This window comes from Oceanobacter mangrovi, from assembly GCF_019740315.1.
Taxonomy (GTDB): Bacteria; Pseudomonadota; Gammaproteobacteria; order Pseudomonadales; family Oceanobacteraceae; genus Oceanobacter; species Oceanobacter mangrovi.
Map to the genome: position 1 here is coordinate 1 of NZ_JAHXZR010000012.1, position 115,343 is coordinate 115,343.

95 protein-coding genes (1 of these 95 running past the window's edge) are annotated in these 115,343 nt (G+C 54.0%); 55 read left to right on the plus strand and 40 right to left on the minus strand.

Going from position 1 to position 115,343, the window contains the following annotated elements; genetic code table 11:
* Positions 1 to 355 precede the first annotated feature (355 nt).
* Positions 356 to 478, minus strand: coding sequence for a hypothetical protein (locus tag K6123_RS23430; RefSeq protein ID WP_281423968.1), 123 nt, complete (start codon positions 476 to 478; stop codon positions 356 to 358).
* Positions 479 to 713: 235 nt separating this feature from the next.
* On the minus strand, positions 714 to 1,514 hold the full coding sequence (locus K6123_RS19935; protein ID WP_221800989.1) for a ComF family protein: 801 nt from the start codon (positions 1,512 to 1,514) through the stop codon (positions 714 to 716).
* A 140-nt stretch (positions 1,515 to 1,654) separates the two neighbouring features.
* Between K6123_RS19935 and K6123_RS19940 the strand changes: the two genes are divergently transcribed.
* The 3 genes from K6123_RS19940 to K6123_RS19950 all read left to right on the plus strand — a co-directional run bounded on the left by K6123_RS19940 (position 1,655) and on the right by K6123_RS19950 (position 4,701).
* Entirely contained in the window at positions 1,655 to 1,918 is a 264-nt protein-coding gene (locus K6123_RS19940) for a hypothetical protein (protein WP_221800991.1), read from the plus strand.
* 182 nt (positions 1,919 to 2,100) lie between these two features.
* Entirely contained in the window at positions 2,101 to 2,568 is a 468-nt protein-coding gene (locus tag K6123_RS19945) for a hypothetical protein (RefSeq protein ID WP_221800993.1), read from the plus strand.
* A 324-nt stretch (positions 2,569 to 2,892) separates the two neighbouring features.
* Complete coding sequence (locus K6123_RS19950; RefSeq protein ID WP_221800995.1) at positions 2,893 to 4,701, plus strand: acyl-CoA dehydrogenase C-terminal domain-containing protein; 1,809 nt, start codon at positions 2,893 to 2,895, stop codon at positions 4,699 to 4,701.
* A gap of 118 nt (positions 4,702 to 4,819) precedes the next feature.
* Here K6123_RS19950 and K6123_RS19955 read toward each other — a convergent pair whose 3' ends face one another.
* Positions 4,820 to 5,203 (minus strand): HPF/RaiA family ribosome-associated protein, encoded by a 384-nt coding sequence (locus tag K6123_RS19955; protein WP_221800997.1) that lies wholly within the window; start codon positions 5,201 to 5,203, stop codon positions 4,820 to 4,822.
* Positions 5,204 to 5,750: 547 nt separating this feature from the next.
* Here K6123_RS19955 and K6123_RS19960 point away from each other — a divergent pair.
* From K6123_RS19960 to trpC, 5 genes are all read left to right on the plus strand, one after another.
* Positions 5,751 to 6,419: an HAD family hydrolase gene (locus K6123_RS19960; RefSeq protein ID WP_221800999.1), complete on the plus strand. Its 669-nt coding sequence runs from the start codon at positions 5,751 to 5,753 to the stop codon at positions 6,417 to 6,419.
* 205 nt (positions 6,420 to 6,624) lie between these two features.
* Complete coding sequence (gene trpE / locus K6123_RS19965) at positions 6,625 to 8,109, plus strand: anthranilate synthase component I (protein ID WP_221801001.1); 1,485 nt, start codon at positions 6,625 to 6,627, stop codon at positions 8,107 to 8,109.
* Positions 8,110 to 8,174: 65 nt separating this feature from the next.
* A complete protein-coding gene (locus K6123_RS19970; RefSeq protein WP_221801190.1) occupies positions 8,175 to 8,762 on the plus strand; it encodes an anthranilate synthase component II in 588 nt (195 codons plus the stop codon).
* 14 nt (positions 8,763 to 8,776) lie between these two features.
* Entirely contained in the window at positions 8,777 to 9,823 is a 1,047-nt protein-coding gene (gene trpD, locus K6123_RS19975) for an anthranilate phosphoribosyltransferase (protein WP_221801191.1), read from the plus strand.
* A gap of 20 nt (positions 9,824 to 9,843) precedes the next feature.
* Positions 9,844 to 10,650, plus strand: coding sequence for an indole-3-glycerol phosphate synthase TrpC (gene trpC / locus K6123_RS19980; RefSeq protein WP_221801003.1), 807 nt, complete (start codon positions 9,844 to 9,846; stop codon positions 10,648 to 10,650).
* 82 nt (positions 10,651 to 10,732) lie between these two features.
* Here trpC and crp read toward each other — a convergent pair whose 3' ends face one another.
* Positions 10,733 to 11,371: a cAMP-activated global transcriptional regulator CRP gene (crp, locus tag K6123_RS19985; RefSeq protein ID WP_221801006.1), complete on the minus strand. Its 639-nt coding sequence runs from the start codon at positions 11,369 to 11,371 to the stop codon at positions 10,733 to 10,735.
* A 279-nt stretch (positions 11,372 to 11,650) separates the two neighbouring features.
* Here crp and K6123_RS19990 point away from each other — a divergent pair, with 279 nt between their 5' ends.
* Complete coding sequence (locus K6123_RS19990; protein ID WP_221801008.1) at positions 11,651 to 12,070, plus strand: OsmC family protein; 420 nt, start codon at positions 11,651 to 11,653, stop codon at positions 12,068 to 12,070.
* Positions 12,071 to 12,129: 59 nt separating this feature from the next.
* A complete protein-coding gene (gene speD, locus K6123_RS19995; protein ID WP_221801010.1) occupies positions 12,130 to 12,924 on the plus strand; it encodes an adenosylmethionine decarboxylase in 795 nt (264 codons plus the stop codon).
* A 38-nt stretch (positions 12,925 to 12,962) separates the two neighbouring features.
* On the opposite strand, the gene K6123_RS20000 is transcribed toward speD, so the two are convergent.
* From K6123_RS20000 to K6123_RS20010, 3 genes are read right to left on the minus strand one after another with little or no spacing between them, the layout of a single operon-like run.
* Positions 12,963 to 14,951, minus strand: a complete 1,989-nt coding sequence (locus K6123_RS20000; RefSeq protein ID WP_221801011.1) for a TonB-dependent receptor plug domain-containing protein — start codon at positions 14,949 to 14,951, stop codon at positions 12,963 to 12,965.
* Positions 14,952 to 14,969: 18 nt separating this feature from the next.
* Positions 14,970 to 15,980, minus strand: coding sequence for a class I SAM-dependent methyltransferase (locus K6123_RS20005; RefSeq protein ID WP_221801012.1), 1,011 nt, complete (start codon positions 15,978 to 15,980; stop codon positions 14,970 to 14,972).
* The gene (locus K6123_RS20010) at positions 15,977 to 16,894 is read right to left on the minus strand and encodes a MerR family transcriptional regulator (protein ID WP_221801013.1); all 918 of its coding nucleotides are present in this window, start codon (positions 16,892 to 16,894) and stop codon (positions 15,977 to 15,979) included. The genes K6123_RS20005 and K6123_RS20010 overlap by 4 nt, the downstream gene beginning before the upstream one ends.
* Before the next feature lie 199 nt (positions 16,895 to 17,093).
* Between K6123_RS20010 and K6123_RS20015 the strand changes: the two genes are divergently transcribed.
* Positions 17,094 to 17,564 carry a PAS domain-containing protein gene (locus tag K6123_RS20015; protein WP_221801014.1) on the plus strand — a complete coding sequence of 157 codons (471 nt, stop codon included), beginning with the start codon at positions 17,094 to 17,096 and terminating at the stop codon, positions 17,562 to 17,564.
* A gap of 93 nt (positions 17,565 to 17,657) precedes the next feature.
* Here the strand turns inward: K6123_RS20015 and ppa are convergent, their stop codons facing one another.
* Entirely contained in the window at positions 17,658 to 18,185 is a 528-nt protein-coding gene (gene ppa, locus K6123_RS20020; protein WP_221801015.1) for an inorganic diphosphatase, read from the minus strand.
* A gap of 155 nt (positions 18,186 to 18,340) precedes the next feature.
* On the opposite strand from ppa, the gene K6123_RS20025 reads away from it, so the two are divergent.
* The 3 genes from K6123_RS20025 to K6123_RS20035 are packed head-to-tail and all read left to right on the plus strand — an operon-like array spanning position 18,341 to position 23,322.
* Positions 18,341 to 20,536, plus strand: coding sequence for a TonB-dependent receptor plug domain-containing protein (locus K6123_RS20025; RefSeq protein WP_221801016.1), 2,196 nt, complete (start codon positions 18,341 to 18,343; stop codon positions 20,534 to 20,536).
* Positions 20,537 to 20,554: 18 nt separating this feature from the next.
* The gene (locus K6123_RS20030) at positions 20,555 to 21,442 is read left to right on the plus strand and encodes a hypothetical protein (protein WP_221801017.1); all 888 of its coding nucleotides are present in this window, start codon (positions 20,555 to 20,557) and stop codon (positions 21,440 to 21,442) included.
* A complete protein-coding gene (locus K6123_RS20035; protein WP_221801018.1) occupies positions 21,442 to 23,322 on the plus strand; it encodes a response regulator in 1,881 nt (626 codons plus the stop codon). The genes K6123_RS20030 and K6123_RS20035 overlap by 1 nt, the downstream gene beginning before the upstream one ends.
* A gap of 30 nt (positions 23,323 to 23,352) precedes the next feature.
* Here K6123_RS20035 and K6123_RS20040 read toward each other — a convergent pair whose 3' ends face one another.
* Positions 23,353 to 24,321 carry a class 1 fructose-bisphosphatase gene (locus K6123_RS20040; protein ID WP_221801020.1) on the minus strand — a complete coding sequence of 323 codons (969 nt, stop codon included), beginning with the start codon at positions 24,319 to 24,321 and terminating at the stop codon, positions 23,353 to 23,355.
* Positions 24,322 to 24,523: 202 nt separating this feature from the next.
* Between K6123_RS20040 and mpl the strand changes: the two genes are divergently transcribed.
* The 6 genes from mpl to K6123_RS20070 all read left to right on the plus strand — a co-directional run bounded on the left by mpl (position 24,524) and on the right by K6123_RS20070 (position 28,522).
* Complete coding sequence (gene mpl, locus K6123_RS20045) at positions 24,524 to 25,891, plus strand: UDP-N-acetylmuramate:L-alanyl-gamma-D-glutamyl-meso-diaminopimelate ligase (RefSeq protein ID WP_221801021.1); 1,368 nt, start codon at positions 24,524 to 24,526, stop codon at positions 25,889 to 25,891.
* Positions 25,888 to 26,526: a flavin prenyltransferase UbiX gene (locus K6123_RS20050; RefSeq protein WP_343224021.1), complete on the plus strand. Its 639-nt coding sequence runs from the start codon at positions 25,888 to 25,890 to the stop codon at positions 26,524 to 26,526. Before mpl ends, K6123_RS20050 begins: the two co-directional genes overlap by 4 nt.
* Positions 26,519 to 26,887, plus strand: coding sequence for a PA3694 family proteiin (locus K6123_RS20055; protein WP_221801022.1), 369 nt, complete (start codon positions 26,519 to 26,521; stop codon positions 26,885 to 26,887). Before K6123_RS20050 ends, K6123_RS20055 begins: the two co-directional genes overlap by 8 nt.
* Before the next feature lie 79 nt (positions 26,888 to 26,966).
* Positions 26,967 to 27,218, plus strand: coding sequence for a DUF2175 domain-containing protein (locus K6123_RS20060; RefSeq protein WP_221801023.1), 252 nt, complete (start codon positions 26,967 to 26,969; stop codon positions 27,216 to 27,218).
* A gap of 145 nt (positions 27,219 to 27,363) precedes the next feature.
* Complete coding sequence (locus K6123_RS20065) at positions 27,364 to 27,684, plus strand: hypothetical protein (protein WP_221801024.1); 321 nt, start codon at positions 27,364 to 27,366, stop codon at positions 27,682 to 27,684.
* Between the two features lies 1 nt (position 27,685).
* Complete coding sequence (locus K6123_RS20070) at positions 27,686 to 28,522, plus strand: sugar nucleotide-binding protein (RefSeq protein WP_221801025.1); 837 nt, start codon at positions 27,686 to 27,688, stop codon at positions 28,520 to 28,522.
* A gap of 63 nt (positions 28,523 to 28,585) precedes the next feature.
* Here the strand turns inward: K6123_RS20070 and K6123_RS20075 are convergent, their stop codons facing one another.
* The 4 genes from K6123_RS20075 to leuS form a co-directional block, all read right to left on the minus strand.
* Positions 28,586 to 29,182, minus strand: a complete 597-nt coding sequence (locus K6123_RS20075; RefSeq protein WP_221801026.1) for a hypothetical protein — start codon at positions 29,180 to 29,182, stop codon at positions 28,586 to 28,588.
* Between the two features lie 227 nt (positions 29,183 to 29,409).
* On the minus strand, positions 29,410 to 30,432 hold the full coding sequence (holA, locus tag K6123_RS20080) for a DNA polymerase III subunit delta (RefSeq protein WP_221801027.1): 1,023 nt from the start codon (positions 30,430 to 30,432) through the stop codon (positions 29,410 to 29,412).
* Positions 30,429 to 30,926, minus strand: coding sequence for an LPS-assembly lipoprotein LptE (locus K6123_RS20085; protein ID WP_221801028.1), 498 nt, complete (start codon positions 30,924 to 30,926; stop codon positions 30,429 to 30,431). The genes holA and K6123_RS20085 overlap by 4 nt, the downstream gene beginning before the upstream one ends.
* Before the next feature lie 5 nt (positions 30,927 to 30,931).
* On the minus strand, positions 30,932 to 33,502 hold the full coding sequence (gene leuS, locus K6123_RS20090; protein ID WP_221801193.1) for a leucine--tRNA ligase: 2,571 nt from the start codon (positions 33,500 to 33,502) through the stop codon (positions 30,932 to 30,934).
* Between the two features lie 284 nt (positions 33,503 to 33,786).
* Here leuS and K6123_RS20095 point away from each other — a divergent pair, with 284 nt between their 5' ends.
* The 5 genes from K6123_RS20095 to K6123_RS20115 all read left to right on the plus strand — a co-directional run bounded on the left by K6123_RS20095 (position 33,787) and on the right by K6123_RS20115 (position 43,119).
* On the plus strand, positions 33,787 to 34,428 hold the full coding sequence (locus tag K6123_RS20095; protein ID WP_221801029.1) for a c-type cytochrome: 642 nt from the start codon (positions 33,787 to 33,789) through the stop codon (positions 34,426 to 34,428).
* Positions 34,429 to 34,558: 130 nt separating this feature from the next.
* Positions 34,559 to 38,221: a hydantoinase B/oxoprolinase family protein gene (locus tag K6123_RS20100; protein ID WP_221801031.1), complete on the plus strand. Its 3,663-nt coding sequence runs from the start codon at positions 34,559 to 34,561 to the stop codon at positions 38,219 to 38,221.
* Between the two features lie 197 nt (positions 38,222 to 38,418).
* Entirely contained in the window at positions 38,419 to 38,739 is a 321-nt protein-coding gene (grxD, locus tag K6123_RS20105) for a Grx4 family monothiol glutaredoxin (RefSeq protein ID WP_221801033.1), read from the plus strand.
* Positions 38,740 to 39,274: 535 nt separating this feature from the next.
* Positions 39,275 to 41,815, plus strand: a complete 2,541-nt coding sequence (locus K6123_RS20110) for a LuxR C-terminal-related transcriptional regulator (protein WP_221801035.1) — start codon at positions 39,275 to 39,277, stop codon at positions 41,813 to 41,815.
* 74 nt (positions 41,816 to 41,889) lie between these two features.
* Positions 41,890 to 43,119, plus strand: coding sequence for a response regulator (locus tag K6123_RS20115; RefSeq protein WP_221801037.1), 1,230 nt, complete (start codon positions 41,890 to 41,892; stop codon positions 43,117 to 43,119).
* A 116-nt stretch (positions 43,120 to 43,235) separates the two neighbouring features.
* Here the strand turns inward: K6123_RS20115 and K6123_RS20120 are convergent, their stop codons facing one another.
* From K6123_RS20120 to K6123_RS20180, 13 genes are all read right to left on the minus strand, one after another.
* Positions 43,236 to 44,198, minus strand: a complete 963-nt coding sequence (locus tag K6123_RS20120) for a LysR family transcriptional regulator (protein ID WP_221801039.1) — start codon at positions 44,196 to 44,198, stop codon at positions 43,236 to 43,238.
* 254 nt (positions 44,199 to 44,452) lie between these two features.
* Positions 44,453 to 46,540, minus strand: a complete 2,088-nt coding sequence (locus K6123_RS20125; protein WP_221801041.1) for a TonB-dependent receptor plug domain-containing protein — start codon at positions 46,538 to 46,540, stop codon at positions 44,453 to 44,455.
* A gap of 31 nt (positions 46,541 to 46,571) precedes the next feature.
* Entirely contained in the window at positions 46,572 to 47,126 is a 555-nt protein-coding gene (locus tag K6123_RS20130) for a DUF2878 domain-containing protein (protein ID WP_221801043.1), read from the minus strand.
* Entirely contained in the window at positions 47,104 to 48,387 is a 1,284-nt protein-coding gene (locus tag K6123_RS20135) for an SAM-dependent methyltransferase (RefSeq protein ID WP_221801045.1), read from the minus strand. The genes K6123_RS20130 and K6123_RS20135 overlap by 23 nt, the downstream gene beginning before the upstream one ends.
* Positions 48,387 to 49,457: a DUF1365 domain-containing protein gene (locus K6123_RS20140; protein WP_221801047.1), complete on the minus strand. Its 1,071-nt coding sequence runs from the start codon at positions 49,455 to 49,457 to the stop codon at positions 48,387 to 48,389. Before K6123_RS20140 ends, K6123_RS20135 begins: the two co-directional genes overlap by 1 nt.
* Positions 49,457 to 50,722 carry an NAD(P)/FAD-dependent oxidoreductase gene (locus tag K6123_RS20145; protein WP_221801049.1) on the minus strand — a complete coding sequence of 422 codons (1,266 nt, stop codon included), beginning with the start codon at positions 50,720 to 50,722 and terminating at the stop codon, positions 49,457 to 49,459. Before K6123_RS20145 ends, K6123_RS20140 begins: the two co-directional genes overlap by 1 nt.
* Positions 50,719 to 51,549: an SDR family NAD(P)-dependent oxidoreductase gene (locus K6123_RS20150; RefSeq protein ID WP_221801050.1), complete on the minus strand. Its 831-nt coding sequence runs from the start codon at positions 51,547 to 51,549 to the stop codon at positions 50,719 to 50,721. The genes K6123_RS20145 and K6123_RS20150 overlap by 4 nt, the downstream gene beginning before the upstream one ends.
* A complete protein-coding gene (locus K6123_RS20155; RefSeq protein WP_221801052.1) occupies positions 51,546 to 52,016 on the minus strand; it encodes a nuclear transport factor 2 family protein in 471 nt (156 codons plus the stop codon). The genes K6123_RS20150 and K6123_RS20155 overlap by 4 nt, the downstream gene beginning before the upstream one ends.
* Entirely contained in the window at positions 52,013 to 53,503 is a 1,491-nt protein-coding gene (gene phrB / locus K6123_RS20160) for a deoxyribodipyrimidine photo-lyase (RefSeq protein WP_221801054.1), read from the minus strand. Before phrB ends, K6123_RS20155 begins: the two co-directional genes overlap by 4 nt.
* Positions 53,490 to 54,437, minus strand: a complete 948-nt coding sequence (locus K6123_RS20165; RefSeq protein ID WP_221801056.1) for a MerR family transcriptional regulator — start codon at positions 54,435 to 54,437, stop codon at positions 53,490 to 53,492. The genes phrB and K6123_RS20165 overlap by 14 nt, the downstream gene beginning before the upstream one ends.
* Positions 54,438 to 54,447: 10 nt before the next feature.
* On the minus strand, positions 54,448 to 55,428 hold the full coding sequence (locus tag K6123_RS20170; protein ID WP_221801058.1) for a YbgA family protein: 981 nt from the start codon (positions 55,426 to 55,428) through the stop codon (positions 54,448 to 54,450).
* 296 nt (positions 55,429 to 55,724) lie between these two features.
* Positions 55,725 to 56,111, minus strand: a complete 387-nt coding sequence (locus K6123_RS20175; protein ID WP_221801061.1) for a sirohydrochlorin chelatase — start codon at positions 56,109 to 56,111, stop codon at positions 55,725 to 55,727.
* A 22-nt stretch (positions 56,112 to 56,133) separates the two neighbouring features.
* Positions 56,134 to 57,132, minus strand: coding sequence for an NAD(P)/FAD-dependent oxidoreductase (locus K6123_RS20180; protein ID WP_221801063.1), 999 nt, complete (start codon positions 57,130 to 57,132; stop codon positions 56,134 to 56,136).
* A 115-nt stretch (positions 57,133 to 57,247) separates the two neighbouring features.
* Between K6123_RS20180 and K6123_RS20185 the strand changes: the two genes are divergently transcribed.
* The 12 genes from K6123_RS20185 (at position 57,248) to K6123_RS20240 (ending at position 74,015) form a co-directional block, all read left to right on the plus strand.
* Entirely contained in the window at positions 57,248 to 58,177 is a 930-nt protein-coding gene (locus tag K6123_RS20185; RefSeq protein ID WP_221801065.1) for a TIGR01777 family oxidoreductase, read from the plus strand.
* Positions 58,178 to 58,535: 358 nt separating this feature from the next.
* Complete coding sequence (locus K6123_RS20190; RefSeq protein WP_221801067.1) at positions 58,536 to 58,865, plus strand: hypothetical protein; 330 nt, start codon at positions 58,536 to 58,538, stop codon at positions 58,863 to 58,865.
* A gap of 153 nt (positions 58,866 to 59,018) precedes the next feature.
* Complete coding sequence (locus tag K6123_RS20195) at positions 59,019 to 60,551, plus strand: FMN-binding glutamate synthase family protein (RefSeq protein WP_221801068.1); 1,533 nt, start codon at positions 59,019 to 59,021, stop codon at positions 60,549 to 60,551.
* A gap of 159 nt (positions 60,552 to 60,710) precedes the next feature.
* On the plus strand, positions 60,711 to 61,094 hold the full coding sequence (locus tag K6123_RS20200; RefSeq protein WP_221801070.1) for a response regulator: 384 nt from the start codon (positions 60,711 to 60,713) through the stop codon (positions 61,092 to 61,094).
* Positions 61,095 to 61,099: 5 nt separating this feature from the next.
* On the plus strand, positions 61,100 to 61,720 hold the full coding sequence (locus tag K6123_RS20205; protein WP_221801072.1) for a hypothetical protein: 621 nt from the start codon (positions 61,100 to 61,102) through the stop codon (positions 61,718 to 61,720).
* Positions 61,720 to 63,870, plus strand: coding sequence for a sensor domain-containing protein (locus K6123_RS20210; protein WP_221801074.1), 2,151 nt, complete (start codon positions 61,720 to 61,722; stop codon positions 63,868 to 63,870). The genes K6123_RS20205 and K6123_RS20210 overlap by 1 nt, the downstream gene beginning before the upstream one ends.
* A 352-nt stretch (positions 63,871 to 64,222) precedes the next feature.
* Positions 64,223 to 65,683 (plus strand): circularly permuted type 2 ATP-grasp protein, encoded by a 1,461-nt coding sequence (locus K6123_RS20215; protein WP_221801076.1) that lies wholly within the window; start codon positions 64,223 to 64,225, stop codon positions 65,681 to 65,683.
* Complete coding sequence (locus K6123_RS20220) at positions 65,683 to 66,618, plus strand: alpha-E domain-containing protein (protein ID WP_221801078.1); 936 nt, start codon at positions 65,683 to 65,685, stop codon at positions 66,616 to 66,618. The genes K6123_RS20215 and K6123_RS20220 overlap by 1 nt, the downstream gene beginning before the upstream one ends.
* Positions 66,619 to 66,707: 89 nt before the next feature.
* On the plus strand, positions 66,708 to 70,136 hold the full coding sequence (locus K6123_RS20225) for a transglutaminase family protein (RefSeq protein WP_221801079.1): 3,429 nt from the start codon (positions 66,708 to 66,710) through the stop codon (positions 70,134 to 70,136).
* Positions 70,137 to 70,266: 130 nt separating this feature from the next.
* Positions 70,267 to 72,822, plus strand: coding sequence for a circularly permuted type 2 ATP-grasp protein (locus tag K6123_RS20230; RefSeq protein WP_221801080.1), 2,556 nt, complete (start codon positions 70,267 to 70,269; stop codon positions 72,820 to 72,822).
* Complete coding sequence (locus K6123_RS20235) at positions 72,822 to 73,706, plus strand: transglutaminase family protein (RefSeq protein WP_221801081.1); 885 nt, start codon at positions 72,822 to 72,824, stop codon at positions 73,704 to 73,706. The genes K6123_RS20230 and K6123_RS20235 overlap by 1 nt, the downstream gene beginning before the upstream one ends.
* Before the next feature lie 45 nt (positions 73,707 to 73,751).
* A complete protein-coding gene (locus K6123_RS20240) occupies positions 73,752 to 74,015 on the plus strand; it encodes a CPXCG motif-containing cysteine-rich protein (RefSeq protein ID WP_221801082.1) in 264 nt (87 codons plus the stop codon).
* A gap of 18 nt (positions 74,016 to 74,033) precedes the next feature.
* Here the strand turns inward: K6123_RS20240 and K6123_RS20245 are convergent, their stop codons facing one another.
* Positions 74,034 to 74,576: an adenine phosphoribosyltransferase gene (locus K6123_RS20245; protein ID WP_221801083.1), complete on the minus strand. Its 543-nt coding sequence runs from the start codon at positions 74,574 to 74,576 to the stop codon at positions 74,034 to 74,036.
* A gap of 410 nt (positions 74,577 to 74,986) precedes the next feature.
* On the opposite strand from K6123_RS20245, the gene K6123_RS20250 reads away from it, so the two are divergent.
* A complete protein-coding gene (locus K6123_RS20250) occupies positions 74,987 to 78,583 on the plus strand; it encodes an EAL domain-containing protein (RefSeq protein ID WP_221801084.1) in 3,597 nt (1,198 codons plus the stop codon).
* A gap of 49 nt (positions 78,584 to 78,632) precedes the next feature.
* On the opposite strand, the gene K6123_RS20255 is transcribed toward K6123_RS20250, so the two are convergent.
* On the minus strand, positions 78,633 to 79,505 hold the full coding sequence (locus K6123_RS20255) for a class I SAM-dependent methyltransferase (RefSeq protein WP_246624925.1): 873 nt from the start codon (positions 79,503 to 79,505) through the stop codon (positions 78,633 to 78,635).
* A 183-nt stretch (positions 79,506 to 79,688) separates the two neighbouring features.
* Here K6123_RS20255 and K6123_RS20260 point away from each other — a divergent pair, with 183 nt between their 5' ends.
* Positions 79,689 to 80,213: a DUF2867 domain-containing protein gene (locus K6123_RS20260; RefSeq protein WP_221801085.1), complete on the plus strand. Its 525-nt coding sequence runs from the start codon at positions 79,689 to 79,691 to the stop codon at positions 80,211 to 80,213.
* Positions 80,214 to 80,296: 83 nt separating this feature from the next.
* Here the strand turns inward: K6123_RS20260 and K6123_RS20265 are convergent, their stop codons facing one another.
* From K6123_RS20265 to potA, 4 genes are read right to left on the minus strand one after another with little or no spacing between them, the layout of a single operon-like run.
* Positions 80,297 to 81,343, minus strand: a complete 1,047-nt coding sequence (locus K6123_RS20265) for an extracellular solute-binding protein (RefSeq protein ID WP_221801086.1) — start codon at positions 81,341 to 81,343, stop codon at positions 80,297 to 80,299.
* On the minus strand, positions 81,340 to 82,143 hold the full coding sequence (potC, locus tag K6123_RS20270; RefSeq protein WP_221801087.1) for a spermidine/putrescine ABC transporter permease PotC: 804 nt from the start codon (positions 82,141 to 82,143) through the stop codon (positions 81,340 to 81,342). Before potC ends, K6123_RS20265 begins: the two co-directional genes overlap by 4 nt.
* Positions 82,127 to 83,005 (minus strand): spermidine/putrescine ABC transporter permease PotB, encoded by an 879-nt coding sequence (gene potB / locus K6123_RS20275; RefSeq protein ID WP_246624926.1) that lies wholly within the window; start codon positions 83,003 to 83,005, stop codon positions 82,127 to 82,129. Before potB ends, potC begins: the two co-directional genes overlap by 17 nt.
* Before the next feature lie 2 nt (positions 83,006 to 83,007).
* Positions 83,008 to 84,111: a spermidine/putrescine ABC transporter ATP-binding protein PotA gene (potA, locus tag K6123_RS20280; RefSeq protein WP_221801088.1), complete on the minus strand. Its 1,104-nt coding sequence runs from the start codon at positions 84,109 to 84,111 to the stop codon at positions 83,008 to 83,010.
* A gap of 500 nt (positions 84,112 to 84,611) precedes the next feature.
* Here potA and K6123_RS20285 point away from each other — a divergent pair, with 500 nt between their 5' ends.
* Entirely contained in the window at positions 84,612 to 85,706 is a 1,095-nt protein-coding gene (locus K6123_RS20285; RefSeq protein WP_221801089.1) for an extracellular solute-binding protein, read from the plus strand.
* Positions 85,707 to 85,767: 61 nt separating this feature from the next.
* Here K6123_RS20285 and tssK read toward each other — a convergent pair whose 3' ends face one another.
* From tssK to K6123_RS20300, 3 genes are read right to left on the minus strand one after another with little or no spacing between them, the layout of a single operon-like run.
* Positions 85,768 to 87,105: a type VI secretion system baseplate subunit TssK gene (gene tssK, locus K6123_RS20290; RefSeq protein WP_221801091.1), complete on the minus strand. Its 1,338-nt coding sequence runs from the start codon at positions 87,103 to 87,105 to the stop codon at positions 85,768 to 85,770.
* A 55-nt stretch (positions 87,106 to 87,160) separates the two neighbouring features.
* Positions 87,161 to 87,700 carry a type VI secretion system lipoprotein TssJ gene (gene tssJ, locus K6123_RS20295; RefSeq protein WP_221801093.1) on the minus strand — a complete coding sequence of 180 codons (540 nt, stop codon included), beginning with the start codon at positions 87,698 to 87,700 and terminating at the stop codon, positions 87,161 to 87,163.
* A gap of 8 nt (positions 87,701 to 87,708) precedes the next feature.
* On the minus strand, positions 87,709 to 88,908 hold the full coding sequence (locus K6123_RS20300) for a type VI secretion system-associated FHA domain protein (protein ID WP_343224022.1): 1,200 nt from the start codon (positions 88,906 to 88,908) through the stop codon (positions 87,709 to 87,711).
* Between the two features lie 468 nt (positions 88,909 to 89,376).
* On the opposite strand from K6123_RS20300, the gene K6123_RS20305 reads away from it, so the two are divergent.
* The 15 genes from K6123_RS20305 to K6123_RS20375 all read left to right on the plus strand — a co-directional run bounded on the left by K6123_RS20305 (position 89,377) and on the right by K6123_RS20375 (position 110,280).
* Positions 89,377 to 91,251, plus strand: coding sequence for a serine/threonine-protein kinase (locus tag K6123_RS20305; protein WP_281423970.1), 1,875 nt, complete (start codon positions 89,377 to 89,379; stop codon positions 91,249 to 91,251).
* Positions 91,251 to 92,378, plus strand: coding sequence for a type VI secretion system protein TssA (gene tssA, locus K6123_RS20310; RefSeq protein WP_221801100.1), 1,128 nt, complete (start codon positions 91,251 to 91,253; stop codon positions 92,376 to 92,378). Before K6123_RS20305 ends, tssA begins: the two co-directional genes overlap by 1 nt.
* Before the next feature lie 44 nt (positions 92,379 to 92,422).
* Positions 92,423 to 92,926, plus strand: a complete 504-nt coding sequence (tssB, locus tag K6123_RS20315; protein ID WP_221801102.1) for a type VI secretion system contractile sheath small subunit — start codon at positions 92,423 to 92,425, stop codon at positions 92,924 to 92,926.
* A 3-nt stretch (positions 92,927 to 92,929) separates the two neighbouring features.
* On the plus strand, positions 92,930 to 94,399 hold the full coding sequence (gene tssC / locus K6123_RS20320; protein ID WP_221801104.1) for a type VI secretion system contractile sheath large subunit: 1,470 nt from the start codon (positions 92,930 to 92,932) through the stop codon (positions 94,397 to 94,399).
* Positions 94,400 to 94,527: 128 nt separating this feature from the next.
* Positions 94,528 to 96,066, plus strand: coding sequence for a type VI secretion system contractile sheath large subunit (gene tssC, locus K6123_RS20325; protein WP_221801106.1), 1,539 nt, complete (start codon positions 94,528 to 94,530; stop codon positions 96,064 to 96,066).
* 32 nt (positions 96,067 to 96,098) lie between these two features.
* Positions 96,099 to 96,908, plus strand: coding sequence for a type VI secretion system accessory protein TagJ (locus tag K6123_RS20330; RefSeq protein ID WP_221801109.1), 810 nt, complete (start codon positions 96,099 to 96,101; stop codon positions 96,906 to 96,908).
* Positions 96,908 to 97,405: a type VI secretion system baseplate subunit TssE gene (gene tssE, locus K6123_RS20335; RefSeq protein ID WP_221801111.1), complete on the plus strand. Its 498-nt coding sequence runs from the start codon at positions 96,908 to 96,910 to the stop codon at positions 97,403 to 97,405. Before K6123_RS20330 ends, tssE begins: the two co-directional genes overlap by 1 nt.
* Positions 97,398 to 99,227 carry a type VI secretion system baseplate subunit TssF gene (gene tssF, locus K6123_RS20340; RefSeq protein ID WP_221801113.1) on the plus strand — a complete coding sequence of 610 codons (1,830 nt, stop codon included), beginning with the start codon at positions 97,398 to 97,400 and terminating at the stop codon, positions 99,225 to 99,227. The genes tssE and tssF overlap by 8 nt, the downstream gene beginning before the upstream one ends.
* Positions 99,224 to 100,213 (plus strand): type VI secretion system baseplate subunit TssG, encoded by a 990-nt coding sequence (gene tssG, locus K6123_RS20345; RefSeq protein WP_221801114.1) that lies wholly within the window; start codon positions 99,224 to 99,226, stop codon positions 100,211 to 100,213. Before tssF ends, tssG begins: the two co-directional genes overlap by 4 nt.
* Before the next feature lie 89 nt (positions 100,214 to 100,302).
* Entirely contained in the window at positions 100,303 to 102,966 is a 2,664-nt protein-coding gene (gene tssH / locus K6123_RS20350; protein ID WP_221801115.1) for a type VI secretion system ATPase TssH, read from the plus strand.
* Positions 102,967 to 103,115: 149 nt separating this feature from the next.
* On the plus strand, positions 103,116 to 103,604 hold the full coding sequence (locus K6123_RS20355) for an Hcp family type VI secretion system effector (RefSeq protein WP_221801116.1): 489 nt from the start codon (positions 103,116 to 103,118) through the stop codon (positions 103,602 to 103,604).
* A gap of 484 nt (positions 103,605 to 104,088) precedes the next feature.
* Positions 104,089 to 105,330, plus strand: a complete 1,242-nt coding sequence (tssL, locus tag K6123_RS23290; RefSeq protein WP_246624927.1) for a type VI secretion system protein TssL, long form — start codon at positions 104,089 to 104,091, stop codon at positions 105,328 to 105,330.
* Positions 105,327 to 108,881 (plus strand): type VI secretion system membrane subunit TssM, encoded by a 3,555-nt coding sequence (tssM, locus tag K6123_RS20365; RefSeq protein ID WP_221801117.1) that lies wholly within the window; start codon positions 105,327 to 105,329, stop codon positions 108,879 to 108,881. Before tssL ends, tssM begins: the two co-directional genes overlap by 4 nt.
* A complete protein-coding gene (tagF, locus tag K6123_RS20370) occupies positions 108,878 to 109,606 on the plus strand; it encodes a type VI secretion system-associated protein TagF (RefSeq protein ID WP_221801118.1) in 729 nt (242 codons plus the stop codon). The genes tssM and tagF overlap by 4 nt, the downstream gene beginning before the upstream one ends.
* 11 nt (positions 109,607 to 109,617) lie before the next feature.
* Positions 109,618 to 110,280: a PP2C family protein-serine/threonine phosphatase gene (locus K6123_RS20375; RefSeq protein ID WP_246624933.1), complete on the plus strand. Its 663-nt coding sequence runs from the start codon at positions 109,618 to 109,620 to the stop codon at positions 110,278 to 110,280.
* Positions 110,281 to 110,289: 9 nt separating this feature from the next.
* Here K6123_RS20375 and K6123_RS20380 read toward each other — a convergent pair whose 3' ends face one another.
* The 5 genes from K6123_RS20380 to K6123_RS20400 all read right to left on the minus strand — a co-directional run.
* Complete coding sequence (locus K6123_RS20380; RefSeq protein ID WP_221801120.1) at positions 110,290 to 110,715, minus strand: hypothetical protein; 426 nt, start codon at positions 110,713 to 110,715, stop codon at positions 110,290 to 110,292.
* Positions 110,712 to 111,335, minus strand: a complete 624-nt coding sequence (locus K6123_RS20385; RefSeq protein WP_221801121.1) for a hypothetical protein — start codon at positions 111,333 to 111,335, stop codon at positions 110,712 to 110,714. Before K6123_RS20385 ends, K6123_RS20380 begins: the two co-directional genes overlap by 4 nt.
* Positions 111,336 to 111,359: 24 nt before the next feature.
* Positions 111,360 to 111,653 carry a PAAR domain-containing protein gene (locus tag K6123_RS20390; protein WP_221801122.1) on the minus strand — a complete coding sequence of 98 codons (294 nt, stop codon included), beginning with the start codon at positions 111,651 to 111,653 and terminating at the stop codon, positions 111,360 to 111,362.
* Positions 111,654 to 111,669: 16 nt separating this feature from the next.
* Entirely contained in the window at positions 111,670 to 113,517 is a 1,848-nt protein-coding gene (locus K6123_RS20395; RefSeq protein WP_221801124.1) for a type VI secretion system Vgr family protein, read from the minus strand.
* A gap of 391 nt (positions 113,518 to 113,908) precedes the next feature.
* On the minus strand, positions 113,909 to 115,343 hold the 3' portion of the coding sequence (locus K6123_RS20400; RefSeq protein ID WP_221801126.1) for a cation-transporting P-type ATPase. It continues 1,286 nt past the right edge of the window; 1,435 of the gene's 2,721 nt are visible here — the last part of the coding sequence; its start codon lies beyond the right edge, outside the window — the gene reads right to left on this strand; it ends in the stop codon at positions 113,909 to 113,911.

The following is a 115,343-nucleotide window of genomic DNA, read 5'->3' on the forward strand; positions in this document are numbered from 1 at the left end:
AAGAACCAGGCTGGCAGCTTCGAGTTTGAACTCAGGAGTGAAGGAACGACGTTGTCTTTTCATTGAACACCTCTTTGGCGGCAAGATTACCACCTATCTGGGTGTCCGGGATTATTGAACCACTACAGAGAAAGCTGAAGCGAAAGATCTGTGTATCGATAGGGGGTGAATTTGGCTATCTGGGTCCCGGTGTTGGTTTTTTCAAAGTCGACTTCGGCAGGGACAAACACATGTATATGAGAAAGTCGTGCGTTGGAGTTGAGGTTCTGGTGGGACTGTTTGTCTGGACGCATGTACATTGTCGATTTTCAAAATGTACATGTATTTTATCGCGTTAGGGGTTGGATATACACATCTAAACGTTAGGGGTGTCGTAAGAGTTCAAAACGGTCAGGCGACCATCACAGAGGTAACCCTGTGCTTCAATGGCATCAAGAATCAGGTCTGGTGTCAGGGCGCTGTATGGATGTTGTGACATGGCTGGGAGGGCTCGAAAAATTGGCCACCAGTATACCTTTAACAGGCGGTTGAGTTTCTATCGGCGTTGCCACTGCGGCGTTAAAACAGGCGCAAATTGTAATACTGTTCACCTAACCAATTGAGACCGGACTGGGAGTGCAGGCAAACCGTGTCTAGACATTTACCACGCATAAACACCCGCTTTTCTACTGTTTTTGCCTTGTCCTGATAGCCCCGAAAAAACCAACAGCTGGTCAAATTTCCCCTTGTTGCCTATCCCAATAATGGTGACTGCTCTGATATTGCCGCGACGGAGTGCGCGCCAGTACCCAGACGCCAACGGTTGTCGCACCTTGCTGTTTTAGCAGCCGGGCCAGTTCGCTGGCGGTGGCGCCGGTGGTCATCACATCGTCGATCAACAGCAGATGTTGGCCGCTTAAGTCGAGTTGGCCTGGGTGGTAATGCTGGCTGATCTGTTGTTGTCGTTGCAGGCGGCCAAGCAGTCGCTGATCGGCGCTGGCCGATTTGTATAACGCCCGTTTGAGCAAGGGGATTTGATAACGCTGGCTGAGGGTTTCAGCCAAAATCTGTGACGGATTAAAGCCCCGCATGAACAGCCGGTGCCAGTGAGAAGGCACTGCTACCAGGGCATCAACCTGGTTCAGATGAGCAGGTGCTCTGATGGCCATCCAGCGTGCCAGTCGTTGCATCCATAATTGCTGGCGTTTGTCCTTGGCCAGCTGCACCCACTGGCACACCGGCCCTGTATAGAGGCTATGGCAAATGCTGTAGTCAAACGTCGGAGTTTGTTGCTGACAGCGCTTGCAGCGCTGGGCTGTATGGCCGGGCAGGGGGAGCGTGGCAGTCATTAATGGTTCGCCACATTGACTGCAGGCGCTGAATGACTGGCTCAATTGCCGTTCGCACTCATCACACAAAAAGCCACTGGCGGAGTCCAGCAAGGGCTCAAGGCAGAGTTCGCAGTGGCATTGTTCTCGAATCAGCGACTTTAGCCATTTTCTGCTGCTGTTGGCGAAATTCAGCCTGACTATCATGGCAGCACTCCCTGCTGTGATGAACCTCCAGCGTACAGCGCGTCTCTCAGTGATACGATATCGGTTGGGTGTTTTTTGGACAGGGTTCAGAAAACTCACTACCAGCCAGCCGACAGAGACGGAGCAAATCAGGAGGGCTTATGAATATTGGATCAACCAGTGGCTCAACCATGAGCACAGGCTACGCCCAGGCGAGCCAAGTGATGACGCAAGCGGATACCAAGCTGACTACCGCAGCTCAGCGGGTTGTCGATTCCACTACCCAAAGGCCGGTTGATGAAACCGAGTCGATTGCGGATCCGATGATGGAGATGCAAGAGGGAAAGCAACTGGTGGGCGCAGCCGGGAAACTGATCGAAGCTCAGAATACACAGCTGGGCAGTTTACTCGATATCCAGGCCTGAGTGGCTACGGCCAGGCCTCGTCTGACTCCGCCCGGGAACCCGGTTCCCGAAGCTCAGGTGTAAATTCCGATGATGCCAGGGTTATCGCGCAGGAGTACGCACGTCAGCAGGAATCGGAAATCGAGGCGGCCCGCAAGATCACCGAAGAAGCCATAGCCAGAGTTGCGGGCAATCAAAATGATGTGACGGCTGCTACCGACAGCTCGGCTGGCAATGGCAGCAATGAGTCTGGCAACAGCTTGGCTGTAGCGGATTCGTCTGATTCAACCAGTGGTAACAGCAGCGGCGAAGCGGCTTTGGCTGAAGCGATTCGTCAATTTGAGCAGGCGGCTCAGGGAGTGGACGACAGTTCATCCGGCTCCTCATTTGACGCTCTATCAGAGCCGGACAATTCGGCCGCCGCATCCGACAGCACCATCAATAATCCCCTTCCCGAAAGCCGTTCGGCAGCCAGTATTCTGGCGGAGCAGCGCCAGACCGCTGAAGAGAAAAAGCAGCAACGCGAAGAGCAGCAGCAAGAAACCATTACGGCAGCCGAGCGCTTTGCCGAAGCGAACGTCAAACTGCGCCAGGCAACCGAGTTGCTGCTGCAGGTCAGCCAGCTGGGTGGCCCGGTTGATATCAAGGCCTTGCTCGACGAGCGTATCTGAGGCGTTCGCCTGAATTTCCTTTCCTGAACATTTTTACCGGCATTGCTGAATAACGGAATTTGGCAAGGCATCCTGCTGTCAGAAAATCCTGTTACTGTGGTTTGGGCCGGCAGTCAAACGCTTGTCTTAATTTTAATCTGTTGTCTATTGACTTTGCCTGGGTGCGAACGTATGTTTCAAACAAGTGTTTGAAAACACTCATGGATAACAGACGACTGATTTGGCCGCTGTCGTCAGTAACAACAATAAACAGCTACACTGAACAGAGTCTTGTGACGGCTGTCTGCCGGATAAACAACGAGTCAGGTGACGAGGTAATCGACAATGCCCGAGTACAAAGCCCCCCTTCGCGAAATCAAATTTGTCATGGACGAACTGCTGGACATGCCTGCGCACTACGCTGGTATTTCCGCTTATGCTGACGTTGCGACCCCGGAAATGGTTGATGCCATCATTGCTGAAGGCGCCCGTTTCTGTGAACAGGAGCTGGCTCCGCTGAATCGTGTTGGCGACACCGAAGGTTGTGTGCGTAACGAAGATGGTTCGGTCACCACGCCAACCGGTTTCAAGCAAGCCTACAGCAAGTTTGTTGAAGGTGGCTGGCCATCACTGGCCCACGAAGAAGAGTGGGGCGGTCAGGGTTTGCCAGAATCACTCGGTATCGTGATTTCTGAAATGGTGGGTTCTTCCAACTGGTCCTGGGGTATGTATCCAGGCCTGTCGCACGGCGCCATGAACACCATCGAAATGCACGGCACCCAGCAGCAGAAAGAAACCTATCTGACCAAGCTGGTGAGCGGTGAATGGACCGGCACCATGTGTCTGACCGAACCGCACTGTGGTTCCGACCTGGGTATTCTGAAGAGCAAGGCCGAGCCCAACGCCGACGGCAGCTACAAGATTTCCGGTACCAAGATTTTTATTTCTGCCGGTGAACACGACATGGCAGAGAACATCATTCATATCGTTCTGGCCCGTCTGCCAGGGGCGCCGGAAGGTACGAAGGGTATTTCCCTGTTCATTGTTCCGAAAGTACTGCCAAACGAAGATGGTTCACTGGGTGAAGCCAACGCGGTTTCCTGTGGTTCGCTGGAACACAAGATGGGTATCCACGGTAACTCTACCTGTGTGATGAACTTCGACGGTGCCAAAGGCTGGTTGATCGGGCCGGAAAACAAGGGTCTGAACTGCATGTTCACCTTTATGAATACTGCTCGTATCGGTACCGCACTGCAGGGCTCTTCTGCGATGGAAGCTTCTTTCCAGGGCGCGTTGGCCTATGCCAAGGAACGTCTGGCAATGCGTTCACTGACTGGTCCAAAAGCACCGGAAAAAGCTGCAGATCCAATCATCGTGCATCCAGATGTACGTCGTATGCTGATGACCCAGAAGGCTTTGAACGAAGCCGGTCGTGCGCTGGTGTACTTTGCTTCCCAGCAGAATGACATCGTCAAGAAAGCCGACAATGCTGACGACCGCCAGGCTGCCGAAGAACTGTTGAGCTTCCTGACTCCAATCGCCAAGGCGTTCCTGACCGAAGCCGGTTGTGAAGCAACCAACCTGGGTATGCAGGTTTATGGCGGTCACGGCTTTATCGCTGAATGGGGCATGGAACAGCTGGTGCGTGATACCCGTATCTCCACCATTTACGAAGGTACTACCGGCATTCAGGCACTCGACCTGTTGGGCCGCAAGGTACTGATGACCCAGGGTGCCAGCCTGCGTCGTTTCACCAAGATCGTTCACAAGTTCTGTAAGGAAGACGGTGGTAGCAAGCAGGTTTCCAAACTGCAGAAAACCCTGGCTGAACTGAACAAGGAGTGGGGCGACCTGACCATGAAAATTGGTATGGGCGCGATGAAAAACCGCGATGAAGTTGGCGCCGCCGCCGTGGATTACCTGATGTACTCCGGTTACATGGTGCTGGGCTATTTCTGGGCCCGTATGGCACAGCTGGCACAAGCCAAGCTGGACGCAGGTACCACAGAAGAAGCCTTCTACAAGGCCAAACTGCAAACCGCCCAGTTCTATTTCGACCGGGTTCTGCCACGTACCAGGGCCCATGCCGCCATGATGACTGCCGGTGCTGCCAGCATGATGAGTCTGGCTGAGGAAGACTTCGCCTTCTTGTAAGGCGTTGTTTGACTGGCTGCAGATACAAAAAAACCGCTCAATTGAGCGGTTTTTTTGTATCTGCCTTTGTTTATATATTTGCTTCTACATTACTTTCTGCATTTGTATCTGCGGAAGCCTATTCGGCTTCGGCAACGACCTCAGCGGCTGTATGTACTGTGGTGCCTCCGCGACGTTTGCTGTCAACGCGTTTCTCATGGATCTTGCGAATCTTGCGCTGGGCTTTTTCGAAAGCATGTCGCACTGCAAAGTACATATCCTCATGCTCTGGGCTGTCGTGATTGTCGTGGGTAATGGCGACAGTTTCGCCTGGCAGGCCGACTTCCAGAGAGACATGGGCAAGGCGGCCCTTGTAACTGTGGTTGTGGGGCAGGGCGACTACGGCACGAATGCCTGTGATGTCGTCAAAAGTGGAGGTGAGTTTGTCGGCTTTTTCGCGAATGGTGTTCTCAATCGCTTCTGAATGTTCGATGTCACGAAAACTGATTGCCAGACCTTTCATAAACGCTCCTTAGTACAAGCATAAGGCGATGCCGGTAATTCGGCATGGAACCTGGCAGCTGTTTTGCCAGCATTCCGGGATTTATTTTGCAGGCATACGAGCGGACTAAGCCGGTGATTCAGTTGTGCTTACAGGCTTGGCCGGTACGCCATTTCAGACTTCGACAATACTCCTGTTAGTTTGTTAATTAATCTTTATATATCAATAACTTGAACCTTTAATTTGAGGGTGTCAAGGATCTTTTTCAAGGCTTTTTATGGGAACCCTGAAAGAGATTTTTGTTCCCTTCCATGACTTCAGATTACATCAAGTTATCATCGGATCAACTGAATGATTGTCATAATTTCAGGGTTAAACGAGCCAGAATTGATCTAAGGCGATATTCCGGTTGATAAGAGAACCATCGCTGCATTGGTACTGCAGGAATAAGGGAACGCTTTGTTTCTCTCGTTTGTGCCGCCTTCTTAACAGTCTTGATAGCTGCTTTCGATTGGGGCACTGCAACAGCCGTGTTAGGCTCGATTGATTCAATGATGGGTGCCGGATAATGCAGGTGTTTCCCGTCAAGGTCGTGTTTTTCGATCTCGACGATTCTCTGATCAACAAAGACGCCAACAGCCTCTGGATCAAGTGGCGGGTTCGGCGTGAGCGTTGGGCGCTGGTGGAAGCGACGTTGGCACTGGCATCGCTGTATCGCGCCTACAAAAAAGGTCGGGTTACGCATTGGCGGTTGTCGCATTATTACAAGACCCGCACCCGTGGCATGGCGTTGTCGACCTATCAGCAGCGGGTTGATGAGTTCTTTCAGGAACGTGGTCATCTGCATATTTATCCGCAGGCGATGTCGCTGTTGTTTGCCTATCAGCGTCAGGGTGTGATGCCGGTCATGATTACCGGTGCGGATGAGTACGTTGCCCGTGCCTATGCTGAGTCACTGGGCATTGAGCACGTCATCAGTAATCGCCTGAAGGTAGTGGGTGACCGGATTGTCGGGCTGCAACGACCGCTGTGTTATGGCGTCGGCAAGGTTGGTCTGGCGAGGGCTTTCCTGCGGGAACAGGGGTTGAAGTTCAGTGACGCGGCGTTTTACACCGACAGTCATGCAGACTTGCCCTTGCTGGAAAAGGTTGGCCAGCCTGTGGTACTGAACCCCAACAAGCACCTGCGTGAGGCTGCGATCCTGAATGGCTGGCCATCGTTGGATTGGCGGCCCTAATCCATCTTGCCGTGTCCGGGTCATCTGTTATGATGCGGATCTGGTTACAATAATCAATCAGGAGCCCCGTGGTGTTCTATCCACTTAATCGTCCTCTGCAAAAAGGTCAGCTACTCGCCCGTCGATGGTGGTAAACGCATCGTCCCCTGCGCCGCTGCGCGCTATTTCCAATTGCGTTTAATGATCCAATCAGGTTCCTACCCATATGACATTGCAAGAATTCCAATCTCTGGTTGAGCAGGGCTATAACCGTATTCCTGTGGCTCGCCAGGTTCTGGCAGACCTCGATACGCCGCTGAGCACTTATCTGAAATTGGCCAATGCGCCATATTCCTATTTATTTGAATCCGTCCAGGGTGGCGAGAAATGGGGTCGTTACTCCATTATCGGTTTGCCAGCCCGTGAAGTGATCAAGATTTCCGACCATCGGGTCACCTGGCTGGAGAACGGCAAAGCCGTCAGCGAGCTGGATGTGCAGGATCCGTTGCAATACGTGACCGAGCTGCAACAGAGCTACAAGGTGCCGGATATTGCTGGCCTGCCGCGCTTCCAGGGCGGTCTGGTTGGTTATTTTGGTTACGACACTGTGCGTTATATCGAACCGCGGCTGCAGGCCAGCTGTCCGCCAGATGAAATCGGTACACCAGATATTCTGTTGATGGTGTCTGAAGAAGTGGTGGTATTCGATAATCTCAGCGGCAAGCTGCACCTGATTGTGCTGGCAGATCCGCAACAGCCGAATGCCTGGGATGCGGCCCAGCAGCGTCTGGATCAACTGCGCGAGCTGCTGCGTCAGCCGTATGCGGGTGATATCGGCAAACCATTCGCAGCGCCCAAAGAAGTACAGGAAGATGACTTCCGTTCGGTTTATGGTGCTGAAGAGTTCAAGTCTGCAGTGGAGTCGGTGAAGGAGTACATTCTCTCCGGTGACATCATGCAGTGCGTGCTGTCGCAGCGGATGCAGATTCCATTCAGCGGCGATCCGGTGAATATCTATCGTGCCCTGCGGACACTGAACCCATCCCCCTACATGTATTGCCTGCATCTGGATGATTTCCATGTGGTTGGTTCTTCACCGGAAATTCTGGCTCGCCTGGAAGATGGTGAAGTGACGGTGCGGCCGATTGCCGGTACTCGCAAACGTGGTGAAACTCCGGAAAAAGACGAGGCGCTCGAACGTGAGTTGCTCGAAGATCCGAAGGAAATTGCCGAACACCTGATGTTGATCGACCTTGGCCGTAACGATGTTGGCCGGGTTGCCCGCACCGGTGGCGTCAAGCTGACTGAGCAGATGATTGTTGAGCGTTACAGTCATGTCATGCACATCGTTTCCAATGTGACGGGCCAGGTAAAAGAAGGCATTACCGCCATGGATGTACTGCGTGCAGCGCATCCGGCCGGTACGCTCAGTGGTGCGCCAAAGATTCGGGCGATGGAAATCATCGACGAGTTTGAAAGTACCAAGCGGGGCGTATACGGCGGCGCGGTTGGCTACATCAGCTGGAATGGCAATATGGATACCGCCATCGCCATTCGTACCGCAGTGATCAAGGATGGCGTGTTGAATATTCAGGCAGGTGCCGGTCTGGTGGCTGACTCTGTGCCTGAGATGGAATGGCAGGAAACCCTGAACAAGGGCCGCGCTATGTTCAGGGCTGTGGCTCTGGCCGAAGCCGGTCTGGATCAGTAAGTAACCGCCAACCCATTCATATTGAAGGCTGCCCGGCCATGAGCAGGGCAGCGCTGGAGCACAACATGCTGGTAATGATTGATAACTACGACTCCTTTACCTACAACGTCGTACAGTATTTCGCCGAGCTGGGCGCAGATGTTCGCGTATTTCGTAATGACGAAGTGACGCTGGAGCAGATTGAAGCCCTGCAGCCGGATCATCTGGTGATTTCTCCGGGGCCATGCACGCCGAACGAAGCTGGTATTTCGATGGAAGCGATCCGTTATTTTGCGGGTAAGCTGCCAATTCTGGGCATTTGTCTGGGTCACCAGTCGATTGGTCAGGTGTTTGGTGGCGATATTATTCGTGCCGGTCAGGTGATGCACGGCAAGCTGTCGGCGATTCATCACAATGACAAGGGCGTGTTCGCCGGTCTGTCGAATCCTTATCAGGCAACCCGCTATCATTCGCTGGTGATCGACAAGAACACCCTGCCGGATTGTCTGGAAATCACCGCCTGGACGGAAAACGAAGACGGTTCCATGGAAGAAATCATGGGCGTTCGTCACAAGGAGCTGGCTATCGAAGGCGTGCAGTTCCACCCTGAATCCATTCTTACGCAACATGGCCATGATTTGCTGAATAACTTTCTGCAAATGCGGCTGGGCTGAACAAGGAGTCAATGATGGAAATGCGTGAAGCCTTGGCCAAAGTGGTCGAGCGACAGGATCTGACAACCGAAGAAATGACCGATGTGATGAATCAGATCATGACTGGTCAGGCTGACCCGGCCCAGGTCGGTGGCTTTCTGGTTGCCCTGCGGATGAAAGGCGAAAGCATCGATGAAATCGTTGGTGCGGTCAAAGTCATGCGGGATCTCGCCAGTGGTGTGCAGGTTCATCCGTTACATGCGGTGGATATTGTTGGCACCGGTGGCGATGGCGCCAACATGTTTAACGTTTCAACCGCTTCTTCTTTTGTCGTGGCAGCGGCTGGCGGCAAGGTTGCCAAGCACGGTAACCGTGGTGTTTCTTCGAAGTCTGGCAGTGCCGACTTGTTGGAAGCCGCAGGCGTCAACCTGGCGCTCAACGGTGAACAGGTAGCCCGTTGCATCGAAGAGTTGGGCGTTGGCTTTATGTTTGCGCCGATGCATCACAGTGCCATGAAGCATGCGATTGGTGTGCGCAAGGCGCTGGGCATGCGCACCATTTTTAACGTACTCGGGCCAATGACCAATCCGGCAGGGGTTCCCAACCAGGTAATCGGCGTTTATGAACAGGCGCTGGTTCGACCGATTGCGGAAGCCATGCAGCGCCTGAACGCTGGCCATGTTCTGGTGATTCATTCGGCAGAAGGTCTGGATGAAATCAGCCTGGCTGGGCCGACCTATGCCTGCGAACTCTATATGGGTGAGCTGCGTGATCTGGTGATCACACCGGAAGATCTGGGCATTGAACGCCAGAGTCTGGATGGATTGTCGGTCACCAGCGCGGCGGAAAGTCTTGAGCTGATTCGTGATGCGCTGGGCAAGCGTAAAACCGCTGCCGGTCAGAAAGCTGCGGATATGCTGGCATTGAATGCGGGGGCGGCTATTTATGTGGCGGGTCTGGCGATGAATATAAAAGACGGTGTCAGCATGGCGCAAGACGCTATTTACTCCGGTCTGGCACTGGAAAAACTGAAAGAACTGGTGAGCTTTTCGTCCTATATGGCCGAAGATGCCCAGGGCTGAAGCAGCAAGGTACAAGTGTAGTGACTAACGATACTCCAACCATTCTGAAAAAAATTCTGCAAACCAAGGCAGAAGAAATCGCCCTGCGTAGCCAGTCGATGCCATTGGCGGAACTGAAAGCCCGTGCGCTGGATATGGACCCGGACAGTCTGCGTGGCTTTTACCGCGCCATGAAGGCCAAGGTCGATTCCGGTTTGCCTGCGGTGATTGCGGAAGTTAAAAAAGCATCGCCATCGAAAGGAGTGATTCGCGGGAATTTTGTCCCGGGCCAGATTGCTGAATCCTATGAAAAAGGTGGTGCCACCTGTTTGTCAGTACTGACCGATGCGCAGTACTTCCAGGGCCATGAGGATTTTCTGAAGGAAGCTCGCGGTGCCTGTTCATTGCCGGTGATTCGCAAGGATTTCCTGGTCGATCCCTATCAGATCTATGAAGCTCGCCATATCGGCGCAGACTGTGTACTGCTGATTGTGGCAGCGCTGTCAGAGATGCAATTGCAGGATCTGGAAGGCATCGCGCTGGAGCTGGGGCTGGACGTGCTGGTGGAAGTGCATAATGAAGCAGAAATGGTTTCGGCGCTGAAGCTGCAGTCACCACTGCTGGGCATTAACAACCGTAACCTGCATACCTTTGAATTGACCCTGCAAACCACCTACGACTTGTTGGGTATGGTGCCAGCCGGCAAGTTGCTGGTGACAGAAAGCGGGATTTTTGGCCGTGATGAAGTGGCTGCCATGCGTGCTCACAACGTTCACGGTTTCCTGGTTGGTGAAGCCTTTATGCGAGCTGAAGAGCCGGGCGAAGAGTTGCAGAAACTGTTCTTTTAAAGCGGTTTTCAGATTCGCCAGAAACAAAAAAGCACTGCTGCGGGCAGTGCTTTTTTATTGGCGGGTTACTGCTGATGCTTGATCAGCGGGTACCGTAAACCACCATGGTTTTGCCTTTCACCGATACCAAGCCACCGTCTTCCAGATCTTTCAGAACCCGGCCAACCATTTCGCGGGAACAACCCACAATACGGCCGATTTCCTGACGGGTGATCTTGATTTGCATACCGTCCGGGTGGGTCATCGCGTCGGGTTGTTTGCTCAGATCCAGCAGGGTGCGGGCAACCCGGCCAGTCACGTCCATAAATACCAGGTCACCAGCTTTGCGGGTGGTTTGGCTCAGACGGTTGGCGATTTGACGGAACAGTTTGAACATCAGTTCAGGCTGATTCTTAACAATGTCTTCGAAACGGGAGTAGCTGATTTCAGCTACTTCACACTCGGTTTTGGCCTTGACCCAGGCAGTACGTGGTGGGGTTTCGTCATCAAACAGACCCATCTCACCGAAAAAATCACCCGGGTTCAGGTATGCCATGATCATGTCACGGCCATCTTCATCTTCAATTATGACGCTGACAGAACCTTTGACCAGATAGTAAAGCGTACTGCTTTCTTCGCCAGCGTAAATCAATGTACTCCGTGCCGGGTAGCGGCGACGGTGACACTGTGCAAGGAAGTCTTCCAGATAAGGATCCTTTTGTGGTGGTCTAACCAGGCTCATAACGGGCTTCCAATCCTAATACTCAGGCTATTTGTAGCTTGTTGGCATAATCAAGGTATGCAGTATGTCAGTTTGTGACCAATTAGGTTAGTGGTTTTACGTAAGCCGGTGATATTGGTCACATTTGACTGAATCAAAACGTTAAGTTTCAACTTGAATGACTAAGGCCGATTGTGGTTTGAGGTCAATTCGGCGTTATTGGAACGGCTGTCCCGATTTATCCTGCCGTTGCATGTGTGATAACCTGCGCGCTCTTTAGTGGTTACCTGGATTTGTGCAATGAAAGCTGAGATCAAATGGGTCGATGGTGTCATGTTTGTTGGGGAATCTGGCAGCGGTCATTCTGTTGTCATGGACGGCCCTGAAGATCATGGTGGTCGAAACATGGGAGTTCGCCCAATGGAAATGATGCTGTTGGGGCTCGGCGGTTGTACCAGTTTTGATGTGATCAACATCCTCACCAAGCAACGCCAGCAAGTATCTGACTGTGTTGCTTCTATTAATGCAGAACGCGCCGACGGCGTACCGTCTGTATTCACCAAAATTCACGTGCACTTCAAGGTGAAGGGCAAGGATCTGAAGGCAGCCAGCGTTGAACGCGCGGTCAAGCTGTCAGCAGAAAAATATTGCTCTGCTTCGATCATGCTGGAGCAGGCGGGGGTTGAAATCACCCACAGCCACGAAGTGATCGAGGACTGACCTCGATCACACCAACCTGACCATTCCGCCACGGTGCGGGGGTATTTGAGGACACTCTATTGAACAACAAGTTGCGCCTACATGGCTTCAACAACCTGACCAAGTCCCTGAGCTTCAATATTTACGATATTTGCTACACGCAAAACGAAAAGGAACGCCAGGAATACATCGAGTACATCGATGAACTCTATAACGCCGACCGCCTGACCCAGATTCTGAGTGACGTGGTTGATATTATTGGCGCCAACATTCTGAATGTGGCGCGTCAGGATTATGATCCGCAGGGCGCAAGTGTAACGATTCTGATTGCTGAGCATGAAGTACCGCCCAGTGAAGATCTGATGGAAGAGAAGCCGGGCCCGCTGCGCGATACCGTGGTTGCTCATCTCGACAAGAGTCACGTCACTGTTCATACCTATCCTGAAAGTCACCCTCACGGTGGCATCAGCACTTTCCGTGCTGACATTGATGTTTCAACCTGTGGTCTGATTTCGCCGCTGAAAGCGCTGAACTATCTGATCCACTCGTTCGATTCGGATATCGTGACCTGTGATTACCGTGTGCGCGGTTTTACCCGTGATATCGATGGCGTGAAGCATTACATCGATCACGATATCAACTCGATCCAGAACTATCTGACCGAGGATACCCAGAACGCCTATCAGATGATCGACGTTAACGTGTATCAGGAAAATACCTTCCACACCAAGATGCTGCTGAAAGACTTCGAACTGGACCACTACCTGTTCGGTGAAGCAGCCCAGGATCTCAGTGCTGGCGAACGTGCCGAGATTGAAGAAAAACTGCGCAAGGAAATGCTGGAAATTTTCTATTCCCGCAACATGCCAGAGTAACACCCGAGCGGCCAGCAGTTGGCTGGCCTGCTCCAACCTCAGATATCCTGCCAGCCGAACTGCAGACTCCAGTGCCACTCCGGCGCACTTTCCAGCACCATCAAGGGATCATTACTGCGGTAGTCCTGGCCGCGCTGTTGCTCGACCGCAACACCCGCGTACCAGCCGCGTAACGGTTGGTAGCGCAAATACCACTGGTTCTGGCTGGTGACTGCACTGCGGATAGCAACCTCTTCTTCCTCACCAACAACAAGCTGGCTCGACTGCCCCTGATACGTCCATTTGAATCCTGTCAGCAACTGATCGGTCAGGGCTGTTTGCAAACTGAGTTTGAACAGGCTGTCGGGAGTCTGTGACAAGCGCCGGCGGACAGAATTGCGACTGCCACGACCTACCTCTGACTTGAAGACATCGGCGCTGATAGCCAGTTGGATGGATTGCTTGCCAAGTTTCAGCGGTTTGCTCCAGCTGGCCGACAGGCCACGCAGCATGGCGGAAGATTCGCTGTTGACCGGCGTAATGACAACATCACCGCTGTCGCTGGTTTGATACTGGTAATAAATCGCCTTGCTGATCAGTCGCTGGTACAGCGCCAGTGTCAGGCCAAGGTTTTCAGCGGCAATACCGGGATCAAACTGGCGAAAGAACGCGATACGGGTTTGGGTAACCACTTCATCGTCGAGTTCACTGTTGCCCTGCCAGATGTAGCTGGTACTGGCAAGCTGGCGTGGTACCAGATCCGAGGCGCGGGCGGCATTGACCGATTGGCCGCTGCTCAGTTGCAGGCTGTTGTAGTCGCTCAGCTGATAGCTCAGCCGGGCGGACGGCAGCCAATGGGTGGCGGTGGCAATTTCGGAATCCCGACTGCTGCCTTGCTGGTGTTGTAGCAGGCGATAACTGTCGACCCGTAATCCCAGTTCCAGATCAGTAACATTGGTCAGTTGCCAGTGGTCGGCAATATGGCCAGCCAGCCTATCTTCCCGAAAAGTCAGTCGTTGCTGGTTGCTGCTGGCGTCGACTTCGCTGTATTCGGTGGACTTGATCTGTCGGTGTAGCTGGGTCGCGCTGGCAGACCAGCGATGTTCGCCCCAGGTCTCAGCAATGTCCCAGCGCAACTTGTAGCGCTGCTGGTTTTGCTGGCGGTAAAAGTAGTCCGACTCGGTGCGCTCGCGACCATTCTGACCGGACAGGCAGATCTGGTTGGTGAGAGTGCCGGTCTGGAAGCGGGCCCCGAGATTCCAGTCGAGGGTTTGGTGGTGGCGTTCAAAGTCATCAAAGGCGAGTCCGGGCTGATGGGGGTCCTGGCTCAGTTCCAGCGGCAACGGCGTTTGCTGAACGTCAAAATCACCGGACATCAACAGTATTTCGGAATTGAACCTGACCGGCCATCGACTCAGGGCAGGTTGCCAGTTAGCGCGCAAAAAGTCGTTACTGCGCTGGTGTGCCTGCTGCCAGGTACGGTTATCCTGACTGTCGGCGGCGCGGAAATAGCCATTGTGTTGGCGTTGCTCAGTGTGGTGGCCAGCCTGCAATTGCCACTGCTGACGCTTGCCGGTGGCGATACCTGCAGCACCGGCAGGCATGGCTTTTTCAGCTCGCAGCTGGCCATCGGTGCCGCTGCGGTCACGCAGGATCAGGTTGATGGTAGCAGCACCGCCGCCACCCCATTCGTCGTGTTCGGAGGGGGAATCGTTGATTTCGATGCGCTGAATGGCGAGAAACGGAATGCGTTGCAGGAAGCTGCTGAGGTCATCGTCGGGTGGCTGAATGGCCACGCCGTTGATCAGCAGCTGCAAATATTGCCCCTGCATACCTTCAAACATCAGCGTATCGCTGCCTAACGCAGTACGTGAGACCGCCGCGCCGGCCAACTGGGCCAGTGCTTCAAAAGCACTGGCCGGCTGCGCAGCCGCCAGCTGTTGGGCATCATAGCTGCGCAGCCGCGCTTCACTGACCGCTGGAGCCAATAATCCCGTCAGCAATAGTAGTGACAGGAGTGGGCGATGATTGGCGTTGCGATCCGGCATGCTTCCCCCTGCTGGATGTCAGTAGCTGAACTTCAGTACCTTGAAGGCCTGGCCATGGGCAACCATGTCGATATTGGGGAAGTACTGCTGCGCCCATTCTTCATAAGGGAGGTGGCGGTTGGCGACCAGCCACAGAGAGCCACCGGCTTTCAGATGAGCACGGGACTGTGACAGCAATTCCATCGCCACGTGGTAATCGGTCTGTTTGCCAGTGTGGAACGGCGGGTTGGAGACGATGACGTCAAACTTGCCGTCGATATCACTGAAACCGTCGCTGGCGACGGTCGTGGCTGCAATGCCCATGCGGGTGCTGTTCAACGCCGCACTTTGCAGCGCCATGGCATCAACATCGGCCATAACCAGGCTGGCAGCAGGCGCTGCTTTGCTGAGGCCGATTACACCGCAGCCGCAGCCCAGGTCGAGTACCCGTCCCTTTAATTCTGGCAGATGTTGCAGCAGCAGTGCGGTGCCCTTGTCGAGCGAGCCCTGGCTGAACACGCCGGGTAAAGACAGGTAGTCCTTGCCGTCGTGGTGGGTCGGCTTGGCCAGTTTGAGCCAGTTAAAGCTGTCCGTCTGCGGTTTCAGCAGGGCTGACCAGAATGAGCAATGGCGGGCAGTATCCTGCTTTTCGCAGTCGGCCAGCGCCTTCAGGGCGTTGCCGATACTCTTGCCGCCAGTGTCGTTGGCACCGACCACCCACAGTTCGGGCAGGTAACGGTGCGCTGGCGTGCGTGCCAATAACTGTACCAGGGCGGTTGCCAGCACTTTTGATTTTGGCCACACCAGAATTACCCGTTCGGTGTTGTCTGGCAGCTCGGTGGCAGGCACGCCGAAGGTAACCTGCTCGGCAGCCAGCGCCAGTTTTGCCTGGCGGGCACAGGCCCAGTCCCAGCTGTGGATTTTACTGCCTTGCTGACGGACCAGTGTCAGCCACTGCGGCTCGAAGTCGGCTTCGGCCGTGAGTACAAGGGTATTGGCGGTAAACAGTTCCGGATGACGCAGCAGCAACTGGTAGGGAGCCTGGCTCATGACGGCATTCCTTCTGCAATATCGCGAATGGTCAGGGCGGTGGACTGGTAGTCGTCGTGAGGCAAGGGGATAGTTCCTTGTTGCTTGAGTTGCTGGTGGTAATCGGGCATGGCGCCGGTGACAAATATCGGCAGGCCGGTTTCAGCGGCGATTCGGCGCAGTTGTTCAAAACGTTGTGGCTGGGGATCGGATTCAATCCGGATCACTGCCAGTTGCCAGTGACGGCAGTCGTTCAATAGCTGAATGGTCTGGTCGATGGCGACCAATCCCGCCAGCCGGGTAACACCGAGGCCGAGCTGGCGTACCAGCAGGGCGATAAACAGCTGGTCGATATCCTCGTCACTACAGCAGTTGATAAATAATACCCGCACTGACTCAGCTTCGTCGCCGGTTTCGGACAGTCGCCAGGCCAGTCGGGCTTGCAGGAACGACTGATAAAAACTGATACGGGCGCTGCCGAGTGTCTGACTGCGCTGTTCTTCCAGCTGTTTGCTGAACGGAATAAACAGAAACCGCAGCGCCATTTCGACCGGGAAAAACTGGCAAACCTCATCAAAAATCGTTGCCAGCTGGCGGTCGCCGAATTGCTGGCAGGCCTGTGCCAGCTGTTCACGGTAAACCTGCCACTGCGACGGTTTGCTGATGATGGCCGGTTCCGGGTCGGCCTCACCATTGGCAATCATGGCCTGGGCCTGGGAAATCGGGATACCGCGGTTGAGCAGCGCGACAATACGGCGGATCAGCTGAATGTCCTGCTCGGTGTAGAGACGATGTCCTTTGGCGGTGCGTTTGGGCTCAATCAAGCCATAACGACGCTCCCAGGCCCGTAAGGTAATCGCATTGATGCCGGTTTCGGCAGATACCACACGGATGGGATAGTAGGCTGCCTTGGAATCGGAACCACTGCCTGTCATTGATCTGTGCTCTTGCAAAAACCTGTGGCAATACAGGTGTTGGTTGCATCAGGGAAATATTTACCCAGATGTATACAAAGTTGTACAGATTCTATTCTCTGGCAGGAGCTTTGTAAAAACCTGTATCAGCCAATGCTTGACCCGCTTCCTTTGGCTGATTAATTTGCCTCTGACTTCAGGACATTGCCGGAGACTCCTCATGTCTGACTACAGCCAGGACCCACAGGGCCCAATCAGCCTGGAATTACTCAAAAAAGCGGTTGATGCCTCCAGTGAGGGCATTGTGATTTCAGAGCAGGAGGGTGATGACAATATCCTGATCTATGTAAATCGCGCCTTTGAACGGCTGACTGGTTATTGTGCGGATGAAATTCTCTATCAGGACTGTCGTTTTTTACAGGCCGGTGATCGTGACCAGACGGGGCTGGCGGAAATCCGTGAGGCGATTGAGAAGGGACAGTCTGCGCGGGTGACGGTACGCAACTACCGCAAGGATGGTTCGATGTTCTGGAATGAGCTGAGTATTTCGCCGGTTTACAGTGCTGCCGAGCAACTGACCTATTTTATTGGTGTGCAGAAGGACGTCACTGAACTGGTTGAGCTGCGGGAAACCTGTGCGCGGTTGCAACTGCAATTGCAGCAGCAAGCGCTGGCCAAAGGCGCGGATTGAGCACAATGGCGATGCAGATCAGCGCTGATTAACAGCCAACAAAAAGCCGGGTTGCCCCGGCTTTTTGTTGTGCAGCTGTTGGCGAGCCAATAATTATTTGGCGTAGGCTTCAGCAGCTTCGATGATCAGCTTGCGAGCGTCTTCGGCATTGCCCCAGTCGCGTACTTTCACCCATTTGCCAGCTTCCAGATCCTTGTAGTTCTCGAAGAAGTGAGCAATCTGGTTGCGCAGCAGTTCAGGAACGTCATTGATGTCCTGAATATCGTCGTAGATTTTGGTCAATTTGGTGTGCGGAACGGCCAGCAACTTGACGTCTTCGCCACCCTCGTCTTCCATATTAAGTACACCAACAGGACGGGCGCGGATTACCGAGCCTGGCTGTACAGGGTAAGGAGTTACAACCAGCACATCCAGTGGGTCGCCATCGCCGGCCAGTGTGTTATTCACATAACCGTAGTTGGCAGGGTAGAACATAGGGGTCGCCATGAAGCGATCGACCATCAGACAATCCATATCCTTGTCGATTTCGTATTTAATCGGCGCGTGGTTGGCTGGAATTTCGATCACCACGTAGATGTCGTTTGGCAGATCTTTACCGGAGGACACTGAGTTATAGCTCATCGTTGTTTTCCCTTGGTCAGTGTTTAATTTGCGCCGGATTATAGCCATGTGATCCTTGTTCTGTCAGGTCTACATGAGTATAAAGCCAGCGCCGGGGCTCCAGACTTTGGTGTCATTGGAGAATATGTAGTGTTGCGAAAAAGCTCATCGACTTTATGAACAAGCTAGTAGGTGCCCTGGTTGTCTGTCTGGGCCTGGTTAACAGTGTGGTTGCGGACGAATTTGATCCGGAGTTTGGCACCAGCAATGATCTTTTTCCTGAGTCAGAGCTACCGGTCGTGCTGACGGCCACCCGCCTGCGCCAACCGCGGGCGGAAGTGCCAGCCAGTGTGACTGTTATCGAAGCCGAGCAAATTGAAGCCTGGGGTATTCGTACCCTGCCAGATCTGATGCGCTTTGTACCCGGCATGTTTGTGGGCCATGGTGATGACGAAAATAATGCTGCGGTGGCCTATCACTCGGGTAGTCCCAATGTCATGCGCCGGTTGCAGGTACTGGTCGACGGCCGCTCGGTATTCCGGGCGGGTATCGCATCGGTATCGTGGAATGACATCCCGGTAGCGCTGGAAGATATTCAGCGTATCGAAGTAACCCGCGGGCCGAGTTCGGCGACTTATGGTTCCAATTCGTTTCAGGGTGTAATCAATATCCTTACCAAACACCCCAGCGACACCGTGGGTACCCAGCTGCGTTATCGTAATGGTAACCAGGGTGTTGATGATGGTTATGCCAGCCATTCCTGGATCGGTTCTGATGCCGCCTATCGAATCACTGGTCAGATTCAGGCATCGGACAATTTTGACGGCAGCGGGGATTCTGGAGACAACTACCGCGACAGTACCCGCCATGGCTTTGTTGGTCTGAATCGGATCCAGAATCTGGAATCGGGCTGGCAGCTGCAAACCCAGGCGATGGTGAAAGCCGGTCACACGGACATTCGTCAGAATGATTATTATCAGGAACCACCGGACATTTCATCGCGCCAGATTGCCTTGCTGGGCAAGCTGACGCGGGAATTCGATTCCGATCACTCCTCCTATATCCGCACTTATTGGCAGAAGGACAAACGTCGACAAAGGGCGGATGTGGCACTTTATAGCCTGATGCTGGACCCGTCGCTGTTTGAGTTGTACCGGCTGGATGATCAGACAGCCAACGCTTTTATTGGTCTGTTACGGAGCGCCACGAGTCTGGCTGACTTGCAGCAGAAAATTGCCGCACTCGGTGCCAGTGATGAAGCCAATCAGTTAATGGCTGAAATACTGCAGCATACCGGTGGCGATGCCAACAACCTGGGGGAAGTGGTCAGAGGGGAAATTTCCAACGATATTTCCGACGAGCGCTTCGATATCGAATTTCAGGATACTCGCCGCTGGAATGACATTGTACGTTCCGTCGTTGGCGCCAGCATGCGGCGGGACCAGGTCGATTCGGAGACCTATTTTGGTGGTAAGGTCAATAACGACACCTACCGTTTATTCGGTAATCTGGAATTACGACCATTGCCATCCTGGCTGGTGAATCTGGGGGCGACCTATGAGATGGAAGACGCCAACCAGAATACGTTTTCGCCCCGAATCGGGGTGAACTACCTGATTACACCGGAGCAAAGTATCCGGCTGATTCACTCGGAAGCGACCCGATCGCCGGATCTGCTGGAGCAGAATCCGAACTACTCGATCACTGCTTATGGTCTGACGAATAACTATCTGGGCTTGTCAGAGGGCACCTTCTATATGCACCAGTGGCCGGACTCCCGTTCACTGACGCCGGAACGTATCATCAGTACCGAGCTGGGTTATTACGGTCGTTTCCGTGAACCGGACCTGGAGCTGGATGTGAAGATTTTTCAGGAGCATATGACCAATCTGATAAATGATCATATTGCGATTGAGCAGCTGGAGATCAATTCCGACTCGCAAATGGACATTGAAGGCATTGAGATGCAGGCGAAGTGGAATATCAGTTCGCAAGACTGGCTGTTACTGAATGCCGCGAGCATGAGCGTTAATGCCAGCAGTGCGGACGAGTCTGACAATCAATACCTGGTGGATACCCGTCTGAGCGCCAGAAACAGTCTGGTCAGCAGCTACAGCCATCGCGGAGATTTCTGGAGCGTGGCGACGTCGTACTTCTGGTACAACCGTTATAACTCCCAGGTTGGAAGACGAACCGGTAACTGCTACCGTCGCTCCGAAGTGAACTTGAGGGTTTTCGACCGTGCTGGCAAGTATCAGCCTTGGGCTGGTTTCTTTATTCAGCATTTAGTCGATAACAAGGCGCTGGTATACTCACGGCAGAGATACTCTACCAGTAACCTGTATTACCTGCAGGCCGGTATCAATTTCTAACAAGGAATGCCTATTTGCATGGATGCATGGTGTATTGGACGTAAATTCAGCTGGATGCTGGTGCTGCTGTTAGGCATCACCAGACCGGTTGAAGCGCTGGAGCTGATATTTATCAGCCCACAGCCGTCCGAATCTGTTGATCGACTGTCCCAGGCGACTGCTGGCCTGATGGGCGCAGACAGCCGTGTACTGGTCAGTGAAGATCCGTCAGCTGTTGGAGCCTTGCCAACGTCGGCCATTGCGGTGTTGGTCGGGCCATCCGCCTTGCCTCTGGCCGATACCCTGCCGGATACCATGGCGAGAATCGCGGTACTGGTTTCCCGAGCTGATGTTCAGGCGGCTCCACGGCTTGATTCCGCTATCTATCTCGAACCTCCCCTGGCTCGTCAGCTGCTGCTTGGGCGCTTTTTGCTGGGTGGTGACCACCCGCTCGGCATCCTTGCCCAAAGTCAGCAGAGCCTGCAGCAACTGTGTGATTGCCAGCAGGCGCTGGATGCCAATGATGTCCATACCGCTTATGTTGATGAATACTCCAGCCTCAATCGGGCGTTGGTGGAATTGTTGCAGCAAACCGATGCGCTGGTTGGCGTATACGACACTGAGCTTTATAGCGCAGCCAATATCAAGAACATTCTGATTACCGCTTACCGTCAGAGCAGGCCATTGATCGGCCCTTCCAGTGCCTATATTCGGGCCGGTGCGCTGGCAACGACCTACAGTGATTTGCAGGATGTGGCGCAGAGGCTGGTGGATGTGATCGAAACCGGTACCAAAAGTGCCTGGCCGAAGGCCGACTATAACCCCCACTTCAAAGTGCGGTTCAATGAGCAGGTGGCTCGTTCTCTTAACATGGTGTTACCCGACAGCAAGGATATAGCTGAACGTATTCGAAAACGGGAGCGGTGATGGTTTCAATACGCCGCTGGTCAATTCGAATGCGCATCATGCTGGTGGGTACAGTACCGGTATTGCTGGTGGCTTTACTGATCACCGGTTACCACATGATTCAGCGTTGGGCAGAGCTGCAACGGGAGACCGATACCCTCACTCGCATTGCGCTGGAAAACATCGCCGCCTCCGCGGAGTATCCGCTGTTCTCCGGTAACTATGACTTGCTGGCACCGTTGGTGACGGCGACCCTGAAACAGCCTGCACTGGCTGGTGTACAGGTGCTGGACCCCAATGGTGAAGTCGTTTTTTCCCGTCGCACCGAGCGTTATGAAGAGATCCCGGTTACGGATATCCGGATCGTGGAAGGTAATATTCTGCAGGATGTTCCGATCCTGGATACCTTTGAGGAACCTGGTCCAGGCGGCGTTCAGCAGCAGGTGATTGGTTCAGTGCGTATCGAAATTGCCGATACTTTCAACCGCCGGCGGCAGGACGCCATTATGTACCAGTCATTGCTGGTAGGCCTGGGGGTGGTGATGGTGTCAATTGTGGTAGCTGGCGCGATTTCGACCACCATTATTCCGCCGCTGGAGAAGTTGACCGGCTTTATTGGCCAGCTGGCTGCGGGTGACTCCCGTGACCGGATTGAGGTGGACAACGGTGCCGAGATTGGCAATCTGCAGCAAGGTGCCAATCAGCTGGCAGAGTCGTTGGAGCAGGCTCAGCTGAGTCAGAATCGCTATACCGCCCGACTCAAACAGGAACAGCAGAAAAGTCTGCTGGCCAGCCAGGCCAAAAGTGAATTCCTGGCTCTGATGAGCCATGAGTTGCGCACGCCGATCAATGGCGCAGGCGGCATGTTGCAGCTGATGGCGCTGGATAATAGCCCGGCCGATTTCAATGAATACAAACATATGGCGGAACAGTCGCTGACGCATCTGTCGCAGCTGCTCGAAGATGTGCTGGTTGTTGTGGATACTGAGAAGCGCAATTTACCGGTCAGCTTTGGTGAACACCTGTTGCCGGATGTGCTCGACACTTTACTGAAAGAACTGACGCCAAGGGCACTGGCAAGCCGACTGTCGTTTGTGGTCGAGTTTGATGAACTGCTGCAGCATGAAAAGATCCGCATTGATCCGTCACTGATTCGCCAGGTGGTACGTCATGTCGCCGATAATGCGCTGAAATTCACCCGCTCCGGTTACGTGGTGCTGCGCATGTCGTTACATCCTCAGCAGGATCACCATTGGCTCAGCATTCAGGTGATTGATACCGGGATCGGTATCCCGCTCGATAAACGTCAGAAGGTGATGGAGGCATTTGCCCAGGCCAACTCGTCGTTCAGTCGACAATACGATGGCATGGGACTGGGGCTGACCATTTCCCAGCATATTTGTCATATTCTTGGTGGTGCAATTGCCCTGGGTGATAACCCGGGTGGCGGTACTGTGGTAACGATCAATTTGCCGGTAAAAATGGCATCAGCAGCGCCGCCCATAGTGACAGCCGGGTTACCAAAAGGCTTGCAGGTGCTGGTGGTGGAAGACAATGGCGTCAACTTGCGGGTCGCTGAAAAGATGCTGCAAAAGCTCTGTCCGGATGTGCTGGTTACGGCTGCCGAAAGTGGTGAGCGCTGCCTGGCGTTGTTGCAGCAGCAAACGTTTGATCTGATTCTGATGGACTGTCAAATGCCGGGACTGGACGGCTTTGAAACCACCCAGGCGATTCGTCAGCAGGGATTAACCATGCCGGTGGTGGCCTGTACGGCGAATGGGTCAGAAGATGTATATCAGCGTTGCCTGGCGGCGGGGATGAACGATTTTCTGGCCAAACCCGTGTCGCTGAAGACCATGCAGGAGATGCTGCATAAGTGGACTGCTGTCGGCTCTGCCTGAGCAGGCCGACAGCAGGTGTTGAGCGGTTTGTCAGCCGTGGTACTTTTCGACAATATCTACTTCGTTGGCTGAACCCATCACCACGGATACGCGCTGGTGAATGCCTTCCGGCTGGATATCCATAATGGCTTCGTGGGCTGTGCTGCACTTGCCGCCAGCCTGTACCATCAACATGCTCATTGGATTGGCTTCGTACATCAGGCGCAGCTTGCCTGGTTTGGCAGGCTCACGGTTGTCCCATGGGTACATGAAAATACCACCACGGGTCAGAATGCGGTGAATTTCGGCCACCATGGCTGCAACCCAGCGCATGTTGTAGCGCTTGCCCAACGGGCCGGTTTCGCCACTCAGCAGGTCAGCGACATAGTTCTTCATGTTTTCCAGCCAGAAACGCTGGTTCGACATGTTGATAGCGAATTCCTTGGTATCAGCTGGCACCTGGATGTTATCGCGGGTCATCAGGTATTCACCCTGACGAGTGTCCAGGGTGAAGGAATACACGCCATTACCGGTTGTCAGTACCATAATGGTGGACGGCCCATACAACACATAACCAGCGGCCAGCTGGTTGCGGCCTGACTGCAGGTAGGCCGACTCGTCGTCGCCAGATTTATCGGCGGCGGCAGGCAAAATCGAGAAGATAGTACCCACGCTGACGTTGATGTCGATATTGGAAGAACCATCGAGCGGATCAAACAGCACCAGGTATTTGCCTTCCTGGTTACAAGCCACCGGAAGCGGCTCTTCTTCACTGGCAATACCCTTGACGACGGGCAGCTGTGACAGTGACTGCTTCAGCAGGTCGTTGGCAATAACATCCAGTTTCTTCTGACATTCACCTTGCACGTTTTCCTGTTCGGCACTACCGAGGATTCCGGCCAGGTCGCCGAGGGTCAGTTGGTGTGCAATATCCTTGCAAGTCACAGCCAGTTGATCGATCACATCAACCAGATCCTGATCGTTACAGTGTTGTTGTAAAAAGCTCCGCAGTCTAAGCATTGTTGGCCTCGGGGTTGTCAGGTTCTTTCCAATGTCGCGGATACTACCGGAATCAGGCGGTCATTTCAGTGGCTTTCTGAGTTGACGGTAAAGTCTGTCAGTCTGATGCCGGTTTGCTGCTTGAGTCGCTGCGGCATTGGGAATCTGCTGCCAAGCCAGTACACTAGCGATGGTTCGTTTCAGGCCGCTTTTGGGAAAGATAATGCATCTACACTTTTTGGGAATTTGCGGCACCTTTATGGGGTCGCTGGCACAACTCGCCAAGGCGCTGGGTCATCAGGTATCTGGCAGTGATCTGGGGGTTTATCCGCCCATGAGTGACCAGCTGCGCGCTGCTGGCATTGAGTTAATCGAAGGCTATGATCCCGCCAATATTCCCGCCAGTGCCGAGCTGTTTATCGTTGGCAACGCCATGTCTCGTGGTAATCCATCGGTGGAATATGTGCTGGAGCGTAACCTGCCATACCGTTCCGGCCCGCAGTGGCTGAATGAGGAAGTACTGCAGTCTCGCTGGGTGCTGGCAGTGGCTGGCACCCATGGAAAAACCTCAACTTCGAGTATGCTGGCCTGGATTCTGGAATACGCTGGTATGCAGCCGGGGTTTTTGATCGGTGGTGTGCCGGGCAATTTTGACGTGTCGGCGCGGTTGGGTGGTAGCCCGTTTTTTGTGATCGAAGCGGATGAATATGACACGGCCTTTTTCGACAAACGTTCGAAGTTTGTTCATTACAAGCCGCGTACCTTGATCGCCAATAACCTGGAATTTGACCACGCCGATATTTTTGCCGATCTGGCCGCCATCGAAACCCAGTTTCACCATTTGATGCGTTTGTTGCCGGCGTCTGGCAAGGTCATTCTGCCTGTTGGCGAAGCTGCGCTGGAGCGCGTGCTGCAACGCGGTTGCTGGTCAGAGGTTGAGCGTTTTGGGGCTGATAGTCCGAGCCAGATTGTCGCCGAGCGTGAGGATGGCAGTGTGTTCTCTTTTTATGAGCAGGGCGAGTGCCTCGGCTCTGTGCACTGGTCATTGACTGGCCAACATAACCTCAATAACGCCAATGCGGCGATTCTGGCTGCCCGCCATGTTGGGGTGAAGCCCGAACTGGCATTACAGGCACTGGCAGAATTTCAGCTGCCTAAACGTCGAATGGAACGCCTGACACCTGCTGGTAATGCGGCAGGCGTCGAAGTATTCGACGACTTTGCTCATCATCCGACGGCGATTAAAACCACTCTGGCCGGGGCGCGTGCCGGAATGCAACCTGGCCAGCGTTTGATTGCGGTGCTGGAGCCGCGTTCAAATACCATGAAGATGGGGGTTCATAAGGACTCTCTGGTACCTTCAACGGCAGACGCCGATTTTTGTCTGTGGCTGGAAGCGCCGGGTCAGGGCTGGAGTCTGGCTGGGCAACTGAATCCTGATCAGGGTATTAGCGTTAACTCTGCTGATGAAATTCTGGCTCAGTTGCAGCAGCGCGTGCAGGCTGGCGACCGTGTAGTGTTTATGTCCAACGGTGGCTTTGCCGGCTTGCCAGCCCGGTTCGCCCGCTGGGTGGTGGAATCAAAATCGTGAGTCAGCGCATTTGTGTTGCCATTACCGGAGCCTCTGGTTCGCCTTATGCTCTGCGCCTGATTGAAGTGCTGCTGGCGGCTGGCCGAGAGGTCGATGTGATTCTATCGAAGGCCGGACTGCTGGTGATGGCAACCGAAACCAATCTGACCTTGCCGGGCAAACCGCAGGGGCAGTTACAGGCCATGCAGGATTATTTTCAGGTCAGTGGTGAACAGTTGCGGGTCTACGGTCGAGATGACTGGATGGCACCCTGGGCTTCCGGTTCCGGTCAGCCTGGGCCGCTGGTGATTTGCCCCTGCAGTACCGGCACCCTGTCGGCCATTGCAACTGGTGCCAGCGATAATCTGATAGAGCGGGCAGCGGATGTGGCATTGAAAGAAGGGCGACGACTGATTCTGGTGCCGCGCGAAAGCCCATATTCAGAAATTCATCTCAACAACATGTTATCGCTCAAACGCATGGGCGCGGTCATTTTACCCGCCAGCCCAGGCTTCTATCATCGTCCGCAAAGTGTCGCCGAACTGGTCGACTTTGTGGTCGCGCGGATTCTCGGTCAACTGGGAATCGATCAAACCCTGATGCCCAAATGGGGCGACTCAGCAACAGCCAACAATGGAGAACAAGCGGGTGAGTGACGTACACAGCCAGCAGTCGGAACAACCAAAAGAAGATAATGCCAAGTGGATTGGTGTTGGTTTTATCATCGGTATTATCGTTGCCGTTGTCGCGATGGAGTATTACGGCTATATCAAGCATCCTTCCAAAGCGGATGAGGCCGTGATTGATGAATTCCGACTGTTGTCAGTGGCTCCAGAGGCAGAGGTCAGAGTTTCTCCAAAGCCGTCTGGTAAAGAAGCATTCTGTGTTGACGGTTACTTGCTGCTGCGTCCAACCAATGGTAAGGCGGTCGCTGGTATTCTGGTTGATGGCAAGCAACGGCCGGTTGCATGCGACGTTGGCCGTATGCTGTCACAACCTGAAAAGACTGACGAATAGGTCTTTCCTGTCACACAACGGCAAATCGCTGGCTAGACTGAAAGCAATGTTGGTTTGATTCGTTCTGGATAGCCAGTCAATGTCGCTGAAATGTGTCTTCTGTAAAAAAACCGTGTTCGGGCCTGGTGGCCTGACCGTCCCCACGATTGGTCCGGCCCATCGGCATTGCTATGAGGCCTACCGCACCATGCGCCGGACTTTCCGTTCTATCGATATCACTCTCCTGACTGATGATGAATTAAATGATCTGAAGGATCTTGTGCTGGCTGAAGAAAATGATCGCAAGCGCAAGAACAAGGGCACGCCGGATTCGGATATCGAGCTGTTCTAGTCGGTCAATGTAATTTGCCAATCAACTCCATATTCAGACTGCAGTCAGGTTTGCAGTACACTGTTGGCATTGAAACACTAGGCAGAATCACATGGTTTTAGAAGGTCGATCGGATCTGATTATTGAGGTCCGACAGGATTCCCTGTTGTCAGGGGCTCCAGTGGATGTTGCTACCCTGATTAATGGATGTTTGCTGGTTATTGCCGCCGATGCGCTGGCGCTTTATCGCGAGGGAGCGGATCTGCGCGATCCACTGGGCAATGGCCTGATTCGCTCAGCAGTCATGCCGGAAATCTGCCATATGGCTGCTGCAGGTGGCTTTGTGCAGGAATATCGGGCTGGTTACGTTGGTCTGGCCAACGATCTGGTACTCTTGATTGGCCTGAATGATGTTCGTCTGTTTTTGAACAAACAGGATGCACTGAGAAATATGAACGAACAGCTGCGTCTGTCGCTGGAGTACTGATTTGCCGATTAATCCGTTTTACAGCTTTGTTATCGGGGCTGACCGCCCGGTTGGCCAGCACCTGGCTCGGGTGCTGGCACAGGAAAACTACCTTTATAAAGGTCTGGGGATTGAAAGCCAGGAACGGTTCGCCATGCACTCCGGTGGCCAGCCCTTTTTTGTGCTGACTCCGTCGATTTTTAATTCTGCCGATTGGACAGAAATTGATGCCTGGGCCGAGCGAGCCGAGGAATACGATGCTCCGCTGGTGCTGGTGTCGTCGCTGGCGGTTTTTCAGCCTGCGGCCGATCACAGATACAGCGAACAGGAAAGCAGCTTTGCTGATACGCCAATTGCACAGGTCTTGTTGGCGGCAGAAGAGCGGGTGCGTAAATTGCGCCGCCATATCATCCTGCGTATTGGCCAGCCGTTTTCCGTACAGGCGGGAGATTTTGCCCATCAGCTGTTAACCACTCTGCGCCAGCAGCAGCACTTGCTGCTCGATGATGGTGAAACCTTTAGCCCAACGCCGGAAGACGATGTTGCTGCAGTGTTGCTGGCGATTCTGAAGCAGGCAGATTGCACCGATGAGTTGTGGGGCACTTACCACTTCAACGGTGTGGAACCCGTGACTGCCTATGCTTTTGCGGAAGCCTTGTTGTCTGAAGCCAGCCAGTTTGAAGACTTCTCTGAAGCACGGCTGGAAAGTACCGAACAGGGCAGTAAACCACTGGTGATGGTGCCGGATGCCGATGTTTCACGCCTATTCCATACCTTCGGAATCAAGCGCAAACCCTGGCGTGCCGGTCTTGGACGGCTGGTACGAAGTTATTACCGGGTTGAGAAAAAAGAAGCTTGAAGCTGATAGACATAAAAAAACGGGCTTCAGCCCGTTTTTTTATGTCTGCTGCCAGTAGTAATCTCAGGCAGTCAGGTTCAGTGCGCTGGATTCCTGATACAGGGTCATCAGCTTGTCGGTAATCACGGAACGGATACTTTCACGATCCAGTGAAGACAGGGCGTTCAATTCTTTCAGGCGCAAACGGTGCAAGTGCAGACATGGCAGCTGTTCGTTGAATTCACGCAGATCACCTTTCATCAAAACCGGCAGGAATGGATCTTCGCTGTTGGAGCGGCGCAGGATCTGGCGAATGCCTTCCTGAAATGGAATTGGCACAGAGCGCACATTCTTGTCACGATGAGAAATGATCAGATACAGACCGCTTTTGCCAATCAGGTTGCCCGGGATAACGTGCAAACCAGTCGACTGAACCGCATCCGGGCTCAAATGGCTGAATGTATCGTGGAACGCGTATGGGTCTGGCAAGATCACCAGCTGACGGTTCGCTTCTTCCGGAAAGAAGACGCTGTAGTTGGTATACAGCTGGCGCACCGATGATGAAAAAACACAGAAACGGTTCTCGAATTGCTTGATGAAGTTGACTGCGCGCTTGTGCTGGTGAATCTTCTGGAGATCCCAGACCAGGTCTGCATTGCGCTGTTGTTTCACTGAGTACATCCCGGTTACCTTCCCAGTATCAAATGGCCAAAACAGCTCAACTGGCGTTAATGTGTTAATCAAATTATAACTGATGATATTTCAACCTTAGAAGAGGGATTGACAATATTTGTCAGTTTCTACTTTCCTGCTCATGGAACAGACGGTTCAAACCTTTGTATCAGTTTATGGAACCAGTATGACAGCAGCCCGCAAGGGATGGTGTGACCTGTCTCAGTTCTCCGGTGTTAACCAGTTCTCATCCCTGAACTTTGAAATAATTTTGTCGCAGTGACCAAAATTGTCAGTTCTGCCAATAACAGCCAGGGATCTCCGCCCATTCCTTTGGCTGCAGCGTCCACTTTTTCAGCTTTTACCAGTGCTTGATGGAGCTGTTGTTCGCTCAGACGGCTGATCGCGCTTTTGTAAACGGCTTGTTGACGCGGCCAGATCCGGGACTGCTTGAAGGCTTCACTGAGTTGCTGGCCCGACTTGCCGGTCAGCAGCAATAATTGTCGAATCTTGTGGGTCAGAGCCCCCAGAATGGATAAAGGTTCCACTCCCTCAGAACGTAAATGCATCAGCATCCGGCTGGCGTCTTTCACGTTTCCTTGCAGGCAGGCATCGGCATAACCAAACGCATCAAAGCGGGAATTGTCACCGAGCCACTGCTCCAGCAATTCTTCGGTCACCCGGGTAATACCGGCGATGCGTAGTTTTTCAATTTCCTGCGAGGCGGCCAGCAGATTGCCTTCGGTCTGATGGGCCAGCAGGGCCACAGCCGCAGGATCGGCCTGCAGACCGGCCTGTTGCAGCCGGTGCTTCAGCCAGGCCGGATACTGGTTGCGTTCAATTGGCCAGATCTGGATCACCGCACCCTGTTTTTCCATCGCCTTGAACCAGCCTGCCGTCTGGGCCTTGCTGTCGAGTCGTGGACAAACGACCAATAGCAGGTTATCAGGGCCCGGCTGGCTGGCCAGCCGTTGGACGGTTTCGCCCTTATCGGAAAACTTGCCGTTGGGGATGCGTACTTCCAGAATCCGCCGGTTGGCGAACAATGACATGGCCTCGGCCTCGTCACGCAATTCAACCCAGTTGAAACCGGCTTCGGCATGGAATAGCTGGCGTTCTTCAAAACCGGCGGCGCGGGCAGCAGCCCGAATCTGGTCGCAGGCCTCCATCATCAGCAGGGGTTCATCACCACTGACCAGATAACAGCTGGCCAGTGATGATGACAGATGTGCGGTTAATTGATCGGGTCGTAGCTTCATGAGCCGGAATTGCTGTGCAGCAGCCGCAGGATTAGCAGGTCGATCAGCTTGCTGGTAAGACGCGCCCGTTGGGCGGTTTCTTCAAGCTCAGTCGCACTTACCCGGGTCACATCGTTGTCGAACCAGACCTGGGTGGTGATATCGATCGGCGTGGTGCTGCCATTGGCGCTGACCAGTGAACCGGACAAGCGTCCCACCAGTTCGTATTCTGCTACCTGACCCTGACTGTTAATGGTCTGGGTACGGCTGCGAATATCGAGCGGATTGAGAGATAACAGTGCCTGGCTTGAGGCTGCATCCGTAGTAATCAGCCAACCGTGCTCAGTCAGCTGCTGTTGCAGCTGTTTGCTGGCAGCTGGCCCGAGTTGGTGCTGCAGGGTTAATACCTTGAGCGCAGCTGGTGCCTGACGCTGTCCTTTTAACTGCCAGCCACAGCTACTGATCAGCAGGATCAGCAGCAGTGGCAGGGTTTTCAGCAGCGTTTTGATACTCATGCAGATCAATTGGCAACGATGTTGACGAGTTTGCCAGGAACCACAATCACCTTGCGTACTGTCTTGCCGTCGATCTGGCGCTGTACGGTTTCGTCGGCCATCGCCAGTGCTTCCAGCTCATCCTTGCCAGCACCGGCTGGAACTTCCAACTTGGCGCGCAGCTTGCCATTAACCTGAACGATCAGCTGAATGCTGTCAGCTACCAGCGCAGATTCGTCAATGGCCGGCCATGGCGCATCAACCACCAGACCTTCATTACCAAATTCGGTCCACAGGCTCTGGGTCATGTGCGGTGCCATCGGGCTCAGCATACGGATGATGGCGTCCATCGACTCCAGCGCTACCGAGCGACTGGATTCAACCGCCAGATCCAGCTTGGTGAGGGTCTTCATCAACTCCATGATGGCGGCGATGCCAGTGTTGAAGTTATAGCGACGACCGATATCGTCAGACACCTTGGCGATGGTTTCGTGGAGCTTGCGACGAGCGTCTTTATCCGCTTTGGGCAGTTGATCGGCAGCCACGCTGACGACCTCATGCTGACGCAGTTCAAAGGCCAGACGCCAGACGCGCTGGAGGAACTTCTGCACCCCCTGAACACCGGAGTCGGCCCATTCCAGGGTTTGCTCCGGTGGTGCTGCAAACATGGTGTAAACGCGCACGGTATCGGCGCCATACTGGTTGATGGCTTCCTGTGGGTCGATGCCGTTGTTTTTCGACTTCGACATCTTGCTCATGCCGTCGTATTGCAGTTCGAGGCCATCAGACTTGCGTTTGGCACCAGCCAGACCGCCCTTGTCGTTCCGCTCGATTTCGACTTCGGCCGGGTTAACCCATTCCTTGCCACCGTTTTCATTGGTGTAGTAGAAGGCATCGGCCAGCACCATGCCCTGGGTCAGCAGGTTTTTGAATGGCTCATCGCTGTTAACCAGACCGGCATCACGCAGCAATTTGTGGAAGAAGCGGGAATACAGCAGGTGCAGGATGGCGTGTTCGATGCCGCCGATGTACTGGTCGACCGGCAGCCAGTAATTGGCTTCTTCCGGGTCCAGCATCTGGTCGGCTTTAGGCGAACAATAACGCGCGAAGTACCAGGACGACTCCATAAAGGTGTCGAAAGTATCGGTTTCGCGGAAGGCGGGCTGGCCGTCCAGTTCGATGTTTTCAAAATCCGGGTTGTTCTTGATTGGTGAGTTAACGCCGTCCATTACCACGTCGGTTGGCAGTACCACCGGCAGCATGTCGTCCGGGGTTGCGACCATGTCGCCGCTTTCGGTGCGGATAACCGGAATCGGTGCGCCCCAGTAACGCTGGCGGCTGACGCCCCAGTCGCGCAGGCGGTAATTGACCTTGATTTCACCTTTACCCTGCTCAGCCAGTTTAGCGGCAATGGCATCAAAGGCGGCGTCAAATTCCAGCCCGTCAAATTCACCGGAGTTAATCAGCTTGCCTTTTTCGGTGTAGGCCGCAGCGCTGAGGTCGAAGTCGTCAGCGTCGATCACCTGGTGAATATCGATGCCGTATTTTTGGGCGAATTCGAAGTCACGCTGGTCGTGGGCGGGTACCGCCATGACGGCACCGGTACCGAATTCCATCAATACGAAGTTGGCGACCCAGATATCAACTGGCTTGCCGGAAAGCGGATGAATCGCGGTGAAACCGGTCTTCATGCCTTTCTTTTCCTTGGTCGCCAGATCGACTTCGGCGGTACCTGCGTGGTTGCATTCCTCAATAAAGGCCGCCAGCTCAGGATTATTGGCCGCAGCTTCTTTGGCTAACGGGTGGCCTGCAGCAACGGCAACGTAGCTGACGCCCATGAGGGTGTCTGGACGGGTGGTATAGACTTCGAGTTTTTCCGCGCGGCCTTCAATACCAAATTTCATTTGCACGCCACGGGATTTGCCAATCCAGTTACGCTGCATGGCCTTTACTTTTTCCGGCCAGCCATCAAGCTGGTCGAGATCATCCAGCAGCTCTTCAGCATAGTCGGTAATCTTGATGAACCACTGTGGAATTTCCTTGCGTACCACCGGAGCGCCAGAGCGCCAGCCACAACCGTCGATCACCTGTTCGTTGGCCAGTACGGTCTGGTCAACCGGGTCCCAGTTAACGGCTGCGGTTTTCTTGTAGGCCAGGCCTTTCTCGATCAGCCTGGTGAAGAACCATTGCTCCCAACGGTAGTAGTCCGGATCACAGGTGGCGATTTCGCGGTCCCAGTCGTAGCCAAAGCCCAGCGATTTCAGCTGGTTCTTCATGTAGGCAATGTTTTCTCTGGTCCATTTGGCTGGCGCAGTGCGGTTTTTGATTGCCGCATTTTCCGCTGGCATACCGAAGGCGTCCCAGCCCATTGGCTGCATGACGTTTTTGCCCAGCATGCGCTGGTAGCGGGAGATCACGTCACCAATGGTGTAGTTACGTACGTGACCCATGTGTAGGCGGCCGCTCGGGTACGGGAACATCGACAGGCAATAGAACTTTTCCTTATTGCTGTCGACGACGGCTTTAAACACCTGGTTTTCATCCCACTGTTGCTGGACAGCAGGCTCGATTTCATGGGGTACGTAGGTTTCTTGCATCATCTTGGCTTGTAAACAATCAGTGCGTGAATAAAGAGGAGGCAAACAGTTTACCCGATAGAAGCGGGCGGTAACACTGTGAGGACTGAATGATCTTGCTACAGCAAAAGTGAATAGCGGTATTCGATTGTTAAGGCTGTCACATTGGTGTGGTTTGTTGTGACAATTGAGTTTGATTCAGGTCATCAATTGCACTACAAACGCAGTGTTATGAATGGACTACGCTTGGCACGCCGATATAGCGGCCGTTATGTTAAGCCCTCACACACAAGGTTGTCAGACAAATGAAAAATCGCTTGTTATCTGTGATTGGTTTCTGCTGTTCAGTACTTTTTGCTGCCGCTGTTCAGGCCGGCGAAAGCGTTGAAGAACTGTTGCAGGATATGGCTAAAATCCAGGCTGATCCCAAGGCTCATGCGGCCGCTATCACCCAGGGGCAGGAACGCGGAATTCTGTGTTTCTCCTGTCACGGCGAAAACGGTAACAGCAAGCGTGACTATATTCCCAACCTGGCCAGCCAGAATGCGGCTTATCTGTTTACCCAGTTTGAACACTTCGGCAACGGCATTCGCAAGGATTACGTCATGAGCAAGCTGGCCAAACAGCTGAAAGATGACGAGCGGGTTGCGATTGCACTGTATTTTGCCGATCGAGAGGTCAAGCCGCGCGAACAGCCAAAACAACCAACAGCAGCTGGCAAGGACCTGTATTACTCGGTCTGTTTTGCCTGCCATGGTGAGAAAGGCCATGGTTCCAAGGAATATCCGCGTATTGCTGGACAGCCGTACCAGTTCCTGGAAACCACCTTGCTGAACTTCCTCCACAAAAACAACGACCGTGCCGGTTCGCCAATGATTGCAGTGGTGGCCAACCTGAAGGAAGAGCAACTCAAGGAAGTCGCTGCCTACGTTTCCCATATGCCATAACAGTGTTGGCAAAGACTGCGACTGTGTTCCCTGACGGGGCGCAGCCGCAGCAGGTTTGTTACCATGCTCTGGCTGTGCTGTGAAAACAGACAGGCAATGGATGAACAGCCTGCCAGAGTGATTTGCCAATATGGTTCCCGCCGAAATATCTGCACCTTCCCAAACCTGCCCACATGACAGCGCCTGGCGCTTCTGGATCGATCGTGGTGGTACTTTCACGGACGTGATTGCCATGCGGCCGGACGATGTTCTGCTGAGCTACAAACTGCTGTCGGTTAACCCCGACCATTACGATGATGCTGCCATTGAAGGCATTCGACGGCTGCTGGATCGTCACCCGGAACAGGGCCGCCAAATCAGCTCGGTCAAAATGGGTACCACGGTGGCGACCAATGCCTTGCTGGAGCACAAGGGCGACGCGGTGGCACTGTTCATCAGTCATGGTCTGCGTGATCAGCTTAAAATCGGTTATCAGACCCGGCCGGATCTGTTTGCCACTCGGGTTGAGCAAACCGACAGTTTGTATGAAGCGGTTTACGAAGTCCCGGAGCGGGTTTTGACCGACGGTACAGTGGAACGGCCGCTCGATGAAGAAACCCTGCTGTTGCAGCTGGGCGAAGCCCGTCAGCGCGGCTTTGAGTCGATTGCTGTGGTGCTGATGCATTCCTATCGTTACCCGCAACATGAGTTGCGCATCGCCGAACTGGCTCGTCGGCTTGGCTTCCGGCAAATTTCTCTCAGTCATCAGGTCAGTCCATTGGTGAAGCTGGTCGAGCGGGGCGAAACCACGCTGGTCGACGCTTATCTGACCCCGGTGCTGCAGCGTTACCTGAATCGTATCGAAAGCGAACTGCAAAAGATTTGCCCAACTGCGACCCTGGAATTGATGCAGTCCAATGGCGGCCTGACTGCGGCAGATCAACTGGCGGGCAAGGATGCGGTGCTGTCTGGCCCCGCCGGTGGTGTGGTGGGGATGGTGAAAACGGCTCAGGCCGACGGTTTTGACCGTTTGGTTGGCTTTGATATGGGCGGGACTTCGACGGACGTCAGCCATTTTGCCGGCCAGCTGGAGCGTGAAAGCAAAAGCCGGGTAGCGGGCATTGGTTTGCGCGTGCCGATGATGAACATCCATACGGTGGCTGCCGGTGGCGGCTCGATTGTGCGCTTTGCCGATGGCCGTTTGCAGGTCGGGCCGGAGTCTGCCGGCGCCTATCCCGGTCCGGCATGCTATCGCAATGGTGGCCCGCTGACGGTCACTGACTGCAACCTGTTACTGGGCAAATTGCAGCCGGATTATTTCCCGGCCATTTTTGGCCCGCAGCAGGATCAGCCGCTGGATCTGGCGACGGTTCAGCAAGGGTTTACTGAATTGGCGCAGCAGGTCAGCCAGCAAACCGGGGTCGCTTATACGGCCGCCAGTCTGGCGCAGGGATTCCTTGATATCGCCATTGAAAACATGGCCAGTGCGGCGAAAAAGATTTCCGTGCAGCGTGGTTACGACGTGCAGGATTACGCTCTGGTCGCCTTTGGTGGTGCCGGTGCCCAGCACGCCTGTCTGGTAGCGGATGCAATGGGCATTGCGACGGTTTATCTGCATCCGATGGCTGGCGTCTTGTCGGCCTTCGGGATTGGGATTGCCGATCAGCGCTGGCTTGGTGAACTGCCTTGTGAAATGCCACTGAGCGTCAGTCTGGCTGAGCTGGAGTCTTTGCAGCAGAGTCTGCGACAGCAGGCTGAAGCGCAATTGCCTGCCAGTTCGGCAACGCAGGATATCTGGCGTTTGTACCTGCGTTATCAGGGCGCTGATACGCCCTTGCTGGTAAGACTGGCCGATAGCGCCTCCATGCAGCAAGAGTTCGAGCAAATTCACCAGCAGCTGTTTGGTTTTATCAATCCGGATCTGGCGATATCGGTGGATGCCATTCAGTTGGAGCGCATGATTGAAGGCCAGCCAATTCCCGCAATCCCACGCGATGCCAGGGCAAATCTACAGGCGCTTGGCCGCGCCGCCATGACGCTGGCAGGTCAAACTGTCGACGTCGCGGTTTATGACCGGGAACAACTGGCAACGGGTACATCGTTGGCGGGGCCGCTGCTGCTTACTGACAACAACAGCACACTGGTATTGGAGCCGGGTTGGAATTGTGAGGTGCTGGCCAGTGGTGCGCTGGTGTTCCGCAAAGCAGTGACAACGACCGATGCCGAGGCCGGAGTTACTGATCTGCTCAATGGCCCGGACCCGGTGCGACTGGAGGTGTTCAACAACCTGTTTATGGCCGCTGCCGAGCAGATGGGACTGGTGCTGGAGAAAACCGCCAGCAGCGTCAATATCAAGGAGCGGCTGGATTTCTCCTGCGCCATCTTTGATCAAGAAGGCGAGCTGGTCGCCAACGCGCCGCATATTCCGGTGCATCTGGGCTCCATGAGTGAAAGCGTCAAGGCTGTGCAGCAACGTCATCCGACCATGCAAGCCGGCGATGCCTTTGTACTCAACAGCCCTTATGAAGGCGGTACACATTTGCCGGACATCACGGTGGTAAAACCAGTATTTATTGACAGCTCGAGCCCGGCATTTTTTGTCGCCGCGCGCGGTCACCATGCCGATATTGGCGGCATTACACCGGGCTCCATGCCAGCAAACAGCTGTCATCTGGATGAAGAAGGGGTGCTGCTGGATAACCTGCTGATGATGCGGGCTAGCCAGTTCCAGACCGATGCTGTGTTGGCGGCGCTGGCCAATGCGAAATATCCGGCGCGTAATCCGGCTCGTAATATTGCTGATCTCAAGGCCCAGCTGGCAGCCTGTGAAACCGGCGCGCGGGAACTGGACAAATTGTGTCGTCATTATGGTCTGGCCCAGGTGCAGGCCTATATGGGCTATGTGCTCGATAACGCGGAGGCGACGCTGAAAGCCTGCCTGGCGAGCTTGCCATCCGGCAGGTTTGAGCAACACATGGATGATGGCAGCCGGTTTGTTGTCGATATTCAGGTTGATCAGCACAACCAGACCGCAGTGGTTGATTTTGCGGGCACGGGTTACCGGCCCGATCAGCTGACCCACCCGGGCAACTTCAATGCGCCGACCTCCGTCGTACGAGCTGCGGTGCTATACGCCTTTCGGGTGCTGGTGGCACGACCAATGCCATTAAACGCCGGTTTCTTCCGACCGCTGGAGATCCGGGTGACGCCGCAATCCATGCTGGCGCCGCAATATCCGGCGGCGGTGGTGTCTGGCAATGTCGAAACTGCCCAATACCTGGTTGATACCCTGATGGGCGCGCTCAATTTGATGGCGGCCTGCCAGGGCACCAATAACAATTTCACCTTCGGCAATGCTGATCACCAGTATTACGAAACCCTCTGCGGTGGCATTGGTGCCAGTGCCCTGGGGGCTGGCGCCAGTGGTGTGCATGGCCATATGACCAACTCGCGGCTGACCGACCCGGAAATTCTTGAACAGCGTTACCCGGTTGTACTGGATCATTTCCACTTGCGGCTGAACTCTGGAGGTGTGGGCCAGCATGCCGGTGGCGAAGGGGTTGAACGGCATATCCGTTTCCTGCAGCCGATGACTGCCAACATCATCAGTGGCCGCCGTCAGCAAGCACCGTTTGGCCTGGCAGGCGGTGGTGCCGGTCAGCCGGGAGCCAACTTTGTGATGCGTGGTCGCACCGCTGCCGGGGAGCCTGAACGACTGCAATGGCTGGACGGCTGCGCGCGAGTGGAACTGGATGTCGGCGACTGTTTCTGTGTCCATACTCCGGGCGGTGGTGCTTTTGGGGTTTTGGAATAGTGGTGGTGGTTCCGGGAGCTGAATCGTTTTGCTGCGCCAGCGCAACAGATTGGCCAGCCTAATTCCCAGTGGCGCTGTCTGGTATTTGCCGGTCTGTGATATTCTGACCACCAGTCTTCAGGGGGCGCCACTTGAAAAAGGCTTCAGTGGCCCCATTGTTCAACCGAATACCCAGTTACGAGTGAGAGAGTATCACCATGGAAATTATGGACGTCATCAAAGACCAGATTGAGAACAACCCGATCCTGCTGTACATGAAAGGCTCTCCTAACCAGCCTATGTGTGGTTTCTCTGCCCGTACCGTGCAGGCTGTGATGGAATGTGGTCAGAAATTCGCCTATGTCGACATTCTGTCCAACCCTGAAATTCGTGCCAACCTGCCAATCTACGCCAACTGGCCAACCTTCCCGCAACTGTGGGTAAATGGCGAGCTGGTCGGTGGCTGCGACATCGTTACAGAAATGTTTGAAAAAGGTGAGCTGAAGTCCTTGCTGGAAGAAGCTGCACCAAAAGCCTGATCTAATGGGGGCATCTGTTTAATCCGGTGCCCGCTCTGGGCTTCCGGATGGTTTCGAATCCCGAAGCCGGTTTGCAGGCCCTCTCTCCGAAAAAGACAGGGGTTACGTCAATAACCGGCGACACTGAGTCGGAATCATCCGGCAGCCCCCGCAGGGCGCGGGTTGCCGCCGTCCATGGCGGTGTTGGCGAATTTGAAAAGGACTGGTCATTTCGCTGCATTCGCCGCCTTTCCCTGAACACCGGCAACACTCGCGCAGAGCTGTGCAGGATTAAATAGATGCCCCCAGGCTGCGGAACGTCCGTTCTGCAGCCTGCTCCGTCAGTCTGCTGTTTAGTTGGCTGCCCTTCTTCTGACCGATCGTCAGACCGTTTGCGCCAGATTTTATTTTTCACTTTGATTAATAAGTCAGCTCTGTCAAAAAGCATGTGTCAAAACGTACATGATTGTATACAGCCCGTTACCGGACTTTGAATTTTCCGCACCTGTGGGTAGCCTGATGATTCCGTCAGGGGCCTGGGAAAATTACCAAAACAATGTCCGGCACTGCTGTTGATTATCTGAATCTGACTGGTCTGTCGGCTCGCAAGCGCTTGCCGGTCTCTCCTTCCTGTTCTATCCCCCGTCAACTGGGCGGCAGTCGCTCGTCTGTGCGCTGGATTCAGGCTCCCGCCGGTTTTGGTAAAAGTCAGTATTTACACCAGTTATTACTGCAACAGCAGACACAGGGTTTGCCTTGTAGCTGGATCAATTGTCACCCTGGCGACACCGACCAGCAGCTGCTGGCGCTGTTGCTACATGCTGATGGCTCCAGAGCTGCACTTGAGCTGGCTGCGACCGCGCTCGCGGGTGAGCCGGAGCCGGTCAAGGTTATTGCCAGCTGGGCAGCGGAGTGGAATCGCAGCGGTCAACGGCTGTGGCTGTTTATTGACGACGCCCATTATCTGGATACTGCTGGCTGGCAGCTGTTGGCAAACCTGATTGCACTGGGGCCGCCAGCGATTCAGCTGGCGGTTGCCAGCCGCGAAATGCCGTGCGGGGCCGCTGCAGTGAACCTGAGTGATGAGGTCGAACGACTGGGCATTCGTCAGCTGACCTTTAACGACTCGGAGCTACAGCAATGGCTGGCGCTGCAAAGTGCCGATCGGCTGGAAATACTGGCGCCACAGCTGCAGCAACGCTTCTCGGGCTGGCCTGCAGCGCTGGGGATCTGGTCGGCTTGTCTGCGCTCGCTGGGGCAGTGTGCAACCATTCCGGCAGGGCTGGCCAATTTCGAATTGCAGGATTATTGGCACACTGAAGTGGCCAGTGGCTTGTCGGCTGAACAGCGTTTGCTGGCCCAGCAGGCGGCGGTACTGGGGCAGTGTAGTGAAGGCCTGTTGTCCGATCTGAATCAAAGTTCCTGCCTGGAAGCCATTGCTGAACTGGTGCGACAGGGCATTTTCAGTCCGGCCGACAAACTCAACTGGGTGGTGGTCGAACCGGCGATGGTGGAGCTGATTCGCTCGACGGTGTCGGAATACCAGGCCGAACAATGGCACCAGCAGGCATTTCGCTGGTACAGCCGTCGACGTCAGCCGGTGCGGGCACTGGAACATGCCCAGAAAGCCCAACTGCATGAAGAACTGGCTTCCTGGGTGGAAGCTCATGCGGAATCGTTGCTGGCCAGTCTGGATATCGCCCGGCTGGTGGCCTGGTGTGATCTCGCCGGTGATGCGGTGCTACGACAGTCGCCCAGATTGATGCAGCTGGCCTGCTGGGCCTGGTTATTAACCTACCGGCTGCGGCGGGCAGAATCACTGATTCGCCATTTATCCCAACGGCGGGCGCTGGACGAGCTGGAGCTGGATGCCCTGCAAGGGTATCTGGCGCGTCTGAAAGGCCAGAATCGCAGTGCTACAGCGCTGTGTGTGAGGGCACTGGAAGGCTTGCCATCCGATCGTTACAGCGTACGTTTTCTGCTTAGCAGCACATTGACCTATCTGGCGCTGGCCGAAACCGATCTCGATAATGCCCGCGCCTGGAACCGCACTGCGGCGGGCATCTCCCGACAGTACGGCAGTCTGACACTGGAAGCGCTGGCATTGTTTGATCAGGCCCGTATTGAGTTGCACCGTGGCCATCTGGAATTCAGCCTCGGGCTGGTCGACAGTGGCATGGTGCTGCTGGAAAGCCTGCCGGAACAACAGTCGGCGATGCCGCTTGGGCGGCTGTGCCTGTATCGCGGGTTTCTGTTGTGGATTACCGGCGCGGGCCACGATCAGCTGATGCCGCTGCTGGATCGTGGCATTCATTTATGCAGCCAGTCTGGCGATGTACTGATCACCTACGGCTATGGTTTGCGGGCGATGGAACTGGCAGCTCGGGGGCAGGCTGGCAGTGCGCTGGATGCAGTGGACGATGTCGAGCGTTTGCTGCAAAGCTGGGGAGTGGATTCCGACGTCTACAGCTGGCTGTTGTTGGTGAAAGCCAATATCTGGATTTTCCAGCAAAAATATAATCGGGCGCAGGATGCCCTCGACACCATTCTGGCGGGCAAAACGGTTGGCCAGTTGCCACGCACTGAAATCTTTCCCATGTTGCCGGACTTTGTGGCGGCAACGCTGGCGCGGCTAAATCTGGTTTGCGGGCGTTTTGACGAATGTATGGCCGATATTGATGAATGGCTGCGTTGTCATTCCAGCCCGATGATCAAGCTGCTGATTCAGCTGGTCAAGGCGGCTGCATTGCGGGGCAAGAACCAGATCGCCGAAAGCCAGTTTATCTTCTCCAAAATGTCGCACTTATTGCGCTCAGAAGGCGTCAGCATGCAGTTTCAGGCCTGGATGCCGGAGATTTACAGCAATGGCCCAGCGGCGGAATTTCCGCTACCAGACAGCACCCGCATCCAGCTCAGTGAGCGGGAGCATGATGTGCTGCGCAAGATTGCGGAGGGTTGCTCGAATCAGGAGATTGCTGCCCAGTTGTATATATCTCTGCATACTGTAAAGAGTCACGCCCGCAAGATTAACGTCAAGTTGGGCGTCAGCAATCGCACCCAGGCGATCCGCAAAGCGAGGGAAATGCTGCTTTTGTAGGCTTTTAGGAGTGGCAAGCTGGCGGCTTATCGTCTAGACCTTAAATGGTAAAGCCTGAGTCAACGGATTAGATAATGAGAACAGTATATCCGGCACTGATGTTGTCATATGGAAAACCTGGGCCAATCCGGGACGCTCTGGAGGGCTTTTACGAGCTGGATTGCTTTGATTCCGTCGAGGCGATTCTGCAGCATCCGCTGCTGGAGCATTTCAAACTGGTGTTGCTGGATATGGACAGTCTGGGTCCTGAACAGATTCTGGCCGCCTGTAAAAAACTCAAGGACGCCGGCGACAGTGCGGATATTCCACTGGTGTGGCTGGCCAGCGGGGCCGATTCGCTGCAATACCGGATGGAAGCCTACGAAGCCGGTTGCGACGATTATATCCTGAAGGAAGACCAGCACAGCCAGCAGGAATTGCTGGTGCGGCTTGATCGGGTGTTATTCAACAAGGTCGCCAACGACCAACTCAAATTACAGCTCAAGCAAGCCAATGAAATGGCCTTCATCGCCATGTCGGATACCTCCGATCTGGGGGTGAATGTGCAGTTCCTGCTCGACGTGCATAACTGCGACAATCTCGATGAGCTCGGGATGCGGCTGTTTCAGGCGCTCAATAACTACGGTCTTAACTGCAGCCTGCAATTGCGAGGTCGCCAGCAGGTCAAAAATATGGAAGCCAACGGCATGTCGAAAGAGCTGGAATCGACTTTGCTGATGGAGTGTCGTGATCAGGGCCGCTATGTCGATTTTGGCAAACGGTCGATCATGAATTATGGCGATGTCTCACTGCTGGTGAAAAACATGCCGATCCATGATGAAAAGAAGTACGGCGCCATCAAGGATAACGTCTTTTCGCTGTTGCAGGGGGCTCACGCCCGGATTCAGGCATTGGATAACCTGGCGTCACTGGAGCTGGAGAGCCAGGTGGTGAAACGGCTGGCAGACACCTTGCGACATATGATGAAAAACGTCGATGAGTCTTATCAGACCGTCATGCGGGATATTGCGGCGGTGGTTGATGAAATGGCCGAAGGCATTGAAAGCACGGTGCAGTTTCTCGGCATGGATGAGTTTCAGGAACGGGCAATTCAGGGAATCATGGAGAAGGGTATTGCCGACACCGGCAGTATTTTCAATCAGGGTTTACGGATTGACGATGGTCTGTGCCACCTGCTGGAGCGTATTGACGCGGGCCTTGCAAAACAGGGCGATACCAGTGAGCTGTATAAGCTGCTGGCGTTACTGCCCAGTGGCAGCGACGACAAGTTATCGAATGGCGAGGATAAAAAGGCAAAATCCTGAGCCGGTATTCACCAGTCAGGATTTGAGGGTCTTGCAGGAGTTGGACACTTTCGTTGCTGGTCATTTCGGCTGCTGGCTAGTGCAGGCGCTGACTAGAGTGCTCCGGCTGAAACGACCTAGTTCAATACCGGTGACTGCTGGGCCTCGGCAGCACCAGGCAGCTCAACTTCCCAGGGTGGATTCGGCCGAATCGAATCAATCACAAATTCCACAAAACTGCGTACCTTGGCAGACAGGTGACGGTTGCTTGGGTACAGCGCATGAATCGGGTTGGCTTCAAACGGGAATTCGGAGCACACAGGCACCAGTTCACCCGCATGAATAGCCGGTGCAGCAATCAGGGCTGGCAGTGGCGCAATACCAGAACCCGACAATGTCAGTGCGTACAGTGACGCAAAGTCATTGGCCTGCAGTTTGGGTTTGATTTGGATCGACAGTTCGGAACCATCCGGGTCAGTCATATTCCATTGCAACCAGCGTGATGCGGTAATCAAACGGTGGTTGGCAAATTCGTCGGGATGTTTCGGAGTACCGAAACGACGCAGATACTCCGGGCTGGCGCAGGTGATCACGCCTACATCACCCAGGTAACGGCCGATCAGGGAAGAGTCTTCCAGCTGGCCAATACGGAACGCAATGTCGATACCTTCCTGCACCAGATCGAGCATCTGGTCAGACAGCACCAGATCGATGTTCAGCTGTGGATGCAGATCCATAAATTCGGCAATCAGGCTCGCCAGTACCGTTGAACCAAACAGCACCGGGGCGGTAATTCGCAAGGTGCCGGTTGGAGTGGTTTGCATCTGGGTGACCGCGATATTGGCTTCTTCAATTTCGCTGAGAATGCGGGAACAGTGGCCATAATAGGCATTGCCGGTATCGGTCAGACGCAGGCTGCGGGTGGTACGCTGAATCAGCCGCACGCCAAGACGCTCTTCCAGCTGGGTAATCTTGCGGCTGACAGTCGACTTCGGCAGTCCGAGGTTTCTGGCGGCACCAGTAAAGCTGCCGGCTTCGACTACGTGAACGAAGATCGCCATTTCATTCAGGTCGAACTCTTCGCGCTTGCCTATCTGCATGTTGAACTCCTGATCCGGCGGACTGATCCGCATACGTGAACAATGACGGGATTTAATTTGCCATATTTTTTGGAACAATTGAAGCTTTATTGAAACGATTGTTCAGAATGAAAGCTTCGAATAAATCGTAAGGTTTTTTCGGAATAACCATCAGGGTCAATAACCATGCAGGTTGTAGCGCTATTTATGGTCGCCAGTCTGAACTGGCGACCAGCGGCCATTTGATCGTGTTGAGTGACTGCTGCTAATACTGCTCAGAGGTCGATCTTTAGTCCCAGTGCAACAATTGTTGGTAAATCTGTCACTTCCTCGCGCTGGCTGTAGTCTGCATTCTTGTATTCATAACCCACCACATTGCGATGGGCATACAAATTAAGGGCCTCGACGTACAGCGTCAGCTCGGAGCCACTGACGTAAAAACGCTTGTCCATACGAGCGTCGAGTGAGTGATAGGCGGGCAGCCGCTCGGAATTGAGATCGCCGTAAATCGGGTTGTAGAGAGTGGGATCATCCTGATCCTGTTCAACGCTCTCCAGTGGCGTAATCAGCTGACCGCTCTGGAAACGCCACTTCAAACCAAAACTGAGACTGTCTGACATTTCGTACCCGGCCACCAGATTAATGACCACCGGTTGGTCGTAGGCGTAACGAAAGTCTTCGCCGGTCAGCTGGTTGGTGCGCTGGGTACGGGAATAGGCAAAAGAGGCCCAGCCGTACCAGTCGTTCGACAGATCCTTGTTGATGAATAATTCCATCCCCCAGGCCTGGCCTTCGGCACCGTTGAAATAGCGTGGCAGACTGCTGTATTCCACCGTATCCAGATCCGGGTAGTTGGCGCTGGAAGGGCGGGAAACCACGATGCGCTGCATGGTCTTGTAATAGCCTTCCAGTCGCACCAGCAGGTCTTCGCGCAGTTCATGTTCCACCCCCAGCTCATAGTGCGTAGCGGTCGGCAACTTGAGGTCCGGGTTGCCAAAGTCTTCGGCGTATTGGCCAAAGTTATCGGGGAAGTCGTGATAACGACCGTAACCTGCGCTGAGTTTCCAGAACGGCACGACGTTCCAGCTGGCATTAAATTTGGGCTCAACAAACCATTCTTCGGTGTAATTATCGACCGAAATCAGTGCTCCAGGCTGTAGCAACCAGTCCTCTGCGACATACCAGTTGTCGGCCAGGTGCCAGTTGTATTCACGTACGGTAACCCGCTGCTGGCTGCTGATGATTTCATCGCCATCCACCAGTCGGCAGTCCGGCTGGAATTCGTCACACGGTGGCCCGGCATATTGGCCGTTGACGGCAAAATGGCTTTCGCCGTATTCGAGCCCGGTTTGCAGCTGGTGTTCGTGACCGAGTGGCAGGCTGAACTGACTGCGCAAGGTATAGTCATTGACCTTGATGTCGATGTGACTGTCAGTACCGAGCACAAACTGCATCTTGCGTTCGAGCTGTGACAGGCCAATCGTTTGCTGGACACCGTTGTTATGGATTTTGTCCCACAACAGGCTTTGATGATTAAAGATACTTTCGAAGCTGATGCCGCCACTCAGGGCCGGGTCCTGGGCGACGTAATCTGAGTCTTCATCGAACACCAGGCCAGCCTTGTCGCGGGCACCAATCAGATTCAGCGCCAGCGTCTCGTTAGCGCCCAGATCAATCTGGTATTTACCCTGATAATCGTAATATTCGGGAATGGTGGTGAATTGGAAATCTTCGTCGTCGAGCAGGTTTTCAATGTAGTACTGAAACAGGCTCTGGCGGCCGGACAGGTAAAAGCCCTGGTTGTCGCCGGTTGGCTGTTCGATAAAAAATCCGGCCCGCAAAAAGCTCAGGTCGATGACCCGTTGGCGGTTACCAAAATCCACCGATCTGGAAGTCACATCGATCACGGCGCCGGTGGAGCCATTGTACTGCGGCCCAAAAGCCGCGGCTTCCAGCGTGAATCCTTCCACTATGTTGTCGTTGATAATGCTGGTGGAATCGCTGTGGAACAGGTAACCAACCGGGAAAAAGTCGACGTAATAGGCATTGTCTTCCGGCGATGAACCACGAATGGCCGGTTCCGGATTCTGTGCCGAACTGAACACCACACCGGGCAGGCTGGTCAGCGCGCGCAGCGGATCGTTACCGGCGCCGGGGACTTTCAACAGGCGTTCGGTTTTTACCACATCGAGAGATTGCTGGACGCCCAGTACTTCAACCACCTCGATATTATCGGCAGCGGCGGTGACACTGGCGCTATCGCCTTCAGCGCTGATGTCTGCCAATACCGTCATACTGCCTGTCAGTGATAAAAACGAACCGGTGTATCGGACACTGGCGCGCAAGAGCTTGCAATAATTCATCCCTGAAATCCTGTTGCTGTTATCGCGCTTATCATAACGCGGGCTTGTGGGAGAACCATGACATTCGGGCAATGATTCGGCTGGTCAGCGCGATCAGCAGTGTCCACTGCAAGGCGATGATAGCCAACCCGGCCGGGCTGATACTGGCACCGCTGAGCTGGGCACCACTCCAGTAACTCAGCGGCGCAAAGACTGCCGCTGCGAGACTGGCGACCAACGGCCGTTGCATCAACCAGGCCAGCGAATGCAGCAAGGTGGTGGCAAACGCCAGCCACAACAGCAGCAGCCAGTAAGGCAGTAACCAGTGTGGCCACCAATCCGTTGAAGCACCAGCCAGCCTGAGTTGGCCACTGGCCAATAACAGTGAATCGAGTAAAGCGCCACCGCCTGTGAACAGCAGCAACAGCGGCCACTCGCGTGGTTTGAGCTGTCGCAGATGCCAGCCCAGCAGCAGTGGTGTCATCAGCACGGCGGCCAGGTTGCCGCCGAAAATGCAGGCGAACCAGACCAGCTGGAACAAGGCCAGATTGATCAGCAAATGGATTCGCTGCCGGTTCATTGGATTATTGGGCCGTTGCGGAATCATGGTTGGCTGGATTTGCCAGCTGACCCAGCAAAACGTCGCGCTGGTTGTCCGGCTTGGCAAATACCATCTGCACTGTGCTGATGACGCGCTCGTCAAAGCCGCCTTCACAATAGGCAAAATAGAAATCCCACAGCCGGTAGAACGTCTCGTCATAGCCTTGCTTGCGAATGGCATCGCGGCTGGCGAGAAAATCCTTGCGCCAGCGACGCAGGGTTTCGGCGTAGTGAGTACCAATGTCTTCAAGATGAATGGTTTTCAGGTCGCCGGCACTGAGCATGGCGTTCTGGATCGCGGTCACACTGGGCAGGAAGCCGCCGGGGAAAATGTAACGCTTGATAAAGTCGACGCTGTTTTTGGCCTGTTGGTAGCGCCAGTCATCAATGGTAATGGCCTGAATCAGGGCGATGCCATCAGGCTTCAGCAACTTGCTGATGGTCTGGAAATAGGTGTTCAGATACTGGTGGCCAACGGCCTCAATCATTTCCACCGATACCAGTTTGTCGAATTTTCCCTCTAACTGGCGATAGTCCTGTTTCAGCAATGTGATGCGGTCAGTCAAACCGGCTTCTGCAATGCGTTGTTGGGCCAGCTGATATTGCTGTTCGGATATGGTCGTGGTGGTGACCCGGCAGCCGTAATGACGGGCAGCATGGATCGCCATGCTGCCCCAGCCGGTGCCAATTTCGATCAGATGATCATCCGGTGTCAGCTGTAGCTTCTGGCAAATGCGGTCGAGTTTGAACAAGGATGCCTGTTCCAGGCTGGTTTCCTTGGTCGGAAAAATCGCACTGGAATACATCAGGGTCGGATCAAGGAACAACCGGAACATCTCATTGCCGAGGTCGTAGTGGGCAGCAATGTTACGGCGCGAGCCCTTTTCGGTATTGCGATGGAAGTAGTTCCAGCCCTGCAGCAGCCGTTTACCAAGACTGGCCCAGCCGCTGTCGATACGGTCGAGCACATCCTTGTTGCGACAGAAAATACGGATCAGCGCAGGCAGGTTATCCACGCTGTAGTCACCGGTCATGTAGGCATCACCGGAGCCAACGCTGCCATTCAGTGCAATGGTGCGCCAGGCTTCAGCATCGTGAACTGTGATGCAGGCGCGCAGCGGGCTGGCCGGGTCACCGAAGGTGCGGGTCTGGCCCTGTTCCCGAATGGTGATGTAGCCACGCTGAATCTGTTCCAGTCGCTGACACAGGGCGTCACGGCAGACCCGGTCAATCCAGCGAATGTCGGTGGGGTTGGTGAGGCTTTTCATCAGCGGACTCCTTCAGAAGACGTTTGGCGGCTGGCTGAATGTGGATGAACACAGTTGTTCTTGCGGTCGTTTGCATGCGCGTTTGTATGGCTGTGTGTGCAGGCGCTTTGCTGGCCCGCCAACTGCTCGCGATGCTGCTGTTCCGGGTCGTTATGTGGATGCGGCACGTATGGGCAGTGCTTGAGCAGCCAGAGCCTGGCCGCATGCCAGTAAATGCCGATAGCTACCTGAGCGGTCATGACGGGATAGCGCCATAAAATGCGCCCCAGTGCTGCCCGGCTGATCGGCTGGCGTTGTAGTTTCATGGTGGCATCCATGACGCGCTGGCCGTCTTGCAGGACTTCCATATGGCTGCTCAGACGGCTGCCATTGATCTGTTGCGGATGGTTAATGGTCCAGCGATATTGCTGCTGAAGCGGGTTGAAGGGCGACACGTGAAAGGCCTTGTCGAAGAGAAACTGAAAGCGTTGACTCTGACCGCTCTCGAGCACTCGTTCGGGATAAATCGCTCGTTCGGGATTGCCGTCGTACTCAGAACAAGCGGCCCGTGCGGAGCAGGCTGCTGACGACCCCGCGTTCGGGTTATCGGTGGCAGGCTGCTCAAATACCAGATTGTAGTGAAAGCGCTCTTGCCACGGCGTATTGGTGACTTCTCCCAGCATGCCGACACAACGGCCATGGCGGTCGTAGCCAAAATAGAAGCTCAGCGGATTAATAATAAAACCGAAATAACGCAGGTTGGTGAGTACTTCGATACGGCAAACTTCCAGCCTGGCTTCATCTGCAAAGGCCCGTATCAGGGCGCGCTTCATCGCTGCGACGGTTTGTTGGGCAGCGAAATAATCCTCGCTGTCGAACCGTGCCGGTGCCAGTCGGGCCAACCGGCTGTTGGTGTTGGCTCTCCAGAGCGGATGCAGAGCCATCACGGCGTCGACCTCATCGAGGTCTAGCAACATCATAAAGACCTTGTAATCCAGCCGGTGACTGGTCTGCCTGAAACGCCGATGGCGCACCCAGCCTTCATAAATGGCACTGTTGCCGGAGAATTCCTGGCTGCGGAAGCCGACCATCAGAAGTTCACTCCCAATGCCTTGCACACCCGGAGAGCGGAATTAACGCCGTCTTCATGGAAACCGTTAAACCAGTAGGCACCGGCAAAGTGGGTGCGGTTGAGGCCACTGATTTCATGATGGCGCTGCTGGGCTGCCATGCCATCGAGGGTGAACACCGGGTGGGCATAACGGAACTTGCGAATAATCTTCTGCGGATCAATGGCGCTGCTGCGATTAAGCGTGACGCAAAACTGTTGTGGTGCCTGCTGATAGTTTTGCAGCCGGTTCATATGGTAGGTCACCGCTACCGTCTCACGTTCGCCGGGGTCGATGTGGTAGTTCCAGCTGGCCCAGGCTGACTGCCGTTGTGGTAGCAGCCGCACATCGGTATGCAGCACCACTTCGTTGTCCTGATAGGGAATGGCGGCCAGAATTTGTTGTTCGGCCTGGCTGGGATTGGCCAGCATCGACAGGGCCTGATCACTGTGACAGGCCAGCACCAGCTGATCGAAGCGCTGTTGCTGGCCATTGACTGTCAGGCTAACGCCTGTTTCATCCCGCTCGATTCGAGTTACTGGGCTGTTGCTATGCACCTGACCAGCAGGCAGGTCGGCGACAATGCGTTCGACATAGCTGCGTGAACCACCGGAAATCACTCGCCACTGGGGGCGTTCACTCACGCTCAGCAAGCCGTGGTTATTGAAGAACTGTAAAAAGAAGTGGACCGGGAAATTCATCATCATGGTTTCACTGGCAGACCAGATCGCCGCGCCCATGGGGATGATGTAATAGCGCCGGAAATAATCGCCATAGTTATGTTGCTGCAGGTACTGGCCCAACGTCTGGCTGCCGTCGATGGCATTGGCCGCCAGCTGGATGCGGGTTTCGCGATTAAAGCGCAGGATTTCCCACACCATCCGCAGAAACGCCGGGTTGATCAGGTTGCAGCGTTTGGCAAACAGGCTGTTGAGACTGGCGCCGTTGTATTCCATATCGGTTTGTTTGCAGCTGACACTGAAGCTCATGTCCGAGGCTTCCGTGGCGACCCCAAGCGTTTCCATCAGCCGGATGAAATTCGGGTAGGTCCAGTCGTTGTAGACGATAAAGCCGGTATTGACTGGCCACAGCTGGCCGTCGATTTCGACGTCAGTGGTCTGGGTATGGCCACCAAGATAATCATTGGCTTCGAACAGGTGGACGTCATACTGCTGGCGCAATAGCCAGGCGCAGGTCAGGCCGGAAATACCTGCGCCAACAATGGCGATAGACGGCTTGTTGCTCATGACAGGTGCTCCTGTGAGTTGGCTGGTCGAGATGATTTGCTGGTCATACGACGAGCCAGTGCCAGTCGTAGCGGGGCTGGCAAGCTGCCAAGAATTTTCAGCAACCAGGTAAAGCGTTTGGGGAAATGAATCTCCAGTGGCCGGGCTGGCAGCGCGTCAACAATGGTGCGGGCGGCCTGCCCGGCACTGATCAACATGGGCATCGGGAAGTTGTTGCGATCGGTGAGCGGTGTTTTGACGAACCCCGGAGACACCACCGACACATCAATCTGCTCGTCGGCGAGGTCGACACGCAGTGATTCCAGCAGGTAGGTCATGGCGGCCTTGCTGGCGCCGTAGGCTTCGGCTCTCGACAGAGCCAGATAGGTGACACTGCTACTAACACCTATTAGATAACCGCGCTGACTCTGGCGCAGCAGTGGCAGACCGGCTTCGATGGTGTTTACCAGACCATTGAAGTTGGTATCCATGACCCGCTTTACCAGCTCGCTGTCGAACTGCTGTACCTTGAGATATTCACAGGTTCCGGCATTGAACAGCAGGCAGTCGAGGCGGCCAAAAATTTCCTCAATCAAGGCGGCAGCTTGCTTCATGGAATCCGGATCGGTGACATCCGCCGGAATCACGGATACGCCGGGGTGCTGGCGTGCCAGCTGCACCAGTTTGTGATGATTGCGGGAGCTGATCACCAGCTGCTCACAGCATCCGGCCAGCTGTTGCACCAGCGCTTCGCCAATCCCCGAACTGGCACCTACCAGCCAGATCACCTGTTGCTGCAACGGTACTTTGAGCTTGCATGGTACTTTCAGTTTGCGTGAGGTATTCATGACAGGCGCTCCCGCACCTTGCCAAGAGCCCAGCCAAGCAGCGGCAGATGGTTGTAAAGCATGCTGGCACCATCAAAGAAGTCGTGATGTTGAATGACCTTGTCGCCTTGCCAGTGCAGCTCGGTGCCGCCGTCGACGGTAATGGTTTTACCCGCCGCGATAGCCGGATGACTGAACTGCATTTGCCAGCGCAGAAAATCGCTTTCGTCGGCGGCCCAGAAGCGACCGTAGTCGAACCGGATCGAATGCACCGAGCGGTAAAGCCTGGCGAAGTAGTGTTCGATCGCCTCAAGCCCTTCGAGCCGATGAAACGGGTCTTCAAATACGGCCTCAGGGTGATACAGACTGCTCAGCAGACCATCTTCAAGGGTGTTGGCATTGAGGCGGTTATAAACGCCGCTGACCAGTGCCAGCCGCTGCTCGGCTGACAACCGGGATTCCATCGTGTCGGCAGAGGAGGGCATCATTGTGAGGCTCCTGCCAGTTGTTCTGGCGCGCTTTCCTTTAGTTCCCGAAAGGCTTCCAGCGCCCGCTGACGGCCAAAGCTCTGCTCCACGACGGGTTGAGGATAACCACATTGCTGACGTTCAAACGCATTGGGTTGATGGCGGCTGCGGCCCGGCAAGCGCGCCAGCTCCGGCACATAACGAGCGATAAACTCGCCGTCGGCATCAAACTTTTCCGACTGACTGATGGGATTGAAAATGCGGAAATAGGGCGCACCATCGGCTCCGGTTGAGGCGCTCCATTGCCAGCCGCCGTTATTGGAGGCCAGATCGGCATCGACCAGCTGCTGGTTAAAGAAGGCTTCGCCACGGCGCCAGTCGATCAGCAGGTGTTTGGTCAGAAACATGGCGCTGATCATCCGCAGGCGGTTGTGCATCCAGCCGGTTTGCAGCAGCTGGCGTTGGGCCGCATCGACAATCGGGTAGCCGGTGCGGCCTTCACACCAGGCGGCAAAGTCACTGTCGCTGTCACGCCAGCGCACGCCGTTGTAGTCGGGTTTGAAGTTCTGGTGTTTACAGAGCGCAGGGAAGGCAACCAGTAAATGACGATAGAAATCGCGCCAGGTCAGTTCGTTAACCCAGCTATCAAGGCCGCGCTTGCCACCGGCCAGCAAGCCGTTGTTAGCCTGTGCTGCTGCATAAATACACTGGCGTACGGATAACAGGCCGATCGACAGTGCTGTTGATAGCTGGCTGGTTCCGGCGACGGCTGGCAGGTCACGTTGTTCCTTGTAGTCTTCCGCCCGCTCGTCAATAAAGCGTTCAAGCTGCTGGTGGAGACTGTCTTCATCATGGGCCCAGAGTGGGTCGGCTTCGATGCTCAGTGATAACAAACGTTGCTGCAGCTCGGCAGACAGCTCAGCGGCTGGATTGGCGCTGACCTGATTTGAGCTGGCAGGCTGTGCCAATGGTGCTTCTAACAGGCGTTCTGCCAATGGCAGCCAGGCACGTCGGAACGGACTGTAGACTTTAAATGGCTGGGCGGTTTTGGTCAGCACTTCACCGGGAGGTACCAGGCACTGGTCGTGGTAACGCAAGACTTCCAGCTGCTGCTGTTTGGCCCAGCGACAAAAGTTGATGTCGCGTTTGCGTTCGTTCACTTCATATTCGTTGTTGAAGTAAACCCGCTGAATCTGCAGTTCTGTAATCAGCTGCTGCAACAGCGTCAGGCTGTTGCTGAAATCGTCAGCCTGTAGCACCAGCAATGGAATATTCCGTTGGGCCAGTTGCTGCTGCAGTTCGGCGACTGCGTTTTCCATCAAGCGGATCTTGCGTGGACCGAGGCCATGCTGCTGCCACTGTGCCTGGGTATGGCAATACACGGCAACCACTTCGCCGGGTTGCTGACAGGCATGCCAGAGCGCCGGGTTGTCGCGACTCCTGAGATCGGTGCGTAACCACACCAGCGTTCGTTGGTTGTGAGTACGTTGGCTGTCAGAGCTGCTCATACGGCTGGCCTCCACAATTCAGAATATAGTTGTGTACCTGTTGGTGAACAGCTCTGTTGGCCCATTGGATGGCCTCGGTGGTCAGTTGCGGGTCAGCTAGCAAGTGTTCGAACTGACTGGAAGTGCCGCTGAGCCAGACGGGTATGGCAAGTCCTTCAATACACTGCTGCCAGCAATCCAGCTGCTGCTTGTCGGTTGGCAGCAGGTGTAACCAGAACTGCTTGCTGTCGCGCAGTTGCAGCAAGCGACGAACGTCTGACGGGCGAATAGCCGGGCCGTAATATTCCGCCTGTAAACCGGCAGAACCGATGGCACAGGCGCGTAACAGCACATCCAGCTCGCCTTCTGGCTGGTTGGTGGCCAGCAGCAGTGAGGGTGCGCCGGCATGTTGTTGTTGCTGTTGCATCAGGCACAGCAAGCGTTGCTTCAATAACTGCTCGAACAGCTGTAAGCCCAGCGGCTGGCCAGGCTCGGCAGCACTGTCGGTACGCAGACGCTGACGCACAGGCTGCAGGCAAAACTGGTAATAGACGGCAATAGGGTAGTTGGCGAAGGCCTCGTTCCAGAGCTCGTGCAGGCGTTTGGGGTTGAGTTCTTCCAGTGCTGCCAACAGCGCTTGTTGCTGTTGCAGCCAGCCGCTGCTGGAACTGGCTGGTTGGTCGCTCTCTTCATCGCAGCCAGGCTGGTTACTGATCAGGCCATCGATATGACGAATCGGATAGCCCTGCTCCAGCCAGTGCAAGATGTGTTTGACCCGTTCGATGTGGTCATCGGTATAGAAGCGATGGCCTTTCGGTGTCCGCAGCGGTTTGATGATGCCGTAACGGCGTTCCCAGGCGCGCAGCGTGGCTGGGTTAACGCCCGTTAGGCGAGCAAACTCCCGAATCGGGTAACTGCCGTTGGGAATGCCGTGGTGGTTGTCTGCACTCTTCATGGTGACCACCTCAGACCCGGTTCCTGAGTCCCAGCTCATACGGGTGCGGATTCAGATAGACCTGCTGGCGAGCATAGGAATTGGCTTCCTCATGATGGTTGAGGTGGTGCTTTAACAGCGTCAGCGGCACGACTAATGGCACGATGCCGGTACGGTATTGCTCGATCAGCTCGCTGAGTTCCTGCTTGTCTAGTGGTGCCAACAGGTTTTTCAGATACCCCTGCAAATGCATCAGGGTATTGGTGTGCATCTTGCGGCTGGCGGGTTTCGCCAGGGCCGTCATCAGCTGTTCAAAGTAGCGGGTCGCGACGGTCTCCAGTTTTGCCTGGCTCTTGCCGGGCTGAGCCAGCAATTGCCCCATGCTTTTGTAGTGCACCAGGCTGTGAGCCATCACCAGATATTTGTAGCGGCTGTGGAAGTCGATCAAGCGGGCTGCGCTGACGGGCGTTTTCAGAAACTCGTGCCATTCGTGCCAGGCATAAACCCGCACCATAAAGTTTTCCCGCAGACCGTCATCGTTCAGGCGGCCAGCTTCTTCCATCGGCAATAGCGGATGGCGAGCCTGGAACTCGCGTGCAAAGACGCCCTTGGTCACCCCCTCCGAATGACCATTGGGAAGGTAGCGCTTGACGCCAAAAAGACCGCAGCTGGGGCTTTTCTGCATCAGGATGTAGCCACTCAGATCCTCTAACTGATCGGCTTGCTGGCGGGCGTATTGGGTCAGCTGGTCAGTCACGTCGAGGGTCGGATCGTCGGAGCCCAATGCACGCACCTGATCATCGGCGGCATTGGCGCTGACCAGCCGGATTGCCTGGCGCGGGGTGCCCAGGCCGATGGCCATTTCCGGGCAAAGTGGTACGAACTCAAAATATTTCGACAGCACGTCGGTACAGAAACGGTCACGTTTGTGGGAAGCATTAAAACGCACTGGTGCTCCCATCAAGCAGGAGCTGATACCAATCCGGATGGGAGAGCGAGAACCCGTATCCATATCTGTACAACCTTTTGAATATATCTTGTATAGGATTTAGTCTGGATCTGGACAGGTTGTTTCGTCAAGCTAAAACTTATACAAAAAATCTTATTTGTAGAAGAATTGGCTTGTTTTGTATAAGTGGTGGATTGAGAGGATGGGGTATTCACGCACGTGAATACACGTCATTCCAGACTCGCTCTGGAATCCAGGTGACAGTGCAATTGGCTGGCGTCGCGCAGGCTCGGGCGTCTGGCGAAAAGAAGATTCAGGGAAAGCGGGAGCGCAGGCGTCTTGCCTGCACTGTGGCCGGATCAGGCCTGGGTCAGGGATCGCAGCACCACCGCGCTGATCGCGTCTGCCACTTCCGGTTCCAGCCCAACGGGCGGATGTAATTTCAGCTTCACCATGTGCTGACGCTGTAGCTCCTCCAGCTGCTGTGGAACGTCCTTGCGCAAGTGGCGGCCCGCCGCAAAAAATAGCGGCAGAATATCAATGCGGCTGTAGCCTTCTTCGGCCAGTTGGGCGACTTGCTGTTGCAGCGATGGGGAGGCGAGCTCCATATAGGCCAGCTCAACCCGGCTGCTGTCCATGGAATGGCGGATGCGTTGGGTCAGGCTTTCAAACGGCAGCACCCAGTTGGGGTCGCTGCTGCCATGGGCCAGCAAAATGGTGGCGGCCTGTGTCGACGTGTTGTGCATGAGAACCCCTTGAACTGCCTGATCAGTCATTGCTGTCTACACCAATTGTATCAAGCAGACGGGACGCTGCCAGCCTGCCACTGTGCCAGGCACCTTCGAGGCTGGGCCAATGCAGCCAGTCACCAGCAACCGCCAGCCTGCCATTGTGGTTGATCAGGCAGCCTTGCTGCGAGCGGCTGGCCGGGATGGCATACAGCCAACGGTGCAGCCAGGCCTGTGCTGGCGCCGGTTCAGTGGGTTGAACCAGCTCGGCAAATGCCTGTTGCAGCTGCTGTTGAATCTGATGGCGATCACTATCGAGTCGTTGCAGACTCCATTGATGGTTGGCCTGAATCACCCAGCTTTCACGTTGGTCGCGGCCAGGTTTGCTGTTATTTCTGGCGATCCAGCCAAGCGGACCCTGTTTGACAAAGGCGGCATCGAACGGCGTGTCGAGCGGCTGGTCAAATGCCAGCAGCAGTATCCAGCAGGGCAACATGGGCAGTTCACAATAGGGCTGTAGTTCGGGCGCTGAAGATAACAAGGGGATTGCCTGGGCGGCCGGGACGGCGATCACCACGCCGTCGTAGGGGCCGTGGCGCTGCTGCTGTTCATCAATGAGGGTCCATTGGCCAGCGGCTGTTTGTTCGATCTGGATGATACGGCAATGGCTGATGAATTCGCAGGCTGGTTGCAGCAGCTGGCGGCTGAGCGCGGTCATGCGCGGTGAAGCAACATAACGTTTGACGTTATCGTCAGAGGGGCGCTGGCCGTGTTGATCAATTTGCCACGCCTGTAACGGCCATTCAGTCACTATGCCTTGTTGCTGCCAATGCGCCAGCTGGTCGGCGAATTCCTGGCTGTGGGCCCGCATAAACTGGGCGCCCATGTCCCAGCTGTCCTGTTGCAGTTTTTTGCTGGCCATGCGGCCGCCACTGCCACGGCTTTTTTCGAATACCGTCACTGGGTGGCCTGCAGCTGCGAGGATTTGCAGGGCTGACAGTCCGGCCATACCGGCGCCAATAATCGCTATAGTTGCCATAACGCTCCGTTCGCTGTGAAAAGGTCTTGTACAAGTTTTGGCATTGTACGATTGCTTTTTGTTTTGTACATGTATTGTATATGTTTTGACTGATCCGGATTTTGCAGGGTGGGGTATGAAAAAACGTATTCTGATCACCGGTGGCAGTGGTTTTATTGGTTCCAGGCTGGTGTCTGACTGGTTGCAGCAGGGCCATGAGGTGGTGGTGTTCAGTCGCCGGCCGCAGCGACTGGCTGGCCGTCATCCTGCGTTGACCGCAGTGGACGACCTCGATCAGCTGCAGGGTAGCTTCGACTGGCTCATCAATCTCGCTGGCGAGTCGATCGCTGACCAGCGCTGGAGTCGCACTCGCAAGCAACAGCTGCGTGACAGCCGTATTGCTGTCACCGAAAAACTGGTGAGCTGGGCGGTTGCAACCGGTCAGCGCTTCGAACGGGTGCTATCCGGTTCTGCGATTGGTTATTACGGTGGTTTTGCCGACGATAGCCAGCAGCCATTGCTGGATGAATCGGCTGCGCCGGGCAACGATTTCGCTGCCATCCTGTGCCGTGACTGGGAAGCGGCAGCACAGCCATTGAAACCGCTTGCTGACCAATTGGTGTGGTTACGTACTGGCGTGGTGCTGGGGCCGCGGGGCGGCATGCTTGGCAAGCTCTGGCTACCGTTCCGCTCCGGTCTGGGAGGGAAGTTAGGATGCGGCAAGCAGGTGTTGTCCTGGATTCATCTGGATGATTATGTCGCCGCAGTACATTGGTTATTGCAGAGCGATGTGCAGGGGCCGGTGAATATGGCCAGCCCGGCGGCAGTAACCAACGCGGAGTTTACCCGCATGCTGTCAGCAACGCTGGAGCGCCCGGCATGGTTGCCGGTACCGGCACTGCCATTGCGGCTGGCGTTGGGGGAAATGGCTAGCCTGTTACTGGAAGGGCAGCGGGTTAGCCCGATGGTGCTGCAACAAATGGGTTTCGAGTGGTCGTATGCCGAGCTGGATGTGGCACTGGCTGACTTGCGCCAGCGCTGGTCGCAAAAGCTGGCTGTGGTTTGACGCGCAGCCGTAACAAGTTCTGGAAGACGGTTTGATTTTCTGAAGGGGTTTTAAGCCAACCGAAAGCGTTACACGGGTCTTCCCGGGCAAATGCTTTTTAGCCTGTGATCTGGCTCGCAGTCGGGTTTGACACAATGGGGGCTGTTTAACAGTGTTGGATCAGTTTATTTGGCTATGCTCGGTTCCTTGACGCTTTGATGACCTGTCTAACCTGCTCATCGTGTGGATTTGGCGGTATTAATTCACTGAAATCTGACGCTTTTAAGAGAACTGTAGTTTTCTGTTATTGCTCATTGAAAGCCTGGCAGCGGCTGACTACACCTAAAGCAAGTAGTTTGAAACCGCAGGATTTTTTCCGATGAGTATGAGCCGCCAAACCCTGGACCATTACCTTTACGAATTCGATCAGGGATATCGGGTTAGCTATGTGAATTTTTCGCGCGCCAGTGACCTGACGGATGCTCAGCTGGTACTGACGCTCGAACGGGGCTGTGAGCGCAAGTCGTTTGCCTTCGCGCAGCCATTGTTTAATGACATCGATAAAAATCTGGTGGCTTGCCGCCATCTGTACATTGCCACCATAAAGAGTTCGCCGTTGTCGCCGAACCGGGTCGAGGTCGGTGATAGCGAAGGGAATTTTGTGTTCTTTACCGCCCGTTCGGTAAAAAACATTACTCCAACAGCCTGATTTTCAACGCTCGAACGGTATTGCTGCAGCACCCCATAGCAGTCTTTCCAAGCGGCCTTTGGCCGCTTTTTTTATGTCGGCTATCCGGCGGCGACTTTTTATCAGCAGGCTGAACCGTTAGGCTTGCGACTCCGTTAATACCTGCAAGTGAGGATGACTGTGGATACGGTATTTGAAATCGCCGCCTGGGGCGTGCTGCTGGTGCTGGCGCTGTTGGCTATTTTTACCTTGCTGCTGTTGGGCTGGGTTGTCTGGGCCTATGTCGTGGACGTGCGTCAGACACAACATACAGTGCGGCGTAATTTCCCTGTGATTGGCCGTTTCCGTTATTTCTTTGAACACCTTGGTGAGTTTTTCCGGCAGTATTTTTTTGCCATGGATCGCGAGGAAATGCCGTTTAACCGTGCTGAACGCAGCTGGGTTTATCGGGCTGCCAAAAAAGAAAGCACGACAGTGGCGTTTGGCTCGACCCGCAGGCTGGATGTACCTGGCACCGTGATTTTTGTGAACAGCCCGTTTCCGGCGCTCAAGCAGGACTTCGCCGAGTCTGGCGATATCACCATTGGTGAGCATTGCCGGACTCCTTATACCACTTCGTCGCTGGTAAATATTTCCGGTATGAGTTTTGGTGCCTTGTCGGGCCCAGCGGTGACGGCGCTGTCAAAAGGTGCCGCAATGGCCGGTTGCTGGATGAACACTGGTGAAGGCGGTTTGTCTCCCTATCACCTGTCCGGTGGTTGCGACATCGTCTTTCAGATCGGTACCGCCAAATACGGTGTGCGCGATGAAACCGGCAAGCTGGACCCGGAAAAACTCAAGGCCATTGCTGCCCACGAACAGGTGCGCATGATTGAAATCAAGCTCAGTCAGGGTGCCAAACCGGGTAAGGGCGGTATTCTGCCGGGCGAAAAGGTCAGTGAGGAAATTGCCGCCATTCGGCATATTCCGGCCCATCAGGATTCCATCAGTCCGAATGGCCACCCGGAAATTCGTTCGGTCGATGAGCTGCTCGACATGATTGAGCAGGTACGGGCGATTACCGGTAAACCAACCGGCTTCAAGGCGGTATTGGGTGATATCGACTGGATTCGCGATTTGTGCCGGGCGATTCAGCAGCGTGGCAGCCAGTGTGCGCCGGACTTTATTACGCTGGACGGGGCTGAAGGTGGCACAGGTGCGGCGCCGCAGTCGCTGATGGATTACATGGGGTTGCCGTTGACCCAGTCGCTGCCAATGCTGGTGGATACACTGGACGAGTTTCACTTGCGGCCGCGTATCCGGGTGATTGCTTCCGGCAAGCTGATTAACCCTGACCGCGTTGCCTGGGCCTTGTGTGTGGGTGCTGACTTTGTGGTGTCGGCGCGTGGCTTTATGTTTGCTCTGGGTTGTATCCAGGCTTTGCAGTGTGACAAGAACACCTGTCCAACCGGTATCACGACGCATAACCCGAATTTGCAAAGTGGCCTGGTACCGCAGGACAAGGCGGTGCGGGTGAAGAACTTTGTTGAGGGGCTGGTGCAGGAAGTCGGTGTTATTGCCCATTCCTGTGGGGTAACCGAACCGCGTGCGCTAAAACGCCAGCACGCTCGTATCATTCAGCCTGACGGCAGTTCGATTCGTATCTCTGATCTTTATGCAGAGCCGGCAATCCAACCGGCCAATGGCTTTGTTGCGGTTAACGAATAACCCTGTATTGCTTCGTTGTCAGCGTCTGACCTGTTTGGTCAGACGCTGGCTGAAGTCGCCTTTCCAACGCCTTCAAATCCCGTTCCCGCTGACTTGCTATCTGTCCTTTCTGGGCTAGCTTGAATTAATGTGCAGATGGAATCCAACGGGTAACCTTTCATGTCCACCAAATGTCTCATTGCCGATGACAGCCTCTATGCTCGTCTGGTTCTCAAGGATATCGTCCAACGGATTTTGCCTGAGGTCGAGTTTCAGGAGGTTGGCTCAGGCCAACAGGCGCTGGAATCGGCCTCTGCCAATGCGGACATCGACTGGTTCCTGCTCGACGTTAATATGTTGCCGCCAGATGGTGTTGAAACCAGTCGCCAGTTATTGGCGCAGGGAATTGCAGCCAGCCGGATTGCACTGGTGACCGGCAACCGGTCGGGGCACTTGCTGGAAGAAGCAGAGGAAATGGGCATTTGCCTGATCAACAAGGCGGTCAGCCCGGATGATGTCGGCGGTTTCATGGAACGTTTGCAGACATTCTTCAACAAGGGGTAAGCCGGATGGATGCACAAGCCCAGGCAATCAGCCTTGATGTGTTGGCGGAGTCTCTCAACCTTGGCCTTGGCCATGTGATTGAAGAATTGGCGGAAATATCCAACAGCAAGATTGAGCTGCACGTTCCCGAAGTGAACATGGTGCCGAAAAACGAGGCACTGACCTTTACCAGTATGCTGCGTTCCGCTGGTAAGGCCATCTTTGTACAGCAACGTTTTTCCGGTGAAATTACCGGTGAGGCGCTGCTGTTTTTCAGTGAAGAGGAAAGCCTCAATCTGCTCAATGGCCTGCTGTCTGAAAATGAGCAGTCGCTGATTGAATTCGCTGCGACCGAAGAAGAAATGCTGCTGGATCTCACTAATGTGGCGGTATCCGGTGTGATCTATGCGCTCTCCAACCTGTTGGGGATTCGCCTCAATACTGAGTTACCGCGTTGTGAATACGGCTACTTTGACGACATCTGCGGCAGTACCAGCTTGCTCGACGACGCTGACGACATGGTGCTGTTCCTCACCATCAGCTTTACCGTGGTGAAGAAAAACTCCCGCGCCCAGCTGATGTTCTTTCAGCCTCGGGATACCCTTGAAAAACTCTATGATCACATCCAGAAACGGCTGGGGCTTTAATGGGCGACCTGTATCAGCAAATTGTTGAGCTGATTGATACCGGCATTATCCTGCTGGACAGTGAGGGGCAGGTCATTTCCTGGAATAACTGGATGGAACGGCATTCCGGCATTCTGGAAGCTGAAATTCGTGGCCTTAACCTGTGCAACTATATTCCCGAGCTGAAAGGCACTCGCATCGACAAGGGCATTTACAAGGCTCTGCAACTTAATTGCCCGTCCGTGTTGTCGGCCAAGCTGCTGAATGTTTCGTTTCCGCTTTACAAGGAGCTGATTACCCATACCCGCCGGCCGGAGCGGATTGTACAGTCGATTCAGATCAAGCCATTCAATCTGGATGACAACAGCCAGTACTGTGTGATTTCGGTATTCGATATCAGCTCAGCGGACATGCGTGAAAAAGCCCTGCGAACCCAATCAGTGGTGTTGACCCAGCTGGTTGCCAACCTGCAGGAGAAAGAGCACGAGTTGTCGACGCTGTTTGAAAATACCCAGAACGGCATTCTGATTTTTGATCGCAGCGGGCTGATCCACAGTGCCAACCGGGCGGCTCGCCAGATGTATCTGGTTGACGCCAGTGCCTCATTGCAAGGCAAGAACCTGTTTGAGCTGTTCGATGACTATAACGGCGGCCATTTTGGCAAACACAAGTCTGATGAACAGATTCGGGCGCTGATGCCGGTGAGTGGTGAAGAACGGGAAATGACCTCGTTACGCTCTGACGGCCGCCGCTTTCCGGTGTCGGTGTCGGCCAACTCCATTCCGATCAATGAGAAAGAAACCCGCTTTTTTATGTTCGTGAGGGACATTACCGAAAAAAAGCGGGCGGAGGAGCAACTCAATCGGATGGCCAGAGTTGATGGCCTGACTGGCTTGAGTAATCGCTTCTCCTTTACTGAAATTCTCGCCAGTACCATTCGCAGTCATAGCCGGGATGATCACAGCCTGTCGGTATTTTTTATCGATCTGGATCGCTTCAAGGGAGTGAATGACAACCACGGCCATGATGCCGGTGATGAACTGCTGCGGCAGGTGGCCGAACGGCTGCGCACCTGCTGTCGGGATTCCGATACCATTGCCCGCTGGGCCGGTGATGAATTTGTCATCCTGTTGCCGCAGCAAAACCAGAGTCGTTCATCCATTACCGTGGCGGAAAAGATTCTGCTGGCGATTGCCGAGCCTTTCGATATTTTTGGCAAGCAGGTGTTTATCAACTGCAGCATCGGGATTTCCCAGTTTCCGGATGATGGCAATTCGGCCGAGCGGCTGATCTTTTGTGCCGACCAGGCAATGTATCAGGCCAAGTCTGATGGCAAGGGCGTATTCCGTTTTTTCACCCGGGAGATGAACGAACGCACGTTGGCACGGCTGAAAACGGAAAATGAGTTACGGATCGCGCTGGAGGAAAATCAGTTCGAGCTGTATTTCCAGCCTCAGGTAGAAGTGGCCACCGGCCAGATGAAGGGGGTCGAGGCGCTGATTCGCTGGAATCACCCGCAGCGCGGCATGGTGTATCCGGATGAGTTTATTCAGGTTGCGGAAGAATGTGGCCTGATAGGTCAACTGGGTGACTGGGTGATTATGCAAGCGTTCGAAACTGCCTCGCGCTGGTACAAGCGTGAAGGCAGCCCGTTGACCATGTCGATCAATATTTCGCCGAAGCAGTTTGTTGATGATGGCCTGGTCTATACCGTCCGGCGGTTGCTTAATTCGGTTGGCTTCCCGCCCGAGCAGATTGTGCTGGAAATTACCGAAACCCATCTGATGGCGGGCGAAGGTCATTACCTGCGGCTGCTCAATGCCCTCAAGCTGCTGGGGATCAAGATCGCCATTGATGACTTCGGCAAAGGTTATTCCTCACTGGCGTACCTGCGTAAATTGCCGGTCGATATCATCAAGATCGACCGCTACTTCCTGCAAGGTGCTGCCAGTAATAATGCCGATGCCAAAATCGTCTCGGCGATTATTGATCTTGCCCATGCACTGGATCTGGAAGTGGTGGCGGAAGGCATCGAACATCTTTCACAAATGGAGCTGCTGCGTTTCAAACATTGTGATCACGCCCAGGGCTATTTTATTGGCAAACCCATGAGTATTGAGGATCTGGTTGGCTGGTATGGCAGCATCGGCAATAAACCGCTGGTGCAATAACCGGCGATATTCCCTGTACAAAAAAGCTGCACCATCGGTGTGCCTGTCATCAAATTGAAAACATATGTCAGTGGGGTAACTAATAGATTACATAATGGCATATGTTAATAATTGCACTTTTTCGGTGCGATATTTTTACGTCTGCTTTGTTGTAAGGCAAAGCTGCTGGCGAATAAATAACCATGCACGTCGTATCAGGTCAATCGTGCCCAAAATGGCAGCAGTGGCTGCTTGCAGAAGGCTGGGGGCGGTGGTTTACTTGCCTTTAATCATTGCTTAATTAGGGCCATTCACCTGCGCAAGGCAGTGAATGCTTTTATATTCAACCTGATGGCAAAACTCAGGGAGCAGTATGTCAATCGAGTGGAAGGATTACGCACCGGGTGAGTTCTTTGATGAACTGTTCAGCGCCGAAGGGTGCCCCCGTGAACCAGCAGAAGCCCTGATTTCCTATCTGGAATCATTTTCCGACGAAGATATAAATTCTCGCAAAATCGCTGCCGAATCGACTATCAAGGAAATGGGTGTTTCATTTACCGTCTATACCGAAGGCGGCAATATCGACCGGGCCTGGCCATTTGATATCTTGCCGCGGGTGATATCGAAAACCCAATGGGATAAAACCGCCGCCGGTCTCAAGCAGCGCCTCAAGGCTCTGAACCTCTTTATTGACGATCTGTATCATGACCAGAAGATCCTCAAGGACGGAATTGTCCCGGAATTCGTACTGAAACAGTCCGTTAACTACCGGAAGGAATGTGAAGGTTTCAGCCCGCGTTTTGGTGTCTGGGCCCACATCTGTGGAACCGACCTGGTGCGTGATGGCGATGGCCAGTTCTACGTGCTGGAAGACAACCTGCGGGTACCGTCCGGGGTTTCCTACATGCTGGAAAACCGCTCCATCATGAAGCGGGTGATTCCGGAAGTATTCGAGAAGGTTAACATTGCCCCGGTTGGCGATTACCCCGAACATCTGTTCGACACCCTGGCAGAGCTGTCACCGCGTGATATTGCCAAGCCGGTGGTCGTGGTACTGACACCGGGCATTTTCAACTCTGCCTATTTTGAACACGCCTTCCTGGCCCAGCGTATGGGTGCCGAACTGGTAGAAGGCAGTGATCTGGTGGTGCTGGAAGACGAATGTGTCTACATGAAGACCATCGCCGGCCTTGAACGGGTCGATGTGATCTACCGTCGTATTGATGACATGTTCCTTGACCCGGAAGTATTCCATCCGGAATCCGTGCTGGGTGTGCCTGGTCTGATGCGCGCCTGGCGTGCCGGTAATGTCGCGCTGGCCAATGCGCCGGGTGCCGGTGTGGCCGACGACAAGGTGGTGTACGCCTTTGTACCGCAAATCATCAAGTATTACCTCGATGAAGAGCCGCTGATTCCAAACGTCGAAACCTATCTTTGTTACGACGATGTGCAGCGTCAGCACGTGCTCGCCAACCTCGACAAGCTGGTCGTGAAACCGGCCAACGAATCGGGTGGTTACGGCATGCTGATTGGCCCGCACTCGACCAAAAAAGAGCGCGAAACCTTTGCCGAGCTGATCAAGGCCAACCCGCGCAACTACATTGCCCAACCGACCCTGGCATTGTCGACAGCACCAACACTGGTTGGCAAAAACAAGGTTGAACCGCGTCACCTCGATTTGCGTCCATTCGTTCTGCAGGCCCGTGACAGCTATGTCACCACGGGCGGCCTGACCCGCGTGGCCATGAAGAAAGGCTCGCTGGTGGTGAACTCTTCTCAGGGCGGTGGCAGTAAAGACACCTGGATTGTCGATACCGGAGCAGGAAAAGACTGATGCTTTCCAAAGTTGCAGAACGAATTTATTGGTCAGCCCGCTATCTGGAACGGGTTGAGAGTACCGCACGCTTGCTGAGCATTTACGACAAGCTGTTGTTTGACTTGCCACGGCGAGTCAATCTGGGCTGGTACAACCTGATTGTGATCAACAGCCTGGAAGACGACTTCAATGATCGTTACTCCAATCGTGATGAGCGTAACGTGGTGAAGTTCCTTATTGGCGACGACACCAACCCTTGCTCGATTGTTAACTCGCTCAAGTACATCCGTGAAAATATCCGTACCACCCGTGATGTGGTACCTGCGGATACCTGGGAGATGGTCAATGAACTGAGCATGTTTGTGCAGGAGCACCAGGCTCAGGGCATCAACCGCAGTAATCGTCACGAGTTCCTCGAAACTATCATCAAGTCCTGTCAGCAGATTGTTGGTCTGTTGTTTGTCAACATGATGCGTGACGAAGGCTGGGACATGCTGCGACTGGGCCAGAATCTCGAACGGGCCGATATGGCGACCCGTAACCTTGATGCTGCCATCGCCGCCATGATGCAGGTTGAAGACGACGAATATGCTGTTAACAGCCGCCAGATCATCTGGGGCAACATGCTGCGTTCACTGAATGCCGACCAGCAGTTCCGTCGTACCATGCGTTCATCCATCCGCGGCGTCCCGGTGGTGACCTTTATGATGGGTGACGAACAGTTCCCGCGCGCAATTTCATATTGCCTCAATCAAATTGTGGCACGCTGCCATCATCTGCCCAAAGGTGAAGCGGTCGTTGAGCGTACGCTGGCGATCAAACAGGAAGTTGAAAAATACCTTGGCGCAGAAGAATTTGGCGCTGCTTTCCGCGAAGACCTCAACGAATTACAAGGGTCGCTGTCGGAAGTGCATGGCCTGATTCAGAAAACCTGGTTCCTGTCGGATCAATAGAAGCAGCTTCAGACAGGTCAGGGAAAGCCAGACCCAGTGTCTGGCTTATTGGCAGCGATCTTCACAGATTTCCTATATCGGGAGCAGTTATGACTATTCGTGTTGCGATTGAGCACAACACATATTACGAGTTCGACCGACCCGTAAACCTCTCTCCCCATGTTGTCAGGCTGCGTCCGGCACCTCATTGCCGTACTCCAATCGAAGCCTACAGCCTCAAGGTTCAACCGGAAAATCACTTTATCAACTGGCAGCAGGATGCTTATGGCAACTACCTGGCCCGTCTGGTATTCCCGGAAAAAACCACCAAATTCTCGGTAGAAGTTGAAGTCATCGCCGATATGACGGTGATCAACCCGTTCGACTTCTTCCTCGAGGACAGCGCCGAAGAGTTTCCATTCAGCTATGACAAGCAGACCAAAAAGGAGCTGCAGCCGTACCTGGAACTGGAACAACAAGGCCCGCTGTTCGACAAGTTTGTAGCCGGTATTTCACTGGAAAAACGTCGCACCATCGACTTCCTGGTCGACGTTAACATGCAGCTGCAGCAGCTGATCGAATACGCCATTCGGATGGAACCAGGTGTGCAAACGCCGGAAGAAACCCTCGAACTGGCCAAAGGCTCCTGCCGTGACAGTGCCTGGTTGATGGTGCAGGCGCTGCGCCACCTTGGCATGGCTGCCCGTTTTGCCTCCGGTTATCTGGTGCAGTTGACCCCGGACGAGAAGTCCATTGATGGCCCATCCGGCCCGGATGCTGACTTCACCGACCTGCACGCCTGGTGTGAAGCCTATTTGCCGGGTGCGGGCTGGGTTGGTCTGGACCCAACTTCTGGTCTGTTTGCCGGTGAAGGCCATATTCCGCTGGCCTGTACTCCGCATCCGGTATCTGCGGCACCGATCAATGGTTACACCGACAAGTGCGAAGTGACCTTTGACTACGAGAACAAGGTTTCCCGTTTCCACGAAGATCCACGTGTTACCAAGCCCTATGACGAAGCCCAATGGGCTGATGTGCTGGCGTTGGGTAACAAGGTCGACGAACTGTTGCTGCAACATGACGTGCGTTTGACCATGGGCGGTGAGCCGACCTTTGTGTCGGTCAATGACATGGAATCGGCGCAGTGGAATACCGAAGCGCTGGGTGACGATAAACTCAGCCTGGCGAAAACCCTGCTGCTGCGTTTGCGCGATCATTTTGCCCCACACGGCCTGCTGCATTACGGTCAGGGCAAATGGTATCCGGGCGAAGAAGTACCGCGCTGGGCACTGGGTGTGTTCTGGCGCAAGGACAATCAGCCAATGTGGACCCGGCCGGAACTGCTGGCGCGGGTCGACAAGGATTATGGCCACAGCGTCGCCGACGCCGAACAGTTCGGCAAGCTGCTGAGCCAGAAACTGGGTCTGCACGGTGACTATGTGCAACCGGCCTATGAGGATGGCCTGCATTACTTGCTGCAGGAACAGAACCTGCCTGCCAACCTGGATTCACAGATTGCCGAAGCCAAGGATGATCTTGCCCGTCGTCGTTTGGCCAAGGTGCTGGAGCAGGGACTGAACACGCCGAGCGGTTTTGTGCTGCCAGTGGAATGGGATTTTTATGCCCAGAACTGGAAGTCCAGCCTGTGGGAAGTCCGTCGTGGTCGGCTGGTGCTGATTCCGGGCGATTCGCCGATGGGTCTGCGTCTGCCGCTGGCGAGCCTGCCGCACTCGGAAGAAGTGCGCTGGCCGCAGGAAGCTGATCCGATGCGTACGGATGAGCCCTTGCACAGCCGTGAAGAAATTCTGGCCCATGCGGCGCAGTATCACATCAGCCCGCCTGAGCATGCGCCGGCCGCTGCGTTGCAGCCGCAGGTGAAGCAAAAGCTGTCAGCCAAGGGCGAGCAAGCAGCCAAAGATCAGTCTCCTAAAGACAATAAGGGCTCTGGTTACTGGCAAAACCTGGTTCGCACTGCCATGTGTATCCAGCCGCGTGATGGCAAGATTCACCTGTTCCTGCCGCCGCTGCCGTATCTGGAAAGCTACGTTGAGCTGATGGCGCTGGTGGAAGAAACCGCCGCAGAGCTCAACCTGCCGGTGATCATCGAAGGTTATGAGCCACCAAAAGACTGGCGTTTGCAGAAGCTGCTGGTGACTCCGGATCCAGGTGTTATCGAGGTGAACATTCACCCGGCCAGCAACTGGAAAGACATGGTCAGCAACATGACCGAGCTATACGAAGCCGCGCGTCAGTCCCGTCTGGGGGCTGAGAAGTTCATGCTTGATGGCCGTCATACTGGCACCGGTGGTGGTAACCACATCACTCTGGGTGGCGTGACGCCAGCCGACAGCCCAATGCTGCGGCGGCCTGATCTGCTGCGCAGTTTTGTGACCTACTGGCAGCACCATCCAAGCCTGTCGTATCTGTTCTCCGGTGCCTTTATTGGCCCGACCAGCCAGTCGCCACGGGTTGATGAAGGCCGTGACGAAGGTTTGTACGAACTGGAAATCGCCTTCCAGCAAATGCCGGAAGGTGAAGCGGCGTTGCCGTGGCTGGTCGACCGCATCATGCGTAACCTGCTGATCGATGTGACCGGTAACACCCACCGTGCCGAATTCTGTATCGACAAGCTGTTTGCGCCCGGCTCACCGGCCGGTCGTCTCGGCATTCTGGAATTCCGTGGTTTTGAAATGCCACCACACAGCCGTATGGCGTTGGTGCAGGCATTGCTGATTCGTGCGCTGGTGATGCGTTTCTGGAAGAACCCGTACAAGCACAAGCTGGTGCGCTGGAATACCCAGCTGCACGACAAGTGGATGCTGCCGCATTTTATCTGGGAAGACATCAAGGAAGTGGCCGAAGACCTGCAGGCGCATGGGCTGGAATTCCGTCCTGAATGGCTGCTGCCGTTTGAGGAGTTCCGCTTTCCGCACTACGGTCGGGTTGACCTGGGCGATATCAAGATTGAGCTGCGTTGGGCGATCGAACCCTGGCACGTACTGGGCGAAGAGGTGACCAGCTTCGGTACAGCCCGTTACGTCGACTCCTCGATTGAACGTCTGCAGGTGAAAGTCTATGGCATGACCGGTAATCGTTACGTACTGGCCTGTAATGGCCGTCGGGTACCAATGGCGAAAACTGCCCGTCATGGCGAATACGTTGCCGGTGTGCGTTACAAGGCCTGGAATCCGTTCTCGGCCCTGCATCCAACCATTGGTGTGCATTCGCCGCTGGTGTTTGACCTGATCGACACCTGGACCGGTCGTTCCGTTGGTGGCTGCAGCTACCACGTATCACATCCAGGTGGCCGCAGCTACGACACCTTCCCGGTGAACTCGTTTGAAGCCGAATCCCGTCGGGTCAATCGCTTCGCGACAACAGAGCACACTCAGGGTGGTTTCTCGCCACGACCGGATCTGGACGCTTTGCGCGAGTTCTTCCCGCATACAGATCCGAAGCCAATGGCACCACCGCCAGAGGAGTCGCCAGGGGACTATCCGTATACGCTCGACCTGCGTCGTCAACCCGATCAAGGGTAGTAGGGAATCCCGGCTTTTGAATAGCTGAGACCTCCGTCGCAATCTGACATAATGGCCGCACACGCGGCCATTATGCTTTCAGGACTGGAGCCAGGCTCCCTGATTTACTGTGGATTCGGATCACAACACCATGTCAGTAACGCAAACACAAACGTCTGTTATCACAGATGCCAGCCAGGGCGATGGATTGCCCTATCTGCCGAATCCAGCCTTGTACGACGAAGCGGTGGACGCCAATGGTGAGTATCGGCCCCATTGGGAAAACATTCTTGAGCGCCTGAAAGAACTGGGCCCGGAAGCCTTCGCCGACCGCGAATCGAAAGCCTTGCGCATTCTGCGTGATGACGGTGCCACCTATAACATCTACAGCGAACCCGGTAGCCCGGCCCATATCTGGAATATGGACCTGATTCCGATGGTCCTCGGCAGTAATGAGTGGGGCACTATTGAAGCCGGTTTGCTGGAGCGGGCCGAGCTGTTCAATCTGCTGCTGCGCGATATTTACGGCAAACGTGACCTGATCCGGCTGGGCGTGATTCCGCCGGAAGCCTTGTTTGGCCATCGTGGTTTTCTGCGCCCCTGTCAGGGGATCCAGATTCCCGGCGAACACGACCTGATCCTGCATTCGGTGGATCTGGCGCGTTCACCGGATGGCACTGTGATGGCGATTGGTGATCGTACCCAGAACCCCAGTGGCTGGGGGTATTCGCTGGAAAACCGCAACGTGATGTCGCGGGTTTTCCCGAGTCTGTTCCGTGACAGCGAAGTACATCGGCTGTCGACCTTCTTCCAGCGCTTGAGAGCAAAGCTCAATTCGCTGTCGCGTTCGAATAATCCAAGGGTGGCGGTGCTGACACCGGGTGCCCATAACGAAACCTATTTTGAACACGCCTATCTGGCCAACTATCTCGGTTTTCACCTGGTGCAGAGTGACGATCTGGTGGTGCGCAACGGCTTCCTGTGGATGAAATCCCTCGATGGCCTGAGCCGGGTGGATGTGTTGTTGCGACGGGTTGATGACTGGTTCTGTGACCCGGTTGAGTTGCGTGGTGATTCCCGCCTGGGCGTTGCCAGTCTGCTGGATGTGGTACGCAGTGGCAATCTGGTAGTAGCCAACCCGCTCGGTTCCGGCATTCTGGAAAACCCGGTACTGCTGCGTTATATGCCGGAAATCGGTCGCCAGCTATTGGGTCGTGATCTGCGTCTGGCGTCCGTGAAGACCTGGTGGTGTGGGCTGCCGGAAGATCTCAGCTATGTGCTGGAGCATCTTGATCAGCTGGTCATCAAACCGGTTTATCGCAGCCTTGATAACCCCAGCAAATACGGCCCGGAGCTGAGTCAGCAGGAATTGCAGCAGCTGCGCCAGCAACTGCTGACCAATGGCGCCCAATACGTTGCCCAGCCAATTCTGGAAGCGTCGCACGTGCCGACCTTTGTTAACGGCGAAATGAAACCGCGACCAGCAATTCTGCGCAGCTTTGCAGTGGCCAATAACTCTTCCTACACCGTGATGCCGGGTGGCTTGACCCGCATCGGGGTGGAAGAGAAGTCATTTATGATTTCCAACCAGACCGGTTCGAAGTCGAAAGATACCTGGGTGATTGCCTCCGAGCCGGAAGCCGATTTTGTTGAAGAGCATATTGAAGAGCCAATCAGCCGCGAAGCCGATCTGATCAGCTTGCCCAGCCGGGTGGTGGAAAATCTGTTCTGGATGGGCCGTTATGCCGAGCGGGCGGAATCTTCGCTAAGGATTTTGCGTACAGCCTTCATCATGCTCAATGGTGAAGAACGCATCAGCGAAGCGACCCGCCACCAGCTGTTACACGCGGTTTCCATGCTCACCGCGACGCCATCCCGTTCGACCGATTTCCAGACTGCCGAAGAAGCCCTGCGCGGCATTATTGAAAATGGTGCTGTGATGAACAGCATCTCCGGCAATCTCAACGCCATGTTGTATTGCGCCAACGAAACCAAGGAGCTGCTGTCGTCGGACACCTTCCGGGTCATCAACGATATTCGTGATGCGCTGGCGACACTGGATACCACCTTCTCCAGCAGTCTGGCCTCCGCGCCGGAAGAAACCCTCGATCCACTGGTGACGGCACTGATGGCACTGTCGGGGTTGACCCAGGAAAGCATGATTCGCGGCTTCGGCTGGCGTTTTATGGACATGGGCCGGCGACTTGAACGGGGTTACCAGATTGCCATTACCATCAACAGCTTGCTGGTGCCGGCGATGGTCGAGTCTGATCAAAGCAAGGTTTGTGAGGCGCTGTTGCTGTCGCTCGAAGCCCTGATCAGTTATCGCCGTCGTTATCGCGCCCGGGTTGGGGTAATGGCGTCACTGGATCTGGTGATGATGGACGGTTCCAACCCGCGCTCGCTGGTGTACCAGATTGAACAGCTCAGTAACCATATCCGGGCCTTGCCGAAAGCGCCGAGCCAGATGCACGAACTGGCAGCCGAAGAGCGCCGCATGCTGGAGTGTGAAACTACCCTCAAGCTGTCGTCACTGAGTGATCTCAACAAGATCAACGACGCCGGTTTGCGACGCGATTATCTGGATCAGCAGGTCAGCAAGATTGCCGATCTGCTGAGTGGTATGAGTGACCTGATTACCGACAAATACTTCGATCACCGTGAGGCTTCCCAGCAACTGGTGCGTAATAACTGGGAGTCGTTCTGATGCTGTACCGCATTCGTCATACCACCGAATACGTCTATGCCAGCCGGGTATCGCACTGCTACAACATGGCCCATGTGACGCCGCGTAACACGCCACGGCAGGAGTGTTTGTCGAGCCGGGTGGACGTGTTGCCGGGGGCGACCTATTCCTCTACCCGTACCGATTATTTTGGCAATTCGGCCTATCATTTCGAGATCCAGAAGCCGCACAAGAAGCTGGTGATTACTTCCGTCAGTGAAGTACGCACCGGGGTACAGGCGGCAGCACCGGATCTGGAGTTTGGTATCAGCTGCAAGGACGCCCGTGAGGCCATGCAAGCGCTGGCAGGCAGTGCTGAAACCCTGTTTGCCCGTGAATATCTGATGGATTCGGCGATGATCAAGGCGACGCCGGAGCTGGCAGAGTTCGCCGCCGATCTGTTTACCGACGACAAGCCCTTGCTGACGGCGGTGATGGAACTGACCAGCCGCATTTTCAACGATTTTGAATATTCACCGGCTTCCACCACCATTGCCACGCCCTTGGCCGACGTACTGGCCAACCGCAAAGGGGTGTGTCAGGACTTTGCCCACCTGCAAATTGCGATTCTGCGGTCACTGGGGTTTGCTGCCCGTTATGTTTCCGGTTATCTGGAAACCCTGCCACCACCGGGGCAGGTCAAAATGGTCGGCGCCGATGCGACCCATGCCTGGCTGGCGGTGTATGTTCCTGATGAAGGCTGGTTTGAATACGATCCCACTAACAACTGCATGGCTCATGAGCAGCATGTGGTAACCGCCTGGGGGCGGGATTTCTACGATGTCACGCCGCTGTGCGGAGTGATCTATGGGGGCGGCCAGAATCCGGTGTTACGGGTGGCGGTGGATGTGACCCGGCTGGGCTGATCGTTAACGCGGCGGTTGGCCAGGAACTGCAATGGGAGGTCTGTGATGACAGATTGGCAGGACGTGCTGGAACAATACCCGGACGATGACGACAACGGCTCCGCATCTACTGGCATCGGCCTGATCCAGCAACGCATTTATTGTCCTTATTGTGGCGAGCGGCTGGATGTCCTGCTTGACCCACAAGAGTTGGGCCTGCAATACATCGAAGACTGTCAGGTCTGCTGCCGCCCCATGACCATGCTGATCAGTGAGGCGGCGAATGGTGAACTTGAGGTGAGCGTCTGGACGTCGGATGAGGTGGGTTAGGCTGGCCGTCTGGCTGGCTTACAAACCTTCGAAGTCGCAAATGGCGTAAACATCAAAGCCGCTGTCACGCAGCTTGTCTGCGCCATGAAGGTCAGGCAGGTTGATAATAGCAGCGGTTTCCACCACGGTGGCCTGTAGCTTGGTGACCAGCTCGCAAGCCGCCAGCATGGTGCCGCCGGTGGCAATCAGGTCATCCATCACCAAGACACGGTCGCCGGGTTTGAAAGCATCAGTGTGGATCTCAATAGCGGCGCTGCCGTATTCCAGTTGATATTCCTGGCTCACCGTATCAAACGGCAACTTGCCTTTTTTGCGTACCGTCACCAGGCTCAGGCCCAGTTCATAGGCCAGCGGTGCACCGAGGATAAAACCACGAGCATCAATGGCGGCAATTGCATCCAGTTGCATACCCTGATAACGATGCACAAAGCTGTCGATCAGCTTGCGAAAGATTCCTGCGTCCTGCAGCAGCGGCATAATATCCCGGAACATCACGCCTTCTTCCGGCCAGTTTGGTACTGTCCGAATGGCGTTTTTGATTTCCTGGCTGTAAAGGCTCATCAGTAAACTCCTGCAGGGCCGTTTAAAACAAAGCCGCGTAGTTTATCGGATTACGGCTCTGGCGTCTGCCAGCTTGCTGGTGTAGTGGGGACTGGCTGGCGTTATCTGCTTTCCATTGCTGTTGCTTTTGGCCGTCGGCTTGCAAAAGCAGTGTGCTGACTCATACTGACATTCTTGTGTTCTGGATCAAATTTGATATATAGCCGTCGGCTTATGGTGTCGGCCTGTAATGACCGTTTTTTCAACCTGCTGATTCGGCAGTATCGACTATTCTCTTTCAGATGCCGTGTGCGTTTTTTGACACAATCCGATGTGTATACAGGTAACGGACTTTGACTGATTGGTTGCCAGACAGAAATGGCGCTGATGGCCGGAGTGGGTCAGCTGCGCTTGTCATAATTGGAGCCTTGTTGTGCTTGCTGCTGTCGTTGGGTGCGCGGGCCAATGTTCCTGTGGTATTGCAGCTGAAGTGGGAACACCAGTTTCAGTTTGCTGGCTATTATGCCGCCTTGTGGCAGGGCTATTATGCACAGGAAGGACTGGATGTTGAGATTCGGCCTGTCACCAGACCGGATGGCAGCCTCTATTCTCCGATTCGGGAAATCACCAGTGGCAACGCTGATTTTGCTATTGGTGGCACGGATCTGTTTGTCTATCGCGGCAAGGGTTATGACATCAAGGTCGTTGCTCCGGTGTTCCAGCGTTCCCCGGCTGCGCTGTTTGCGCTCAAGGAACATGCGCCGCTGACGGTGCCGTCTGCTTCAAGGCTGCGGATTGCTTCACAGTCTTCCCATGATGTCTGGGTCGAAACCCGGGCGATGTTTTTTATCAACGGCATTGATCCCAATCGCCTGCATTACACCAGCAGTAATGTGGCACCGGATGCGCTGGTGAACGGTAGCGCCGATGTCATTCCCACCTATGATATTTCAGCGCCATTCAGAGCCAATGAGTTGGGGATCGAAATGGCGGTCTTGTACCCCCGCGATCATGGGGTGCAGTTCTACGGTGATATGCTTTATACCAGTGGCCAGCTGGCCCGGCAGCAGCCGGAGCTGGTGGAGAAATTTTGGCGTGCTACGGAAAAAGGCTGGCGCTACGCACTGGAAAATCGGTCCTTACTGGCGCAACGAATCGCCACCGAATTGCCGCGTTATAAATACAGCTATGACGATCTGGTCGGCTACAATCGGGCTTTTGCCGAACGCATCGATGATTATCTGTTCTATCCGGCGGTGGATATTGGTCATGTGAACCCGGAGCGTTGGCAGCGTACCTATACAATTGTTGATCGTTTGCATGATATTGAGACGCCATATGACCCAATGGATCTGTTATTCCGGCCCGTCCGGCAAACGGACAAGCTGTTGCATTGGGGAGTTTCGCTGGCGCTGGTGTTTGCGCTACTGGTCGTGATGGTAATGTTGGTTCGCAAATTCGGCTATGCCCCTTCACGCTGGGTTGGTCCGTTACTGGTGATGTTGATTCTGGCGCTGGCTGAACAGGGGCTGGAGGTGTGGCATCGCGACGATACCCGGCGGGTACAGGCATTGCGGGTGGTCGAAAGTCTGGCCACTATTCGTTCGCGACTGGAACAGGTGATCGCCCGTAATCTGGCTGAACTGACCGGTGTTGCTGCCTTCATCGGTGCCAATCCGGACGTCACTGGCGAGCAGTTTGACGAGTATGCCAAGGCGGTGCTGGAGCATGATCCGCAGCTGATAAACCTGGCTGCTGCCCCTGATCTGAAAGTGCGTTATGTGTATCCGCGCGAAGGCAATGAGAAAGTCATCGGTCTGGATTACAACAATGTACCAGACCAGCTGGCGACGATTGAACGAGCGATCAAACAGAATGAACATCTGTTGGCCGGGCCCGTGGATCTGGTGCAGGGAGGTTCGGCGTTTATCAGCCGGGCACCGGTACGGGTACTTCAGCCGGATGGTGGTTCACAGTTGTGGGGGATCGTATCAGCACCCATTGATGCTGCTCAGGTATATCGTGAAGCAGGCCTGCTGGACCCGGATCTGGAGCTCGAAGTAGCAATTCGTGGCCGCGATGGCACGGGCCAGGCGGGTGAGGTCTTTTATGGCCGGCCGGAATTGTTCGCCGCTGATAATGCGACGACCCAAAGCATTCGTTTCAGCGGTGGGAGCTGGCAAATTGCGGCATTACCTGCTGGTGAAGTTCAAACCAATGGTGCGCGTCTGGTTCTGATTCGGGGAGCTTTCGGGTCGGTCGGCCTGCTGCTGATTATTCTGCTGTTTTACCGTCAGGCTTATCGTCAGCGTCAGCGCCAGTACGAAAAAATACTTCGACGTCACACCGAATTTCTGCGCGAAGTGGAAACGGTCGCAGGCGTTGGTGGCTGGCGTATGAATGATAAGGCAATCATCAGTGAGCTGTCAGAACATGCCTGCACCCTGCTGCAATTGCCTGCTGGTAGCAGAGATATTTCGTTACGGGAATTTTCAGAGTGCTTCAGCCCATCCGGTCGCCAGGCTATCTTCGGCTCGCTGGCCGGGCACTTGCAGCTGCGCCAGCCACTTGAGCTGGAATTGCGCAGCGCTGACTACCGGCGCTGGTTCCGTCTGATTGCTGATCCGGTGCGCAGTCAGGAAGAAAGCTGGGAGTTGCTGGGTGCGCTGCAGGATATAACTGAAAAGAAAGCGGCTGATGCCAAGATTGAACGCCAGGCCAACTACGATAGCCTGACCGAGTTGCCCAACCGGGTACTGTTTTATGACCGCCTGGAAAGCGCCATGGCGCACTGTCGTAAAACCGGTCAATACATGGCGCTGCTGTTCATCGACCTCGATCAGTTCAAGGCCATTAACGACAACTACGGCCACCGCGAAGGCGACCGGGTACTGCAGGAAAGTGCCCAGCGTATTCTGCGTTGCCTGGGGGAAACGGATACAGTCGCGCGTCACAGTGGCGACGAATTTACCGTCATCCTCAGTGAGCTGGATCAGATCACCGGGCTCGATAATATTGCCGCCAATCTCGTGACCGATCTTGCCCGCGCCCATCGTATCAACAACAAGGATGTCTTCTGTGGCGCCAGTATCGGTATTGCCTTGTATCCGGGTGATGCTGATAACGCTGAAGATCTGATTATCAAGGCCGATCAGGCGATGTACGAAGTGAAGAAAAGCGGCCGCAATGGCTGGCATTTCTACACTCAGGAAATGCAGTTACGGTCGGAGTATCGTCACCGTCTTTATAACGATCTGATTGCTGCGATTCGTGACGATGAAATCATTGCCTATCTGCAGCCGCTGGTCGACAGCAAAACCGGCAAAACCGTTGGCTGTGAAGCGCTGGCGCGTTGGCAACGCAGTGATGGTGTCTGGCTGTCACCTGCCGAGTTTATCCCGCTGGCAGAAGAAACCGGGCTGATTAACCAGATTGATTATCTGGTGATGAGTAAGGCCAGCGAAGCGCTGATCGGGATTAATCAGCGTTGCAATACTCATATTGGCTTGTCAGTTAACGTGTCTCCGCGGGTATTTGATACTCGTGATCATGCGCTGGAGCGATGGATGGAATTGCTCTATCGCGTTAGTGAAAACCTGCCGATCACAGTTGAAATCACCGAACGCTTGTTGATCGACGATGATACCAGGCGCGCGGCAGCGGTATTGCAGGATATGGCTGACCACGGTATCGGCATCTCCATTGATGACTTTGGCACCGGCTATTCGTCACTCAGTTACGTGACCCGTTTCCCGGTTAGTGGTCTCAAGATTGATCGTTCGTTTGTCGATGGCATTGGTACTGGTGGCAGCAGTGAACCCTTGATCGAAACCATCCTGGCGATGGCTAACAGGCTGGGTCTGAAAGTGGTAGCTGAAGGGGTGGAAACCGCGGAGCAACTGCATTATCTGCAGCAGCAGAACTGTCATCAGGTGCAGGGTTATTTCCTTGGCAAACCTATGCCTCTGGAAGCATTTGAGCAGCGTATCCAGCAGCAGCAGGGTGTTGAAAGCCAGGCGGCCAGATAATCCCTGGGGGATTGTCTGGCCGCCCTGAGTGCTTCTATCAGAACATGTATCAGAACTGCTCGGGCCGGCGGAATTTCAGCGTCATACGATCACTTTCACCAATCGCCAGGTACTTCTGTTTGTCGGTATCGCCCAGTCGCAGTGACGGCGGTAATGTCCAGACCCCTGCCGGGTAATCGGCACTGTCTTTGGGGTTGGCGTTGATTTCACTGCTGGCGACCAGCTGGAAGCCTGCCTGTTTTGCCATCTTGATCACGTACGACTGTTTCATATAGCCGCTGCTGTCCTGTGCCGAATCAGGACGGTCTTCCGGTAATCTGTGCTCAACCACACCAAGAATGCCACCGGGTTTGAGGGTCTGGAAGAAACCGGCGAGGGTGGCTGCCACCGTTTGGTCACCGCCCTCCATATACCAGTTGTGGATGTTCCTGAAGGTCAGGATGCGATCGGCACTGCCTGCTGGTGCAATTTCCAGTAGTTCTGGTGGATGAAAGACGGTGACCTTGATGTTGCCGTATTGTGCAGGGTTGGCAATGAACTGCTGGTTGAATGATGCCAGCGAACGAGCGTAATAGGCGGGTCCGCCAGCGGGGTCAAAATGAGCGGCATAGTATTGGCCGTGATCCTTGAGGTAAGGCGCCAGGATGCGACTATACCAGCCACCGCCAGGCCAGATCTCTACCACGGTCATGTCGGGGGAGACGTCAAAGAACTCCAGGGTTTGCTGTGGATGGCGCTGATCATCCCGATCCTGCTGACGCAGTGGTGAGGCGATGACCGCTGCTAACGCCGCTTCGTCGACCTGTGTTGTTGTTCCTTCCTGCGCCAATACCGGCGTTGCCAGAGCGCCAAGGCTGGTGGCCAACAGCGCCAGTGCGATGCTTTTGCTGAATTCGCGATTAATCACCTGCTTGTCTTTCATCATTTATTCCCTGAACCTGTGCATCCGACAAGGTATGCAGTTGTATCAATAACTGCCTGAAATCGATATTAATTTGTGATCAAGGTTAAAAGCTGAGGGATGAGTAATGGAAGCTGGCTTGGCAGAACAGTGTATTTGCCTCAGAGTGGCTGCTGCTTTTACAGGAAGGGAATTCAGGAATTTATGGATTGGAATACAACCGTTACCGCAGACGGGTATGTACGTGACCCGGACTGTGGCGTCGCTTTAATCGCCCCGCGTTTGCAACTGGATTATTGGCATCGCCAGAGTTGCCGTATTCGTGCCGGAGTGACTGCCTACGAAGCGTATCAGCTGACGACCAGCCATAATCCTGCCTGGTTACGGGGCGCTTTCTGGATTCGGGATCGAATCAGTGCCCTGGCAGGCGTTGAGAAAATCGGTGGTTTCAACGATAGCAGACCAACAGTTGCGCCGAAGGTAGGCGAAAAACTCGATTTTTTCAGGCTGGTGTTAATAACAGATAACGAGCTGCTGTTGACGTCGGAAGATCGTCATTTAGGGGTGCTGATTTCGTTCGGGATTGCCGAACTGGATGAAGAATTCAGTCTGTTAACGGTGACTGCCAGCGTTAAAAATCGCAACCGCTTTGGCAAACTTTATATGTTGCCAGTAGGATCTGCGCACAAGTGGATTGTGAACAGCATGCTGAAAAATATCGCGGTCTGAATCAATACATCAGATGACGGAGTGCGGGCGTTCTGCCCGCATCCCGTCGCCGTAAACCAGTGATTCTGTAGCCGCGTCGCGGGTTACATGCTGGTCTTCAGCTCTTCCCAGTACTTGTTGTACAGAGCAGTTGCTTCATCACCCACGTCTTCCTGGAATTCACCCTTGCTGATGATTGCCTGGGACGGGAAGATGATCGGGTTGTTGCGGGTCTCTTCGTCCAACAGCTCCAGTGCATCCTTGTTGGGGGTGGCGTAGCCGATGTAATCGACGGTGCGGGCGGCAATTTCCGGACGCAGCATAAAGTTGATGAACTGGTGCGCGGCATCCTTGTGTTCGGCGTTAGCCGGGATGGCAAAGCTGTCGACCCACAGAATCACGCCTTCAGACGGGTAGATGTAGTCAATTTCCGGCATCTCTTCCTGCGCCATGATGACTTCACCATTCCAGATCATGCCGAGATTCACATCACCGGCCATATACGGCTCACGTGGAGCATCGGAGTTAAAGGTCAGCACGTTGGGCATCAGGGTTTTCAGCAGCTGATAAGCCTGTTCAATTTCTTTGGGGTCGCGGGTATTGGCGGAGTGACCCTGAATTGCCAGCGCCATCTGGAATACTTCACGCACATCGTCGGTCAGCAGCAGACTGCCGAGCCATTTGCTGTCCCACAGATCGTTCCAGCTGGTGATGGAAGACTTTTCGATTTCATCGGTATTGATGCCAATGCCGGTGCTACCCCAGGTGTAGGGGATGGAGTACTGGTTGCCCTTGTCGTAGGGCTTATTCAGCAGGCTGGTGTCGAGGTGCTTGAGGTTACTCAGCTTGCTCTGGTCGATTTTCGCCAACAGGCCTTCTCGAGCCATTTTCGAAATGTAGTAGGACGACGGTACCACGATGTCGTAGCCTTTGGCGTTCTGGATCTTGATCTTGGAGTACATCACCTCGTTGCTTTCATAGGTGTTGTACTCAACCTCGATGCCGGTCGCTTCGGTAAATTCTTCCAGTACTCCGTCTGGAATGTATTCACTCCAGTTGTAGATTACTACCTTGTCAGCCGCGTTGGCGGCGACAGCGGCCAGCAGTGCAGCCGCGGCCGACACGTTGCGAAACAGCGAAGTCAAAGTCATTGGTTTTTCTGCCTTTTAATGAGCCAGGTGGTTACAGCAACCAGCGTCAGTGACAAGACCAACAGCAGGGTCGCCAGTGCGTTTACTTCGGGGGATACGCCCACTTTCACCATGGAAAATACGCGGATTGGCAAGATCTCAAAACCCGGCCCGGTCACGAAAGAGCTGATAATCACGTCATCAAGCGACAGGGTAAAACTCAGCAGCCAGCCTGCCAGTACCGCCGGGGCCATCAAGGGCAGGATAATCACCCGGAAAATCCGTGCTTCACTGGCGCCGAGGTCCTGCGCGGCTTCGAGAATATTGGGGTCGAGGCTTTTCATCTGGGCGTAAACGGTAATCACCACAAACGGCAGACAAAAGGTAATGTGGGCGATCAGCAGTGACCAGAATCCCAGCTGGATACCGAGAGCGATAAAAATAATCAGGAAGGTAATCGCCAGCACGATATCGGGTGACATCATCAGCACAAACAACAGTGAGCTGGTGGCACTCTTAAGCGGGAAACGATAACGATGAATCGCCAGCGCCATCAGGGTGCCGATCAGGGTTGCTGCGGTGGCGGCAAGGGCTGCGACCAGCAAGGAGTGGCCGAACGCCTGCATCATGGCATTGTTGTCGAACAGCTCCTGATACCACTTGAGTGAAAAGCCGGCCCAGTTATGACCGTATTTCGACTTGTTGAACGAGTTGGTCACCAGCACCGCCATCGGCAGATACAGGTACACAAACACCAGCCCGATAAACAGCCATTTGAACAGGCGTCCAGTTATGGCGCGGGGGTCAGAGATTCTGGTCATCCATGCCTCCTTGTTTCTGGACGTACTGGTTGGCCTTGTAATAGAGCCACAATAACAACCCCATCAGCACAATCAGGAACACACTGAAGGCTGAGCCAAACGGCCAGTCGCGGGCCACCAGAAACTGGTTTTTTATGACATTCCCGAGCAGCAGGCTGCGGGCACCACCGAGCAGGTCGGCAACGTAGAACATGCCCATGGCAGGCAGGAACACAATCAGGCAACCGGCAATCACGCCCGGCATGGTCAGCGGCAGAATGATGTGGCGAAAGCGATGGAAGGCATTGGCGCCAAGATCCTTGCCGGCTTCCAGTAACGACTGATCGAGTTTATCGAAGCTGGCCATCAGCGGCAGCACCATAAAGGGCAGCAGGATGTATACCAGCCCGAAGATCACCGCAAAATCCGTGTACAGCAGCTGCACCGGCTTGTCGACGATGCCAGTACTCACTAACACCAGGTTGAACAGGCCTTTTTTACCCAGCAACATCTTGATGGCGTAGATGCGAATCAGGCTGTTGGTCCAGAACGGAATCACCATCATAAACAGCAGAATGGCGCGCAGTGCCGGCGTCATGCGCGACAGCAAAAATGCAAATGGATAACCAATGCCAAGGGCAATCACGGTGGTAATGCCAGACAACACCAGGCTGTCCCAGAATACCCCGGCATAGGTGTCATCGAGTACCTTGAGGTAGTTATCCAGCGTGATCGGCCAGATAGCAAAGTTGTCGGCATCGGCGGTCAGGAAGCTGGTACCGACCACCATCAGGTGTGGCAGCAAGACAAAGATGCTGAGCCAGCTGATGGTCAGGGTAATGACCAGACGGCGGAAGTTGAGGTTGGCTATGAAAGCTTTCATGGTCAGCTTAACTCGTCAGCCTTGATGACGTGCTCCCAGCCATGCACCCAGTTGACCCACACTCGCTGGTTGATCTTGTAGGCGAAATCCGGATCGTCCTCGTTGAAAAATTCGCTGGCTTGCACGGTGACGCCGTTATCCAGCCGGATCACCGAATCCAGTGTCTTGCCGGTGTAGTTGCTTTCGACAACTTCGCCGATCATGCCATCCGCCTCGTTGGCATCTTCGAGGTATTCGATACGCAGGTCTTCCGGCCGCAACAGCACATGAACCTTGTCGCCTGGTTCCAACCGCTGGTTGGCATGGATGACCCACTGCTTGTCGTGGATCTGGGCCAGATACTGGAAGTCGTCGCGGGCTTCGATAATGGTGGCGTCGAAGACGTTGATCTCACCGATAAAACGCGCCACAAACAGGTTGCGCGGTGACTCGTAGATTTCCCGTGGCGTGCCGACCTGTTGTGGCTGGCCGTTGTTCATCACCAGTACCCGGTCTGACATCGACAGGGCTTCTTCCTGATCGTGGGTCACATAGATAAAGGTAATGCCGAGCTGACGCTGGATGCGCTTCAGCTCAATCTGCATTTGTTTACGCAGCTTGTAATCGAGTGCCGACAGCGATTCATCCAGCAGCAGCACCTTGGGCTGGTTGACGATGGCACGGGCAATTGCCACCCGTTGCTTCTGGCCGCCAGACAACTGGTGCGGCTTGCGCTGTTCAAAGTCTGTCAGCTGCACTACGGCCAGCGCTTCCCTGACCCGGCTGCGGATATCCGCTTTCGCCACGCCAGCCATCTTCAGACCAAAAGCGACGTTGTCGAACACCGTCATATGCGGGAACAGGGCGTAGCTCTGGAACACGGTGTTGGTTGGGCGTTTTTCAGCTTCCAGACGGCTGATGTCGGTGCCATCAAGTACGATCTTGCCTTCATCCGGGGCTTCAAAACCGGCGATCAGCCGCAGGACGGTGGTTTTGCCGCAGCCGGAAGGTCCCAGTATGGTAAAAAATTCGCCGTCTTCGATGTTGAGGTCAAACTCATACAACACCGCATGGGAATCAAAACGCTTGGTAATCTGCTTGAGGGCTAAGAAAGAAGAGGAACTCACAGCTGAGCACTCCCTGCCAAAAGAAGGTGAATTTCAGTCAACTGTATCAGACCACGCAGGAACAATGAGGTTGGAGGCGCAGTAATTCGGGCAATGGTTGACCTGTTCTCTGACATAAAGAGCGTGGGAAACGATCGTTCCCCGAAAAAGAGCGCGCGACTATAACAGTCGTCGGCTGTGATGCAACCGTTGATCTTTATCGCCAATGGGCCTGCTACAGGAGATTGCTAAGAAATTGGTGGAGTGAAAACCTTGCCGACGCCGTCAGTGGCGAACAGGAAAAGTCAGCAGGCAAACTGAATAGCAAATTTACACTGTGTTTGTTTTCCTCTTGGTCATATTTTACGTAGCGATAATTACTGCGTGCTTGATCAAGAAATAGTCGAAAAGTTGTGCGGAAGGGCCTGAGATAGGCTTTTGCTGTTTATATGTCTTCCTTATACTGCGCGCCGCTTTTGCAGAGCCACATGGGGTGGCGCTCAGCCTACAAGGATATAGCTATGCGAAAACTATTATTGTTGCTCTCCGCAATCATTTCTTCGTCGGTACTTGCCGACCCTGCCACGCTCAAAATTCTTAACTGGGGCAATTATATCTCGCCCGAGGTGTTGGCGGAGTTTGAACAGCAGCAAAACGTCAAAGTCGAATACGTTGAGTTCAACAATGAAGAAGAATTCAAGTTCATGTTGTTTGACGATAACAGCGACTTTGATGTGGTGTTTCCATCATCACGCATCATCAATCAGCTCAGTTCCCGCCAGATCATCCAGCAGCTTGATGTTAGCCGGCTGCCAGCACTGGCCGATATTCGCCCGGAAATCCGCAGTCAGTTCCAGCGCCATGACGTTCGTGGTGACTATGGTGTGCCCTACATGTGGGGCACGACAGGGCTGGGAATCAATACCCGTTTGTTGGCGCAACAGGGCTTGGGGGAAAAGGATTATTCGCTGAAGTTGTTTGATGAAACAACCCGGCAGCAGGCTGCCCATTGTGGTATTGCGTTGCTGTATGAACGCGACGAGATTTTTGCGGCTGCTCTCAAATACATGGGGGCGTCGGTGAATACCGAGGACAGGGCGGTTTTATCCCGGGCGGGGGCCTTGGTGGGAGCGGCTCTGAAAGACGTCAGTTATTTGCACAGCACCCAGTACCTGGATGATCTGGCCGCAGGTAATGTCTGTGTCACGCTGGGATACAGTGGCGATATTCTTGGTGCAATCGAAGGGCATGATGAGCTGGCCTATATCATTCCACCAGAAGGTGCGGCCATGTGGATTGACGTGATGGCGATTCCAGCCAGGGCCCGTAATCTTGAGCTGGCCTACCAGTTCATTAACTTCCTGATGAAGCCGGAAACGGCAGCCCAAAACTCCAACTATCTGGACTACCCAACGGTCATGAACTCATCATTGCCGTTGATCAACCCGGATGTGCTGAATAATCCCGGCATTTATCCGCCACTACAGCTACAGGCGTCATTGGAAACACTGAGTCCGGTCGGGACGACAGCCAACAAACGCATGAACAAGGAATGGGTAAAGTCAGTGTGTGCCAGTGGCAAATATTGCACTGTGCCGGTCAGTGCCTACTTTTGACAGACTCTGCAGGCGTACATCAAGAACCAGCAGACAGCACTGCTGGTTCCCTACCGGTTTATTACTGCCGAACCGCCCAGAACTCCACCTCCAGACCCTCATTCTCTCCGGCGATATGGAAGGCAAATCCGCCAGAGGTTTTCAGCGATTGCCACTGCTCACCCTGACTGTCCAGTTCGAAGTAGACAAAGCCTGAGTGGTAAGGGATTTCTCGGGGGGCAACCGGAATTACCGATAATCCAATACCGCTGAGCTGGTTGTTGACCAGGTTGCGAATGGTTTCGACGGAACCGACTTTCACATGCTTGGGCATGTATTCACGCAACTTGTCGGTCGACATATCCGCCTTGATTGCCAGAATAAACCGCGCCTGGGTAATCAGGCTATGGTCAGCAATGCGGGACACAAAGATACCGTACTTGTGCTGTTCGACTTTCTGCGGAATTGCGGTTTGCTCCAGTACTGTACTGAGGTACTTGCCCAAATGATCGACTGCCATCTGATAACACTGCTGCAGGTTCTCGTGTTGATAGTCGGGTTCCAGTCTGGGTCTGCGCTCCAGTGTGGTAAAGGTAGCCAGTTCACCAGTCAGACCCAGTAGTTCACGATACAGGGCTTCCGGGTGTAGTTGTGGAATCTGGCTCATATGGCGCAGGCGCGGTTCGTAGCGGTTAAGCATCTGCAGCAACATGAAGTCGGCGATCGCTGACGATCCCCCTTCCTGATTGGAAGCCGCAAAACGGTGGGCCAATACATCTGCCCGCTGCTTGACCAGACCGATGGTATTGGTCAGATGGTGTTGTAATTGGCCATTACAGCGAATCGCCAATACGGGCGGGATATATTGCTTGTCGAGAATCACAGCACCTTCAGCGGTGACTTCCTGAATACGGGCCAATGGCAGGCAACTGAAACCACCAAGTTCTTCACGTTCCAGTGCCAGCCGGAACTGCAGGCTGGCAAGGTCAACGGCTTCAAAATCGCTGTTGTTGCTGCAGTAGTCATAAACATCCCGGGTCTGGATGCCATAACGGGTGATGCTTTCGGAATCATCATGACCGGCAACGTATTTATTGCCAGGCTGGTAGATTGGCAGAATCAGGTAGATAAGCTGGTTACGGACGTTGCGGTCGATTTCCAGTGGCCTGGGCAATGAGGCATCGCGTGGCAATTCAAACGGACAACCGTCCGGCATGATGCCTCGCGCCCGTGACAGTCCGATCTGGCCATTGTTGAGCAGGCTGAGATCCAGGCTGAGATCCAGAAACCCCCACATAAAAGGAGCAATGGCGCGGGCGCGTTGTTCAATGCGAGCTTCCAGATAGCGTTCCTGCTGCTGGAAATGATGAGGAAACAGGTACAGGCTTTCCAGCCAGGCAACCTTGTTGTCATTACTCATGAGTCACGGATTCCATAACGTGTGCAGTTAAGAGCAAGGCTCTGTTCGGTGAGATTCAGGACTGGGTGTCTTCCCTGAAGCTGGTCTTTTCTTCGGCCGGGTCCTTGCGTTGAAGCGCCGTGTCGGGATCGCCGTCCAGTACGTCATCGGCGCTGATCGTGACCGCGTGGGTGTAGTGGCCATATGACTTGATGTCATAAACAAACTTCCAGTGACTGGCATCCAGATTACGGAATGCGGCAACGACAGCAATATGGGTTGCCTTGGCCGTCAAGGGTACTTTCTGCAGAACGGACTCACCGGGTTGTAAAATCAGTTCATCCATCGACAGTAACTCATCACTGAGCAGCTCTTCGCCGTGGAAATAGATTTCGTCAAAACTCATGTTGTCAAAGGTCGTTCGAGAACTGAGCTGATAGATACGCACCTGTACGGGTGAGGATCGGCCACTGCCATCCGGGTTGACATCTTCTGTGGCAATCAACCTGATCTGATCGAAGGGTTTCCAGACGGTTGTAACGACGGAACAGCCAGAGGTCAGGGCAAATGATAAAAGTGCTGCGCTAAGCAGCCTGTATCGAGTTATAAATTTCATGAATATCACTATCGTTTGGCTCGGCGAGCAGTGAGTTGCAGGATGCGTTTTTCAAAAGCCTTGTGGATATCATCCCGAATCCGGTCATTGGCCCTGGGCCAGTATTTCTCGTAAAAAGCCCATCTTTGGGCCGCAGGAGAGAGTTTGTTGCGGAATTTCAGGTTGGCCTGTTGCAGGCCGCTCTCGGGTTGGGGTTGCTGAGCATAAGCCAGTTCGACTTGCTCTGGTGCCAGACTGTTGGTTGCCAGGGCAATAGCCTCAACGGTTTGCTGTTCCAATGCCTGTTGATCTTCGATCATGGCTTCGGTGCTGTGCAGCAATATCGACGGGATTGACTTACGGCTGCTATGGCGGCTGTCGAGCAGGATCTTGATCAGTGCATCGCCGTCAGGAATGTCACACACGGGGTCCTTTGACAGCTCTCTGGCAACGGCCGGTGCGTCCAGGCACAAACGACTTTTGAGCTCTCGTTGCGCATGCAGCGCTTTCAGAGTGGTGTCTGCCAACACTCGTAAGGTTTGCCCTATGACCTCCAGCTGGTCAGCATTGACGTCCGCTGCCTGTAATTGATCGCCGATACGCATGCCTTTTAGTAAGGAAGCAACCAGCTTGTGCTGTTGTTGATTAAATGACAGGACATCGGCACGGCGTTGTTGATCGGCCTTGCGGGTGGGTTCATCGACCGGCGCACTGACAGCTTCTGCTGGCAGATCCCAGTTCTCCGGAATCAGGGCTGCTGGTGGCGTAAAGTGGTCGGAGCCGGATGCCGTAAAGACGGTGGTTTCGCTATTGCCGGGTTGAGCGGGTTTACGAACCGGGTCTGCCAACACCTCTCTGGTTGCTTTCTTCAGCTGTGGTTTCTGGGGCGGTATGGAAACATCCGCACTGACCTGGAGCTGGAAGGGGCCTATGTTGAACAGCTCTCCGGGTTTCAGCAGGTGCTGCTGGCGCGGGGAGAGATTGCTGCCTTTTGAAACCAGATAAATGCCGTTGGCTGAGCCAGCATCTTCCAACAGATAGTTACCATTATCGTAGCGCACGATAGCGTGAACCCGAGACACGATCTTTTGATCGCAGGGCAGGGACATTTGACAGTCGGGGTTGCGGCCGATCTTGACATCAGACTGCCCCAAGGCAATTTCCCGTTTAAATCTCGTATCTGTTCTATGGGCAATAAGTTTTAATTCCATTTTTACCGACCAGGACATTACAAATCTTGAAGAAACAGCGCCCTCGAATTCAACCACAATCCGTGGTGTTGAATTTTTGGGAACATCATCACGTAACTAATTTGAACTGATAGACATATTAATATCTCGTTTTATTTTAAAGATATGGTGTTTAAAACCAGTTGGCAAGCAGGGTGTGATCTGGTTTTTATTTGAAGTGTTAGCTGGTTTTATCTTTGATTTCGATTTTGAGAAGCTAATCAAGTATTCGAATGTTTTTACATTTTTTGGCGTGAAATCATTGAACTGCTTGAGAATAATATGAGTCTTCATGATGGGGTTCGGAATAGATGGACTTAATTTTCTGATCATAAAGATTCTTATATAAAGAAGCCTTCAAGTATGGAAGCTATTGAAAGTAAAAATGTTTTCAGGATCTATGGTACTCCTGAAAGTAGTGGGTCGGAGCTCAGGGAGGGGGATGTTCTTGGGCGTCGTTATATGCTCATGAAACTCCTTGCAGAAGGTGGTACCAGTCTGATATATCGCGCACGTGATATGTTGGCGATAACTGGTCCAGATGATGGTCAGAGTCATATAGCTCTAAAAGTTATTAAGCCAGATATGGCTTCGTATGCTGAAGATCTGGCCTTCTATGAGTCTTTGTCTACGAGACATTTGTCTCACCCTAATATCGTTAAGGTTTTCGATTTTCACAGGGATAACGGTCTGTCGTTTGTTTCGATGGAGTTGTTGGAGGGTGAGTCGGTAGCTCAGCTTATGCGTCGATATCCTGATGGTGGGCTGGAGAAAAGCAAGGCATATCGCATCTTTAATGAAGTCTGTCAGGCCCTGGAATATGCGCATGGCAAGGGGATTATTCACTCTGATATCAAGCCGAGCAATGTACTTGTCCTGGAAGATGGCAGTATCAAGGTGATTGATTTTGCCACCTCTCGTTCTTTTCTTGAGGCTGGTGTTCGTCAGAATGCGACTGCGGGCAGTTATTTCGGTTACACACTTTCTTACGCCAGTCCGGATATTTCCCGTTCTCTGGAAGCTGATCCTGCTGATGACGTGTTCTCGCTTGGCTGTTTGCTGTTTGAAATGCTGGCGGGAAAGCACCCATTTGGACGCAAGCCATCGTCTGAATTGACGGAAGCGGATATGCCGAAGCGGCCCGCCTCGATCAGTTTATGGACCTGGATGGTGCTGCAGAAAGCGTTGCATCCGGAACGTAGTCGGCGAATCGGCTCTGTGGCCAGTTTTCGTCGCCTGATTCGCGCCACACGCAAGGTTGGTCCAGGGGTGGCAGCAGCCTCCACTCTGGTCATCGCATTGACTACCGGTGGTCTGTGGCTGAATGACTATGTTGATGGTCGCCAGCAATACCAACAGCAGCTGGTCGATGTCTATCAGCAACAACAACAACAACAAGCGCTACAGCAACGATTTGCAGCTTTGCCAGTGTCAGTGCGCCTTGAGTATCTGAATGAGTTGCAGCAAACCAATGAAAGCGGTCTGGCGCTGGTAAAGCCGATGCTGCTGGAGTCACTGGATAACAAGGTTGAACAGACTCTGGCAGCGGTTGACGGCGATGATGTGCCTGACTTCAACGCAATTGATACGGAAATTACAAGGCTGGCCGCAGTGTTGCCGGATTCCTTGCAGCTTGATCACGTTCGCCGGGATGTTTCTCAGCGTCGTGAGCAATTGATTGATCTTTATAACTATCGCCTTGCCCAGGACTGGTCGGACGCTGACTTCAGCACTGTCAGTGCCAATCGCATTGTTAAGAGTATGCAGCGTCTGCAGCAGCTGGATGGTCATTTTCCATGGGATGACGCCTATCTGGAGCACTATCGCCAGATGGTTTCTGAGGCACTTGAGCAGCAGGATTTTGTGCAACTCGGGCAGCTGTACAGCTTTGCTGAAGTGGTACAGCAAGGATTCCCGGTGGTGGCCAGCGTTTGGCAGGCGCTGCCAGCCGAAACGCTCGATCATGCCAGGGCGCTGTTGGCGTTTCTGGATCAGCGTTCGCAGCTGGAGGTTGATGGCGATGCCAGTACGCTGGCGTATCCCGACGATTCGGTACGCTTCCTGGCGGCCGAAGAGCTCACTACCTTGAGGGAGCAGCTATCCAAATCCTGGCTCGACAAACAGATCGTTGAGGTCTGGGAGCAAGTTGAGGCATTGGCGGATCGTTTTGCGATGCCGCCGCAATCTAAAGTACTGCAAGGGTTGGCTGACGCCATGTTGCTCAAGATTGACGCCAAGATGGCCTATCACAAACAGAAGGGTTACAGCGAATCCTATGCCCGCCTGGCATCACTGAAACAAACCGTAATGGATCGCACAGCAGCGGTCGGAGAAGCGTCCTGATGAGCTGTATTACTCTGGATGAAATTCAGCAATTGCTGATACCACTGGAACTGGATGAAGGTCCGGCAGGGCCAGACCTGCGTGACAATATTGCACCGGACTCCAGTTACCAGCTGTTGCGGGATGTGCGTACTACCGCACGCAATAACGAGCGCTCCGCATCCCAGCTGGGAGAGGAAAACTTTATCCAGGCGGATGACTGGCATCCCATTCTTGATCATGTACCTGGCGTGCTTCGGCAGGAAAGCAAAGATATTGAGATGGTTGCCTGGTACATCGAGGCACTGACTCGTAAATATGGTTTTCTGGGACTGGCGCGGGGTTATCGGCTGGCTGCCGGCCTGATCGAGGGGTTTGGTGAGCAGCTTTATCCTCGCCCGGATGAGGATGGCCTGACGACCCAGTTGGGGCCGTTGATTGGCCTTAATGGCTATGGCAATGAAGGCGCTCTGATCGTACCCATCAAATCCATCATCATCGCGAGTAGTGACAGTCTTGGCCAATTGGCGATCTGGCAGTACGAGCAGGCGCTGGAAACTGACCGGATTTCCGATGAAAAGAAAAAGGCTGCCCGCCTGAAGCAGGGAGTGCTGTCGAAAGCCGAAGTTGAGGCGGTTGCCAAGGGAACGTCGGTTGCCTTTCTCAAGGCTACTCGCAAAGCTCTCAGCGAAGCATTGGAAGCCTATCAATATTTTCAGCAAGTGTTGGATCAGTACGCAACTGATGACCCGCAGCCCTCGATGCAGGTACTCGATACGCTCAAGACCTGCGAGCAAATGCTGACCTATGTAGCAGGTGATCGTTTGCAGGAAGAGGAAATGGTCGCCGCAGAGCAGACGACAGAGGACGTAGCCGGAGACGAAACGGCAGAAGCCGTCAGTCCTCAGGCAGTTATGACGGCCGCTGTGATTGCCAATCGAAACGACGCTGTCAAAACCCTCCAGAAGGTGGCGGACTATTTTCGTCAGGCTGAACCGCATTCGCCTATTTCCTATTCGATTGAACAAATTATTCGCTGGAGCAACCTGTCCCTGCCGGAATTGATCGCACAGTTGATTCCGGACGATGGGGCGCGCCAGAAATTTCAAACTCTTTCCGGTATTCAACCCGGTGATACCGGCCAGTAAATGGAAACCGGCAACATCATGGAACAACTGTTAGGGAGTCCTCTATGGAAAGCATTCACAAAAAGCTGAACCGGGTGCGCAAGCCTCGGGTTCACATCAGTTACGACGTAGAAACCGAAGATGCGGTTGAAAAAAAGGAATTGCCGTTCGTCGTCGGCGTGATGGGCGATTTTTCCGGTGATCCAACCCAACCGTTGAAGCCATTAAAAGATCGACGTTTTGTGCAGATTGATCGGGATAACTTCAACGATGTTCTGAAAAGCATGACGCCAGGTCTCAGCTTCAAGGTGAAAAACACGTTGGAAAACGACGGCAGTGAATTTGCGGTCGACCTGAAATTCAACAGCATGACCGACTTTGAACCGGCAGCCATTGTGAACCAGGTAGAACCGCTGAAAAAGCTGATGGACACCCGTAACAAGTTACGCGACCTGTCGACCAAGGCGGACCGATCCGAGCAGCTGGAAGACATTCTTGAGCGGGTATTGAACAACCAGGCTGATCTGACCGAGCTGGCAGAAGCCCTGGGTACAGAAAAGGAGAGTTAAGCAATGACTGAAGCCGTGCAGGATGCCCCACAGGCAGAAGCCCAAACCCTGACCCTGTTCGAACAGGCGTTGCAGGCGACCAAACAAACCGAAGCGGACGATGCCAAGGAACTCCTCAAGGCTCTGACTGATGAGGCCATGAAGGGAACCGTCAGCTGGAACAAGAACCTGACGGTTACTTTCCGCAAGGCGATTGAAGCAATCGATGAAGCGATCAGCCAACAGCTGCGTGAAATCATGCATCACGAAAAATTCCAGAAGCTGGAAGGCAGCTGGCGTGGTCTGCACTATTTTGTGATGAACAGCGAAACCAGCAATACGCTGAAGCTGAAAGTCATGAATGCATCCAAACGTGATGTGGCCCGTGACCTTTCCAAGGCGGTCGAGTTTGATCAGAGCCAGACCTTCAAAAAACTCTACGAGAATGAATTTGGTACGCCTGGTGGTGAACCTTATGGCGCCCTGGTGGGGGATTTTGAATTCACCAACCATCCAGATGATATTGAGTTCCTCGGCAATATGTCGAATGTTGCGGCCGCCGCATTCTGTCCGTTCCTGACTGCTGCTGATCCAAAGCTGTTTGGTTTTGATAACTGGACTGAACTGTCCAAACCACGCGACCTGGCCAAAATTTTCGACTCGGCTGAATACATCAAATGGCGCTCATTCCGCGATTCCGACGATTCGCGCTTTGTCACCATGGCCATGCCGCGGGTACTGTCTCGTCTGCCATATGGGGCTGACACCAAGCCAATCGAAGAATTTGGCTATGAAGAAGTGGATCCACAGGGCAAGGCTGATCGTGAAGATTATTGCTGGTCCAACGCTGCCTACGTACTGGCGACCCGCCTGACTGCAGCCTTTGCCGAATATGGCTGGTGTACTGCCATTCGTGGTGCTGAAGGCGGTGGTCGGGTAGACAACCTGCCGGTTCATCTGACGACCACAGACGATGGTGATGTGGATATGCAGTGTCCAACCGAAATTGGTATTACGGATCGTCGTGAAGCGGAATTGAGCAGCCTGGGCTTTATGCCTCTGTCGCATTACAAGAACACTGACTATGCCGTGTTCTTCGGTGGCCAGACTACCCAGAAAGCGGCGGTTTACGCGAATCCGGATGCCACTGCCAATGCAGCAATTTCAGCGCGTTTGCCATATGTCATGGCGACCTCCCGTATCGCTCACTACCTCAAGGTGATGGCGCGTGACAAGGTTGGTTCATTCATGGAAGCCGAAGACATGCAGCAATGGCTGAACCGTTGGGTTAACGGCTATGTTAATGCCAGCGCGGAAGGTGGTCAGGATATGCGTGCCCGCTATCCACTGCGTGAAGCCAAAATCCAGGTCAAGCCAATCCCTGGCAAACCGGGTTCCTACAATGCTGTTGCCTGGCTGCGCCCATGGCTGCAAATGGAAGAATTGACGACGTCCTTGCGGATGGTCGCGCGTATTCCAGAAATCGTTGGCTAAAACGGCATAGGCCCCGCTGGCTGGCGGGGCCGCTAAACACTCTTCAATTCAGGCAAACGTCAGGCTGACCGTGATGAACGGTTGGCCGTGGTGTTTTTGCCGCAAACCAGGCTTCGGATACAGGGAAGATGAGCAATCTACGACAGCCGGACGGCAATACTGCCATTGCGTGTCTGGAACCAGTAGAACTGCCGCAGGCAAGGAATGCCGTGCGCCAGCCTGCTGCCGTGCCAATGGCGGAAAGCCACACCGACAAGGCGGTTGACTCAGCCTGGTTGCAGAAACTTGCCTTGCGTACCAGGTCGGAAGATTCCGGCCAGTTACAGTATTTGCTGCAACGCATGATGGTGGAAATCGAGGAGCGTGTTGCGCGTCAACTGGATGAGATTATCCATCATGAGCGTTTCAAGGCTTTGGAAGCGTCATGGCGCGGGCTGTTGTATCTGGTCGAAACCGAAGCGGATTACGACGAAGAGTTAATGGTCAAAATCCGGGTGATGGATATCAGCTGGGAAGACGCTGCCCGGGATTTGGGCCGTGCGATCGAGTTTGACCAGAGTTACCTGTTTCAGCGTATTTACAGCGATGAATTTGATACACCGGGCGGTGAGCCATTTGGCGTGCTGTTGGGGGATTATCGGGTTTCACACAAAACCCGTCGTACCAGCTCAATGGCCGACGTGGATGTACTGCGAGAAATGTCCCAGATAGCGACGGCTGCCCTGTGCCCGTTTCTGGTTGGTGTCGACAGTTCATTGTTTGGCCTCGACTCCATGAGCGAGCTGGCGAATATCGCGGATTACCACGATGTGTTCGAACAAACCGAATACCTGCGCTGGCGTAGCCTGAGGCAGATGGAGTCGACCCGTTTTGTTGGTCTGGTGATGCCGGATGTGTTGATGCGTCAGCCATGGCAACCGGATGAAACCCGCCCGGACCCTTTGCCTTATCGCGAGGGTATTCATCGGGGAGTGAGCGATTATCTCTGGGGCAATGCCTGTTATGCCATGGGTGGTGTGCTGATCCGGGCATTCGCCAACAATGGCTGGTTTGCTGATATCCGGGGCGGCACCCATGAATTTGGTGAAGGCGGCATTGTTCGCCAGATGGTGTATGGAGACTACGCCGAACGGCGCGAAGACGTTGCTCGCAAGCCCGCCACCATTGTGCAGATTGACGACTACCTGGAACGTGATCTCAGTGAATTGGGGTTCGTACCTTTGTGCAGCTATCACAGCAGTGAAGTGAGTGTTTTCTACAGTAACAGCTCGCTGCATCAACCACCGCGCATGAACACTGAAATTGCCAATACCAACGCCCGGATGTCGGCGATGATCCAGTACATGATGTGTGTTGCCCGTTTTGGTCATTACATCAAGATGATCGGCCGTAACAAGGTTGGCAGTTACATCAGCGCCTCGGATTGCCAGCGCATCCTGCAGAACTGGCTAAACCAGTACACCACGGCCAGTGAGGGTTCTTCGCCAGCTCTGAAAGCCCGCTATCCATTGTCTGAGTCCCGTGTGGAAGTACGGGAAGCACCGGGCAAGCAGGGCCATTTTACCTGCGTTATCTACCTTAAACCCCATTTCCAGCTCGACCAGCTGGTGTCCAGTATCAAACTGGTCACCGAACTGGCGGTCGGCTCAGTGGATTCTGGCGGTTGATCACAGCTACTAACGGATTAATGAGACAAACGATGACTACGGCACAAACACTTTATCGTGAAGGGAAATTGCAGTCGGCTGTTGAACAGGCGCTACAGGAAGTGAAAGACCAGCCAGCCAGTGCAACCGCCCGCGCCTTTCTGGCTGAGCTGCTGTGTATTCAGGGCGACTATCAACGGGCTGATAACCAGCTTAATACGCTGGTGACGCTGGAACCTGCCAGCCTGCTGATGGTGAATACCTGGCGCCAACTGATTCGGGCTTCGCAAGCGCGTCAGGACGTGTATCAGCGTAATGCCGTCCCGGCGGTGATTGACCAGCCGGGCCCTCGCATCGAAAACGCCCTGGGACTGCTGCTGGCACTGCAGGAACAAAATCTCGACAAGGCCAATGAATGTCTGGCCCGTGTTGATGCCAACACACCCGCTGACGAAGACAGCCCCTTTATCGTCAATGGTCAGCGAACCTGGTTGCGCGATCTGGATGACATTAACGCCGGCATTCTCGAAGTGATGGGCGCCAACGGCAAATACTTCTGGATTGAGTATGAGGATATTCGGGAGCTGAGGCTGCATCAACCGCAACGCCCTCTCGATGTCATCTGGCGCAAGGCAACGCTGGTGTTATCCAACGGTACCGAAGGTGAAGTCTTTATTCCGGCCATTTATCCCGACAGTGAAACCGACAGTCAATTGCTGGGGCTGTCAACTGACTGGCATGAACAGGGCGATGTGATGCGTGGCCAGGGGCTGCGCAACTGGTTGTGTGGCGAAGCGGTGGTGTCGATGAATGAACTGGACAGTGTTAACTGGGCTGTGCTGGTCGAAGCAGGTGAAGCCTGATGGCACGGGTTTCTGCCCATCAGCCGGTATTGCCATCGTTACTGGATCGGCTGATCGATGAAGACCCGTCTACACCATCGGATGACCATAAGACCAACAGCATGCTGTTAAAGGAAATGAAAGAAGGCGTGCGACGGGATCTGGAAAATCTGCTGAATACGCGTCTGGCTCATCAGTACCAGCTGGATCGACACCGCGAAGTAGAACATTCGGTCGTGAATTATGGCCTGCGCGACTTCAGCCATGTGCAGTTTGACTCCGAGGCGGATCGACAGCAGTTCCGCTGGAGCATAGTGCAGCTGATCGAGCGTTTTGAGCCACGGCTGCAGCGTGTGCAAGTCGATATGGTACCGGTCGGGGAAGACTACGAACGCACCTTGTACATCAAGATCGCGGGTATGTTGCTGGTCGAGCCGGATCCAGTACATATGATTCTCGACTCGCGGGTACGCACCATCGACCGGTCATTGCGGTTACGGGAGCTCAATCATGGATGACAAGCTGCTTTCCTACTACAACCGGGAACTGGCCTATATTCGCAAGGCTGGTGCCGAGTTTGCCGAACAGCACCCGAAAATTGCCGGTCGGCTGAGGCTCGACAAGGACATTGTTGAAGACCCGCATGTCTCACGCTTGATCGAGTCCTTTGCGTTTCTGACCTCTCGTATTCGGCGCAATATTGATGACAGTTTCCCGGAGCTGACCGAAGCGCTGATGGGGTTGTTGTATCCCGATTACCACGCGCCGGTACCGTCCTGTTCGGTGATTCAGCAGCGGGTGATTCCACAGATGGCGCACACTGCGCTGGTGCCGGCGCAAACCCGGATGGAATTGGGGAAAGGTGATACGGTCTGCCATTTCCGCACCTGTTTCGACAATACCGTATTACCGTTGACCATTACTGATGCGGCCTTCACGCCGATTCCGGTGAAAGCACCGGCGTTGCCATTTGAATTGTCCGAAGGGCGTTTACAGTCGGTTATGCGGGTCAATGTTGCGCCGCTCAAACTCAATGACCTGGCCAGCATTGAATCTGACAGCCTCAGGTTTTATATCCACGGACAGCCACAATTGGCGTTTCGCTTGTATGAATACCTGTTTCATAACCTGCTGGGCATTGCCGTGGCGCGTGACCCGCTGGCAACCGATGCGGTTTTCCTCTCAGCCGATGCCTTGCGGCCTGTCGGCATGGCTGATGATGAGGCACTGATCCCTTTCGATGGACGGACATCGAGAGGCCACCGGTTGTTATCCGAATTTTTTATTTTCCCCGAGAAATTCCTGTTTGCCGAATTGCAGGGTTTGAAATCCGTGTGGCAACAACTGCCGGAAGGGTTTCAGCTGTATTTTTACTTTGCAGATACAGACCCTGAGCTGGTGCAGGGCATTGATGGAAACACTTTGATCCCTGGTTGTACGCCGATTGTTAACCTGTTTGATGAAAAAACCGAACCGGTAAGAATGGCCAAAATCGGGGATGAATTCCGTCTCCGAATCGCACCTAACTACGGCCAGCTGGCAGATATTCATACGGTCAAACGGGTTAATGCTCGCCCGCCGCATGGTGAACGACTGGCTATCAGTCCTTTCTATGGTTCTCACAAGCAGCGTCGGCAAGCCAATGAGTCGGTGCAAATGTTCTGGAGTTTGCGGCGTGAAAACAGTTATTGGCACACCGGTCGTCCCAGTCGTGGTACTGACAGCTGGTTGGCGTTGGTGGACGATGGCTTTAATCCGCTGGAGGACCGCAAGGAGTGGGTGATTGAGGCCGACGTCGTCGCAACCAATCGGGATCTGCCTGGCAAGCTTCCCTTTGGTCCCGGAGAGCCGCGAGTGGCATTTTATGAGGGAGGGTCTGGTTTGCGCCAGAGCTGCCTGTTGCCACCAACTCCAGCCTTGCAACCCCGGTTGCAGGAAGCAACTCGCTGGCAATTGATTCATCACATTTCACTGCAGTGCTTCGGCGAGCGTGACGGTGTGGAGGTATTGAAGGAAGTGCTGCGGCTTTACGACCTGCAGGGCACCAAAAGCTCGGGAGCCATCATCAACGGCATTACCGGGCTGAGTACCGAGACGACGACCGCACGGATTATCCAGCAGGGCCGCGCCGCCTTGTGTCAGGGCACCCGGATTGTGCTTGAGTTCGATCCGCTGTTTGACAGCAGTAACAGCCTCTACTTGTTCAGTGCCTTGCTGAGCGAGTTTTTTGCCCAGTTGTGTGCCATGAACAGCTTCACCCAGCTGGTGGTCAAACTGCAGCACAAGCCACAGCCATATATCGAGTGGCCTCCCCGTAACGGGGCCCAGGTGCTGTTATGAGCCGGATGCCTGCTGCCACTGAACTGGTGGAGTTTTTCTCGTTGGTCAGAGAGCTGGAGCGCCAGGCCGGTGCCGGCTCACTGGAAGCTGGTCATGAACGGGTTTTGTTGGGGCAGGACGGTCCATCAACCAGGGAAGCCGTCAAGCTGCGCTCAACGGTTGGTATGGCATTCGCCAGCAATGCTGCAGAAATGGCCAACAAATCTGTCGGCCAGCGGCAGGAATTGATGGTTAGTTTTATGGGGCTGGCTGGCCCCAGTGGGGTGCTGCCGCAGCATTACACCCGCTTGCTGATGGAGCGAGGGCGTCATCGTGACAGCACGCTGGCAGATTTCCTTGATCTTTTTAACCACCGGCTGTTTTCGCTTTTCTATCGGGGCTGGCTGAAATATCGGCTGCCGCGTCAGTACGATCTTCACAATGGTCTGCACAGTCCGGACCCCTACAGTCGCACGTTGCGCAATCTGTCTGGCCAGATCAGTGATCAGGGCAGTCAAACCAGCCTCTATTACAGCGGCCAGTTCAGTCGCTCGATCCGTTCCGCTACCGCTCTGCAAGACATGCTGGCAGATTTTCTGGAACTGCCCGTGGCAGTAAAAAGTTTTGTTGGCCAGTGGTTGCCGGTCAGCCCAAAGGATCGTCTGAAAATCGGTAGTCGTGGCCGCGGACGCAATAACCAACTGGGAGCCGGCGTATTACCGGGACGGCGCTGCTGGGATGTGCAAAGCCGGATTGCGATTGAAATTGGCGAAATGGATACCCTGGCTTACGCCCGTATACGTCGTGGCACCGAGACTTTCGACGAGCTGGAACGACTGATTCGGCTGTACGTACCGAGCCAGATTTCCGTCGAAGTCCGGCTCAGGTTCCGCGATAGCAGTGACTCACTGCCAACCTTGTCTGGTGGTGCCCAACTGGGGCGTACCAGCTGGCTTAAACCGCGGGGTGGTACAGGCCTTATGGTGGAAAAAGTCAAACTCAACTGATCGCTGACGGTTTGGATTCGAACCTGCAGCACATGGAAGCAGCCTGACACCCGCATGTTCAGGGTGGGAACAGACACACAGGAAACAGTATGGAACTCGATAAACTCATCAAAAATCTGGCAGATGATAGCCGTGGCTTGCTGGAAGGAGCCGTCAAGACAGCCGCCTCTCGCGGCCACGCGGCTGCAGATCTGGAGCACTGGTTGCAGGAAGTAGCGCAGCAGGAACCTGCTGATATTCGGCTGGTGCTGAAGCATTTTGATATCGATATGGAGCGTCTGCACCGGGAGTCGCTGGCTGCGATGGAACAACTGAAAACCAGCAGTGACGGTTTTCCGAAAATTGCGCCAGATATTATCCGGCTGCTGTTTGAAGCCTGGATGGTTGCTTCTACCCGTTATGAATCGCTCAGTATTCGTCCGGTTCATGTGTTACTGGCAGTACTGGAAAGTGAGGTGCTGCGTTTGCGAGTTGGCAAGGTGACACCTTGCTTGCTGGAAATTGATGTAGAGGCGTTCCGTCAACAGTGTCATGGCTTGTTGACTCATGGTGAAGCCAGTCAGCAAAGTGGTAGCGAAATCAGCAAGGTTGCCAGTAAAACCCCGGCGCTGGATCAGTTCACTATCAACCTGAATGATCAGGTTCGCGAAGGCAAGATTCCACGCATCATCGGACGCGATCATGAAATCCGCCAGATGATCGATATCCTGACCCGTAAAAAGCAGAACAATCCGATTCTGACCGGCGAGGCCGGGGTGGGTAAAACCGCGGTTGTCGAGGGATTGGCTGAACGGATTGTCAGTGGCCAGGTCCCTGATGTTTTGAAAGACGTAGAAGTTCACTCGCTGGATATTGGCCTGCTACAGGCGGGTGCCGGTGTTAAGGGAGAATTTGAAAATCGCCTGAAAAACGTCATCAAGGAAGTCGGTCAGTCGGTTAAACCGATCGTCATCTTTATCGATGAGGCCCATACCATGATTGGTGCCGGCAACCAGGCTGGTTCCGGTGATGCTGCTAATTTGCTGAAACCGGCGCTGGCGCGGGGAGAGCTGCGCACAATTGCAGCCACTACCTGGGCTGAATACAAAAAGTATTTTGAGTCTGACGCTGCCTTGACCCGTCGATTCCAGGTGGTCAAGGTCGAAGAGCCTGATGAAGCACGGGCAATTGTGATGCTGCGAAGCATTGCGCCATCACTCGAGCAGCACCATGGCGTCGTTATTCTGGACGAGGCTGTTGTCAGTGCCGTTAACCTGTCGCATCGCTATATTCCTGGTCGTCAACTGCCAGACAAGTGTGTCAGCTTATTGGATACCGCTTGTGCCAGGGTGAACCTGAGCCAAAGCGCGATTCCCGCCAAGCTGGAGCAGTGTGAAGCTGAAATTGAAAACCTCGGGTTTGAAATTGAGCGCCTACAGCAAGAACAGCAGGATGGTTTTGACCATAAGGTGATGATTGAACAACTGCAGTTGTCACTCGACACTCATTGCAACCAGCAATTGGGGTTGAAAGCCGCGTTTGATAAAGAGCGCGGTATTATTGATGACATCATCAGCCTGCGTCAGCAAATTGAAGCACTGCGACTGGCCGATGCTGGTTTACCGGGCGTGGCAGGGGAGAGCGAGGCAAGCGCAGTGTCCATGCATCAGCATTCGGCAGAGCTGGAACAGCTGATCAGCCAGCTGAGTCGCCAGCGGGAAGCGCTGCAGCAATTGCAAGGTAAACAGCCACTGGTCTATGAATGTGTTGATGCCAACGTTATTGCTGGTGTGATTTCCGACTGGACCGGCATTCCGGTCGGACGCATGCAAACGGATGAAATCAATACCATGCTTGAGCTCAAGCAGGTGCTTGAGCAGCGCGTAATTGGCCAGTCCCATGGCATCGAACGGATTGCCAAATCAATGCAAATAGCGCGTGCCGGGTTGGCAGACCCAAAACGTCCGTTGGGAGTATTTATGCTGGTGGGCCCCAGCGGGGTTGGTAAAACCGAGACTGCCATGGCTCTGGCTGAACAGGTGTACGGTTCTGAGCAGAATATCACCGTTATCAACATGTCAGAGTTCAAGGAAGAGCATAAGGTCTCTATGTTGCTGGGCGCACCTCCGGGCTATGTTGGGTATGGCGAAGGTGGCGTCTTGACGGAAGCTGTACGACGCAAGCCATACAGTGTCGTGTTGCTGGATGAAATGGAAAAAGCCCACCCTGGTGTTCAGGATATTTTCTATCAGGTGTTCGACAAAGGCATGCTCAAGGATGGTGAAGGTCGAGATATCGACTTCAAGAATACGGTCATCCTGATGACCAGTAACACCGCCAGTGCCCAGATCGAGCAGCTTTGTCTTGATCCTGATACCCGGCCGTCCCCGGAGGGTTTGCTGGATGCTATCGGGCCGACGCTGCGAGATACTTACAAGCCCGCGTTTCTCGGGCGTATCAATCTGATTCCGTACTACCCATTGGACAATGAGTGCCTGGCAACGATTGCCAGAATGCAGTTGCAGGCCATTCAACAGCGAGTTACATCGCATTATCAGGCAAGTTTGACCTTCACTGATGATGTTGTGAATTTCATTATCGAACAGTGTCAACAGTCAGATACCGGTGCCCGTCGAATTTCAATATTATTGAATAATTCATTGCTACCGGTTTTGGCCGAGAATGTTCTGTCATGGCTCACAAAAAACGAAACTGTAAATGAGATAATTGTCTCGTTATCAGATAAATGTGATTTTAATATAAATATAGCCTGAAAATGGTTTTGAAAATTCCTGAAAATAAAATTGTCAGGATTTATGAAAGCGGGACTATTACTCAAATTTTATTATTTTTTTTGTTATAGAATGCTCCCGCTTTTTAGCAAATCTCACTCATTTATAAAGGACGATAGAGAGGATTTCTTATGTCTATTTACGTTAACTACGACGGTATTACTGGTGAAGCTTCTGATCCTAGCCACGAAGGCTGGATGGATGTGGATGATATCCAGTGGGGTGTTGCTCGTCAGATTACTTCTGCAACCTCTACCAAGGGTGACCGTGAGTCTTCCAATGCTGTTATCACCGATCTGGTGCTGACCCGTCGTATGGATAGCGCAACCCCTAAAATCTTCATTGAATCCTGCTGTGGCACTGGTAAGGATGTGAAGATTCACCTGAGCAAAACCGGTACAGGTTCTGGTTCAGACGTTTACATGGAATACACCCTGAAAAACGCCCTGATCAGCAACTACTCTGTTCATGCGGCTTCCCAGTCTACTGAGCGTCCATCTGAACATATCACCATCAGCTTTGTGGATGTTGAAGTGAAATACACTCCATACGATGAAGACGGCAACGCCGAAGCATCAATTGCCGTTGGTTACGATACCGCCACCAATACCAAGCGTTAATATCCGCTTATATTGGTCTGAAAATGCCTGCACTTCGGTGCGGGCATTTTTGTTTTTGCTTATTAATATTTTTGTTGGAAGCGGAAAGTGATCACAGAAAAACTGTGATCAGGTTCAATAGAGATCGCTTCCGGCGATATGTTTTGTGGCAAGTATCCGGTTTTTGGTATTTGCCCGATAATAAGTGGGTGACAGGTTGTGGCATCATATCGGCGGGGATTGATTGTCCCGAATATATGGACTATCTGTTTATATGCAGACGTAATAGCCGGACATCGCTATGGATAACGACAAGACAATTATCAAACCTCGGCCTGGTGGCAAACCAGCCGCTGCAGCCAATCCTGACCAAACAATTATCAAACCCCGGCCGCGGCCAGGTAGTGGGCGATCGCCCGCCCCCTCGGCAGATGACCACACGGTTGTACGAGGGCGTGAAAAGCCGCTTGACCCAAAAGTCTCGCTGGATCCAGAGTCCGGTTCTTTGAGCTTGCCGCATTCAACATTGCTGGATGCCGCTGATCCATTACTGGCACTGGTTCCCCAGTTACGGCAGCTGAATGGCCAGATCGACGTCGGCAGCCTGCAACGTGAAATCGTTGCGCTGGTCAAACAGTTCGGCCATCAACTGACGGCAGCAGGTGTTGATCCGGAAACCCGTCAGCAAGCCTCTTACATCCTCTGTTCCTTGTTGGACGAGACGGTACTGAATACCGCCTGGGGGGAACATAGCGTCTGGTCCCAGAAGAGCTTGCTGAGTTCGGTACACGGAGAAACCTACGGCGGTGAACGAATTTTCGGCCTGCTTGACGAGGTCTTGTTATCACCGGGTCAGCATCTGGACTTGATTGAGTTGATGTATCTGGTGCTTTCGCTGGGGTTTATGGGCAAATACCGTATTCATCCGCAGGGCCCGTTCAAGGTAGAGCAAATTCGTAGCCAGATTTATGAATTGCTGATTCGTAGCAAGGATGACCATCCGCAAGAGTTATCACCTTCTATTACTCCGGTAGCTGGACTGAAAAACCGGATTTTCACCTTTCTGCCCGTGTGGATGCTGTGGGCGGTCCTGCTGCTCGGTGGCTTTGCCGTATATAGTTATCAATTGATGAGTCTGAATGAGCTCTCTGATGCGACCGTTAGTCGGGTTGCTGCTCTGGTGCCTCATGGGGTGATGGCAGTCGCAGAGGCTAATGAGCCGCACCCGGAAGCTGTACGCCTGATGACGTTACTGGCACCGGAAATCGAACGGGGTCTGATCCGTATTGATCACTACATGACTCACACTTCAATCACCCTGTCAGGCGGTGAGCTATTTGCGTCGGGTACTGACGAACTCAACGAAATGTTTAACCCGGTACTCGACAAGATCGCCATGGCGCTGGAAACCACTACCGGCCGCATCATGGTTACCGGCCATACGGATAACCAGGCTATCCGGACAACTCGCTTTCCTTCCAACTGGCATTTATCACTGGCCCGTGCCTCGGCGGTGTCGCGCTATCTGGGCCATGCCGGTGATCTGACGGGACGTTTGCTACCGGAGGGACGCGGCGATACCGAGCCTGTCGTTTCCAATGAGACAGCGGAGGGGCGTGCCAGCAATCGCCGCGTGGTGATTGACGTGTATCACCAGAACGTACATGCCCGTGATTCGATTGAAAATCCGGCAGGGACGCCGGAAGCCGTAATGACTGCCAGCGAGGCGGAGAATTCCCAATCATGAAAAAAGTTATTCAATTCGTTACTCAAGGATGGTTTCTGGCGTTGTTGGCAATCATCCTGCTCGCTGCCGTGGTCTGGTTTATTGGCCCGGTGATAGCCATCGCCGACTACAAGCCACTGGAGTCCGATATCAGCAGACTTGGCGTCATTTTTGTGGTGTTGGTGTTATGGGGGCTGAATAATCTGCGAGTGAACCGTTCTGCCCGGCAGTCAGAGAAAGCTCTGGAGCAGGTGATCGACGAACCGCTGCCAGCAAAGCCGGGCGAACAACCGTCAGAAGAAAGTTCGCATGAAGAACAGGTGCTGGGAAGCCGCCTGCGTGATGCCATCAATCTGATGCAAGGGCAGAAATCACGTTTGGGTCTGGGTGGCAATAAACTCTACTCCTTGCCCTGGTACATGATCATTGGTGCGCCGGGCTCTGGAAAAACCACCGCACTGAAAAATTCTGGTCTGGAATTTCCGCTAAAAAACCAGATGGGAGACGATCCGGTACAAGGCGCAGGTGGCACGCTCTATTGCGACTGGTGGTTTACTGATCAGGCTATTTTTATTGATACCGCTGGTCGTTACACCACACAGGATAACCCCAGAAAAATAGAGTCACATGCCTGGCTGGCATTTTTGTCACGTCTCAAGAAAGCCCGTCCCAAAAGGCCTCTCAGCGGCATTCTGGTGGCGGTCAGCATTGAAGATTTGCTCAGCAAGACGGATACCCAGCTGAGTTTGCAAACCACCGCAATCAAACAGCGTATTCAGGAGTTGAACGCGCACCTGCATATGGAGCTGCCGGTCTACGTCATCTTCACCAAGATGGATCGTCTGGTTGGTTTCAACAGCTTCTTTGGTGGCATGGATGATGAACCTCGCCAACAGCCATGGGGCATTACGTTCGAAGAGCTGGGGGCCAGTAAGGCTCGTCAGATTCTGGAGCAATTTCCCAAGCAATATAATGCGCTGGTACAGCGGATGAATCATCAGGTTCGCGGGCGTTTGCATGATGAATCTTCGGCCACCAAACGTAATCTGATCTTTGAATTTCCCCGGCAGATGCAGGTACTGGAAGCTTCCATTGCAGGCTTCCTTGGTAATATTTTCAGTCCTAACCAGTTTGAAGAGCCGTTTATTCTGCGCGGCGTCTATTTCGTTAGTGGTACCCAGGCTGCCTTGCCATCACGCTGGGCCGGTGGTGTTATCGGCGCCGACTACTGCACCTCGCCTGCGGAGCGTCCGGCGCGTGAATCGCGTTCCTATTTTGTTCAGAATCTGCTCAAAAATGTGATTTTTGCCGAAGCCGATCTGGCGTCATTGAATGCCCGGGTGCGTCAGCGCAACCAATGGTTGTATCGTGGCGCCATGTTGGTGGGGTTGAGCGGTTTTGCCGGCATGCTGTACGCATGGAATAACAGCAAAAACATCAACGAGAGCTATCTGGCGCAGGTTGAACAAAGTGTCCAGCAGTATCAGCAGGAGTCTGGTGGCAGTCTTGAGCAGCCCAGCGACTGGCTCACACTCTCTCGTTCAATGGATACTCTCAGGGACGCTCCAAGTGGCTATAACGACAGTGACAGTGAGCCGGAAGTTGCGGAAGGCTTCGGTTTGTATCAGGGACAGAAAGTCGGTGCGCAGTTGAAAGCGACCTATCTGGATGCTCTCAGCGCCTATTTTATGCGTGACGTTGCGACCATGATGGCTGCGCAGATCCGCACATCCCAGGAGGATGATGAACTGCTCTACGAGTCACTCAAGTTCTACCTGATGTTGTTTAACGCTGAACATATGGAGCCCAAAGGATTTGTCTCCTGGGCCGATATCCTCTGGCAACGCTTGCTACCGGGTGAGTTTAATCAACCTCTTCGGGATAATCTCAACAGCCATTTGCAGCAGGCTTTGGCTAATGCCCGTTACCCGCTTGCCATGAATGACGAAGTGGTTGCCAGTGCACGGGATATTCTTGCTCGTACGCCTCTCGACCAGCGTCTCTATCGGCGTCTTAAATACGATGCGCTGGCTGCTGGAGGTGGTGAATTTGATATCGACAAGGTACTTGGCAAAAAGGCAGAAATCATCTTCTACCGACGTAGCGGCAAGGAGCTGAATGACGGTATTCCGGGCTTTTTTACCTATAGCGGCTTCCATACCAACTTCAACGTACAGCGTCAGCGTATGGCACAACGGCTCGCCGACGAGCAATGGATCTACGGTGACGAGCTCCACAGTGAATTGTCCGACGATGACATCAAGGCGATCAGCAAGCGGGTAGGTGAGTATTACTACACCGAATATGCCCAGCGTTGGGACGATTACCTGTCAGATCTTCGTATACGCTCTTTCAGTACCGTTGATGGTGGTCAGGCGGTGTTGCGTATGTTGGCTGGTGCCGATCAGCCGCTGGTAAAGGTACTGGATGCCGTACGCAAGAATACCGCGCTTAGCGAAATTCCGGGCAGTACCCTCAGTGACGATAAAAAAGAGGCACTGAATCAGGCAACCGAGGAATTTGGCCCGAATGAAATCAACCGTCTGAAGCGATTGGTGCCAGCCAGCGTGATGGGTGACATTGCGCTGCCGGGCAAACCGGTTAGCGATCATTTCAGCGATCTCAACGACTACACCTCCGAAGCCAAAGGCAGGCAGCTGGACCAGCTGCAGAATTCCTTTAATGGATTGTATGACTACTTCCAGTCGCTGTCGTATTCCGACGATATGAAAGCAACGGCTTTCCAGGCCAGTCTCAACTCACAGCCGGGCAGTCAGGCACTTAACGCAGTCAAGCAGGCAACAGCAGAAGCGCCGGGGCTGGTCCGCAGCTGGTTTGATTCGGTTGCCCGCAACACCTCCCAGGTTACCGTGGTGGCGGCCAAGGGACACCTGAATGATATCTGGAAGTCGGATGTGATTGGTTTCTATAACGTTGCCCTCAAGGGACGCTATCCGATCAATCCAAACAGCAGCCAGGATATTCGGCTGGCGGACTTTACAACCTTCTTTGGCCCGGGCGGCATGCTGGACGGCTATTTTGCTGAATACATAGCGCCGTTTGCTGACACCTCCCGGACGCCCTGGAAGTGGAAAAAGAACATTGGTTTGAGCGTTGCCAGTCTGAGGATGTTTGAAAAGGCCAACAAGATCCAGCGAGCCTGGTTTAATGGTGGTGATGCATTGCAGGTTCCTATGACGCTGAAGCCAGATACTCTTGACGGTACCGCCATTGGTTCAACGCTGAACATTGATGGCGCTTCGATGACCTATAAACATGGACCGGTACGTTCCTCTGAAATTCTCTGGCCAGGTACAGAGCAGACGTCGCGCCTGACCTTTTCGCTTGCCAGTCGTGGAACACCCGTTAGTGGTGGGGTTGACGGTGAATGGAGCTGGTTCCGCCTGATCGACAAATACGGCCAGCTGAAGAAACAAACTGGTAAAGACAGTTGGATGGTTGCCTTTGACATAAGCGGTATCAAAGCGGGCTATCAGTTGTTGCCTGGCAGCGTCTACAACCCGTTCGATCAGAACGACATTCGTAACTTCAGTTTGCCGGAACGGTTATGAAGCAGTCATCCAACTGCGGCCTGTTTGGCAAGGTGCCCCAACAGGCCGAGTTTGTCAGCCACTTTCTTCCACGAGAGCTGACAGAGCTGTGGCATCAATGGTTGCAAGCATCAATCAGTGTCAGTAAGGAGCAACTGGGAGATAGCTGGCTCGACTATTACCTCACCAGCCCGGTTTGGCACTTTGCCTTGTCACCGGGGCTGTTGTCGCCGCAAGCTGTTGTTGGCCAGATGATGCCCAGTGTTGATGAAGTCGGTCGCTATTTTCCGGTTGCCCTGATGCAGGAAGGCCGCTATGACCCCTGGTCTGCCTACCTGAATGGGGAACAATGGTATCACTCGGCAGAGTCACTCCTGCTGAAAGTGCTCGACGAAGATATGAGTTACAACCATTGGATAGGCCTGATTGAATCACTTGATCTACCGCTTTTTACCCAATTAACTTCCTGGCAGCTGGAGATTGGCCATACCTCATCTCGTGCTGGCCTGGTCACTCCTATTCATGATCACAGTCACGGTGGCTTGATGCAGGCGTTGGTTAAAGGACTGACGGAGCGGGCATTTGGTCCATTTGGACTTTGGTGGACGACGGGATCAGAGCATATTGAGCCTTGTCTGATGATTTCTTCGCAGATGCCTGATGCCGGGCAGTTTGCTGCCATGCTTGATGGACGCTGGCAGCACTGGGGCTGGCCACTGCATTTACCTCGAGATGGTGGTCGCTAGCCGTGTTGAATATGGTTGGCGGCATCGCCTCCAGTGGCCAGACCCATGAAGGCCTGGTTCGATCCCGTAACGAAGACAGTATCCTGCTGGTTCCTGAAAGCGGTTTGTGGGCTGTTGCCGATGGTATGGGGGGGCACGAAGCCGGCGACTATGCCAGTCAATGTGTCGTAACTCACTTGCAGCAAGCGTGTAAGCATCATAGCGGCAGCCAGTTGGTTGAATATCTGCCTGCTGCGATTCAAAACGCCAATCACGAATTACTGGAATTTGCTCGCTGGCAAAGTGCCCACGGAATTGTCGGGACTACCTTTGTTGCATTGATTCTGGAAGGCGAGCATTACCACTGCTACTGGACGGGTGATAGTCGATGCTATCTGCTCAGGGATAATCAGTTGCTGATGCTAACTGAAGACCACGCCGACGAGGGGGCCCTGACCCATTGCGTCGGTGTCGAACCGGTCGCCTTTACTGATTACACCAATGGTTATTTATACGAAGGCGACCGGTTTTTCCTGTGCACTGATGGCATCAACAAGGTCATCACGGATCAACAACTGGAAAACGGTTTGCGCCAGCTGCACGAAGACATTGACCAGATCAACAGCCGGTTTGTTTACGACGCACTGCGACGCGGCGCCCCGGATAACCTCAGCAGTATTATTGTGGACGTGTGAAAAATGGCTCTACACCCAGGATTGCAGCAGAGCCTGCTGAAGTTCAGGGTTTCGCCAGACTTCGGCGACATAGCCAAAAAAGTCGTTTAATTCGTCCTCTTCTGGTTGGCCAGGACGTAATAGTCCATGCTGGCTCCACCAGGCCTGGTAGGTTATTTCTCGCTGGTGTAGGGTGTCTTTGATGAGGAAGCTGGTTGTTCCTGAAGACACATCGTGGCTGTATAAAACCTGTACTTCAGGGTGGTTGATCGTCCAAATTCTTTGCTGAATTTGGAGAATTATATCCACCCCTTGTTTATACAGAGCACTATTATTTTGCCCTTGCTGGAAAAAACAGCCGCTAACATAGTTGTAGGTGCTTGTAGGGTGGCGATGACCACTCATAGGGTCAAATTCGACCAATCCGCGGTCACCAAATCCGTTAAATAAAATCATGTTTTTACTTCAGCCAGACCGGTCAACAAGTCGATAGCAACAGCTCTCCGATGTGCGAGGGCTTCTTGCTGTTCGACACCAGGGTAAAGGCAGGGGACGTGATTAACCTGACTGTCTTCTTGAGGTGGTACGTGGTTTTGCTGGCGTTGTTGTAAATACTGGATGCGTTGCTGTTTTAGTTGCAGTACTTGCGATTTGTCGGTCCAATCGATGCCGTAACGGCTGGTGTGATAATAGGAATCAGGGGTTGGCAAGTAGCCGTAAACTCCTAGTTCGGACTTTTGTAGTTCTTCAGGGATCTCCTGCTTTGTGAGGGGGGCGCGAGATTGCTCTGATCCCTTTGCTTGCGACTCTATACCCGCTGCATTGGCAGGTAGCATACCGAATCCTGCCAGCGCAAAAACTTCGGCAATGGCAATGGGAGCATGCAGTTCTTGCTGATCTTCCGGCAAGTCAGCCAGTTGTTCAGCTTTACGTCGTAATTGCTCACACACCTGTTGAGGGTCTGTAAACATGGATAAGGATTCCCCAACAGCTTCTGCAAAATGCTCGTAGACGGACAGGTATTTCAATGTCTCTATGGTGCCGGGCGCCTGCAGGTCATGCTCGTTTTCAGACATTGTTATTTGCCTTCATGAGGTGAACTAGCCTCCTATCAACACATTGCCAGAACCTGCAGCGACCTTGCCGCCACAGGAAATCGCATCACCAACTCTGGCTGCAGGAATACCGTTGATTTTAACGCTCCCTGATCCGGCGGCAATGGAGCGGGGATGAGGGGGATTGTGGGGAATGACGTGCAGTAACACGGAGTCCCCCTGGCGTGCCGCAGGCAGGCCATTAATCAGTACATTGCCACTACCAGCCAGAATTGGAGTTGGTGGCCAGGGGCCGTGATTGGACGCTATGTCACCCAGACGGGCAGCAGGTTTTCCCATAGTGATATTCTCCTGTCTAGTTGAGCATGATGGAGCCGGATTTGATCGCAACACTGCTGCTGCTGATCGTGATACTACTGCCGCCTACTTTCAGGGTAATACTGCTGCCAGCCTTGATAGTGATACTGCCACCGGCATCCAGTTGCAGATTGCCACTGAACTTTTCAGTACCGTCGCCGCCAACTTTTAACGTTGTATCGCCAGACACACTGGTTTTACTGTCTCCGCCGATCGTGGCGCTCTGGTTATTACTTATACTGATCGTCTGATCATTATTGATGGTGAGTGTCTGATCATTCTGAACAGTTGTGGTGTGGTCATTTTTAACCAGTTCGTTGAAATCTTTCTCTGCCTGCAGATAAACCTCTTCGCTCCCTTTTTTGTCTTCGAAGTAGAGTTCATTGCAGTTGTCGACGCTGCCGCCCTTGACCGAACGGGTGCGGATACCGGAACGGGTGCCTTTTTGGGATGAATAGGGTGGTTTGTGTTCGGTGTGGTACAGCGAGCCAAGTGCAAATGGCCGTTCGGGGTTGCCGTTTTCGAACGCGACCACGACCTCCTGGCCAACCCGTGGCAAAAAATAGGAGCCAAATTCACTGCCTGCAAAGCCCTGCATGACTCGTAGCCAGCAGGTACTTTCCTGATCCGACTTACCTAAGCGGTCCCAATGGAATTGCACTTTTATACGGCCATATTCATCGGTGTGGACTTCTTCGCCGGAGGGGCCAGTTACAATAGCCGTTTGCAAACCGTTAATGGTTGGGGCTATGGCATCCGGGAAGATCAAGGTGCCGCGAGGAACTGCCTCGATACGACAGTTGAACATGGAGCGGTTATTGTCGGCGGTGAATACCATTCGGGTCAGTGTGAACTCTTCATCCTGGTAGTCGAATGCTGCAAGAAGCCCGCCGACAGGTGCCAGCTCAACGCCAAAGTGGCTGCCAACATCGAGGCCGCGGCAGTCGCCACCACCATGAAAAATAGATGCCCGGCTGGTTTCATTATCGCGGCGAGCACTGACACGTAATTTGCCATCGCCTTTGGTTTCTATGGTGTCTGAATAAACATAGGATTCCAGCGACATGACACCAGTGGCATTGGCAATGTTGCCGCTGGCTGTGGAGTTAACCTCAACCTTTTGCTGCGGCGTCATGTAGTTGTAGGAAGCTTCACTGTACTTGCCGGTAATAAAGCGGCCACTGTTTTGCCAGTAGGTCAGGTGATCCAGTGAAGGAGTGTGAGACTGGATGCGAATTTTGGCCGGTGACATGGCTGGTAATGAATTCGCGTCGTCAGTAATGTTTAACGTGTGCTGGCCGTTTTCATGGCTGAAATAGAACGTCAGGCCAGACTGTTGGCAGACTCGTTTGAAAAAGTCGAGATCGCTCTCGTTGTACTGCACCCAGAAACGTTTGTTGGAATGACTGTTGGCCAATTCAATCTTGTAACGGGCGTTGTCTCCATACTCCTTGAAAATAGCAGCAATGACCTTGTCTACGGGTTCATCCTGAAATATTCGGCAGTCAGAGCGGTGGGCCAGCAACAGCTCGAGCCAGGACGTTATGGTGAGTTGATAAAGACTTTTTGTACCAGCCGAACTGGTACCTTTAGCGGATAACTCGGAAATCAGACCATTAAAATATCGGGGCGTATCATCACTTTTTATGAGTTCAATTGTTGATGATGTTCCTATCACGTCTTCCGGTTTTAAATTGTGTTCTTGTTCCGAAAATACATTTACTTTAAATGTAAATCCTTTGGACATGGAAAACTGACACTCCATGGAGTCCGCAATCAATATGCCGGATCCAAGTGTAGTCTCAATTCTGAATAGTCGTTTATCCTGAGTGTGAATGCTTGCCATGATGGCTCCTTTCTGACTTACATCCCGCTATCCATGGGATTTGTGCAGTTGCTTGTGCTCGTCTGCAACGTTGCTGGACGCAGCCCAATAGGCACAAATTTGCATTTCGGATGTGAAATTAATCAAATAAATCGGGTCTGAAACGACTCGATAATAGCCTCCCTTGAAATTTTTTATTTGCCGGGCTTGTAAAATCGAGAAAGTTGTCACTATTTCGGTTTATATCGTCAAAAAGTTAGTCGATATGAACACAATATCAATTTTTTTAATGCGGCAGTTATCATAAAAATAGTGTTTGGTTTGCGCACAAGGTTCAAGTTGAGAACTGAGTTTTTGACTTTGGCTGGTAAATGATTCCTGTCACGAGGTGAGTGAGCCTGACTGGTCTGGGTCAATCAGGCTCATTGACTTTACGCGAGCGACCCAACCATTTCTCCAGCTCGACCAGCCAGAGCACCGATGAGGCTACCAATATTACCTGCAGCCACTGATGTAGAGTCATGGCTTGTGTATCGAACAAGGCCTGCATGGGCGGCAAGTAGGTAAAGGCCAGCTGGAACAACAGCAGTAAGCCAATCGCATAAAGGGCAATTCGATTCCCGCACAGGCCTGGATAGTTTAGCACCGGCCCTTGAATCGAACGGGTGTTAAACAGATAGAAAATCTCGAACATTACCAGTGTATTGACGGCGATGGTACGAGCCAGCTCCAGCGAAGCACCCTGGCTGTGATGGAAATAGAACAGTCCGAAAGTGCCACAGACCAGAATCAGCGACACAAACAGAATCCGCCAGATCAGCATGCGAGACAGAATCGCCTCACCCGGTTGGCGAGGCTTACGCTGCATGACATCGCTTTCCGCAGGTTCGAAAGCAAACGCCAGTGCCAGCGTCACGGCGGTGATCATGTTGACCCACAGAATTTGCACCGGCGTAATTGGCAGCGCGATACCCAGTACAATCGCCGCCATAATGGTCAGGGCTTCGCCCCCGTTGGTCGGCAGGATAAACAAAATCGACTTTTTCAGATTGTCATAGACTGTGCGGCCTTCACCGACGGCGCGGGCAATGGTGGCAAAGTTATCGTCAGTGAGCACCATTTCGGCGGCTTCCTTGGCCACTTCGGTACCCTTGTCACCCATGGCAATACCGATATCGGCCTGCTTCAGCGATGGTGCATCGTTTACCCCGTCGCCGGTCATGGCCAGCACCTGGCCACTGGCTTGTAGGGCTTGCACCAGCTGCAGTTTGTGTTCGGGTGAGGTGCGTGCAAACACATCAACCTGCATGGCTCTGGCCTGTAATTCCTGTGGGCTAAGTTCGTCAATATGATGGCCACTCAGAACCGTTTCACCATCACCAATGCCCAGCTGACTGGCGATAGAAACAGCAGTCAGGGCATGATCGCCAGTGATCATTTTGACCCGAATACCGGCCTGGTGGCAGGCAGTTACGGCATCTATGGCTTCCGAGCGTGGTGGATCAATAATTCCGATAAGGCCCAGCAAGGTGATTTCATGTTCCAGCTCGCCGTAGTGCAAGCCGTTAATGAGTGGTGTGCCGACGATTCGTTCACCGATGGCCAGCACTCGTTGACCCTGGCTCGCCATAGCGTGCATTTGCTGCAACCAGTAATTGCGATTGAGCGGTTGTTGCTCGCCATTGGCCCGTTGGCAGGAGCACATTTCCATCAGTCGTTCCGGTGCCCCTTTGACGTAAATAAACTGATGGCCGAGTTGATCCTGATGCAGGGTGGCCATGAAACGATGTTCAGATTCAAACGGAATGGCGGCCAGTCGCGGATAGTCGGCCAGGGTTTCAGCGATG

Excerpts from the sequence above, each read along its gene's own strand:
- K6123_RS23430 (WP_281423968.1), bottom strand. The coding sequence starts at position 478 with ATGTCACAACATCCATACAGCGCCCTGACACCAGACCTGATTCTTGAT.
- K6123_RS19935 (WP_221800989.1), bottom strand. The coding sequence starts at position 1,514 with ATGATAGTCAGGCTGAATTTCGCCAACAGCAGCAGAAAATGGCTAAAG.
- K6123_RS19940 (WP_221800991.1), top strand. The coding sequence starts at position 1,655 with ATGAATATTGGATCAACCAGTGGCTCAACCATGAGCACAGGCTACGCC.
- K6123_RS19950 (WP_221800995.1), top strand. The coding sequence starts at position 2,893 with ATGCCCGAGTACAAAGCCCCCCTTCGCGAAATCAAATTTGTCATGGAC.
- K6123_RS19955 (WP_221800997.1), bottom strand. The coding sequence starts at position 5,203 with ATGAAAGGTCTGGCAATCAGTTTTCGTGACATCGAACATTCAGAAGCG.
- K6123_RS19960 (WP_221800999.1), top strand. The coding sequence starts at position 5,751 with ATGCAGGTGTTTCCCGTCAAGGTCGTGTTTTTCGATCTCGACGATTCT.
- trpE (WP_221801001.1), top strand. The coding sequence starts at position 6,625 with ATGACATTGCAAGAATTCCAATCTCTGGTTGAGCAGGGCTATAACCGT.
- K6123_RS19970 (WP_221801190.1), top strand. The coding sequence starts at position 8,175 with ATGCTGGTAATGATTGATAACTACGACTCCTTTACCTACAACGTCGTA.
- trpD (WP_221801191.1), top strand. The coding sequence starts at position 8,777 with ATGGAAATGCGTGAAGCCTTGGCCAAAGTGGTCGAGCGACAGGATCTG.
- crp (WP_221801006.1), bottom strand. The coding sequence starts at position 11,371 with ATGAGCCTGGTTAGACCACCACAAAAGGATCCTTATCTGGAAGACTTC.
- K6123_RS19990 (WP_221801008.1), top strand. The coding sequence starts at position 11,651 with ATGAAAGCTGAGATCAAATGGGTCGATGGTGTCATGTTTGTTGGGGAA.
- K6123_RS20000 (WP_221801011.1), bottom strand. The coding sequence starts at position 14,951 with ATGCCGGATCGCAACGCCAATCATCGCCCACTCCTGTCACTACTATTG.
- K6123_RS20005 (WP_221801012.1), bottom strand. The coding sequence starts at position 15,980 with ATGAGCCAGGCTCCCTACCAGTTGCTGCTGCGTCATCCGGAACTGTTT.
- K6123_RS20010 (WP_221801013.1), bottom strand. The coding sequence starts at position 16,894 with ATGACAGGCAGTGGTTCCGATTCCAAGGCAGCCTACTATCCCATCCGT.
- K6123_RS20015 (WP_221801014.1), top strand. The coding sequence starts at position 17,094 with ATGTCTGACTACAGCCAGGACCCACAGGGCCCAATCAGCCTGGAATTA.
- ppa (WP_221801015.1), bottom strand. The coding sequence starts at position 18,185 with ATGAGCTATAACTCAGTGTCCTCCGGTAAAGATCTGCCAAACGACATC.
- K6123_RS20025 (WP_221801016.1), top strand. The coding sequence starts at position 18,341 with ATGAACAAGCTAGTAGGTGCCCTGGTTGTCTGTCTGGGCCTGGTTAAC.
- K6123_RS20030 (WP_221801017.1), top strand. The coding sequence starts at position 20,555 with ATGGATGCATGGTGTATTGGACGTAAATTCAGCTGGATGCTGGTGCTG.
- K6123_RS20035 (WP_221801018.1), top strand. The coding sequence starts at position 21,442 with ATGGTTTCAATACGCCGCTGGTCAATTCGAATGCGCATCATGCTGGTG.
- K6123_RS20040 (WP_221801020.1), bottom strand. The coding sequence starts at position 24,321 with ATGCTTAGACTGCGGAGCTTTTTACAACAACACTGTAACGATCAGGAT.
- mpl (WP_221801021.1), top strand. The coding sequence starts at position 24,524 with ATGCATCTACACTTTTTGGGAATTTGCGGCACCTTTATGGGGTCGCTG.
- K6123_RS20060 (WP_221801023.1), top strand. The coding sequence starts at position 26,967 with ATGTCGCTGAAATGTGTCTTCTGTAAAAAAACCGTGTTCGGGCCTGGT.
- K6123_RS20075 (WP_221801026.1), bottom strand. The coding sequence starts at position 29,182 with ATGTACTCAGTGAAACAACAGCGCAATGCAGACCTGGTCTGGGATCTC.
- holA (WP_221801027.1), bottom strand. The coding sequence starts at position 30,432 with ATGAAGCTACGACCCGATCAATTAACCGCACATCTGTCATCATCACTG.
- K6123_RS20085 (WP_221801028.1), bottom strand. The coding sequence starts at position 30,926 with ATGAGTATCAAAACGCTGCTGAAAACCCTGCCACTGCTGCTGATCCTG.
- leuS (WP_221801193.1), bottom strand. The coding sequence starts at position 33,502 with ATGCAAGAAACCTACGTACCCCATGAAATCGAGCCTGCTGTCCAGCAA.
- K6123_RS20095 (WP_221801029.1), top strand. The coding sequence starts at position 33,787 with ATGAAAAATCGCTTGTTATCTGTGATTGGTTTCTGCTGTTCAGTACTT.
- K6123_RS20100 (WP_221801031.1), top strand. The coding sequence starts at position 34,559 with ATGGTTCCCGCCGAAATATCTGCACCTTCCCAAACCTGCCCACATGAC.
- grxD (WP_221801033.1), top strand. The coding sequence starts at position 38,419 with ATGGAAATTATGGACGTCATCAAAGACCAGATTGAGAACAACCCGATC.
- K6123_RS20110 (WP_221801035.1), top strand. The coding sequence starts at position 39,275 with ATGTCCGGCACTGCTGTTGATTATCTGAATCTGACTGGTCTGTCGGCT.
- K6123_RS20115 (WP_221801037.1), top strand. The coding sequence starts at position 41,890 with ATGAGAACAGTATATCCGGCACTGATGTTGTCATATGGAAAACCTGGG.
- K6123_RS20120 (WP_221801039.1), bottom strand. The coding sequence starts at position 44,198 with ATGCAGATAGGCAAGCGCGAAGAGTTCGACCTGAATGAAATGGCGATC.
- K6123_RS20125 (WP_221801041.1), bottom strand. The coding sequence starts at position 46,540 with ATGAATTATTGCAAGCTCTTGCGCGCCAGTGTCCGATACACCGGTTCG.
- K6123_RS20130 (WP_221801043.1), bottom strand. The coding sequence starts at position 47,126 with ATGATTCCGCAACGGCCCAATAATCCAATGAACCGGCAGCGAATCCAT.
- K6123_RS20135 (WP_221801045.1), bottom strand. The coding sequence starts at position 48,387 with ATGAAAAGCCTCACCAACCCCACCGACATTCGCTGGATTGACCGGGTC.
- K6123_RS20140 (WP_221801047.1), bottom strand. The coding sequence starts at position 49,457 with ATGGTCGGCTTCCGCAGCCAGGAATTCTCCGGCAACAGTGCCATTTAT.
- K6123_RS20145 (WP_221801049.1), bottom strand. The coding sequence starts at position 50,722 with ATGAGCAACAAGCCGTCTATCGCCATTGTTGGCGCAGGTATTTCCGGC.
- K6123_RS20150 (WP_221801050.1), bottom strand. The coding sequence starts at position 51,549 with ATGAATACCTCACGCAAACTGAAAGTACCATGCAAGCTCAAAGTACCG.
- K6123_RS20155 (WP_221801052.1), bottom strand. The coding sequence starts at position 52,016 with ATGATGCCCTCCTCTGCCGACACGATGGAATCCCGGTTGTCAGCCGAG.
- phrB (WP_221801054.1), bottom strand. The coding sequence starts at position 53,503 with ATGAGCAGCTCTGACAGCCAACGTACTCACAACCAACGAACGCTGGTG.
- K6123_RS20165 (WP_221801056.1), bottom strand. The coding sequence starts at position 54,437 with ATGAAGAGTGCAGACAACCACCACGGCATTCCCAACGGCAGTTACCCG.
- K6123_RS20170 (WP_221801058.1), bottom strand. The coding sequence starts at position 55,428 with ATGGATACGGGTTCTCGCTCTCCCATCCGGATTGGTATCAGCTCCTGC.
- K6123_RS20175 (WP_221801061.1), bottom strand. The coding sequence starts at position 56,111 with ATGCACAACACGTCGACACAGGCCGCCACCATTTTGCTGGCCCATGGC.
- K6123_RS20180 (WP_221801063.1), bottom strand. The coding sequence starts at position 57,132 with ATGGCAACTATAGCGATTATTGGCGCCGGTATGGCCGGACTGTCAGCC.
- K6123_RS20185 (WP_221801065.1), top strand. The coding sequence starts at position 57,248 with ATGAAAAAACGTATTCTGATCACCGGTGGCAGTGGTTTTATTGGTTCC.
- K6123_RS20190 (WP_221801067.1), top strand. The coding sequence starts at position 58,536 with ATGAGTATGAGCCGCCAAACCCTGGACCATTACCTTTACGAATTCGAT.
- K6123_RS20195 (WP_221801068.1), top strand. The coding sequence starts at position 59,019 with ATGACTGTGGATACGGTATTTGAAATCGCCGCCTGGGGCGTGCTGCTG.
- K6123_RS20200 (WP_221801070.1), top strand. The coding sequence starts at position 60,711 with ATGTCCACCAAATGTCTCATTGCCGATGACAGCCTCTATGCTCGTCTG.
- K6123_RS20205 (WP_221801072.1), top strand. The coding sequence starts at position 61,100 with ATGGATGCACAAGCCCAGGCAATCAGCCTTGATGTGTTGGCGGAGTCT.
- K6123_RS20210 (WP_221801074.1), top strand. The coding sequence starts at position 61,720 with ATGGGCGACCTGTATCAGCAAATTGTTGAGCTGATTGATACCGGCATT.
- K6123_RS20215 (WP_221801076.1), top strand. The coding sequence starts at position 64,223 with ATGTCAATCGAGTGGAAGGATTACGCACCGGGTGAGTTCTTTGATGAA.
- K6123_RS20220 (WP_221801078.1), top strand. The coding sequence starts at position 65,683 with ATGCTTTCCAAAGTTGCAGAACGAATTTATTGGTCAGCCCGCTATCTG.
- K6123_RS20225 (WP_221801079.1), top strand. The coding sequence starts at position 66,708 with ATGACTATTCGTGTTGCGATTGAGCACAACACATATTACGAGTTCGAC.
- K6123_RS20230 (WP_221801080.1), top strand. The coding sequence starts at position 70,267 with ATGTCAGTAACGCAAACACAAACGTCTGTTATCACAGATGCCAGCCAG.
- K6123_RS20235 (WP_221801081.1), top strand. The coding sequence starts at position 72,822 with ATGCTGTACCGCATTCGTCATACCACCGAATACGTCTATGCCAGCCGG.
- K6123_RS20240 (WP_221801082.1), top strand. The coding sequence starts at position 73,752 with ATGACAGATTGGCAGGACGTGCTGGAACAATACCCGGACGATGACGAC.
- K6123_RS20245 (WP_221801083.1), bottom strand. The coding sequence starts at position 74,576 with ATGAGCCTTTACAGCCAGGAAATCAAAAACGCCATTCGGACAGTACCA.
- K6123_RS20255 (WP_246624925.1), bottom strand. The coding sequence starts at position 79,505 with ATGAAAGACAAGCAGGTGATTAATCGCGAATTCAGCAAAAGCATCGCA.
- K6123_RS20260 (WP_221801085.1), top strand. The coding sequence starts at position 79,689 with ATGGATTGGAATACAACCGTTACCGCAGACGGGTATGTACGTGACCCG.
- K6123_RS20265 (WP_221801086.1), bottom strand. The coding sequence starts at position 81,343 with ATGACTTTGACTTCGCTGTTTCGCAACGTGTCGGCCGCGGCTGCACTG.
- potC (WP_221801087.1), bottom strand. The coding sequence starts at position 82,143 with ATGACCAGAATCTCTGACCCCCGCGCCATAACTGGACGCCTGTTCAAA.
- potB (WP_246624926.1), bottom strand. The coding sequence starts at position 83,005 with ATGAAAGCTTTCATAGCCAACCTCAACTTCCGCCGTCTGGTCATTACC.
- K6123_RS20285 (WP_221801089.1), top strand. The coding sequence starts at position 84,612 with ATGCGAAAACTATTATTGTTGCTCTCCGCAATCATTTCTTCGTCGGTA.
- tssK (WP_221801091.1), bottom strand. The coding sequence starts at position 87,105 with ATGAGTAATGACAACAAGGTTGCCTGGCTGGAAAGCCTGTACCTGTTT.
- tssJ (WP_221801093.1), bottom strand. The coding sequence starts at position 87,700 with ATGAAATTTATAACTCGATACAGGCTGCTTAGCGCAGCACTTTTATCA.
- K6123_RS20300 (WP_343224022.1), bottom strand. The coding sequence starts at position 88,908 with ATGTCCTGGTCGGTAAAAATGGAATTAAAACTTATTGCCCATAGAACA.
- K6123_RS20305 (WP_281423970.1), top strand. The coding sequence starts at position 89,377 with ATGAAACTCCTTGCAGAAGGTGGTACCAGTCTGATATATCGCGCACGT.
- tssA (WP_221801100.1), top strand. The coding sequence starts at position 91,251 with ATGAGCTGTATTACTCTGGATGAAATTCAGCAATTGCTGATACCACTG.
- tssB (WP_221801102.1), top strand. The coding sequence starts at position 92,423 with ATGGAAAGCATTCACAAAAAGCTGAACCGGGTGCGCAAGCCTCGGGTT.
- tssC (WP_221801104.1), top strand. The coding sequence starts at position 92,930 with ATGACTGAAGCCGTGCAGGATGCCCCACAGGCAGAAGCCCAAACCCTG.
- tssC (WP_221801106.1), top strand. The coding sequence starts at position 94,528 with ATGAGCAATCTACGACAGCCGGACGGCAATACTGCCATTGCGTGTCTG.
- K6123_RS20330 (WP_221801109.1), top strand. The coding sequence starts at position 96,099 with ATGACTACGGCACAAACACTTTATCGTGAAGGGAAATTGCAGTCGGCT.
- tssE (WP_221801111.1), top strand. The coding sequence starts at position 96,908 with ATGGCACGGGTTTCTGCCCATCAGCCGGTATTGCCATCGTTACTGGAT.
- tssF (WP_221801113.1), top strand. The coding sequence starts at position 97,398 with ATGGATGACAAGCTGCTTTCCTACTACAACCGGGAACTGGCCTATATT.
- tssG (WP_221801114.1), top strand. The coding sequence starts at position 99,224 with ATGAGCCGGATGCCTGCTGCCACTGAACTGGTGGAGTTTTTCTCGTTG.
- tssH (WP_221801115.1), top strand. The coding sequence starts at position 100,303 with ATGGAACTCGATAAACTCATCAAAAATCTGGCAGATGATAGCCGTGGC.
- K6123_RS20355 (WP_221801116.1), top strand. The coding sequence starts at position 103,116 with ATGTCTATTTACGTTAACTACGACGGTATTACTGGTGAAGCTTCTGAT.
- tssM (WP_221801117.1), top strand. The coding sequence starts at position 105,327 with ATGAAAAAAGTTATTCAATTCGTTACTCAAGGATGGTTTCTGGCGTTG.
- tagF (WP_221801118.1), top strand. The coding sequence starts at position 108,878 with ATGAAGCAGTCATCCAACTGCGGCCTGTTTGGCAAGGTGCCCCAACAG.
- K6123_RS20375 (WP_246624933.1), top strand. The coding sequence starts at position 109,618 with ATGGTTGGCGGCATCGCCTCCAGTGGCCAGACCCATGAAGGCCTGGTT.
- K6123_RS20380 (WP_221801120.1), bottom strand. The coding sequence starts at position 110,715 with ATGATTTTATTTAACGGATTTGGTGACCGCGGATTGGTCGAATTTGAC.
- K6123_RS20385 (WP_221801121.1), bottom strand. The coding sequence starts at position 111,335 with ATGTCTGAAAACGAGCATGACCTGCAGGCGCCCGGCACCATAGAGACA.
- K6123_RS20390 (WP_221801122.1), bottom strand. The coding sequence starts at position 111,653 with ATGGGAAAACCTGCTGCCCGTCTGGGTGACATAGCGTCCAATCACGGC.
- K6123_RS20395 (WP_221801124.1), bottom strand. The coding sequence starts at position 113,517 with ATGGCAAGCATTCACACTCAGGATAAACGACTATTCAGAATTGAGACT.